The sequence below is a fragment of the Tateyamaria omphalii genome (assembly GCF_001969365.1).
GTDB lineage: Bacteria > Pseudomonadota > Alphaproteobacteria > Rhodobacterales > Rhodobacteraceae > Tateyamaria > Tateyamaria omphalii_A.
In genome coordinates this window covers 3,150,813-3,260,398 of the sequence record NZ_CP019312.1, presented here as the reverse complement: position 1 = coordinate 3,260,398, position 109,586 = coordinate 3,150,813, and the positions used below count along the sequence as shown (strand labels likewise).

119 protein-coding genes, 1 tRNA gene, 2 pseudogenes and 2 riboswitches (2 of these 124 cut by a window edge) are annotated in these 109,586 nt (G+C 61.9%); of the genes and pseudogenes, 55 read left to right on the top strand and 67 right to left on the bottom strand.

Features of this window, described 5'->3' with window-relative positions; translation table 11 throughout:
* The 6 genes from gyrB to rpsT all read right to left on the bottom strand — a co-directional run.
* Positions 1-1,801 carry the 5' portion of a DNA topoisomerase (ATP-hydrolyzing) subunit B gene (gene gyrB, locus BWR18_RS16365; RefSeq protein WP_076629511.1) on the bottom strand. It extends 617 nt beyond the left edge of the window, so 1,801 of the gene's 2,418 nt are visible here — the first part of the coding sequence; its start codon is at positions 1,799-1,801; the stop codon falls past the left edge of the window.
* Positions 1,802-1,881: 80 nt separating this feature from the next.
* The gene (locus tag BWR18_RS16360) at positions 1,882-2,502 is read right to left on the bottom strand and encodes a LysE family translocator (RefSeq protein ID WP_076629510.1); all 621 of its coding nucleotides are present in this window, start codon (positions 2,500-2,502) and stop codon (positions 1,882-1,884) included.
* On the bottom strand, positions 2,499-3,599 hold the full coding sequence (recF, locus tag BWR18_RS16355) for a DNA replication/repair protein RecF (protein WP_076629509.1): 1,101 nt from the start codon (positions 3,597-3,599) through the stop codon (positions 2,499-2,501). Before recF ends, BWR18_RS16360 begins: the two co-directional genes overlap by 4 nt.
* Before the next feature lie 53 nt (positions 3,600-3,652).
* Positions 3,653-4,771, bottom strand: a complete 1,119-nt coding sequence (gene dnaN, locus BWR18_RS16350) for a DNA polymerase III subunit beta (RefSeq protein WP_076629508.1) — start codon at positions 4,769-4,771, stop codon at positions 3,653-3,655.
* 169 nt (positions 4,772-4,940) lie between these two features.
* On the bottom strand, positions 4,941-6,305 hold the full coding sequence (gene dnaA / locus BWR18_RS16345) for a chromosomal replication initiator protein DnaA (RefSeq protein WP_076629507.1): 1,365 nt from the start codon (positions 6,303-6,305) through the stop codon (positions 4,941-4,943).
* Between the two features lie 492 nt (positions 6,306-6,797).
* Positions 6,798-7,061: a 30S ribosomal protein S20 gene (gene rpsT, locus BWR18_RS16340; RefSeq protein ID WP_076629506.1), complete on the bottom strand. Its 264-nt coding sequence runs from the start codon at positions 7,059-7,061 to the stop codon at positions 6,798-6,800.
* A gap of 150 nt (positions 7,062-7,211) precedes the next feature.
* Here rpsT and BWR18_RS16335 point away from each other — a divergent pair, with 150 nt between their 5' ends.
* Positions 7,212-7,397, top strand: coding sequence for a hypothetical protein (locus tag BWR18_RS16335; RefSeq protein ID WP_157598810.1), 186 nt, complete (start codon positions 7,212-7,214; stop codon positions 7,395-7,397).
* An 83-nt stretch (positions 7,398-7,480) separates the two neighbouring features.
* Positions 7,481-8,668 carry an adenylate/guanylate cyclase domain-containing protein gene (locus tag BWR18_RS16330; protein ID WP_172839398.1) on the top strand — a complete coding sequence of 396 codons (1,188 nt, stop codon included), beginning with the start codon at positions 7,481-7,483 and terminating at the stop codon, positions 8,666-8,668.
* On the opposite strand, the gene BWR18_RS16325 is transcribed toward BWR18_RS16330, so the two are convergent.
* Positions 8,665-9,441: an enoyl-CoA hydratase gene (locus BWR18_RS16325; RefSeq protein ID WP_076629503.1), complete on the bottom strand. Its 777-nt coding sequence runs from the start codon at positions 9,439-9,441 to the stop codon at positions 8,665-8,667. The two genes, BWR18_RS16330 and BWR18_RS16325, sit on opposite strands and share 4 nt — an antisense overlap.
* Before the next feature lie 64 nt (positions 9,442-9,505).
* Positions 9,506-10,357, bottom strand: coding sequence for a bifunctional DNA-formamidopyrimidine glycosylase/DNA-(apurinic or apyrimidinic site) lyase (mutM, locus tag BWR18_RS16320; protein WP_076629502.1), 852 nt, complete (start codon positions 10,355-10,357; stop codon positions 9,506-9,508).
* 93 nt (positions 10,358-10,450) lie between these two features.
* On the opposite strand from mutM, the gene ubiE reads away from it, so the two are divergent.
* Both ubiE and ubiB read left to right on the top strand, forming a co-directional pair.
* Positions 10,451-11,197, top strand: coding sequence for a bifunctional demethylmenaquinone methyltransferase/2-methoxy-6-polyprenyl-1,4-benzoquinol methylase UbiE (gene ubiE, locus BWR18_RS16315; protein WP_076629501.1), 747 nt, complete (start codon positions 10,451-10,453; stop codon positions 11,195-11,197).
* A 97-nt stretch (positions 11,198-11,294) separates the two neighbouring features.
* Positions 11,295-12,827 carry a 2-polyprenylphenol 6-hydroxylase gene (ubiB, locus tag BWR18_RS16310; RefSeq protein WP_076629500.1) on the top strand — a complete coding sequence of 511 codons (1,533 nt, stop codon included), beginning with the start codon at positions 11,295-11,297 and terminating at the stop codon, positions 12,825-12,827.
* 58 nt (positions 12,828-12,885) lie between these two features.
* On the opposite strand, the gene BWR18_RS16305 is transcribed toward ubiB, so the two are convergent.
* On the bottom strand, positions 12,886-14,067 hold the full coding sequence (locus BWR18_RS16305) for an acetyl-CoA C-acyltransferase family protein (RefSeq protein WP_076629499.1): 1,182 nt from the start codon (positions 14,065-14,067) through the stop codon (positions 12,886-12,888).
* 94 nt (positions 14,068-14,161) lie between these two features.
* Here BWR18_RS16305 and BWR18_RS16300 point away from each other — a divergent pair, with 94 nt between their 5' ends.
* The 3 genes from BWR18_RS16300 to tdh all read left to right on the top strand — a co-directional run bounded on the left by BWR18_RS16300 (position 14,162) and on the right by tdh (position 17,043).
* Positions 14,162-14,722, top strand: a complete 561-nt coding sequence (locus BWR18_RS16300; protein WP_076629498.1) for a helix-turn-helix domain-containing protein — start codon at positions 14,162-14,164, stop codon at positions 14,720-14,722.
* A gap of 99 nt (positions 14,723-14,821) precedes the next feature.
* Positions 14,822-16,006 (top strand): glycine C-acetyltransferase, encoded by a 1,185-nt coding sequence (locus BWR18_RS16295; protein WP_076629497.1) that lies wholly within the window; start codon positions 14,822-14,824, stop codon positions 16,004-16,006.
* A gap of 11 nt (positions 16,007-16,017) precedes the next feature.
* Entirely contained in the window at positions 16,018-17,043 is a 1,026-nt protein-coding gene (tdh, locus tag BWR18_RS16290) for an L-threonine 3-dehydrogenase (protein ID WP_216637330.1), read from the top strand.
* A 157-nt stretch (positions 17,044-17,200) separates the two neighbouring features.
* Here the strand turns inward: tdh and BWR18_RS16285 are convergent, their stop codons facing one another.
* The 5 genes from BWR18_RS16285 to BWR18_RS16265 all read right to left on the bottom strand — a co-directional run bounded on the left by BWR18_RS16285 (position 17,201) and on the right by BWR18_RS16265 (position 22,277).
* Positions 17,201-17,929, bottom strand: a complete 729-nt coding sequence (locus BWR18_RS16285) for a metallophosphoesterase family protein (RefSeq protein WP_076629495.1) — start codon at positions 17,927-17,929, stop codon at positions 17,201-17,203.
* 63 nt (positions 17,930-17,992) lie between these two features.
* Complete coding sequence (locus BWR18_RS16280; RefSeq protein WP_076629494.1) at positions 17,993-18,619, bottom strand: LysE family translocator; 627 nt, start codon at positions 18,617-18,619, stop codon at positions 17,993-17,995.
* 26 nt (positions 18,620-18,645) lie between these two features.
* Complete coding sequence (locus tag BWR18_RS16275; RefSeq protein WP_076629493.1) at positions 18,646-19,380, bottom strand: Stf0 family sulfotransferase; 735 nt, start codon at positions 19,378-19,380, stop codon at positions 18,646-18,648.
* Between the two features lie 83 nt (positions 19,381-19,463).
* Positions 19,464-21,056 carry a phosphoglycerate dehydrogenase gene (gene serA / locus BWR18_RS16270; RefSeq protein ID WP_076629492.1) on the bottom strand — a complete coding sequence of 531 codons (1,593 nt, stop codon included), beginning with the start codon at positions 21,054-21,056 and terminating at the stop codon, positions 19,464-19,466.
* 81 nt (positions 21,057-21,137) lie between these two features.
* Positions 21,138-22,277, bottom strand: a complete 1,140-nt coding sequence (locus BWR18_RS16265; RefSeq protein ID WP_076629491.1) for a phosphoserine transaminase — start codon at positions 22,275-22,277, stop codon at positions 21,138-21,140.
* Between the two features lie 160 nt (positions 22,278-22,437).
* Between BWR18_RS16265 and serB the strand changes: the two genes are divergently transcribed.
* The gene (gene serB / locus BWR18_RS16260; RefSeq protein WP_076629490.1) at positions 22,438-23,316 is read left to right on the top strand and encodes a phosphoserine phosphatase SerB; all 879 of its coding nucleotides are present in this window, start codon (positions 22,438-22,440) and stop codon (positions 23,314-23,316) included.
* A 75-nt stretch (positions 23,317-23,391) separates the two neighbouring features.
* On the opposite strand, the gene BWR18_RS16255 is transcribed toward serB, so the two are convergent.
* The gene (locus BWR18_RS16255; protein ID WP_076629489.1) at positions 23,392-24,384 is read right to left on the bottom strand and encodes an asparaginase; all 993 of its coding nucleotides are present in this window, start codon (positions 24,382-24,384) and stop codon (positions 23,392-23,394) included.
* 176 nt (positions 24,385-24,560) lie between these two features.
* On the opposite strand from BWR18_RS16255, the gene BWR18_RS16250 reads away from it, so the two are divergent.
* The 5 genes from BWR18_RS16250 to BWR18_RS16230 all read left to right on the top strand — a co-directional run bounded on the left by BWR18_RS16250 (position 24,561) and on the right by BWR18_RS16230 (position 27,866).
* Entirely contained in the window at positions 24,561-25,091 is a 531-nt protein-coding gene (locus BWR18_RS16250) for an invasion associated locus B family protein (protein ID WP_076629488.1), read from the top strand.
* 136 nt (positions 25,092-25,227) lie between these two features.
* Positions 25,228-25,797 carry a carboxymuconolactone decarboxylase family protein gene (locus tag BWR18_RS16245; RefSeq protein WP_076630372.1) on the top strand — a complete coding sequence of 190 codons (570 nt, stop codon included), beginning with the start codon at positions 25,228-25,230 and terminating at the stop codon, positions 25,795-25,797.
* Positions 25,798-25,956: 159 nt separating this feature from the next.
* Positions 25,957-27,132, top strand: coding sequence for a 23S rRNA (adenine(2503)-C(2))-methyltransferase RlmN (rlmN, locus tag BWR18_RS16240; protein WP_076630371.1), 1,176 nt, complete (start codon positions 25,957-25,959; stop codon positions 27,130-27,132).
* Positions 27,129-27,530: a GNAT family N-acetyltransferase gene (locus BWR18_RS16235; protein WP_076629487.1), complete on the top strand. Its 402-nt coding sequence runs from the start codon at positions 27,129-27,131 to the stop codon at positions 27,528-27,530. Before rlmN ends, BWR18_RS16235 begins: the two co-directional genes overlap by 4 nt.
* A 123-nt stretch (positions 27,531-27,653) precedes the next feature.
* Complete coding sequence (locus BWR18_RS16230; RefSeq protein ID WP_076630370.1) at positions 27,654-27,866, top strand: hypothetical protein; 213 nt, start codon at positions 27,654-27,656, stop codon at positions 27,864-27,866.
* A 7-nt stretch (positions 27,867-27,873) separates the two neighbouring features.
* Here the strand turns inward: BWR18_RS16230 and BWR18_RS16225 are convergent, their stop codons facing one another.
* The 3 genes from BWR18_RS16225 to BWR18_RS16215 all read right to left on the bottom strand — a co-directional run bounded on the left by BWR18_RS16225 (position 27,874) and on the right by BWR18_RS16215 (position 29,486).
* Positions 27,874-28,104 carry a hypothetical protein gene (locus BWR18_RS16225; protein ID WP_172839397.1) on the bottom strand — a complete coding sequence of 77 codons (231 nt, stop codon included), beginning with the start codon at positions 28,102-28,104 and terminating at the stop codon, positions 27,874-27,876.
* 122 nt (positions 28,105-28,226) lie between these two features.
* A complete protein-coding gene (locus BWR18_RS16220) occupies positions 28,227-28,580 on the bottom strand; it encodes a DUF883 family protein (RefSeq protein ID WP_076629485.1) in 354 nt (117 codons plus the stop codon).
* A gap of 63 nt (positions 28,581-28,643) precedes the next feature.
* Positions 28,644-29,486: a TIGR00730 family Rossman fold protein gene (locus BWR18_RS16215; RefSeq protein ID WP_076629484.1), complete on the bottom strand. Its 843-nt coding sequence runs from the start codon at positions 29,484-29,486 to the stop codon at positions 28,644-28,646.
* A gap of 118 nt (positions 29,487-29,604) precedes the next feature.
* Between BWR18_RS16215 and dapD the strand changes: the two genes are divergently transcribed.
* The 3 genes from dapD to BWR18_RS16200 all read left to right on the top strand — a co-directional run bounded on the left by dapD (position 29,605) and on the right by BWR18_RS16200 (position 31,158).
* A complete protein-coding gene (gene dapD / locus BWR18_RS16210; protein WP_076629483.1) occupies positions 29,605-30,432 on the top strand; it encodes a 2,3,4,5-tetrahydropyridine-2,6-dicarboxylate N-succinyltransferase in 828 nt (275 codons plus the stop codon).
* A gap of 60 nt (positions 30,433-30,492) precedes the next feature.
* Positions 30,493-30,744 (top strand): GlsB/YeaQ/YmgE family stress response membrane protein, encoded by a 252-nt coding sequence (locus BWR18_RS16205; RefSeq protein ID WP_076629482.1) that lies wholly within the window; start codon positions 30,493-30,495, stop codon positions 30,742-30,744.
* A gap of 63 nt (positions 30,745-30,807) precedes the next feature.
* The gene (locus tag BWR18_RS16200; RefSeq protein WP_076629481.1) at positions 30,808-31,158 is read left to right on the top strand and encodes a hypothetical protein; all 351 of its coding nucleotides are present in this window, start codon (positions 30,808-30,810) and stop codon (positions 31,156-31,158) included.
* A 7-nt stretch (positions 31,159-31,165) separates the two neighbouring features.
* Here the strand turns inward: BWR18_RS16200 and BWR18_RS16195 are convergent, their stop codons facing one another.
* Complete coding sequence (locus tag BWR18_RS16195; RefSeq protein WP_076629480.1) at positions 31,166-31,792, bottom strand: class I SAM-dependent DNA methyltransferase; 627 nt, start codon at positions 31,790-31,792, stop codon at positions 31,166-31,168.
* Between the two features lie 75 nt (positions 31,793-31,867).
* Between BWR18_RS16195 and BWR18_RS16190 the strand changes: the two genes are divergently transcribed.
* Together BWR18_RS16190 and BWR18_RS16185 are read left to right on the top strand one after the other, a co-directional pair.
* Positions 31,868-32,722, top strand: coding sequence for an SDR family oxidoreductase (locus BWR18_RS16190; RefSeq protein ID WP_076629479.1), 855 nt, complete (start codon positions 31,868-31,870; stop codon positions 32,720-32,722).
* A complete protein-coding gene (locus tag BWR18_RS16185; protein ID WP_076629478.1) occupies positions 32,719-33,312 on the top strand; it encodes an exopolysaccharide biosynthesis protein in 594 nt (197 codons plus the stop codon). Before BWR18_RS16190 ends, BWR18_RS16185 begins: the two co-directional genes overlap by 4 nt.
* Here BWR18_RS16185 and BWR18_RS16180 read toward each other — a convergent pair.
* From BWR18_RS16180 to BWR18_RS16150, 7 genes are all read right to left on the bottom strand, one after another.
* Positions 33,297-33,956, bottom strand: coding sequence for a hypothetical protein (locus tag BWR18_RS16180; RefSeq protein ID WP_076629476.1), 660 nt, complete (start codon positions 33,954-33,956; stop codon positions 33,297-33,299). The genes BWR18_RS16185 and BWR18_RS16180 overlap by 16 nt on opposite strands.
* Before the next feature lie 61 nt (positions 33,957-34,017).
* The gene (dxs, locus tag BWR18_RS16175; RefSeq protein ID WP_076629474.1) at positions 34,018-35,946 is read right to left on the bottom strand and encodes a 1-deoxy-D-xylulose-5-phosphate synthase; all 1,929 of its coding nucleotides are present in this window, start codon (positions 35,944-35,946) and stop codon (positions 34,018-34,020) included.
* 8 nt (positions 35,947-35,954) lie between these two features.
* On the bottom strand, positions 35,955-36,821 hold the full coding sequence (locus BWR18_RS16170) for a polyprenyl synthetase family protein (protein WP_076629472.1): 867 nt from the start codon (positions 36,819-36,821) through the stop codon (positions 35,955-35,957).
* A 5-nt stretch (positions 36,822-36,826) separates the two neighbouring features.
* On the bottom strand, positions 36,827-37,069 hold the full coding sequence (locus tag BWR18_RS16165) for an exodeoxyribonuclease VII small subunit (protein ID WP_039684979.1): 243 nt from the start codon (positions 37,067-37,069) through the stop codon (positions 36,827-36,829).
* A complete protein-coding gene (locus BWR18_RS16160) occupies positions 37,066-38,004 on the bottom strand; it encodes a histone deacetylase family protein (RefSeq protein ID WP_076629470.1) in 939 nt (312 codons plus the stop codon). The genes BWR18_RS16165 and BWR18_RS16160 overlap by 4 nt, the downstream gene beginning before the upstream one ends.
* 36 nt (positions 38,005-38,040) lie before the next feature.
* Complete coding sequence (locus BWR18_RS16155) at positions 38,041-38,742, bottom strand: response regulator (protein WP_076629469.1); 702 nt, start codon at positions 38,740-38,742, stop codon at positions 38,041-38,043.
* Entirely contained in the window at positions 38,739-39,251 is a 513-nt protein-coding gene (locus BWR18_RS16150) for a MarR family winged helix-turn-helix transcriptional regulator (RefSeq protein ID WP_076629468.1), read from the bottom strand. The genes BWR18_RS16155 and BWR18_RS16150 overlap by 4 nt, the downstream gene beginning before the upstream one ends.
* A 151-nt stretch (positions 39,252-39,402) precedes the next feature.
* Here BWR18_RS16150 and BWR18_RS16145 point away from each other — a divergent pair, with 151 nt between their 5' ends.
* Together BWR18_RS16145 and BWR18_RS16140 are read left to right on the top strand one after the other, a co-directional pair.
* Positions 39,403-40,269, top strand: coding sequence for a branched-chain amino acid aminotransferase (locus tag BWR18_RS16145; RefSeq protein ID WP_076629467.1), 867 nt, complete (start codon positions 39,403-39,405; stop codon positions 40,267-40,269).
* 1 nt (position 40,270) lies between these two features.
* A complete protein-coding gene (locus tag BWR18_RS16140; protein ID WP_076629466.1) occupies positions 40,271-40,612 on the top strand; it encodes a nuclear transport factor 2 family protein in 342 nt (113 codons plus the stop codon).
* Here the strand turns inward: BWR18_RS16140 and BWR18_RS16135 are convergent.
* On the bottom strand, positions 40,609-41,550 hold the full coding sequence (locus BWR18_RS16135) for a DMT family transporter (RefSeq protein WP_076629465.1): 942 nt from the start codon (positions 41,548-41,550) through the stop codon (positions 40,609-40,611). The genes BWR18_RS16140 and BWR18_RS16135 overlap by 4 nt on opposite strands.
* Positions 41,551-41,593: 43 nt before the next feature.
* Positions 41,594-41,998, bottom strand: coding sequence for a DM13 domain-containing protein (locus tag BWR18_RS16130; RefSeq protein ID WP_076629464.1), 405 nt, complete (start codon positions 41,996-41,998; stop codon positions 41,594-41,596).
* Between the two features lie 126 nt (positions 41,999-42,124).
* Between BWR18_RS16130 and BWR18_RS16125 the strand changes: the two genes are divergently transcribed.
* Positions 42,125-42,706, top strand: a complete 582-nt coding sequence (locus BWR18_RS16125; protein WP_076629463.1) for a TetR/AcrR family transcriptional regulator — start codon at positions 42,125-42,127, stop codon at positions 42,704-42,706.
* Here the strand turns inward: BWR18_RS16125 and aroC are convergent.
* Positions 42,703-43,803 carry a chorismate synthase gene (aroC, locus tag BWR18_RS16120; RefSeq protein WP_076629462.1) on the bottom strand — a complete coding sequence of 367 codons (1,101 nt, stop codon included), beginning with the start codon at positions 43,801-43,803 and terminating at the stop codon, positions 42,703-42,705. The genes BWR18_RS16125 and aroC overlap by 4 nt on opposite strands.
* A gap of 93 nt (positions 43,804-43,896) precedes the next feature.
* Positions 43,897-43,998: riboswitch (TPP riboswitch) on the top strand.
* A 38-nt stretch (positions 43,999-44,036) separates the two neighbouring features.
* Between aroC and BWR18_RS16115 the strand changes: the two genes are divergently transcribed.
* From BWR18_RS16115 to BWR18_RS16105, 3 genes are read left to right on the top strand one after another with little or no spacing between them, the layout of a single operon-like run.
* The gene (locus BWR18_RS16115; protein ID WP_076629461.1) at positions 44,037-45,017 is read left to right on the top strand and encodes a thiamine ABC transporter substrate-binding protein; all 981 of its coding nucleotides are present in this window, start codon (positions 44,037-44,039) and stop codon (positions 45,015-45,017) included.
* The gene (locus BWR18_RS16110) at positions 44,993-46,540 is read left to right on the top strand and encodes a thiamine/thiamine pyrophosphate ABC transporter permease ThiP (protein WP_076629460.1); all 1,548 of its coding nucleotides are present in this window, start codon (positions 44,993-44,995) and stop codon (positions 46,538-46,540) included. Before BWR18_RS16115 ends, BWR18_RS16110 begins: the two co-directional genes overlap by 25 nt.
* Positions 46,527-47,219, top strand: a complete 693-nt coding sequence (locus BWR18_RS16105; RefSeq protein WP_076630369.1) for a thiamine ABC transporter ATP-binding protein — start codon at positions 46,527-46,529, stop codon at positions 47,217-47,219. Before BWR18_RS16110 ends, BWR18_RS16105 begins: the two co-directional genes overlap by 14 nt.
* On the opposite strand, the gene BWR18_RS16100 is transcribed toward BWR18_RS16105, so the two are convergent.
* A complete protein-coding gene (locus BWR18_RS16100) occupies positions 47,208-47,648 on the bottom strand; it encodes a 6,7-dimethyl-8-ribityllumazine synthase (RefSeq protein ID WP_076629459.1) in 441 nt (146 codons plus the stop codon). The two genes, BWR18_RS16105 and BWR18_RS16100, sit on opposite strands and share 12 nt — an antisense overlap.
* Positions 47,649-47,731: 83 nt before the next feature.
* Positions 47,732-47,875, bottom strand: a riboswitch (FMN riboswitch).
* 61 nt (positions 47,876-47,936) lie between these two features.
* Between BWR18_RS16100 and BWR18_RS16095 the strand changes: the two genes are divergently transcribed.
* The 5 genes from BWR18_RS16095 to BWR18_RS16075 all read left to right on the top strand — a co-directional run bounded on the left by BWR18_RS16095 (position 47,937) and on the right by BWR18_RS16075 (position 52,238).
* On the top strand, positions 47,937-48,551 hold the full coding sequence (locus BWR18_RS16095; RefSeq protein ID WP_076629458.1) for an FMN-binding negative transcriptional regulator: 615 nt from the start codon (positions 47,937-47,939) through the stop codon (positions 48,549-48,551).
* A 29-nt stretch (positions 48,552-48,580) separates the two neighbouring features.
* A complete protein-coding gene (locus BWR18_RS16090) occupies positions 48,581-49,183 on the top strand; it encodes a glutathione S-transferase (RefSeq protein WP_076629457.1) in 603 nt (200 codons plus the stop codon).
* 330 nt (positions 49,184-49,513) lie between these two features.
* A complete protein-coding gene (gene petA, locus BWR18_RS16085; RefSeq protein WP_076629455.1) occupies positions 49,514-50,074 on the top strand; it encodes a ubiquinol-cytochrome c reductase iron-sulfur subunit in 561 nt (186 codons plus the stop codon).
* Positions 50,075-50,088: 14 nt separating this feature from the next.
* Positions 50,089-51,435: a cytochrome b gene (locus tag BWR18_RS16080; RefSeq protein WP_076629454.1), complete on the top strand. Its 1,347-nt coding sequence runs from the start codon at positions 50,089-50,091 to the stop codon at positions 51,433-51,435.
* 14 nt (positions 51,436-51,449) lie between these two features.
* Positions 51,450-52,238: a cytochrome c1 gene (locus BWR18_RS16075; RefSeq protein WP_076629452.1), complete on the top strand. Its 789-nt coding sequence runs from the start codon at positions 51,450-51,452 to the stop codon at positions 52,236-52,238.
* A gap of 166 nt (positions 52,239-52,404) precedes the next feature.
* On the opposite strand, the gene mtaB is transcribed toward BWR18_RS16075, so the two are convergent.
* Positions 52,405-53,661, bottom strand: a complete 1,257-nt coding sequence (mtaB, locus tag BWR18_RS16070; RefSeq protein ID WP_076629450.1) for a tRNA (N(6)-L-threonylcarbamoyladenosine(37)-C(2))-methylthiotransferase MtaB — start codon at positions 53,659-53,661, stop codon at positions 52,405-52,407.
* On the bottom strand, positions 53,658-54,497 hold the full coding sequence (gene dapF, locus BWR18_RS16065) for a diaminopimelate epimerase (protein ID WP_076630368.1): 840 nt from the start codon (positions 54,495-54,497) through the stop codon (positions 53,658-53,660). Before dapF ends, mtaB begins: the two co-directional genes overlap by 4 nt.
* Before the next feature lie 97 nt (positions 54,498-54,594).
* Between dapF and BWR18_RS16060 the strand changes: the two genes are divergently transcribed.
* Both BWR18_RS16060 and BWR18_RS16055 read left to right on the top strand, forming a co-directional pair.
* Positions 54,595-54,670 (top strand) — tRNA-Lys (locus BWR18_RS16060).
* 131 nt (positions 54,671-54,801) lie between these two features.
* A pseudogene (locus BWR18_RS16055) lies at positions 54,802-55,077 on the top strand (IS5/IS1182 family transposase); the annotation flags it as partial.
* A 79-nt stretch (positions 55,078-55,156) separates the two neighbouring features.
* On the opposite strand, the gene BWR18_RS16050 reads toward BWR18_RS16055, so the two are convergent.
* The 5 genes from BWR18_RS16050 to BWR18_RS16030 form a co-directional block, all read right to left on the bottom strand.
* Positions 55,157-56,833: an SDR family oxidoreductase gene (locus BWR18_RS16050; protein ID WP_083957738.1), complete on the bottom strand. Its 1,677-nt coding sequence runs from the start codon at positions 56,831-56,833 to the stop codon at positions 55,157-55,159.
* Complete coding sequence (locus BWR18_RS16045; RefSeq protein ID WP_076629449.1) at positions 56,830-57,231, bottom strand: thiol-disulfide oxidoreductase DCC family protein; 402 nt, start codon at positions 57,229-57,231, stop codon at positions 56,830-56,832. The genes BWR18_RS16050 and BWR18_RS16045 overlap by 4 nt, the downstream gene beginning before the upstream one ends.
* Before the next feature lie 5 nt (positions 57,232-57,236).
* Positions 57,237-57,803, bottom strand: a complete 567-nt coding sequence (locus BWR18_RS16040; protein WP_216637305.1) for a DUF4166 domain-containing protein — start codon at positions 57,801-57,803, stop codon at positions 57,237-57,239.
* A gap of 128 nt (positions 57,804-57,931) precedes the next feature.
* Entirely contained in the window at positions 57,932-58,492 is a 561-nt protein-coding gene (locus tag BWR18_RS16035; RefSeq protein ID WP_076629445.1) for a GbsR/MarR family transcriptional regulator, read from the bottom strand.
* 466 nt (positions 58,493-58,958) lie between these two features.
* Positions 58,959-59,849 carry a LysR family transcriptional regulator gene (locus BWR18_RS16030; RefSeq protein ID WP_076629443.1) on the bottom strand — a complete coding sequence of 297 codons (891 nt, stop codon included), beginning with the start codon at positions 59,847-59,849 and terminating at the stop codon, positions 58,959-58,961.
* 103 nt (positions 59,850-59,952) lie between these two features.
* Between BWR18_RS16030 and BWR18_RS16025 the strand changes: the two genes are divergently transcribed.
* Genes BWR18_RS16025 through BWR18_RS16010 form a run of 4 tightly spaced genes read left to right on the top strand, consistent with a single transcriptional unit; the run spans position 59,953 to position 64,576 of the window.
* Positions 59,953-61,533, top strand: a complete 1,581-nt coding sequence (locus BWR18_RS16025; protein ID WP_076629441.1) for a sulfatase — start codon at positions 59,953-59,955, stop codon at positions 61,531-61,533.
* Positions 61,534-61,561: 28 nt separating this feature from the next.
* A complete protein-coding gene (locus BWR18_RS16020; protein WP_076629439.1) occupies positions 61,562-62,554 on the top strand; it encodes a Bug family tripartite tricarboxylate transporter substrate binding protein in 993 nt (330 codons plus the stop codon).
* 9 nt (positions 62,555-62,563) lie between these two features.
* A complete protein-coding gene (locus BWR18_RS16015) occupies positions 62,564-63,049 on the top strand; it encodes a tripartite tricarboxylate transporter TctB family protein (protein ID WP_076629437.1) in 486 nt (161 codons plus the stop codon).
* Between the two features lie 6 nt (positions 63,050-63,055).
* Complete coding sequence (locus tag BWR18_RS16010) at positions 63,056-64,576, top strand: tripartite tricarboxylate transporter permease (protein WP_076629435.1); 1,521 nt, start codon at positions 63,056-63,058, stop codon at positions 64,574-64,576.
* A 271-nt stretch (positions 64,577-64,847) separates the two neighbouring features.
* Here BWR18_RS16010 and BWR18_RS16005 read toward each other — a convergent pair whose 3' ends face one another.
* Entirely contained in the window at positions 64,848-65,369 is a 522-nt protein-coding gene (locus BWR18_RS16005; RefSeq protein WP_076629433.1) for a hypothetical protein, read from the bottom strand.
* Between the two features lie 62 nt (positions 65,370-65,431).
* Between BWR18_RS16005 and BWR18_RS16000 the strand changes: the two genes are divergently transcribed.
* Positions 65,432-66,016, top strand: coding sequence for a Crp/Fnr family transcriptional regulator (locus BWR18_RS16000; protein WP_076630366.1), 585 nt, complete (start codon positions 65,432-65,434; stop codon positions 66,014-66,016).
* Between the two features lie 41 nt (positions 66,017-66,057).
* Here BWR18_RS16000 and BWR18_RS15995 read toward each other — a convergent pair whose 3' ends face one another.
* The 7 genes and pseudogenes from BWR18_RS15995 to paaI all read right to left on the bottom strand — a co-directional run bounded on the left by BWR18_RS15995 (position 66,058) and on the right by paaI (position 71,119).
* Positions 66,058-66,483 carry a c-type cytochrome gene (locus BWR18_RS15995; RefSeq protein WP_076629432.1) on the bottom strand — a complete coding sequence of 142 codons (426 nt, stop codon included), beginning with the start codon at positions 66,481-66,483 and terminating at the stop codon, positions 66,058-66,060.
* The gene (locus tag BWR18_RS15990) at positions 66,480-67,778 is read right to left on the bottom strand and encodes a multicopper oxidase family protein (protein ID WP_076629430.1); all 1,299 of its coding nucleotides are present in this window, start codon (positions 67,776-67,778) and stop codon (positions 66,480-66,482) included. Before BWR18_RS15990 ends, BWR18_RS15995 begins: the two co-directional genes overlap by 4 nt.
* An 8-nt stretch (positions 67,779-67,786) precedes the next feature.
* A complete protein-coding gene (locus BWR18_RS15985) occupies positions 67,787-68,572 on the bottom strand; it encodes a copper resistance D family protein (RefSeq protein ID WP_254684882.1) in 786 nt (261 codons plus the stop codon).
* A gap of 59 nt (positions 68,573-68,631) precedes the next feature.
* Positions 68,632-68,973 (bottom strand): copper resistance CopC family protein, encoded by a 342-nt coding sequence (locus tag BWR18_RS15980; RefSeq protein ID WP_157598808.1) that lies wholly within the window; start codon positions 68,971-68,973, stop codon positions 68,632-68,634.
* A gap of 85 nt (positions 68,974-69,058) precedes the next feature.
* Positions 69,059-69,223: pseudogene (locus tag BWR18_RS21760) on the bottom strand (IS5/IS1182 family transposase); the annotation flags it as partial.
* Positions 69,224-69,398: 175 nt separating this feature from the next.
* On the bottom strand, positions 69,399-70,688 hold the full coding sequence (paaK, locus tag BWR18_RS15975; protein ID WP_076629427.1) for a phenylacetate--CoA ligase PaaK: 1,290 nt from the start codon (positions 70,686-70,688) through the stop codon (positions 69,399-69,401).
* A complete protein-coding gene (gene paaI / locus BWR18_RS15970) occupies positions 70,685-71,119 on the bottom strand; it encodes a hydroxyphenylacetyl-CoA thioesterase PaaI (RefSeq protein ID WP_076629426.1) in 435 nt (144 codons plus the stop codon). The genes paaK and paaI overlap by 4 nt, the downstream gene beginning before the upstream one ends.
* 115 nt (positions 71,120-71,234) lie before the next feature.
* On the opposite strand from paaI, the gene BWR18_RS15965 reads away from it, so the two are divergent.
* A complete protein-coding gene (locus BWR18_RS15965; RefSeq protein ID WP_039685272.1) occupies positions 71,235-71,582 on the top strand; it encodes a DUF2794 domain-containing protein in 348 nt (115 codons plus the stop codon).
* Positions 71,583-71,679: 97 nt separating this feature from the next.
* Here BWR18_RS15965 and BWR18_RS15960 read toward each other — a convergent pair whose 3' ends face one another.
* The 3 genes from BWR18_RS15960 to BWR18_RS15950 form a co-directional block, all read right to left on the bottom strand.
* On the bottom strand, positions 71,680-72,450 hold the full coding sequence (locus BWR18_RS15960) for a C40 family peptidase (protein WP_076629425.1): 771 nt from the start codon (positions 72,448-72,450) through the stop codon (positions 71,680-71,682).
* Positions 72,447-73,817 carry a leucyl aminopeptidase family protein gene (locus BWR18_RS15955; protein WP_076629424.1) on the bottom strand — a complete coding sequence of 457 codons (1,371 nt, stop codon included), beginning with the start codon at positions 73,815-73,817 and terminating at the stop codon, positions 72,447-72,449. Before BWR18_RS15955 ends, BWR18_RS15960 begins: the two co-directional genes overlap by 4 nt.
* A 69-nt stretch (positions 73,818-73,886) precedes the next feature.
* Positions 73,887-74,231: a hypothetical protein gene (locus tag BWR18_RS15950; RefSeq protein WP_254684881.1), complete on the bottom strand. Its 345-nt coding sequence runs from the start codon at positions 74,229-74,231 to the stop codon at positions 73,887-73,889.
* A gap of 208 nt (positions 74,232-74,439) precedes the next feature.
* Here BWR18_RS15950 and BWR18_RS15945 point away from each other — a divergent pair, with 208 nt between their 5' ends.
* The 3 genes from BWR18_RS15945 to BWR18_RS15935 are packed head-to-tail and all read left to right on the top strand — an operon-like array spanning position 74,440 to position 76,408.
* Positions 74,440-75,090 carry a carbonic anhydrase gene (locus BWR18_RS15945; RefSeq protein WP_076629423.1) on the top strand — a complete coding sequence of 217 codons (651 nt, stop codon included), beginning with the start codon at positions 74,440-74,442 and terminating at the stop codon, positions 75,088-75,090.
* A gap of 24 nt (positions 75,091-75,114) precedes the next feature.
* Entirely contained in the window at positions 75,115-76,092 is a 978-nt protein-coding gene (locus tag BWR18_RS15940) for a sodium-dependent bicarbonate transport family permease (RefSeq protein WP_076629422.1), read from the top strand.
* 4 nt (positions 76,093-76,096) lie between these two features.
* Entirely contained in the window at positions 76,097-76,408 is a 312-nt protein-coding gene (locus BWR18_RS15935; RefSeq protein ID WP_076629421.1) for a P-II family nitrogen regulator, read from the top strand.
* Between the two features lie 504 nt (positions 76,409-76,912).
* Here BWR18_RS15935 and BWR18_RS15930 read toward each other — a convergent pair.
* From BWR18_RS15930 to BWR18_RS15920, 3 genes are all read right to left on the bottom strand, one after another.
* Complete coding sequence (locus BWR18_RS15930) at positions 76,913-78,526, bottom strand: DUF4139 domain-containing protein (RefSeq protein ID WP_076629420.1); 1,614 nt, start codon at positions 78,524-78,526, stop codon at positions 76,913-76,915.
* A gap of 97 nt (positions 78,527-78,623) precedes the next feature.
* On the bottom strand, positions 78,624-79,646 hold the full coding sequence (locus BWR18_RS15925) for an aspartate-semialdehyde dehydrogenase (protein WP_076629419.1): 1,023 nt from the start codon (positions 79,644-79,646) through the stop codon (positions 78,624-78,626).
* 63 nt (positions 79,647-79,709) lie between these two features.
* A complete protein-coding gene (locus BWR18_RS15920; protein ID WP_076629418.1) occupies positions 79,710-80,882 on the bottom strand; it encodes an MFS transporter in 1,173 nt (390 codons plus the stop codon).
* Between the two features lie 103 nt (positions 80,883-80,985).
* Here BWR18_RS15920 and BWR18_RS15915 point away from each other — a divergent pair, with 103 nt between their 5' ends.
* Positions 80,986-82,113, top strand: coding sequence for a DUF3095 domain-containing protein (locus tag BWR18_RS15915; protein WP_254684880.1), 1,128 nt, complete (start codon positions 80,986-80,988; stop codon positions 82,111-82,113).
* A 34-nt stretch (positions 82,114-82,147) separates the two neighbouring features.
* On the opposite strand, the gene BWR18_RS15910 is transcribed toward BWR18_RS15915, so the two are convergent.
* The 3 genes from BWR18_RS15910 to BWR18_RS15900 all read right to left on the bottom strand — a co-directional run bounded on the left by BWR18_RS15910 (position 82,148) and on the right by BWR18_RS15900 (position 84,044).
* Entirely contained in the window at positions 82,148-82,915 is a 768-nt protein-coding gene (locus BWR18_RS15910) for an HpcH/HpaI aldolase family protein (protein WP_076629416.1), read from the bottom strand.
* Between the two features lie 171 nt (positions 82,916-83,086).
* Positions 83,087-83,791 carry a winged helix-turn-helix domain-containing protein gene (locus BWR18_RS15905; protein ID WP_076629415.1) on the bottom strand — a complete coding sequence of 235 codons (705 nt, stop codon included), beginning with the start codon at positions 83,789-83,791 and terminating at the stop codon, positions 83,087-83,089.
* A complete protein-coding gene (locus tag BWR18_RS15900; RefSeq protein ID WP_076630364.1) occupies positions 83,763-84,044 on the bottom strand; it encodes a hypothetical protein in 282 nt (93 codons plus the stop codon). Before BWR18_RS15900 ends, BWR18_RS15905 begins: the two co-directional genes overlap by 29 nt.
* Positions 84,045-84,220: 176 nt before the next feature.
* Between BWR18_RS15900 and BWR18_RS15895 the strand changes: the two genes are divergently transcribed.
* The 4 genes from BWR18_RS15895 to BWR18_RS15880 all read left to right on the top strand — a co-directional run bounded on the left by BWR18_RS15895 (position 84,221) and on the right by BWR18_RS15880 (position 88,138).
* Positions 84,221-84,670: a hypothetical protein gene (locus BWR18_RS15895; RefSeq protein WP_076629414.1), complete on the top strand. Its 450-nt coding sequence runs from the start codon at positions 84,221-84,223 to the stop codon at positions 84,668-84,670.
* 174 nt (positions 84,671-84,844) lie between these two features.
* Positions 84,845-85,459, top strand: coding sequence for a ribonuclease HII (locus BWR18_RS15890; RefSeq protein WP_076629413.1), 615 nt, complete (start codon positions 84,845-84,847; stop codon positions 85,457-85,459).
* Positions 85,460-85,547: 88 nt separating this feature from the next.
* Entirely contained in the window at positions 85,548-86,648 is a 1,101-nt protein-coding gene (locus BWR18_RS15885; RefSeq protein ID WP_076630363.1) for a site-specific DNA-methyltransferase, read from the top strand.
* A 137-nt stretch (positions 86,649-86,785) separates the two neighbouring features.
* Positions 86,786-88,138 (top strand): adenylate/guanylate cyclase domain-containing protein, encoded by a 1,353-nt coding sequence (locus BWR18_RS15880; RefSeq protein ID WP_076629412.1) that lies wholly within the window; start codon positions 86,786-86,788, stop codon positions 88,136-88,138.
* Here BWR18_RS15880 and BWR18_RS15875 read toward each other — a convergent pair.
* Together BWR18_RS15875 and mutY are read right to left on the bottom strand one after the other, a co-directional pair.
* A complete protein-coding gene (locus tag BWR18_RS15875; protein WP_076629411.1) occupies positions 88,135-89,271 on the bottom strand; it encodes an alkane 1-monooxygenase in 1,137 nt (378 codons plus the stop codon). The two genes, BWR18_RS15880 and BWR18_RS15875, sit on opposite strands and share 4 nt — an antisense overlap.
* An 82-nt stretch (positions 89,272-89,353) precedes the next feature.
* Positions 89,354-90,397, bottom strand: a complete 1,044-nt coding sequence (gene mutY, locus BWR18_RS15870; protein WP_076629410.1) for an A/G-specific adenine glycosylase — start codon at positions 90,395-90,397, stop codon at positions 89,354-89,356.
* An 82-nt stretch (positions 90,398-90,479) separates the two neighbouring features.
* On the opposite strand from mutY, the gene BWR18_RS15865 reads away from it, so the two are divergent.
* The gene (locus BWR18_RS15865) at positions 90,480-91,001 is read left to right on the top strand and encodes a DUF721 domain-containing protein (protein ID WP_076629409.1); all 522 of its coding nucleotides are present in this window, start codon (positions 90,480-90,482) and stop codon (positions 90,999-91,001) included.
* Positions 90,998-91,696 carry a DsbA family protein gene (locus tag BWR18_RS15860; protein WP_076629408.1) on the top strand — a complete coding sequence of 233 codons (699 nt, stop codon included), beginning with the start codon at positions 90,998-91,000 and terminating at the stop codon, positions 91,694-91,696. The genes BWR18_RS15865 and BWR18_RS15860 overlap by 4 nt, the downstream gene beginning before the upstream one ends.
* A 51-nt stretch (positions 91,697-91,747) precedes the next feature.
* Here BWR18_RS15860 and lpxK read toward each other — a convergent pair whose 3' ends face one another.
* The 6 genes from lpxK to BWR18_RS15830 form a co-directional block, all read right to left on the bottom strand.
* On the bottom strand, positions 91,748-92,737 hold the full coding sequence (gene lpxK, locus BWR18_RS15855) for a tetraacyldisaccharide 4'-kinase (protein ID WP_076629407.1): 990 nt from the start codon (positions 92,735-92,737) through the stop codon (positions 91,748-91,750).
* Positions 92,737-93,957 (bottom strand): 3-deoxy-D-manno-octulosonic acid transferase, encoded by a 1,221-nt coding sequence (locus BWR18_RS15850; RefSeq protein WP_076629406.1) that lies wholly within the window; start codon positions 93,955-93,957, stop codon positions 92,737-92,739. The genes lpxK and BWR18_RS15850 overlap by 1 nt, the downstream gene beginning before the upstream one ends.
* Before the next feature lie 7 nt (positions 93,958-93,964).
* Positions 93,965-94,207 (bottom strand): DUF4170 domain-containing protein, encoded by a 243-nt coding sequence (locus BWR18_RS15845; RefSeq protein WP_076629405.1) that lies wholly within the window; start codon positions 94,205-94,207, stop codon positions 93,965-93,967.
* Positions 94,208-94,281: 74 nt separating this feature from the next.
* Positions 94,282-95,070, bottom strand: coding sequence for a 3'(2'),5'-bisphosphate nucleotidase CysQ (locus BWR18_RS15840; protein WP_076629404.1), 789 nt, complete (start codon positions 95,068-95,070; stop codon positions 94,282-94,284).
* Positions 95,057-96,406 (bottom strand): TldD/PmbA family protein, encoded by a 1,350-nt coding sequence (locus BWR18_RS15835; RefSeq protein WP_076629403.1) that lies wholly within the window; start codon positions 96,404-96,406, stop codon positions 95,057-95,059. Before BWR18_RS15835 ends, BWR18_RS15840 begins: the two co-directional genes overlap by 14 nt.
* Before the next feature lie 89 nt (positions 96,407-96,495).
* Positions 96,496-98,025 carry a DUF2125 domain-containing protein gene (locus tag BWR18_RS15830; protein ID WP_076629402.1) on the bottom strand — a complete coding sequence of 510 codons (1,530 nt, stop codon included), beginning with the start codon at positions 98,023-98,025 and terminating at the stop codon, positions 96,496-96,498.
* Positions 98,026-98,152: 127 nt separating this feature from the next.
* Between BWR18_RS15830 and BWR18_RS15825 the strand changes: the two genes are divergently transcribed.
* The 3 genes from BWR18_RS15825 to BWR18_RS21755 all read left to right on the top strand — a co-directional run bounded on the left by BWR18_RS15825 (position 98,153) and on the right by BWR18_RS21755 (position 99,750).
* On the top strand, positions 98,153-98,905 hold the full coding sequence (locus BWR18_RS15825; RefSeq protein ID WP_076630362.1) for an SDR family oxidoreductase: 753 nt from the start codon (positions 98,153-98,155) through the stop codon (positions 98,903-98,905).
* Positions 98,902-99,507: an enoyl-CoA hydratase/isomerase family protein gene (locus BWR18_RS15820; protein WP_076629401.1), complete on the top strand. Its 606-nt coding sequence runs from the start codon at positions 98,902-98,904 to the stop codon at positions 99,505-99,507. Before BWR18_RS15825 ends, BWR18_RS15820 begins: the two co-directional genes overlap by 4 nt.
* A 66-nt stretch (positions 99,508-99,573) precedes the next feature.
* A complete protein-coding gene (locus tag BWR18_RS21755; RefSeq protein ID WP_157598806.1) occupies positions 99,574-99,750 on the top strand; it encodes a hypothetical protein in 177 nt (58 codons plus the stop codon).
* On the opposite strand, the gene BWR18_RS15815 is transcribed toward BWR18_RS21755, so the two are convergent.
* Positions 99,747-100,046 carry an HNH endonuclease gene (locus BWR18_RS15815; protein ID WP_172839396.1) on the bottom strand — a complete coding sequence of 100 codons (300 nt, stop codon included), beginning with the start codon at positions 100,044-100,046 and terminating at the stop codon, positions 99,747-99,749. The two genes, BWR18_RS21755 and BWR18_RS15815, sit on opposite strands and share 4 nt — an antisense overlap.
* 69 nt (positions 100,047-100,115) lie before the next feature.
* On the opposite strand from BWR18_RS15815, the gene BWR18_RS15810 reads away from it, so the two are divergent.
* The 3 genes from BWR18_RS15810 to BWR18_RS15800 all read left to right on the top strand — a co-directional run bounded on the left by BWR18_RS15810 (position 100,116) and on the right by BWR18_RS15800 (position 103,205).
* Entirely contained in the window at positions 100,116-101,447 is a 1,332-nt protein-coding gene (locus tag BWR18_RS15810; protein WP_076629400.1) for a mechanosensitive ion channel family protein, read from the top strand.
* Entirely contained in the window at positions 101,444-102,616 is a 1,173-nt protein-coding gene (locus tag BWR18_RS15805) for a TIGR03862 family flavoprotein (RefSeq protein WP_076629399.1), read from the top strand. Before BWR18_RS15810 ends, BWR18_RS15805 begins: the two co-directional genes overlap by 4 nt.
* Positions 102,617-102,761: 145 nt before the next feature.
* Entirely contained in the window at positions 102,762-103,205 is a 444-nt protein-coding gene (locus tag BWR18_RS15800) for a GFA family protein (RefSeq protein ID WP_076629398.1), read from the top strand.
* A gap of 91 nt (positions 103,206-103,296) precedes the next feature.
* On the opposite strand, the gene holA is transcribed toward BWR18_RS15800, so the two are convergent.
* From holA to BWR18_RS15780, 4 genes are all read right to left on the bottom strand, one after another.
* Complete coding sequence (gene holA / locus BWR18_RS15795) at positions 103,297-104,298, bottom strand: DNA polymerase III subunit delta (RefSeq protein WP_076629397.1); 1,002 nt, start codon at positions 104,296-104,298, stop codon at positions 103,297-103,299.
* Complete coding sequence (gene lptE / locus BWR18_RS15790) at positions 104,295-104,762, bottom strand: LPS assembly lipoprotein LptE (protein WP_076629396.1); 468 nt, start codon at positions 104,760-104,762, stop codon at positions 104,295-104,297. Before lptE ends, holA begins: the two co-directional genes overlap by 4 nt.
* A 6-nt stretch (positions 104,763-104,768) precedes the next feature.
* Positions 104,769-107,321: a leucine--tRNA ligase gene (gene leuS / locus BWR18_RS15785; protein ID WP_076629395.1), complete on the bottom strand. Its 2,553-nt coding sequence runs from the start codon at positions 107,319-107,321 to the stop codon at positions 104,769-104,771.
* A gap of 79 nt (positions 107,322-107,400) precedes the next feature.
* Positions 107,401-107,895: a DUF3576 domain-containing protein gene (locus BWR18_RS15780; RefSeq protein WP_076629394.1), complete on the bottom strand. Its 495-nt coding sequence runs from the start codon at positions 107,893-107,895 to the stop codon at positions 107,401-107,403.
* Positions 107,896-108,160: 265 nt separating this feature from the next.
* Between BWR18_RS15780 and BWR18_RS15775 the strand changes: the two genes are divergently transcribed.
* Positions 108,161-109,147: a porin gene (locus BWR18_RS15775; RefSeq protein WP_076629393.1), complete on the top strand. Its 987-nt coding sequence runs from the start codon at positions 108,161-108,163 to the stop codon at positions 109,145-109,147.
* A 121-nt stretch (positions 109,148-109,268) separates the two neighbouring features.
* Positions 109,269-109,586 carry the 5' portion of a YggS family pyridoxal phosphate-dependent enzyme gene (locus BWR18_RS15770; protein WP_076629392.1) on the top strand. Its footprint extends 336 nt past the window's final position, so the window shows 318 of its 654 coding nt (coding positions 1-318); the start codon lies at positions 109,269-109,271; the stop codon falls past the right edge of the window.

Genomic DNA, 109,586 nt, shown 5'->3' with positions numbered 1-109,586 from the left:
GTACCCGCTTTAGCTGGCGCGCGTCATCGACGACGCGGACCAGATCCTGGCCCACGATTTCCTCGCCATTGCCCTGCCGCAGCATGGCCCCTTCGATGCCCTGCTGGATCAAGTAGTCCTGCATCTCGGCCTCGTCCTTGAGGTACACCTCGGATTTGCCGCGGGCGACTTTGTAAAGCGGTGGTTGCGCAATGTAGAGGTAACCGCCCTCGATCAGTTCGGGCATCTGGCGGTAGAAGAAGGTCAAAAGCAGCGTGCGGATGTGCGCGCCGTCCACGTCCGCGTCGGTCATGATGACGATCTTGTGGTAGCGCAGCTTGGAGATGTCGAACTCGTCCCGGCCAATGCCGGTGCCAAGCGCCATGACCATGTTGCCGATTTCCTGGCTGCTCAGCATCCGGTCAAAACGCGCGCGTTCGACGTTCAGGATCTTACCCTTGAGCGGCAGAATGGCCTGCGTTTTCCGGTCACGACCGGTCTGGGCAGAGCCCCCGGCGCTGTCACCCTCGACCAGGAAGATTTCGGTGTTGGCGGGGTTCTTGTCCGAACAATCCTTCAGCTTGGAGCTGAGGAAATTCATATCCATCGGGTTCTTGCGGCGGGTCAGTTCGCGGGCCTTGCGCGCCGCCTCACGGGCCAACGCGGCTTCGATGATCTTGCCGACGATGATCCGCGCCTCGTTCGGGTTTTCCTCGAACCATTCGGCCAGCTTTTCGTTCACCAGCCCTTCGACTGCCGGGCGCACTTCGGAGGATACCAGCTTGTCCTTGGTCTGGGAGCTGAACTTGGGGTCCGGCACCTTGACCGACAGCACACAGGTCAGCCCCTCGCGCGCATCGTCGCCGGTGAAGTTCACCTTTTCCTTCTTCGCGATGCCGCTGGTCTGGGCATAGTTGTTGATCGTGCGGGTCAGCGCGCCGCGAAAGCCCGCCATATGCGTGCCGCCGTCGCGTTGGGGGATGTTGTTGGTGAAGGGCAGGACGTTTTCATGGTAGCTGTCGTTCCACCACATCGCGACCTCGACCCCGATCTCGTCCCGTTCACCGGTGATAAAGATCGGCTCGGGCATGACAGAGGATTTGGACCGGTCGAGGTACTTCACGAACTCCCTGACGCCCCCCTCGTAGAACAGTTCGGACCGCAGGTGTTCGACAGGCCGTTCGTCCACCAGAATGATCCGCACACCCGAGTTCAGGAAGGCCAGCTCGCGCAGGCGCTTTTCCAGCGTGTCGAACGAGTATTCGAGGTTTGAAAACGTCTCGGTCGAGGCAAGGAAGCGCACCTCGGTTCCGGTGCGTCCATCCGCGTCGCCGACCACCTTCAGATGCTCAACCGTGTCACCATGGGCAAAGCGCGCGACGTGTTCCTTGCCATCGCGCCAGATGCGCAGGTCCAGCTCGACCGACAGGGCGTTCACCACCGACACACCCACGCCGTGCAGGCCGCCCGACACCTTGTAGGAGTTCGAGTCGAACTTCCCGCCCGCGTGTAGTTGGGTCATGATGACCTCGGCCGCTGACACGCCTTCTTCCTCGTGAATGCCCACCGGAATCCCGCGCCCGTTGTCGCTGACCGATACGCTGGAATCCGCGTGGATCGTGACGGTCACGGCGTCCGCATGACCGGCCAGCGCCTCATCAATTCCGTTGTCCACGACCTCGTACACCATGTGGTGCAGGCCGCTGCCATCGTCGGTGTCGCCGATATACATCCCCGGACGCTTGCGTACAGCTTCCAAGCCCTTGAGAACCTTGATGGAATCCGCGCCGTAATCTTCGGGGGTTTGCTCGTTATCTGCCATTTATGGGCCCCTTGAGTGGTTGCCCAAAATATACCGTTTCCCACAGGGTTTGTCACGCAACTGACACAAGATTTTGTGTGTCAGGTCAGGGGGATGATGAGGCCAACGCAGATCAGCAAACCGCCTGCAATCAGGTTCATCCGCCGCAAGCTGCGGGGCGAAGTCATGAGCCGCCGCGCCCGGTCGATAAACAGTGCCATGACCAGATTGCCAGCGAGCGGAACCACCATCGACAATCCCACAATCACCGCCACATCCCACGCTGTCAGCCGCGTCAGATCGAAAAAGCCGGGCAACATTCCCATGTAGAACAGGATCGCCTTGGGGTTGCCCAGGATCACGGCCAGGCCCGCCAGAAACCCCGCCCACATGCCCGGTCGGGTGAGGCGGTTGTCGGTGCCGATGCTCTTGTCCGCGCTGCGGATGACGAGGGCGCCCATCAGCAGGAAGATACCGGCAGCCACCCATTTCAGTGTCTCAAGAAACCCGCCATAGACCGACAGGATCCACGTGATCCCGAAGATGGCGAGCAGCGACCACAGCACATCGCCGACCACCACACCCAGCGCCAGCGGCCAGGCGGCATGAAACCCGCCCGACAGGCTGCGCGCGATCAGGCCCACCCATACCGGTCCCGGCGTCAGAAACAGCACCGCCAGCGCGCCTGCATAAAGCGCGATGTCCCAGGGGCTGAGCGTCACTGTTGAAGCACGTCGCTTGTGCCAGCGGTTTCGCGCACTTCGATGTATTGTGCCCGGTCGCCCAGGCTGTCAAACAGCGCCGTCTCCGTGCCGGTCATCCAGGCCTGCGCCCCCAGCGCGCAGATCTCGTCGTAAAGCGCTGCGCGCCGATCCGCATCCAGATGGGCGGCGACCTCGTCCAGCAACAACAGCGGCGGCGCCCCGAAATCCCGCGCAAGCGCCCGCGCATTGGCGAGGATCAAGGAGACGAGCAACGCCTTCTGCTCGCCCGTCGAACACTCCTTGGCGGGAACATCCTTTGTCGCATAGACACCGTATAAATCTGCCCGATGCGGCCCGATCAACGTCCGCCCCGCCGCCAGGTCGCGGCCGCGGCTATCCGCCAAGGCATCGCGCACATCCTCGACCGTCTCGGGCATTCCCAACTCACCGGGTTCCAACGTCAGATCGGCGGCAGGAAATGCGGTCTGCGCCCCGGCTTGCGCCTCTGCCAACTCTGTCAAAGCCCGCAATCGATTGGCATGTATAGCGGCACCGGTTTCGGCCATGCGCGTTTCAAGGGCGGCGTACCAATGGGCATCCCGCACCATGTCCTTCAAGAGCCGGTTCCGCTCGCGCATCGCCTTTTCATACTCCAGAGACACCTGCGCATGATCGGGGATAAAGCTCAGCGTCATGCGGTCCAGAAACCGCCGCCGCCCCTCGGCCCCTTCGATCCACAGCCGGTCCATGGACGGGACAAGCCACAACACCCGCGCAATGCGCCCCAGCGCGGTCTGTGCAGCGGCCTTACCGTCAATCTTCACCTGCCGGGCTGCGCCACTCTCGGACCAGGTTTCAACCTCATGCACCTGTTCCAGCGACCGCAAGACCCCAGACAGCTTCCAGCCCAGGGCCTCGGGCCGTCGCGTCATGTCCTCGGCTGACGACCGGCGCAGTCCACGCCCCGGCGAAAACAACGACACGGCCTCAAGGATGTTCGTCTTGCCCGCGCCATTGGGTCCAAAAATCGCAACCGGCCGAGCGTCCACCTCCAACCGGGCCACCTTGTGCGAGCGGAAATGAGACGCCGTCAAAGAAGAAAGGGACAGTGTCACCCCTGCCCCTCGTTTCTTCTGACCAAAAATACCACCGCCGGAGGCACGAAATCTCAGACGCGCATCGGCATGACGACATAGACCGCCGATTGGTCGGTGCCTTCCCGCATCAGCGTTGGATCGCCGGACGAATTGAACATAAAGACAGCGTTTTCGCGGTCCACCTGGCTTGCAATCTCAAGCAGATACTTGGCGTTGAACCCGATCTCCAGCCGCTCGTCGCCATAAGCGACGGCCAGCTCTTCTTCGGCCGCGCCGCTGTCGGGCGCATTCACGGAAAGGATCAACCGATCCTCGTCCAATTGCAGCTTTACCGCACGAGACCGTTCAGACGACACTGTGGCGACCCGGTCCACGGCCTTGGCAAAATCGCTGGCATCGACTTCCAGCTTGCGGGTGTTGCCGACGGGGATCACGCGCGTGTAGTCGGGGAACGTCCCGTCAATCACCTTCGATGTCAGCGTGATGTCCGGGGTCGCAAAGCGCACCTTGGTTTCGGACACGGACACGGCGATCTTCATGTCATCATCGTCCAGCAGCTTGCGCAGCTCGCCGACGGTCTTGCGCGGCACGATCACGCCGGGCATGTCGGCCGCCCCTTCGGGCAGATCACTGTCGATCCGGGCCAGCCGGTGGCCGTCGGTCGCCACACAGCGCAGCGCCTTGCCATCATCGCCATCGGCGATGTGCATGTAGACGCCGTTCAGATAATACCGTGTTTCTTCGGTTGAGATGGCAAATTTCGACTTGTCGAACAACCGCCGCAGCTTCGGTGCGTCGACCGAGAAGTTCGAGGCGTATTCCGACGACGCCATGACCGGAAAATCTTCCTTGGGCAGCGTCGCCAGTGAAAAGTTCGACCGGCCTGCATCCACCGTCAACCGCCCCGCGGCGGTGTCGGCGGTCAGCGTGACAAGCGCGCCATCGGGCAGCTTGCGCACAATCTCGTGCAGGGTGGTCGCGGCCACCGTGGTTGATCCCGCCCGCTCCACTTGCGCGGGCGCCTTGTCCACCACCTCGATGTCCAGGTCCGTGGCGCGGAAGGTCACGTCGGATCCTTCGGCTTCGATCAGCACATTCGCGAGGATCGGAATGGTGTTGCGACGCTCGACCACGGACTGGGCCTGGCTCACCGCTTTCAGCAGCACACCGCGTTCGACACTGATCTTCATGGTCCGTCTCCCCACCTTGGCACCGGGACGGGCAGCCTAGCCCAACCACAGCACTTCACAAGCATTTTATTGCTTGTCGGGCGGGCAGGCACCGACGTCAAGACAAGGGGGCGCCGAAAACGAAAAAGGGCGCCCAATGGACGCCCCCTGTGATTCAATTGCGGCAGGTTCAGGCCTCGAGCGACCGGCGCAGCAGCTCCAGATCCTCGGCAATCTGACCATCGGATTGCTTCAGCTCTTCGATCCGCTTCACCCCGTGCATGACAGTGGTGTGGTCGCGACCGCCAAAGCGGCGCCCGATCTCGGGCAGGCTGCGGGATGTCAGCTGTTTGGCCAGATACATCGCCACCTGACGGGGCCGGGCATAGGCGCGCAGACGCTTGGGGCCGATCATGTCGCTCAGGCGGATGTTGTAGTGCTCCGACACCTTGCGCTGGATTTCCTCGACCGTGATCTTGCGCTCGGACGCGCGCAGCACGTCGGCCAGACAATCCTGCGTCAGGTCCATGTCGATCTTGCGGCCCACGAGAGACGCAAAGGCGAAGAGACGGGTCAACGCCCCCTCAAGCACGCGCACATTGGTCGAGATGCGGTGGGCCAGAAACTCCAGCACGCCATCCTCGACGCGCAGGTCGGGATAGGTCTCCATCTGCTGCTCGACCTTGGACTGCAGAATGCCCAGGCGCAGTTCGTAGTCGGTCGGGTGCAGATCCACGACCAGCCCGCATTGCAGGCGGGACTTCACACGCTCTTCCAGGTCCTTGATCTCGCCCGGCGCACGATCGGCGCTGATGATGATCTGCTTGTTCTGGTCTACCAGCGCGTTGAAGGTGTGAAAGAATTCTTCCTGCGTGCTGTCCTTGCCCGCGATGAACTGCACATCATCGACCATCAGCACATCGACCGACCGGAACATCTCCTTGAAGTCCATCATCTTGCGGTCGCGCAACGCTTGGACAAAGCGGTACATGAACTGCTCGGCAGACAGGTACAGGACATTCAGGTCCGGGCGGCGGGTCTGCAACTCCCATGCAATGGCGTGCATGAGGTGCGTCTTGCCCAGACCTACGCCACCGTACAGAAACAGCGGGTTGAAGGTCACGGGACCACCCTCGGCCACGCGCTTGGCTGCGGCATGGGCCAGTTCGTTTGGCTTGCCGACCACGAAGCTGTCAAAGGTAAACCGCTTGTCCAGCGGGGCGGCGGTCAGTGCGGACTGCGCCGATTTTCCGGCTGCGGGCATGACGCGCTGGGCCGTGGGCGCATCCACGGCAGACGGTCGGGCACCTGAATTGGCAGCGACAGCAAAGCTGAGGCGGCGGATGCTGTCATCCTCGGCTTTCAGCTCGTGCAGGATCAGGTCCGAAAAATTCTGGCTGACATAGTTGCCCATGAAGTTCGTGGGCACATCAAAGGTGGCTATCCCGTCTTGCAGACCCCGAAACTGCAAGGGCTCGATCCATGTTGTATAGTTGTTCTGGCCTACTGTCTTGAGCAGCCGTTGTCTCAGCTGTCCCCATTTTTCTTGTGTCATGCGCGTCCAACCATCCCTTCTGCCATTTTTACCACCGGCGATTCACATTTCGCCAGCCCGTCTCAAATCTCAGGGCGACCAAAGCCATGCCACTGCCAACGGCGTGGTTTTGATCCGTTCGGATATCTACAGATGTGGCGCGCGCCGTGCCCGAAAGTATCGGGTTTTCCGCACGTGCCGTCCGCACACCAAATTATATGACAGGTCGGACAAGCGTCGAAACGCATGCTCCAAATCGGATCAGACTACGCAAGCCATCCCCTATCCAACCACCACGTGCATACAGTGCGAACGCTGTGCTTGGCCTGTCCCCCCAAGGCGATTCCAAATCGCAGAATAGGGGTAGCAAGTTCGTGAGCAGGCAGTCCAGACAAAGTAAAACTTGACTCAGGAATCCGCCGAAAAGAATCTGCGCATGCCTTGTTTTCATAGGGAAAACAAAAAAAGCGCCGCAAAATTGCGACGCTTTCGGTGTTGCACGGAGAGCGCGGTTTAACCCAGCGCTTTGACCCGCGCGGACAGGCGGGACATTTTCCGCGATGCCGTATTCTTGTGGTAGACACCCTTGGTCACACCGCGCATCAGCTCGGGCTGTGCGACTTTCAATGCGGCCGTTGCCGCGTCCTTGTCACCCGAGGCGATTGCCTCTTCGACCTTGCGCAGATGCGTCCGGATGCGCGAGCGACGCGCCTTGTTCACTTGGAAGCGTTTTTCGTTTTGACGGGCCCGCTTCTTGGCCTGAGGCGAATTTGCCATGTTATCTCGTCCCAATCTATTGGTGCGGTAGTTTCAGAAGCCGTGCACGTAGGCGGTTTGCGGATCAGAGTCAACGGCCCCGCAGCCAATCCTGCACACCTGCCCCGGATGTGCTATGATGCCCCCACTCAGCTGCCACCGGAGGACGACATGACCCAACCAATGGCCACTGTTCAGCACGCCCGTGCGCTCTACCGCGCGCATGGCGACAAGGCCGAAGCCCACGCCGCCCAGCACGCTCGCGCCGCCGCGCAAGCGGGCAATCAGACGGAAGCGGAAGACTGGCAACGGATACGCGCCACGATTCGCCAGCTCAGAGGCGCGAACCAGACCTAACTGTCCGCAACACACGCAGACCGAAATCCCTTGTGCCCTAAGCCACAATCGCAATGATCGTGGCATTGGTTAAGGGTTTTCGGATGCCGGACGTATTTGACAAGATTGCGAATTGGCTGACGGACCGCGCCCTCGAAGGGGCGGACCTTGAAGAGACGGTGGAACAGTTGATCGACCGGCTGATCAAACTGGGCATACCTCTGTCCCGCTTTGTCATTGGCCGCACCATTCTGCATCCGGTGATCGGCGCCTATGACCTTACCTGGACGGCGCGCAGCAACCGGATCACCGTGACAACCATCCCGCGCGACAGGATCGTTGAGATTTCCACCGGCGCACCAACCCCGTTTGCACGGCTGGCCCTGGGGCATGACAAACACATGCGCGCCGACCTGACCAACCCGAAACACGTCGAACGCTTTGCGGTCTTTGCCCGACTTGCTGCCGAAGGTGCCACGGACTATGCCGCCTGGGGCCACCTCGTCCGCGAGGCAGTTGATTACAGCGACAGCGAATATCCCGTCGGGGCGGCCTTGTCGATTTGCACCAACCGCGTCACCGGATTCTCGGCCACCGAAATCGCAAACATCGAGAAGCTGATCAAACCTCTTTTTATACATGTCCGTATGTCGACCGAGATGTATCTGGCGCAGGTTTTGCTGGAAACCTATCTGGGCCGCGGCGCGGGCAAGAAAGTGCTGGATGGCCAAAGCGCGCGGGGTATGGGCGAAACGATCAACTGCGTTCTATTTTTCAGCGACATGCGCGGCTCGACACGGCTGTCTCAAGAACTGGCGCAGGATGATTATCTCGCGGCAGTGAATCAGTATTTCGATTGCGTCGCGGGGGCGGTGCAGGATCACGGTGGTGAAGTTCTGAAATTCGTGGGCGACGGGGTGCTCGCCATCTTTCCCATCGACGCCGACCTGCGCCCGGTCGAGGCGATGTGCACTGCGGCGCTGTCGTCTGCCCGCGACGCCTATGCGCGCGCGGCCAAGTGCCAGAACGGCCCGTCATTCGGCGTGGCCCTGCATGTGGGTGAGGTGGTGTATGGCAATGTCGGCACATCAGACCGGCTCGACTACACCGCCACTGGCCTCGCTGTCGCGGTCGCCTGCCGATGCGAGGCGCTGACGCGTACGCTCGAAACACATATCATCGGCACATCGGATTTCACTAAATCCTGCACCCAACCGGCCACCCCGCTGGGCACGCACACATTGCGCGGTCTGGACGATACGGTCGATCTGTCCGGCTATGGGCTGACCTAACGATCCCGGAACTGCGCCTCGCGCTTTTCAAGGAAGGCGGCCATGCCTTCCTTCTGGTCCTCGGTCGCGAACAGCGAATGGAACACGCGGCGTTCGAACAACAGCCCCTCACGCAGCGGCATCTCGAAGGACCGGTTCACCGCTTCCTTCACCGCCATGACCGAAATCATCGACTTCTCGGCGATTTTTTCTGCCGCTCCCATCGCCTCATCCATCAGCTTTTTGGCGGGCACCACGCGGCTGACAAGGCCGGATCGCTCGGCCTCTTCGGCGTCCATGAAACGACCCGTCAGGTTCATGTCCATCGCCTTGGCCTTGCCCACGGCGCGGGTCAGACGCTGCGTGCCGCCAATGCCGGCCATCACGCCGAGGTTGATCTCGGGCTGACCGAACTTCGCGGTATCGGACGCAATGATGAAATCACACATCATCGCCAACTCGCACCCGCCGCCCAGCGCATAGCCGGACACGGCCGCGATGACAGGCTTGCGGACGCGCACAATGGCGTCGGTCTCTGGGCCAAACAGATCCTCGGTGAATACCTCGGTAAACGACTTGTCCTTCATCATCGCGATGTCGGCACCGGCGGCAAACGCCTTTTCCGACCCGATGATGACGATGCAGCGCACCTTGTCATTGGTCTGGCAGCCAGCCATGGCATCAGACAATTCGGACAGCAATTGATCGTTCAGTGCATTCAGCGCATCCGGCCGGTTCAGTGTAACCTTTGCAATATGGTCTTCCACGTCGACGATGATCGTCTCATAGGCCATGGGTTCGCTTTCATCAGTTGCGGTTCAAGGGGTCAGGGTTAACACGGGCACGCCGCGTTTCAAGTCAAGATTGGCACGACCTGCAGTAGAAAGACGACCGCCCCGACTGCACGATCCGCACCACGTCCCTGGAACATCCGGGCGTGCGACAAGGTTCCCCTTCGCGCCCATAAACATCGAACCGATGCTGGAAATATCCAAGCTCTCCATCGGCTTGCCGGAAATCGCGCAAGCTTGATCCGCCTGCCTCGATCGCCTCTGCCAGAACATCGCGGATGATCGGGACAAGGGCACCGACGCGCCGCGGCGCGATTCTGCCGGCCTTGCGGGTGGGCGAGATACCCGCCCGATAAAGCGCCTCGCAGACATAGATATTGCCCAATCCCGCGACGATTCTCTGATCCAGCAGCGCGGATTTGACCGGCGTGTTCTTGCCGTCAAAGGCGGCGATCAGGTGATCTTCGTTGAATGCATTGCCCAAGGGCTCCGGCCCCAGCACCGCCAACAGCTTGTGCTGGTCTGCCGTCGCCGTCTCCATCAAGTCCATCGCCCCAAAGCGCCGCGGATCATTGAAGGTGATGCGCGCCCCGTTGTCCATGTGCAGCACCACATGGTCATGTTTTTCGGGCATCGGATGCTCATGCACGAACTGCCCCAGTGGATCACCCGAGACAAGCATCCGCCCTGACATGCCCAGGTGGATCAACAACGTCTCGCCCGACGCCAGATCCGCCAAGATATATTTCGACCGCCGCCGCAGCCCCAGCACCTGCTGCCCGCTCAACCGCTCCGCCATACCAGCAGGAAACGGCCACCGCAGATCGGGCCGGTTCACATCCGCCTGGGCAATCACGGCGCCCTCCATCGTGGGGGCAAGGCCCCGACGGACGGTCTCAACTTCGGGCAGTTCGGGCATGGAAGGCAGACTCCTGCGACGAAAGGGTCACGTTGTGTATGCCCACCAGCGGCCTATAACAAGGCCTGAGAAAACAGAAAGACGCCCCCGCCCATGACCGACGACAAGACCACGCATTTCGGGTTTGAAACCGTCCCAGAGGACGAAAAGGCCGGGCGCGTGCGGGGTGTGTTCGGCTCGGTCGCCTCCAAATACGACATTATGAACGACGTGATGAGTGTCGGCATCCACCGCATCTGGAAAGAAGCGATGATGGATTGGCTGGCGCCCCGCGCAGGTCAACAGCTGCTCGATGTGGCGGGCGGCACCGGCGACATCTCGTTCAAGTTCCTCAAACGCGCGGGCCATGGCCACGCCACCGTGCTGGACCTGACCGAGCCGATGCTGGTCGAGGGGCGCAAACGGGCCGAGGCAGCGGCGATGCAGGACAGCCTCGACTGGGTGGTCGGCGACGCGATGGCCCTGCCCTTCGACGACAACACCTTTGATGTCTACACGATCAGCTTTGGCATCCGGAACGTGACCCGTCCGCAGGAGGCACTGAACGAGGCGTTCCGCGTGCTCAAGCCCGGTGGCCGCCTGATGGTGCTGGAATTCAGCCAGCTGCCGAATGACGGCATGCAAAAACTCTATGACCTTTACAGCTTCAACGTGATCCCGCGCATGGGCCAGATGATCGCCGGGGACCGCGACAGCTACCAGTACCTAGTCGAAAGCATCCGCAAATTCCCCGATCAGGACACGTTCCTGTCCATGGTCCGCGCCGCCGGGTTCGAGAATGCGAAGTACCGCAACCTGTCGATGGGCATCGCCTGCCTGCATTCCGGGTGGAAAATCTGATGATTTTTCAATATATTGTGGTTAAGAGTGCGTTAAGCGCAAGTGTCCCTGCGGGAACACTGCAGAATTGTCCGTTTGTCCCCGCGGGGACAACCCCATGAAGGGCCCCCACAACATCATCCGCCTGATCCGCACCGGCGCCACGCTGGAACGGGCCGGCGCGATGAACGTCGTCCTCGACGCGTTCGAGGCCCCGCCAGCGCTGCGCTTCGTCGCCAAGGCGCTCGCGAAACCCTTCCGCTGGCTGGGGTACAAGGGTGATCCCACCATGCCCCCTGCCATCCGCGCGATCACAGCGCTGGGCCCCGCCTACATCAAGTTCGGCCAGATCCTGTCGACCCGCCCCGATGTCGTCGGTGACGAACTCGCGGTGCAGCTGCGCGTGCTCCAAGACAAGCTGCCCCCGTTTTCCGTCGATCAGGCAAAGGCCGAGGTCGAGCGCGAATTGGGCATGCCCACGGACGCGCTGTTCTCTGAATTCAGCGAACCCGTCGCCGCTGCCTCCATCGCGCAGGTTCACAAGGCCAAGCTGGCCCAAGAGGACAAGTTCGTCGCCGTCAAGGTCCTGCGCCCCGGTGTCGAGAAGGCGTTCCAGAAGGACATCGACGCCTTCTATTTTGCCGCCTCGATTGTCGAGCTGTTCGCCCCCAGTGCGCGCCGGCTCAGACCCGTTGATGTCATCAAACACTTCGACGGCGTTGTGCAGGGTGAGCTGGACCTGCGCCTAGAATCCTCTGCCGCCGGTGAATTTGCCGCCAACACGGAAAAGGACGAGGGGTTCAAACTGCCCAAGATCAGGTGGGAATTCTCAGGCCGCCGCGTGATGACCCTCGAATGGGCCGACGGCGTGCCGATGGGCGACAACATTGCCATCGACACAGCGGGACACGATCGCGTCGACCTCAGCGAACGGGTACTCAGGCTGTTCCTGCTGCACGCTTTGCGCGACGGGTATTTCCACGCCGACATGCACCAGGGCAACCTCAAGGTGGCGGCCAATGGCGACATCATCGCCTACGATTTCGGGATCATGGGGCATATCGACGAATACACCCGCCGCGTCTATGCCGAGATCCTTTTCGGCTTCATCCGCAAGGATTTCAAGCGCGTGGCCGAGGTCCATTTCGAGGCAGGCTATGTGCCCGCCGACAAGGATGTCGATGAGTTTGCCCGCGCTCTGCGCGCCGTGGGCGAGCCGATCTTTGGCATGGACGCTTCCAAAATCTCGATGGCGCGGCTGCTGGCCTACCTCTTCGAAGTCACCGAACGGTTCGGTATGGAAACCCGGACCGAGCTGATCCTGCTGCAACGCACCATGGTCGTGGTCGAAGGGGTCGCGCGCTCGCTTAACCCCAACATCAACATCTGGCAGGTCGCGTCACCCGTCGTCACCGACTACATCCAGAAATCCATCGGCCCCCGCGCCGTGGTCAACGACCTTTACAAGACGGCGCGCGTTCTCACCCGCTTCGGTCCGCGCCTGCCCCGGCTCGTTGAGCAGGCCCTGATCGCGCAGTCCAACCCACAGCCGCCGAAACGCAACGGATTCTGGCGGTGGATCACACTGGCTGGCGTCATTGGGCTTCTGGCCGGGGGCGGCCTCACGCTCCTCATCGAAGTACTGGCTTAGTCTTCTTCTGACCGGAAATACCACGGGGTCTGGGGCAGAGCCCCAGTCAACGCCAGCCTCAAGCCATCCGTTCAATCGCCAACGCAATCCCCTGACCACCCCCGATGCACATGGTGATAAGCGCCTTTGACCCGCCGATGCGCTCCAGCTCGTACAAGGCCTTCACAGTGATGATGGCACCGGTCGCCCCAACCGGATGGCCAAGCGCAATGGCACCACCGTTGGGGTTTACGCGCGCCGGATCAAGGCCCAGGTCGTTGGAAACAGCGAGCGCTTGCGCGGCAAAGGCCTCGTTCGATTCGATCACGTCGAAATCGCTGGGCGACAAACCGGTGCGATCCAGCAGATTGCGCACCGCAGGGATCGGGCCGATGCCCATTACCTCTGGCCGGACGCCCGCGTGGGCGTAGCCAAGCACGCGCGCCTTCGGTTTTAGACCGGCCTTTTCGGCTGCATCTGCCGTGGCTAGAACAACAGCGGCTGCGCCGTCATTGATGCCCGAGGCGTTGCCTGCCGTGACCGATCCGTCCTTTTGGAACACAGGGCGCAGCCCACCAAGCGCGTCCATGTTGGTGGCCTTGGGGTGCTCATCCACCTCGAACGCGACGACGTCGCGCTTCACCTTTACCTCGACCGGCGTGATCTGGCTGGCGAAACGCCCGGCGGCGATGGCGGCGGCAGCACGCTCTTGGCTTTGCATTGCAAAGCGGTCCTGGTCCTCGCGTGTGATCTGGTGCTCGGCGGCGACATTCTCGGCCGTGATACCCATATGGCCGGTGCCGAAGGGGCAGTTCAACGCGCCCAGCATCATGTCGAGTGTCTTGACGTCGCCCATCTTTGCCCCCCAACGCTGCGAGGGGATGATGAAGGGCGAGCGCGACATGTTCTCCGCCCCGCCAGCCAGGCCAAACTCCGCATCGCCCAGCATTAGAGACTGAATCACGCTCACAATCGCCTGCACGCCAGAGCCGCACAAACGGTTCACGTTCATGGCCGGGGTCGTGTCGGGCACGCCTGCCTGCATCGCGGCGACGCGGGACAGATACATGTCGCGGGGTTCGGTATTGATCACATGGCCAAAGGCAACATGCCCGATCTGGCCGCCCTCGACCCCGGACCGTTCTAGCGCTGCCTTGGCGGCGGTGGTACCGAGGTCGATGGGTGTAGTCCCGGCCAGCGATCCGCCGAATGTGCCTATGGCGGTGCGGGCGCCGTCCAGAATGACGATGTCTTGGGTCATGGTGTCTCCTCCGTTTGGGACTGATATGACAACGGGTTGCGGTCATGTCACCCCGTGCTTGACTTCGACGTGACGGCATTGGCATCACTCCGGTATGACGGAGAATGATGACGCTATATTGTCGCTGCTGCCCACGCGCCTGAAAGAGGCGCGGCGGGCACAGGGCCTTTCGCTGGATGCAGTGGCGAAATTGTCCGGCGTGTCCCGGTCGATGGTCAGCCAGATCGAGCGGGGCGAATCCTCGCCCACCATCGCGACGCTGTGGAACCTGACGCGGGCGCTTCAGGTGGATTTTGCCGGCTTGCTGGACGACGGCGCCGCCGAACAGATTGAGGTGCTGCGCACCGCTGACGTGCCCAGCATCGAAAACCGCGGCGCGGGCTGTACCATTCGCATTCTCAGCCCGCCGGAAGAGGCGGGGCGGCACGAGGTGTACGAGTTGCGGTTCAACGAAGGCGGCGTGCTGGACAGCCAGCCACACGCCCGCGGCGCGCGCGAGCATCTGACCGTGATTGATGGCAAATTGAAGGTCACGAGCGGAGGTGCCACCGAGAAAGTGGGGCAGGGCGACACGGCCCGCTATGCTGCCGATGTCCCGCACCGGATCGAGGCGGACCGCCCTGCGCGTGCGTTCCTTGTGGTGCAGGACGCCTGAGCAAAAATCCGCTGTAACGGATTTTTGTCCGTAATTATGAAATCCACTCTACCGGAATACTGTCCGATATGTTAGATGCCTCTGCAAAGGAGCATCGACATGACCCACGCCTTTCTGACCCATGTGACCGACACGCTTGCCCAGATCGAGAGCGACGGGATGTTGAAACGCGAGCGCGAGATCACGTCGCCCCAAGCAGGTCAGATCGAGGTGGGCGGGCGCGCGGTTTTGAACCTGTGCGCGAACAACTACCTCGGCCTTGCTGACCATCCTGACCTGATTGAAGCGGCTAAAAATGCAATGGATACCAAGGGGTTCGGCATGGCGTCGGTCCGGTTCATCTGCGGCACGCAGGATCTGCATCGCGATTTAGAGCAACGTTTGGCGCGGTTCTTGGGCAAGGACGATGCCATTCTGTTTGCCGCCTGTTTCGATGCCAATGGTGGGCTGTTCGAGCCGCTTTTAGGGCCTGAGGATGCGATCATTTCGGACGCGCTGAACCACGCGTCGATCATTGACGGCATTCGGCTCTGCAAGGCCAAGCGCTATCGCTATGCCAACAACGATATGGACAGCCTGGAAAAGCAGTTGCGCGCGGCCAAGGCGGATGGCGCGCGGCATATCATGGTTGCGACCGACGGTGTGTTTTCCATGGATGGCTATTTGGCGAAGCTGCCCGACATCACTGATCTTGCACGGAATTTCGGTGCGCTTGTGATGGTGGATGATTGTCACGCCACGGGTTTCATGGGGCCGAAAGGGGCAGGAACGCCTGCGCATTTCGGTGTCGATGTGGATATCCTGACCGGCACCCTGGGCAAGGCGCTGGGCGGGTCCATCGGGGGGTACATTGCCGGGCCGCAGCCGGTGATTGATCTGCTGCGCCAGCGGGCGCGGCCCTACCTCTTTTCGAATTCGTTGCCGCCGTCGATTGTCGCGGCTGGGATCGAGGCGATCCGGCTGGTTGAGGAGGGTGACACGCTGCGGGCGCAGTTGTCGGGCAATGCGGATTACTGGCGTAAGGGACTGGAATCGCTTGGGTTTGAGCTGTTGCCTGGTGAGCATCCGATCATTCCCGTTATGCTGGGCGAGGCGCAGTTGGCGCAGGATATGGCGGCGCGGTTGTTTGACGAGGGCGTCTATGTTTCCGGCTTTTTCTTTCCTGTCGTGCCGCGCGGGCAGGCGCGGATCCGGACGCAGATGAATGCGGCGTTGACGCGTGATGATCTGGATCGCGGGCTTGCCGCGTTCGAGGTCGCGGGCAAGGTGGTGGGGGTGATCTGATGCGTAACACGATGATTGCGCTGGAGAAAACGCACGCGCGCGAGGGGCTGTGGCAGGTCGAGGCACCAGTGCCGGAGATTGGTCCCGATGATGTGCTGATCCGGGTGAAGAAGACCGGGATATGCGGAACGGATGTTCACATCTGGAATTGGGATGAATGGGCGGCAAACACCGTGCCGACGCCGCTGATTACCGGGCATGAGTTCGCCGGAGAGATTGTTGAATTGGGGCGTAACGTCAAGGACTTGGCACTTGGTCAGCGCTGCTCTGGAGAGGGGCATTTGATCGGCACAACCTCGCGTCAGAGCAGGGCGGGTAAGTTTCACCTGGACCCGGCGACGCGGGGGATCGGAGTGAATGAGCAGGGGGCGTTTGCCGAGTATGTGCGCCTGCCTGCGTTTAACGTGGTGCCGCTGCCGGATGAGATTTCGGATGATATCGGGGCGATTTTGGATCCGTTAGGGAATGCGGTTCACACCGCCTTGTCCTTTGATCTGATTGGGGAAGATGTGCTGGTCACAGGTGCTGGCCCGATCGGGATCATGGCGGCGGCTGTGGCCCGGCATGCGGGGGCGCGGCATGTGGTGATCACGGATGTGAATCCGGACCGTTTGGCCCTCGCCACTCGTGTGGCTGATGTGGTTCCTGTGAATGTGGCGGAGCGGGAGCTGTCTGAAATCATTGGACAACTTGGGATGCTTCAGGGATTTGACGTGGGGCTGGAGATGTCGGGAAATCAGGCTGCACTTGACCAGATGGTCGAGGCGATGACGATGGGTGGGCGCATTGCGATGCTTGGGATTCCGCCCGGTAAAAGCCCGGTGGATTGGAGCCGGATTGTGTTCAAGGCCATTACGATCAAGGGCGTTTACGGGCGCGAGATATTCGAGACCTGGTACAAGATGATTGCGATGTTGCAGAATGGGCTGGATGTGTCCGGGTTGATCACGCACCGGTTCCCGGCGGCGGAGTTCGAGGCCGGGTTTGCGGCGATGATGTCGGGGGCGTCAGGGAAGGTTGTGCTGGATTGGACCTGAGCGGCGTAGGCTGCGTTAACCGGGGGATTTGCGTGGGATCTGGGACCGTTATCTGGCGCGGTTTTGGGTGGAATTGCGCATTTTGGGGGGTAGCTGGCTGAAGCCCGCCCTACCGCGATGACAGAGCGCTTTGGGTTTGGTGGGGTGAAACCCCGCCTTACGGTTCGAGGGGGTGGCGGCCCTGGTTGGTGAGGGTCCAAGCCTTGCCCCCGTCGAACACCGCTGCCGTCAGCAGATGATCATAGCCTGCGGCGGTGTCGAGGTTGACGCGGTTGCCGTAATGCGTGGCGGCCCTGACGGGCGTGTGTCCATGCACGATCAGCTTGGGGTGCGGGCCGGTGTGGTCGTGGAACTCGTTCCGGATCCAGAGCAGGTCTTCTTCCCGCTGGTCCTTGATCGGGATGCCGGGGCGGATGCCTGCGTGGACGAACATCAGATCGCCTGTGACGTGCATCAGACGCAGGTCGCGCAGGAAGCGGAGGTGGGACGTGGGCACCGCCGCGCGGGCGTCGGCCTGCACGTCCTGTTCACGGCGCTGGCCGCTGGCATCGACGCCGTAGGACGCGAGCGTCGTGTTGCCACCGAGCCGCTCATGAAGCCAGTACAGTTCCACCATCATGTGCGGGTCGTGCCGGATCGGGTCGGCCATGAACCATTCGAACATGCGGTCGTGATTGCCCTTGAGGAATGTCCAGTTGCGGCCCGCGTCCCGCCCGTCGACCAGGGTGTCAAGCACGGCGCGGCTGTCGGGGCCCCGGTCGGTGTAGTCGCCCAGAAAGACGATATGCGTGTCGGGCCCACCGTCGGCTTCGATCAGGGACAGAGCGTGGTCAAGCCGGGCCTTTTGCCCGTGGATGTCGCCGATGGCGTAGATGGGATTTTGCATGGGGGCCTTCGGACAGGGCGGACGACACGTCCGCCTTACGATGATTTTGCCGTGCTGTGAACCTTAGCGGTCGAGGGCGACGGTCACGCCCAACCCGACGAGGATTGAGCCGCCCAGCGCTTTGGCGCGAGCCGTTACCTGACCCGTACGGGCCAGCAGGCGCGACATGCGGTGGGCGAGTGCCACGCACATGAAGTCGGCACTTGAAAACAGGATGTTGACCACCGTGCCGAGGATCAGGAGCTGCGCCCAGACGGGGAAGGCTGCGGTGGGATCCGAGAATTGCGGCAGGAAGGCCACGAAGAACAGCGCCGTTTTCGGATTCAGCACCTCGACCAGCATGCTTTGCCGAAAGGCGAGGACGGGGTCGCGGCTGCCTTGGGGTGTGGCGTTGATACGGGCGTTGCGGGTGCGGACCATCTGAATGCCCAGCCAGATCAGATAGGCGGCGCCGATCAGTTTGAGGGCCACGTAAAGCGGCGGGACCAGTTCGAACAGGAGCGCGAGGCCGAAGGCAGCGGCAAACACGTGGACATAGCCGCCGATATGCAGTCCAAGCGCTGCCATCAGCCCGCCGCGCACGCCCCGCGCCAGCGTTTGCGCGGTGGCATAGAACATGCCGGGGCCGGGGATATAGGCAAAGATCGCGGTGGCGATGATGAAGGCGAGAAGTGTGTCTAAACCGGGCATTTGCACACTTTAGACGCTGGGCGGCGTCATGCAAGCGTGTCGGCTTTGAACCGGGCGATCCATGTGGCGCTGATGTCGTCGGACAGTTTTGCCACAGCCGGGCGCGGTGGGGCGCCCGGTGGCAGGCCGAGATAGGACAGGGTTTGCGCCAATGTGCTGGACGGGTCCGCAGACAGGTTGTCGTAGTCGAGCCGCAGGGGCGTGAGGTTCTGGGACGTGAACCACGTTTCCCATTCGGCGTCGTAGATTTGGAGAGTTGCGACCTCTTGCGCGATGGCCACGGGGTCGTAGTGCGGGTCTTGCGCTGGGGCGGTGCGTTCCAGTTCGGATCCATCGGCGTTGCGGTGCCAGAGGCCAGATTGCCTGGCCCGAACGAGGGAAACGGCTTGGGCCACTTTGTCGGCGCGGTGCAAATAGATGTAGTGTGTGGGACCGAATTGGGCGGTGATTGCGTCGGCATCCGTGGCTGCATCGGGGTGCAAATCGCGCAATTGGCCGAAGAAGAACGGAGCGCTGTGGCGTTGCAGGCGCAAGCCGAAGATGTCTGTGCCGCCGCGTCCCTTGCGGGTGGCTTCGGTGAAGATGTCCGCGCGCGATGTGTCCGGGGCGAGGTCGAGACCCGCGCGCCAGTCGGCCAGTGACGGTTTGTGGAAATAGGATTTTGGATGCCCTGCCACGCCGCTGTCCCGCAGCATCGCGCACATGAGTGTGCTGCCGCTCCGCGGGCTGGTACATAGCATATAGGCTGTGGGAGGTGGCATGGGCGTTCCGTTATTGGTCGCCCATGCGTTTAGGTCAGTTCGGTGACAATCGTAAGGCGGAGGTGTCCTCCGCCCTCGTCCCTTTAGGCGACGTCGAATTCCAGCGGTTTGACCTGGGTGAACTGCCCGGTGCCTTCGAGCGTGTTCAGCACATCCGCCGGGATCGGGTCGTCCACATAGAGAAGCGCGATAGCTTCGCCGCCCACTTCGGCCCGGCCCAGCGTAAAGTTCGCGATGTTCACGCCGTTCTTGCCCATCGTGTTGCCCAACAGGCCGATGATGCCGGGCACATCCTCGTTCGTGGTGTAGAGCATGTTGGCCCCGATCTCGGCGTCGATGTTGATGCCCTTGATCTGGATGAAGCGCGGTTTGCCGTCGCTGAACACCGTGCCCGCGACGGAGCGTTCGCGTTTGTCGGTGACGACGGTGACTTTGATGTACCCTTCGAAAGCGCCGGACTGGTCCTGGTTCGTGGTCGAGATCTGGATGCCGCGTTCTTTCGCGATGACAGGGGCGGAAACCATGTTCACGTCCGGATTGGCGCGCTTCATGATGCCCGCGACCACGCCGCAGTTGAGCGCGTCGAGGTTCATGTCCGACACGACCCCGTCATAGAGGATGTTGATCGCCTTGATCGGCTCGTCCGTCATCTGGCCGATGAAGCTGCCCAGGTGACCGGCGAGTTTGACCCACGGGCCCATGACCTTCGCCTCCTCCGCCGTGACAGACGGCATGTTCAGTGCGTTTTCGACGGCCCCTGTGAGCAGGTAGTTGGCCATCTGCTCAGCCACTTGCAGGGCGACGTTTTCCTGCGCTTCGGTTGTGGCGGCACCGAGGTGGGGTGTGACGACGACGTTGGGCAGGTTGAAGAGCGCGTTTTCCTTGGCGGGTTCTTCGGCGAAGACATCGAAAGCTGCGCCTGCGACGTGGCCGGATTTGAGCGCTTCGGCCAACGCGTCTTCGTCCACGAGGCCGCCGCGGGCGCAGTTGATGATCCGCACGCCGGGTTTCATCATTGCGATGCGTTCGGCGGTGATCATGTTGGCCGTCTGCTCGGTCTTGGGCACGTGCAGGGTGATGAAGTCGGCGCGTTTGATCAGGTCGTCCAGTTCGACCTTTTCGACGCCCATCTTGTCGGCTTTTTCCTCGCCCAGGAAGGGATCGTAGGCGAGGACCTTCATTTTCAGGCCGCGGGCGCGGTCGCAGACAATGCCGCCGATGTTGCCTGCGCCGATGACGCCGAGCGTTTTGCCCGTCAGTTCCGTGCCCATGAACTTGGATTTTTCCCATTTGCCTGCGTGGGTGGAAGAACTGGCTTCGGGGATTTGGCGGGCGACGGCGAACATCATGGCGATGGCGTGTTCGGCGGTCGTGATCATGTTGCCGAAGGGCGTGTTCATGACGATCACGCCCTTTTTGCTGGCCGCGTCCTTGTCGATATTGTCGGTGCCGATGCCGGCGCGGCCGATGACCTTGAGATTGTCGGCGTGTTTCAGGATCGTCGGTGTCACCTTGGTCGCGGAGCGGATGGCGAGGCCGTCATATTGGCCGATGACTTCTGCCAGCTTGTCCTTGTCCTTGCCGAGGTCGGGCTCGAAGTCGACCTCGATCCCGCGGTCGCGGAAGATCTGAACGGCGGCGTCGGAGAGTTTGTCGGAGATGAGTACTTTGGGCATTCTTGGTGTCCTTGGGCGGGTGGTGCGCAGTGAATGCGCTCCCTACGGGTTGGGGTAGGGTGTGCCTTTACGGCGCACCGATCATGCGTTGATTGCGGTCTCGAACGCGTGGGCGAGCCAGGGCAGCATCGCTTGGATGTCTGCCGTTTCCACTGTCCCGCCGCACCAGATGCGCAGGCCCGGAGGGGCGTCGCGGTAGGCGCCGATGTCGAGGGCGACGTTTTCGTCCGCCAGCCGTTTGGCGATGGCCTTGGCAAAGGCGGCGCCGTCAGTGATGCGGTCGTCGGTGAACTTGAGGCAGACGGACGTCGTGGACCGTGTGGCCGGCTCAACGGCGAGGTTGTCGATCCAGTCGTGCTGGTCGCAGAAGTCGAACACCGCTTGGGCGTTGGCGTCGGCGCGGGCGATCAGCCCTTGCAGGCCGCCCACTTCGCGTGCCCATGCAAGCGAGAACAGGTAATCCTCGACCGCGAGCATGGAGGGCGTGTTGATGGTTGCCCCTTCGAAGATGCCGTCGATCAGCTTGCCGCCCTTGGTCAGGCGGAAGATTTTGGGGAGCGGCCATGGGGGCGTGTAGCTTTCCAGCCGTTCCACGGCGCGGGGGCTGAGGATCAGCATGCCGTGGGCTGCTTCGCCGCCCAGCACCTTTTGCCAGCTGAATGTCGTCACATCGAGCTTGTCCCAGGGCAGGTCCATGGCGAAGGCGGCGGAGGTGGCGTCGCAGAGTGTGAGGCCAGCGCGGTCCGCCGGGATCGCGTCGCCGTTCGGCATCCGCACGCCGGAGGTCGTGCCGTTCCAGGTGAAGCAGACGTCATGGTCGTAGTTCAGGGCAGACATGTCCACGATATGCCCGTAGTCGGCGGTGTGAACGGTGTGTTCGATTTTCAGCTGCTTGGCCACGTCGGTGACCCAGCCCGTGCCGAAGGATTCCCAAGCGACCATCTCGGCGTGGCGTTCGCCCAGCAGCGACCACATCGCCATCTCATAGGCGCCGGTGTCGGAGGCGGGGACGATGCCAATCTTGTAGTCCGCGGGGACGCCGAGGATTTGCCGCGTCTCTTCGATTGCTTGCTTGAGCTTGGCTTTGCCCTCGGCGGCGCGGTGCGAGCGGCCAAGGGGCGCGTCGGCGAGTGCGGTGAGTGCATGAGTGGGGGGTTTGGCGCAGGGGCCAGAGGAAAAACGCGGGTTTGCCGGCCGCGTGACCGGAGCAGTAGTAGCCATCTGATGTTATCCTTACAGATATGCGCCCTTCGTTGGGGAAGGGTGTCCCACCGCCGCGTTTATGGGGGTCTGCGGGGTGGTGCAACCGGGAATCCGGGGCTATAGCGCCGCTTGACCATTTATTTGCGACATCTGCGTCGCGTATCGGAAACGGATATCCATGTTTGTTTGTACCTTGTTAACTGACCCTGCCAATCCGTCGCTGGAACCTGCGCTGATCGACAATCTGCGCAATGCGTGGGGTGGCGGGGATGTGCAGTGGTTGGCCGTGGATGAAGCGGCGGCGTTTTCTTTGGAGACTGTGCCTGACAACCGTTGGGAAGTTTGGGCGGATGTGCAGAAGCTGGGTGTGGATCTGGTGATTCTGCCCATGGCGGGCCGTCGTAAGAAGATGCTTCTGGCCGACATGGACAGCACCATGATCCAGCAGGAGTGCATTGATGAGCTGGCTGATGTCGCGGGCGTCGGTGACCGGGTGAAGGACATTACCGCGCGGGCCATGAACGGCGAGCTGGATTTCGAGGCCGCCATTCGTGAGCGCGTTGGGCTTTTGAAGGATTTGCCAGAAAGTGTCATCGGCGATGTGCTGGCCACGCGGATCACCATGATGCCGGGCGGGTCCACCGTGCTCGCGACGATGAAGGCACATGGGGCCTATGCTGCGCTGGTGTCTGGTGGTTTCACCGCGTTTACGTCCGCTGTGGCCGCGCATCTGGGGTTCGATGAGAATCGGGCGAACACCCTGTTGGCTGAGGATGGGGTGCTGACAGGCGACGTGGGCGTGCCGATCCTGGGGCAGCAGGCCAAGGTGGATGCGCTTGAAGAAATTACCGCTCGGCTTGGAATTACCGAGGCCGACGTGCTGGCTGTGGGCGATGGGGCCAATGATCTGGGTATGTTGGACCGCGCCGGGATGGGCGTGGCCTTGCACGCCAAGCCTGCCGTTGCCGCGCAATGTGATGTGCGGGTGAATTTTGGGGATTTGACGGCGCTCTTGTATCTGCAGGGCTATGCGCGGTCTGAGTTTGTGAGCGCATAAGGGGGCTCTGCCCCCGGCGCTGTGCGCCTCCCCCGTGGTATTTTTGGTCAGAAGAAACGGGTTGCGCTTGCTCTGTTACAGCAGTGCGGGAGCAGCGCGCATGTGGCCCGTTTCGAGCCCGTCCCAGTTTTTGATCGGGCTTGCGGTGTAGGCCAGTGCTTCGGGGTGGTTGGGGTCGAGTGCGCCGAGCCGGACGAGGATTTGCGCGATGGCACATTCTGCCGCGCGGGTGGCGCCGTCGGTGATTTTGAGAGCCACGCCCATGCGCTGTTCGGGCAGGATGGCGATAAAGAACCCTTCGGCCCCTGTTTTCAGTGCGATCTTGCCGCCGCCGGCGCGCATGAGCCTTGTGCAGGCGCGCCCCTCGCCTGCGACGAGATCGGGGTGGGCGGCCATGGCGTGACGCAGGTGCCCTTCGGCGCTGTCGGCGTCTGCGCTTGCGAAATGGGCCATGGCGCGGGCCATGCCGTTTAGCGTGCAGGCGAAGTTCGGGGCCGAGCAGCCGTCGATGCCGAACCCGGGGGAGGTTTCATTCGTGGTCCGTTCAAATGCGTCAAGGCAGGCGCGTTGCACCGGGTGGTCGGGATCGACGTAGTCGGGCCCCGCGCCAAGGTGTTTGGCCAGTGTGAGGAAGCCTGTGTGTTTGCCGGAGCAGTTGTTGTGGATCCGGCAGGGTGTTTCGTTTGCGCGGATCATGGCATCGCGCAGGTCTGGGTCCCGCGATTCCTGAGGGCCGCATCTGAAGTCGTCATCGCCCTTGCCGATGGCATTGAGCCATGCGCCGACCTTGTCGATATGGATGGGCGCACCCTGGTGCGAGGCGCAGGCGAGGGCCAGATGTTCGGGTGTGAGGTTGTGCGCGTGGGCGGCGCCACTTTCGATCAAGGGGAGGGCCTGGATCATTTTTGAGGAGGAGCGGGGCAGGACCAGGGTGTCGGGCGTACCCCAGGCTTCGACGATCTGGCCTGTGTCGTCGCAGACCACTGCGTGACCCTGATGTGCGCTTTCAAGGAAGGGGCCGCGCCAGATTTCGGCCAGGGTTGCGGCGCCATGTGCCGGATGTGTCATCTTTTGCCTCACAACTTGGCGATTTCCTGCCAATTCATCTTTCCTGCGTCGCGCCTTTCGCGCTAATGTGCCACTTGTCGAGAAGAAAGACCGCTCTTGCAAGAGAATGCGCTGAAAATGGCGCACCCGGGGACGGTTCAGGTATTGAGGTTTCGAACAGCTTGGAGGCTGTGGCTATGGCATTTACGAAGACAATGATTGGGCTGGTCGGCGCACTTTCGCTTATGGCAGGGGTCGGCATTGCGCAGGAGCAAAGCACGAACCGAGTGGCGGCCAAGACGGACTGGAGCGTGTTTGTCGAGGATAATCCGACCGAGTGCTGGGGTGTTGCGACGCCCAAGGAAGTGGTCAACACCCGCGAGGGCCGCGTTGTGGCGGCGACCCGTGGCCAGATCTTGCTGATGGTGTTTTACCGCCCGAGTGCGGATGCCAAGGGGCAGGTGGCCTTTACTGGCGGCTATCCGTTCCGGTCGGGATCGACGGTCAACGTCAACATCGGCGGCAACGAGTTTGAGTTGTTCACCGAGGGCGAATGGGCCTGGCCAGCGACACCGGCGGATGACGCCAAGATCGTCACCGCCATGAAGCGTGGCGCCGACGCCGTTGTGACCGGCATTTCGAGCCGTGGGACGACGACGAAGGATACGTTCTCGCTACTTGGCTTTACGGCGGCGGTCGAGGATGCCGAGGCGCGCTGCGGCGGGTAACGCTGCCGTCAAGGCAAATCACGAGGGTGAGAGGGGCTGTGCAGCGGTGCACGGCCCTTTTGTGTATTCGGGCAGTTTGGAACTCTATGGTTCCTTATTAGGTGAAGTGGCGTCACACACCGAAAAGGAGATCATCATGGTCACCACGACAGTTCACACGCTCGACACCGCCCCTGACGCGTCAAAACCGCTTTTGGAAAACTCGATCAAGGCCTTTGGCCGGTTGCCCAGCCTGCATGGCGTGATGGCGGAGAGCCCCGGCCTGCTGGAAGGCTATCAACACCTGCACCGGCTTGCCATCAGCGGCACCGCCTTTACCCCCGAAGAGCGCACGGTGGTCTGGATGACCATCAACGTCGCCAACGCGTGCCACTACTGTGTCCCTGCCCACACGGGCATCGCGAAGATGGAGAAGATTGACGACGGTATCGTCAATGCGCTGCGGGATGAGACGCCCCTGCCTGCAAAGCTGGAGGCGCTTCGCACCTTCACCCTGGCCATGCGTGATACCCATGGGCGTCCAGGCGCCGACGCCATCGCCGCGTTTGAAGCGGCGGGATATGGCGAGCGTGCAATTTTGGATACTGTTTTGATTTATGCGCAGAAGGTGATGTCGAACTTTACCAATGCGCTGTTCGAAACGCCGACCGACGCGGCCTTTGCCCCGTTTGCATGGGAGCCGAAATCGGGCGTTGCTGCTGAGTGATGGGCTGGACTGGGGCGCTGCCCCAGACCCCGAAGTATTTTTAGCCAGAAGAAAGGGCAGTGGTATCATACCGCTGCCCTTTTTCTGTTCGGGCGAATCCTTTTGATTGCTGCAGCTTTTCCTATATAGGGGCGCATCACCCCATGGATGGATAGACCGATGGCTGATGCGCCGATCACGCAGGATGTTTTGACGATTACCCGAAAGCTGCCGGAGGGGCCCGTGAACCTTGTCGGGTTGACCCGTCCGCAATTGCGCGACGTGCTGATTGCCCATGGCACGCCGGAGAAGCAGGCCAAGATGCGCGTGGGGCAGATCTGGCAGTGGATTTACCAGTGGGGGGTGCGTGACTTTGAGGTCATGACGAACCTGTCGAAAGTCTATCGTGCCGAGCTGGCCGAGACGTTCGTGATCGAAATCCCGGAGGTCGTGTCGAAGCAGGTGAGTGTGGATGGCACCCGTAAGTGGCTGGTCCGCATCGCGGGCGGGCATGAGGTCGAGGTTGTCTACATCCCCGAAGAGGATCGGGGGACGCTGTGTGTCTCGAGCCAGGTAGGCTGCACGCTGACCTGTTCGTTTTGCCACACCGGCACCCAGAAGCTGGTGCGCAACCTGACGGCGGCGGAGATTGTCGGGCAGGTGATGATGGCCCGCGATGATCTGGAGGAGTGGCCGGTGCCCGGTGCGCCGAAGGATGAGACGCGGCTTTTGTCGAATATCGTGCTGATGGGGATGGGCGAGCCGCTTTATAATTTCGAGAACGTGCGCGATGCGATGAAGATCTGCATGGACGAGGAGGGCATTCAGCTCAGCCGTCGGCGGATCACCTTGAGCACCTCGGGCGTTGTGCCAGAGATTGAGCGGACAGCGAATGAGATTGGGTGTCAGTTGGCCGTGTCCTTCCATGCCACCACGGATGAGGTGCGCAATAAGCTGGTGCCTATCAACAAGCGGTGGAACATTGAAGCGCTTCTGGAGGCGTTGAAAGCCTATCCGCGGGGGCGGAATTCGGAGCGGATCACGTTTGAATACGTGATGCTGGACGGTGTAAACGATACCGATGCCGATGCGCATCGGTTGGTGGCGCTGCTGGAGGGCATTCCGGCCAAGGTGAACTTGATCCCCTTCAACGAATGGCCCGGTGCGCCCTACAAGCGGTCGTCGAACAATCGCATTCGCGCCTTTGCCAACATTATCTATCAGGCCGGTTATGCCAGCCCGATCCGCACGCCGCGGGGTGAGGACATTCTGGCCGCCTGTGGCCAGTTGAAGTCGGCGACCGAACGCGCGCGGAAGAGCCGCAAGGAGATTGCGGCGGAGGCGGGCCTGCAGTGACCTTTGAGGTCATGACGGACGTGCGGTGCTTTGACTTTGACCGGATCGTATCGGCCATTCAGGACAGCTATTGGGGGCAAGGGCGTAGCGATGCGGACATTCGCCTCGCATTTGCCGGCTCCGCCGTGGTCGGCGTGTTCGAGGACGGACAGCAGGTCGCAGTGGCGCGGGCGACCACCGATACGGTGTTTTACGCCTATATCTTTGATCTGATCGTTTTTGAGTCGCATCGCGGGCGTGGACTGGCGCGCGTGCTTATGGATGCTTTGTTTGCGCATCCGAAGCTGAAAGAGGTGTCTGGCTGGATGCTGTCGACCCGCGACGCGCATGGGTTGTACACCCAATACGGTTTTGCGCCCGTCGAGCCGGGTCGGACGATGTGGATGCGCCGCACTTAGGGTTCGTTCCCGCCCAGCGGGTATTGTTCGCGAAATCGTCACAATCTTTTCTCGTTTGCGCACCAATGGCGCCTTGGTGCGCGGGCATTACACGCTCAGGGAAAAGGAAATGGAGTGATGAATATGTCCGTGTTTTTTGGAAATGATCCATTTATCGAAGCACAGGTTTTGGATCTGGTGAACCGGGAACGCAGCCATGCGCTGTCGCGTCGCGAGTGGAAACATCGTTTGGCCGGTTATGGCTATTCGATCCGCGAAACGACACGGGGCGACGTTGTCGAGACGCTGCCGCACCGGGTGGCTGTATGCGTTCTGCCCGCCAAGCTATCGGCCTGAAGAGGCGCTATCTGCTGGGTTTGGTGGCCTGACGGGCGGCCATGCCTTGTTGGAGCCCATCGAGAAAGGCCAGCATTACGGGCGTCATGGCCGATGCAGGTGGGGCAGTTTGTGCAGTGTTTGTCGCCGCGACCGTATGGGATTTGCCCGGTCGTGACAGGCCCACAAAGACCAGACCAAGACCGGAAAAGCCGCCGCCAATGATAAGGCAGGCCGTGATCGGATCGGTTTGTGTCAAAAGATATAGAAACAGTGCCGCGGTCAGAAAGCCGACCCCGGCCAAAAAGCATACGCCGCTCAAACCCCCGAGCGCTGCGCGCTGGGCGGTCCGAGCAACGTTATGTTTGATCTGCGCCAGCATTACGCGCGGCGTGTGGCCAGCAGGCCAATCAGGAAGCCGACGCTTGCTGCGATCCCCACAGCCATGGCGGGTTGTTGGCGAATGGCCTCTTCGGTTTTGGCATATCCATCTTCGGCGGCAGTGCGCGCCGATGCGCCCATTTCCTGCGCGCGTAATTGGGCCAATGTGGCCTGATCTGCGGCGGTTTGTTTGACCTTGTCCGCCATCCCTGCGGCGTTCGCCTTGGCGCCTTCTGCCCTTTGCGAGGCCATATCACCCATCAGGGCGGTCAGCGCTGCGATGTCGGATTTGATGACTTCAATCTGTGCTGTCACGTCGGACGTGTCAGTCTTGCCGTTCTTGACCTGTGCCATGGCACCCTCCGTTTCGGTGCGTATTCAACTGGACAACGGGTGAGGCGCCTATGGGTTCCGAAATTATCTGCCCGGCACCTCGCCGCGTTTGCCCGTGGGGCCCCAGGTGTTGATCACCTCAATGGCTTCCTGCGCGCTGTCGACGAAGCGGAACAGGTCCAGATCGTCGGCCGAGATTGTGCCGGCGTCTGACAGCGCGTCCCAGTTGATGATCTTTTCCCAGAACGCCTTGCCGAACAGCAGGAAGGGTACGCGTTCCATCCGGCCCGTCTGGATCAGGGTCAGCGATTCGAACAGTTCGTCCAATGTGCCGAAGCCGCCAGGGAAAACGCAGATGGCCCGGGCGCGCATGAGGAAATGCATCTTGCGGATCGCAAAGTAGTGGAAGTTGAAGCACAGGTCGGGTGTGACATAGGCGTTGGGGGCCTGTTCGAACGGCAGCACGATGTTGAGCCCGATGGAGTGCCCCCCGGCATCGACGGCGCCGCGGTTGCCCGCCTCCATCACGCCGGGGCCGCCGCCGGTGACGATCACATTCTCGGTGCCGCCCGTTTCCATCGACCTGAGCGTCATGAGACGCGAGAACTCGCGCGCTTCGTCGTAGAAGGACGACAGGTCAGCCAGGGTTTGGGTGCGTGCCTCGCCCTTGTTTTCCGGGTCGGGGATGCGGGCGCCGCCGAAGAGGACAATCGTACTTTCGATGCCCTGTACATTCATCATCATCTCGGGCTTGAGCAATTCGAGCTGCAGACGCACGGGGCGCAGTTCTTCGCGGCACAGGAATTCGTCGTCTGCAAAGGCGAGACCGTAGGCCGGTGACCGCGTTTGCGGGGTGTCGGGCAGGCCCTCGGCCGCTTTGCGGTCGGTATAGGCATCGCGGAACGGGCTGCGGTGATCGTCTTTCATAACAAACTCTCCTGTCGGACCCTACAGGCCTAGCGCGCTGGGCGGGCATTGCCCAGATATGATTGCAAGGCCCCGCCGATTGTTGTCTAAGCGCCGCGATCAATGAGGGGAGAGACCGATGTCCAACGCACAGCTTGAAACTGCCATCGAAGCCGCGTGGGAGGCTCGGGACACCATCACCCCCGCGACCACGGGCGAGACGCGCGAGGCGATCGAAGACACGCTGAATGCCCTGGACAGCGGTAGCCTGCGCGTGGCCGAGCGGCAGGACAGCGGCGACTGGCATGTAAACCAGTGGGCAAAAAAGGCTGTGCTGCTGGGGTTCCGCATCAAGGACATGGAACAGCAGGATGGCGGCCCGCAGGGCGGCGGCTGGTGGGACAAGGTCGACAGCAAGTTCAAGGGCTGGGGCGACAATCAGTGGAAGACGGCGGGCTTTCGTGCCGTGCCGAACTGCGTCGTGCGTAAGTCGGCGTTCATCGCGCCGGGTGTTGTTCTGATGCCATCCTTTGTGAACCTCGGCGCCTACGTGGATGAGGGGACCATGGTCGATACATGGGCCACTGTTGGATCCTGTGCGCAGATCGGCAAGAACGTACACCTGTCGGGCGGTGTGGGCATCGGCGGTGTGCTGGAGCCGATGCAGGCCGGTCCGACCATTATCGAAGACAATTGCTTTATCGGCGCGCGGTCCGAGGTGGTCGAGGGCTGCATCGTGCGCGAAGGCTCGGTTCTCGGAATGGGCGTGTTCATCGGCCAGTCGACCAAGATTGTGGACCGCGAGACGGGTGAGATCATGTATGGCGAGGTGCCCAGCGGGTCCGTCGTTGTCGCCGGATCGATGCCGTCGAAGAACGGTGTGAACCTCTATTGCGCCGTCATCGTGAAGCGCGTGGACGAGCGCACCCGGTCCAAGACGTCGATCAACGAGCTGCTCCGCGACTGATTGGAACCAAGCGTTCAGGTCATATGTTGTCCCTGCATGTTGGCACATTGGAGATGAGCTATGACTGGACTGGGTTGGTTTGCGGCGATCATCGTTGGCGCTTTGGCCGGTTGGATTGCTGAAAAGATCATGAAGACGGATCATTCGCTGCTGTTGAATATCCTGTTGGGTATTCTGGGTGCGGTGGTGTTCAACGCGATTTTGACCTTTGTTTTCGGCGCGACACTCGGTGGATGGATTGGACAGTTGGTCGCTGGTATTGTCGGGGCCTGTATTCTGATCACGCTGGGCCGTGCCGTGCGCAGCGCCTGACGCTTTCGCCGCCAAGTCAATTGGGATAGGGCTGTTGCAATTCAACTGCGGCGGCCCTTTTTCATGTCTGACACCAAGAAGTCCAAATCGAAGCCCGCGTCGCGGCAACAGGTGTTTACCCTGATGGTCCAGATCGGGCGCAAGGCTGGCGATGGATTGCCAGATGGGGCGACGGGGGCTGCGTTGATGTGTTTTGCCAGCGGTGTGGACGAGGCCGAGGCGGTGCGCGAGACGGTGGCCCTGCTGAAACAAGCAGACACTGCGCCGCTGGACGTGACCGGCTATGGCACGCTGGATGAGCGGTTGGCCGAGGGGCACGAGATCGAAGGCGAGGAGCGCGCGTTGATGCAGCGTGCGCTGGACGAGAACGCGGTGATCGTGGCGCAGGTCACGCCGTTTTTCGACAAGGATTAGGGTCTGCTTACGCCTTGCGAAAGGCGATAAGCAGGGCGGTGTCCCGGGCATGATCGCCGGTCGCGGCGGGGCCATAGATTGCAACTTCGGTGGTTGTCAGATCGTCGATAGCAGTCTCTAACCGGGTCAATTCTGCATCAAATCCTGATGTGGCGTAGTGTTGGGCGTTCACCGAAATCACGATCCGACCGGCGGACCTGACCGCTGCCAAAAGGGGTGCGATCCCGTCCGGTCCCACATGTCCGTTTGTGAAAGTGCCCGAGCTGACCGCCCCTTGGTACGGGCCGTCGGGTGTGGCTAGGCCATTCAGGATGTTTTCAACGCGGGTGGCGCGGTAGATGCCCTTGGCGCGTGCCACTTCAAGCATGTCGGCGGAGATGTCGGTGCCGTCGATATTCTCGATCCCGCGGGCTTGGAGTGCAGCGCCGCAAAGGCCGGTGCCAGCGCCCACATCGAGCACCGGGCCGAACCCGCCGATGTTCACGAAATGCCGGGCCACCTGTTCGGGCAGGATATAGTCACTGTTGCGGGCGAAATCGCTGTCATAGGTGCCCGCCCATGCCGCGTAGAGCCGTTTGGAATCGTCCGGCGTTTCGAGGGCGTAGGCGGCGTCGAGGGAGGGATCCTTGGTCATGCGGGGATTAGGCGATGACGCCCCGCGCTTGGCAAGGGGCTTGTACGTTTACGCCCGGCGCGCCACCTATGGGCCATGACCAAAACACTTCTTTCATTTGGCCACGGCTATTCGGCCAAGGCGTTGTCGGCGCTGCTGATTCCGCAAGGCTGGCGTGTGATCGGCACGACGCGCAGCGCCGACAAGGCCGAGGCTTTGCGGGCCACGGGTGTGGAGCCGCTGATCTTTCCCGGCGATGACGTAGATGCCGCGATGGACGCGGCGACGCATGTGCTGATTTCGGCCGGACCCGATGCCGATGGCGATCCTGTTCTGCGCGCGGTTGGTGACCAGATCCGGGCGCGTGCCGGGCGGTTTGACTGGGTCGGCTATTTGTCGACCACCGGCGTTTATGGCGATCATGGGGGCGGTTGGGTGGACGAGGAAACACCCCTTGTTCCATCGACCAGGCGCGGACAGTGGCGCAGGGACGCCGAGGCCGCTTGGGCCGCGATCCCAGACCTGCCGCTGCATATCTTTCGGTTGGCGGGGATTTATGGGCCGGGACGCGGCCCTTTTGCCAAGGTGCGTGCCGGCACGGCGCGGCGCATCATCAAGCCGAACCAGGTGTTTTCGCGTATCCATGTTGAGGATATTGCGCAGGTGTTGGCGGCCTCCATCGCGCGGCCTGCGCCCGGCACGGCCTATAACGTCTGTGACAATGACCCGGCCCCGCCGGAAGACGTGATCGAGCACGCGGCGCATTTGCTGGGCCTGCCGATCCCGCCCGCCGAAGATTTCGAGACGGCGGAGATGACGCCGATGGCGCGCAGTTTCTATGCCGAAAGCAAGCGGGTGCGGAATAATCGGATCAAGGACGCGTTGGGGGTGGAGTTGATCTATCCCAGCTACAAGGAAGGGCTTGCGGCGTTGCTGCGGCACCCGGAATGACCCTTGATGATGAGCGCACGCTCAATAACCTGCTGGATGCGCTGAACGAGGCGGGCGAGGGTGACGACGTATCCGTTCAGGATATCTTGGACGAGATTGGCGAGCGGTCGATCATGCCGGTGGTCCTGGCTGTGTCGATCCTGCTGGTGTCACCCTTGTCCGGTATTCCGGGGATGCCGACCTTGTCCGCGATCATTTTGCTGCTGCTGGTGGGGCAGGCGCTGGTCGGGCGCAAGCATTTGTGGCTGCCTGGGGTGTTGAGCAGGCGGCGATTGGCCCGGTCGAAATTACACAGGGCGACGTCTTGGCTGCGCCGCCCGGCCACGTGGTTTGACCGGCATTCCCATCCGAGGCTGCGGTTTCTGGCCTTGAATCCGTTGCGGCAGGTCACGCTGCTCATGTGCATGGCGATTCCCCTGACGTGGCCGTTTCTCGAGCTTTTGCCCTTCGTGACGTCCTTTGGTGCGGGGGCTGTCGCGCTTCTGTCCTTTGGCTTGCTGACGCGGGACGGGTATTTTTTGATCGCGGGGTATGTCGTGACCTTTGGCATTGCGGGCGTGGTTCTGACGGTGGTTCAGGCGGCGACCTGACGGGGCCAGAGCCGGTTGAGCAGCGCGCCGGTGATCCCGAACACCACCAGCAGCCCGAGCGCCGTTGCGACGTTGATGCCGTAGAACGTCGCCCGCTCCGCCCATTCCATGGAGTTGAGGAAGGGGTAGGGCAGGCCGCTTGTGACATCCCCCACCGGCTTGCTGTTGAACCGCTGCACAAAGAGTTCGGCCCAGGCGATGTACGCCCCGATAATGGCCAGCAAAGGCAGCGCGGCCCGCCAGACCCGGCGGAAGACGGCCCCGATAAACAGCGCGTCAATGATTTGCAGTGCGGGGCCAAGCGCGTGCAGGTAGTATTCCAGCCACCAGACGATCGGATTGCCCCCGTTCACCAGCGACGGGTCCGTGAGGTAAAGCCGCCAGTACAGGAACACGACCATCACGTTCAGGACAGCGGCGCACATGGCCGTAACCTCGTGCCTGCGCGTGATCCGATGTTCGCTGAGCGCGAGCATCCGGCTGGCAGCGTAGAAGGACAGGAACAGCGCCCAAATCGTCAGGTAGCGGAAAGGCCCGCCCGGCCCGGTCCATAGGCCGCCGATCATCTGGTAAAGGCAATAACCCGCTGCCAGAAGGAACACGAACCAGCGGTAGGTCAGGACGGGGCGGCTGTGGATGTCCATGGTTTTGGCCTTTGGATATGTGACCCTAACATTGGCCGAAACGGCCTGCGCCGCGCAAGGTTTACGCGCGCGCCTCACCGATTGACGTGACGCCAAGGACGTTCAGCACCTTGGCCTCGATCTGTTCGGCGTTCATGCCTGCGACCGCGTACATATCGGCTGGGCTTGCCTGGTCGATGAAGATGTCGGGCAGGACCATGGAGCGGTACTTGAGCCCGGTGTCGAACACGCCCTCTTCGGCCAGAAGCTGGGCCACATGGCTGCCGAAACCGCCGACGGCACCTTCTTCGATGGTGATCAGCGCTTCGTGATCCGCCGCCAGTTGCAGGATCAACTCGCGGTCGAGCGGTTTGGCAAAGCGGGCGTCTGCAATGGTGGGGACGATCCCCTTGGCGGCTAGGTTTTCGGCAGCCTTCTGCACCTCTTGCAGGCGGGTGCCGAAAGACAAGAGGGCGACGCCCTTGCCCTCTTGGATCATCCGGCCCTTGCCGATCTCGAGCGGCGTGCCGCGTTCGGGCATGTCGACGCCTGTACCCTCGCCTCGCGGGAAGCGGAAGGCAATGGGGCCGTCGTTGTGGGCGGCTGCCGTCGCGACCATATGGGCCAGTTCCGCCTCGTCCGCGGCAGCCATCACGGTGAAACCGGGCAGGTTCGACAGGTAAGCCACGTCGAACGCGCCCGCGTGGGTCGCGCCGTCGGCGCCAACAAGCCCCGCGCGGTCGATGGCGAAGCGGACGGGCAGGCGCTGAATTGCCACGTCGTGCACGACCTGGTCATAACCGCGCTGCAAGAAGGTCGAGTAGATCGCGCAGAACGGCTTCATCCCCCCAGCCGCCAGCGCGGCGGAGAAGGTGACGCCGTGTTGTTCTGCAATGCCCACGTCAAAGCAGCGACTGGGGTAGCGTTCGGCAAAGAGATTGAGGCCAGTACCGTCTGGCATGGCGGCGGTAACAGCGCAGACTTTATCGTCCGCCTCGGCCTGTTTGATCAGGTGCTGGGCAAAGACGGATGTGTAGCTGGGCGCGTTGGAGGGCGACTTTTTCTGCTTGCCAGTGACCACGTCGAACTTGGCTGTGGCGTGGCCCTTGTCGCGGGCGGTTTCGGCAGGGGCGTATCCCTTGCCCTTTTTTGTGAGCACGTGGATCAGGATGGGCCCAGTGGCGCGCGCCTTTACGGTGCGTAGTACGGGCAGCAACTGGTCCATGTCGTGGCCGTCGATGGGGCCGAGATAGCTGAACCCGAGTTCCTCGAACAACGTGCCGCCCACAGCCATGCCCTTGAGCATGTCCTTGGCCCGTTTCGCCCCTTCGCGGAAGGGTTCGGGCAGCAGGCTGACGGCGCCCTTGGCCGCCGCCTTGAGGTCTTGGAACGGGTTTTGGGCATAGAGCCGCGACAGGTACGACGACATGGCGCCGACGGGCGGGGCGATGGACATTTCGTTGTCGTTCAGGATGACGAACAGCCGTTTGCCCAGGTGGCCCGCGTTGTTCATCGCCTCATAGGCCATGCCGGCGCTCATAGATCCGTCGCCAATAACGGCAATGGCGTCGCCGGACCCTTCTGGCGGTTGGCCGCCCAGATCACGCGCCACGGCGAACCCGAGCGCGGCGCTGATCGACGTAGAGGAGTGGGCGGCGCCGAACGGGTCATAGGGTGATTCAGAGCGTTTGGTGAAGCCGCTCAGCCCGCCCTTCATCCGCAAGGTGCGAATGCGTTCGCGGCGTTCGGTGAGGATCTTGTGCGGGTAGCATTGGTGCCCCACGTCCCACACCAGCTTGTCGCGGGGCGTGTCAAACACAGCGTGCAGCGCGACGGTCAACTCCACAACGCCAAGCCCCGCTCCCAAGTGGCCGCCCGTGACTGATACGGCGGAAACGGTTTCAGCTCGCAACTCGTCCGCCACCTGTCGCAGCTGTGCGTCCGAGAACCGTTTGAGGTCGGCAGGCCGTTTAACGGTGTTCAGAAGCGGTGTGTTTGGCTGGTTTGACATGTGCGTCTCTAGCTGTTGCGGGTCACGACGAAGCGGGCGGCGTCCCGCAACGTGTCGGCGTCCGCTCGGTATACATGTAAGGCGTCGCACGCCTCGGTCACCAGTTCATCCGCGCGGCGTTTCGCCTCGTTCAGCCCCAAGAGGGACACAAAAGTCGCTTTGCCCGCGTCTGCGTCCTTGCCCGTGGCCTTGCCCATGGAGGCGGCATCACTGGTGACATCCAAGACGTCGTCGGCGATCTGGAAGGCAAGACCAAGGGCGCGGGCGTAGGTTTGCAGGGGGCCGATGTCGCCCCGCGCCATGCGCGCGCCGGCAGTGGCGGACCATTCTATCAAAGCACCCGTTTTGCCCCTTTGCAGAGCCGTAATTTCGTCGAGGCTTAGGGGCGCGTCTGCGGTTTCCGCGGCAATGTCGAGCGCCTGGCCCAGCACCATGCCTTGCGCACCCGAAGCCTTGGCCAGCGATTGCGCGAGGTCGGCGCGCGCGTTGCCGTCGCCCGTATCGGGATGGGTGCACAGCTCAAAGGCCAGAGTTTGCAGTGCGTCACCGGCCAGCACCGCTGTTGCCTCATCCCATTTGACATGCACCGTGGGTTCGCCGCGCCGAAGATCGTCGTCATCCATGCAAGGCAGATCATCGTGGATGAGGGAGTATGCGTGCAGCGCCTCGATTCCGGTTGCGGGCCAAATCGCCTGATTAGGGTCTATGTCGTGCAGCCGCGCGCTTTCCAGCACCAGAAACCCGCGCAACCGTTTACCGCCGTTGGTCGCGTGAATCATGGCTTGCACCACGGGCACGTCATCCAGCGCACCTAGCACGGCGTCGAACCGCGCCTGGATGGCGGTGGCCGCGTCACTCAGCCTTTGGCGGAACATATTTCTTATAGGCCTTCGACCGGTTTCAGCCCGGTGGGATTGCCGTCGGCGTCGGTGGTGATGGCGGCGACCTTCTCCTCGGCCTCGCGCAGCTTGGTCTCGCACCGCTTCTTGAGCAGCGCGCCGCGTTCATAGAGCTTGATGGAATCGTCCAGCGCCACGTCGCCCCGTTCCAACTGGCCCAGCACCTGTTCCAGTTCGGCCATCGCTTCTTCGAAGCTCATTTCGTCTACGGGGCGGTCGGTCATTGGGTGGCCTTCATCAGCGATTGGACGTGGGCGCGGGCGCATGCGGCCAGCGCGTCCAGATCATAGCCCCCTTCCAGCACCGACACCACCCGGCCTTTGCACACGTCTTGAGCAGTTTGCGTCAGCATGTCGGTGAGGGTCGTGTAGGTGTCTGCCGTCCAGTTGAGTTGCGCCAGCGGGTCATCCTGATGCGCGTCGAACCCGGCAGAGATCAGGATAAGCTCGGGCTGGTGTTTGATCAGGGCCGGAATCACTTGCCGTTCGTATTCCGCGATGGCATGGGTGCTATCCGTATGCGGGGCAAGCGGGATGTTCAGCACGGTGCCGTGCGGGCCGCGGTCGGATGCCTGACCGGTGCCCGGCCAGAGTGGTATTTGCTGCGATGTGACCACCAAGGCACGGGGGTCATCTTGCAGCAGCGCTTGGGTGCCGTTGCCGTGATGGACGTCGAAATCGACCACGGCGACACGCTCCAACCCATGCACTTCGAGAGCATGTTTCGCAGCGATGGCCACATTGCCAAAGATGCAAAATCCCATTGGTAGAGACTGTTCCGCATGATGTCCGGGCGGGCGCATGGCGACGAAAGCGTTCTGCACTTCGTCGTCCAGAACCATGTCGACCGCCTTGACCGCGCCACCTGCGGCGCGCCACACGGCGTTGTAGGATGTGGGCGACAGGAAGGTCTCGGCGTCGGTTTCGCGGTCGAGACCGGCGAACCCATCGGTGGGTACCTTGGACCGGACGAAGTCGATGTAGTCCTGCGGATGGCACAGCGCGATGGAGGCGTCATCGGCAATCGGTGGATCAACACGGATCAGGTCAAGGTCGGCCAAAGCGCGCTGGATGTAGTCGAGCCGCGCCTCCTGTTCGGGCATGCCCGGGGGTGTGACATGCAAAAGGCCGTCGCGATGGGTCAGCAGTGCTGTGCTCATGGCTTCATTGTTCCAAAAATATGCAAACCCGACGGATCAATCCGGCGCCAGCATGTAGCCTGCGCCGCGCACGGTCTGCAGGTAGCGGGGTTGCTTGGGGTTGCTTTCGATCTTGCGCCGCAGCCGCGTGATCTGCACGTCCACCGCCCGTTCCTGGGCTTGGCCCCGGTCGCGGCCCAGATCCTCGACCAGCTTGGCGCGGCTTATGGCTTCGCCGGGTTTGGCGGAAAACAGCTTCATCAACTGCATCTCGGTGGCGGTCAGCCGGACGAGGTCCTCGCCCTGCCACATCTCGCCCCGTTCCATATCGTAGCGAATGGGGCCGAGGGTGAGGATTTTGGGCGCGGCCTCTTCCGGGGCCACGTCGGGCACACGGCGCAGGATGGCGTTGATGCGCAGCAGAAGTTCCTTGGGCTCGAACGGTTTGGGCAGGTAGTCGTCGGCGCCGGCCTCCAGCCCTTCGATCCGCGCGTCGGTTTCGCCCCGGGCGGTCAGCAGCAGGATCGGCGTGGCGTGGGTTTCGCGCAAGGACCGGCACAGGCTCAGCCCGTCTTCGCCCGGCATCATCACGTCCAGCACCATCAGGTCAAAGTCGAGGCCTGCGAGAACCCGCCGCGCATGGGCGGCGTCGCGGGCGGCGGTCACAAGAAACCCGCTCCGCATCAGGAATTTCTGCAACAGGCTCCGGATCCGTTCGTCGTCATCGACGATCAGCAAATGGGCGTCAAAGTCACTCATGCACCGCTCTCCTTAAGTCTTTGATAGGTGCGATGCATTTCCGTGTCCATCATCGCCTCGAGCACGGTGCGAAAGCCCGCCACCGCCTCCGGCCCTGCGTCGCGGAACGCCGTGCGCATCCGTGCGCGTTGTGCGTCGGACAACCGCCCTTCGAGCGTACGGCCGTCTTCGGTCAGAAACAGGTGACGTTCCCGTTTGTCGGATTTGCCGACCCGGCTTTCGACCAGCCCGTCCTCGATCAAGGTACGCAGGACGCGGTTCAGGGATTGCTTGGTGACGCCGAGGATGTTGAGCAGGTTGTTCACCGTGGTGCCTGGCGCGCGGTTGATGAAGTGGATCGCCCGGTGATGCGCCCGGCCATAGGCCATGTCCGACAGGATGCGGTCCGGATCGGCGGTAAAGCCGCGATAGGCAAAGAACATCGCCTCAATCCCTTGCCGCAATTGTTCGTCGGTCAGGAAAAGAAGGTTTTCTCCACCTCTGGTCGTGGTTGCCCGTCCGTCTTCCATAACCGCCCCCGCTCAAGCGTCGTCTTTTGTAGCAGTTTAAGTCAGCCTTGTTGACATTCCAAGGGCGAAGCGATATCGAATCGCAGGTTTTACGCAACTTTATGACCGCATCGGTCTTATCTGCGCAATAAATGCAAATCGGGAGGGCGCCATGGCTGGCTACGATGATCGCGACGGACAAATCTGGATGGACGGCCAAATGGTCGATTGGCGTCAGGCGAATGTCCATATTCTGAGCCACGCCATGCACTATGCGTCGTCGGTGTTCGAAGGCGAGCGGGCCTATAACGGCAAGATTTTCCTGAGCCGCCAGCATTCCGAGCGCCTGCATTTTTCAGCGGGTGAGCTGGATTTCCAGATCCCCTACACCGTGGACGAGATCGAAGCCGCCAAGCAGCAAGTCCTGACCGCCAATGGCCTGACCGACGCCTATGTGCGTGCGGTGGCATGGCGTGGCGCGGGCGAGGACATGGGTGTCTCATCCGCCCGCAACCCGGTGCATCTGGCCATCGCCGCTTGGGAGTGGGGCAGCTATTATGGCGACGCCAAGTTCAAGGGCGCCAAGATCGACATTTCCAAGTGGAAGCGCCCGAGCCCCGAGACGATTCCGGTCCACGCCAAGGCGGCGGGTCTGTACATGATCTGCACCACGTCCAAACACGCGGCAGAGGCCAAGGGCTGTTCGGACGCGCTGTTCATGGATTACCGCGGCTATGTGGCGGAGTGCACGGGCGCCAACATCTTTTTCGTCAAGGATGGTGAGGTGCACACACCCAAGGCGGACGTGTTCCTGAACGGCCTGACCCGGCAGACGGTGATCGGCCGGTTGCAGGACAAGCAGATCAAGGTGCACGAGCGGGTGATCATGCCCGAAGAGCTGGAAGGCTTTGAGCAGTGCTGGGTGACCGGTACCGCAGCCGAGGTGACGCCGGTCGGCCAGATCGGGGACTATAACTTCGAGGTTGGCGCAATGTGTCGCGATGTGGCCGAAGATTACGAAAAGCTGGTGCGCAGCTGATATGGACTACGACGCCTTCGCCATCGCGTGGGAGGCGGCGTGGAATTCGCACGATCTGGACCGCATCCTCGGGCACTATGCCGAGGACGTCGTCTTTCGCTCGCAAAAGGCGATGCGGCTGGTCGGTCATGGTGAGTTGCATGGCAAGGCCGCGCTTTGCGCGTACTGGTCCCGCGCGTTAGAGGCCCAGCCAGATCTGTCGTTCATCGTGGTCGATGTGCTGCATGGGCACGGTATGATGGTGATCACGTATCGCAACCAGCGCGATGTTCTCGCTGCAGAAACACTACGCTTCGGGGCCGACGGGCTGGTGGTAGAGGCGTCGGCTTGTCACAAGCCTTAACCCTTCGGATCCGTCACCGCCCGTGCCCTGCTGCGTCCGCCGCCCAATTGGCGTTCGCGCCAGATGATAATCACACCGCCCAGTATGACGAGCGTTGCGCCGATCACTGTTTCGGTTGTCGGCAACTCGGCAAAGATTAGGTAGCCGATAAGGGCGGCGAAGATAAGCGATGTGTAATCGAACGGCGCCAGCATGGAGGCGGCGCCGAAGCGGTAACTGGCCGTCACCAGGATCTGAGCAATCCCGCCGATCAGGCCCGCGCTCACCAGTAGGATGATGTCCGTGGTCGTTGGAACGATCCAGCCGAAGGGCAGGCTGAAGAGGCTCAACACAGTGGCCGTCACCGAGAAGTAGAAGACGATGGCGGCGGTGTGCTCGGTCTTGACCAGCGTGCGGATGTGAATTTGCACGACGGCGCGCAGGATCGACGCCCCCAGCACCATCAGTGCGCCGATTGTGCCTGCGGTGCCAACCGTTGCAACATCCACCGACAGGCGTGGCCACATCACGATCATCACCCCCACAAGTCCCAGCGCAACCGCGCTGATCCGGAACAGGCGCACCTTTTCGCCCAGCATGATTGCGGCCAGGATGACCGTGAACATCGGCGTGGCGTAGCCGATCGCCGTCACCTCGGGCAGGGGCAACAATGCAAGGCCCGCGAATGTCAGTGCCATGGCCGAGGTCCCGAACAGACCGCGCCAGATGTGACCGGTCAGGTTGTTGGGTGTCAGCGCTTCGCGCATCTCACCGGCCCGCCAGATCCAGGCCATGATGATCGGCAGGGCAAAGAATGAGCGGAAGAACACGGCCTGGCCCGAGGGGACGTTTTGCGTCGCGGCCTTGATCATCGCGGCCATGACCATGAACAGGAACACCGCCACGAGCTTGAGGCCGATGGCGGTGCCGGGCTTGTTCTGGGTTGTGGGGGCTTTCATTTCCCCCAATCCTTGTCGGGTTGGGGCAGGATTGGCAAGCCGATCAGTTCAGTTTGGCAACGCCGAGCGGAACGCTGAACTTTTCGCACCAGATATAGACTTCGTTGAAGTCCGAGACGTCTACGCCTGCCGGAATGACAAAGGATTGCGCGCCGGTCAGATTGCCCAGCACGCCCGCATCGGTACGGCCGTCATATTTGCCGTCCTTGCCCAAGCCCACGCGCGGGTCGGGCGCACCATCGAGGCTGAAGTCTTCGCCCAGCACGATGGTATGGCTGCCGTCGGCATTCTTGATCACGTCAACTTCGCCGGTGGTGATGTGGTCCGACGCGCCGGTGAACGTGCCGCTTGCGATGGTGTCGGCGGAGGCTGGGCCGGTGGCAAAGCCAATGACAATGGCGAGGGTCAGGGCGATGGATTTCATGAGGGTGAGCATTGCTGTCTCCATTGTGGACTGTATGGTTCCTAATATGTGGATAGCAAAAGGAACCGAATGGTACAAAACACAAACTTGTGAGTTCTGGACTATATGGTTCCAAACACTATATTGAAGGTCAGACATCGGAGACAGCACATGGCCAGACCACGATCATTCGACATTGACGACGCGCTGGAAAAGGCGATGCACGTCTTTTGGGAACACGGGTACGAGGGGGCGTCGCTGCCTGACCTGCTGGATGGCATGGGGTTGACGCGGGGCAGTCTCTACAAGGCGTTCACCGATAAAAAGACGCTCTTTCTGCAGGTCTTGCAGCGCTATGAGCGACAGGCGGTTCAGGCGGGTGTTGCGATGCTTGCCGATCCGTCCATTCCAAATGGGGCGGAGCGTATCATGGCGATGTTCCAGGGCTCCTATCAGAACGTCGTCAATGGCGATGCGCGCGGGTGCTTGCTGTGTACCGCTGCGGCGGGGCCAAGCAGTTACGACGATGATGTTGCCAAGGCCGTGTCCGAAGGATTGGGTGCCTTGCGCGATGGGATTTATACGGCGTTGGGCGCGTCACCGAAGCATGCCGTCTTGAACCCAGCGGAGCGTGGTGCCCTCGCCGATATGATCATCGCGCAGTATGTTGGTCTGCGCACCATGGCGCGGGCGCGCATTGATCACGACACACTGCACAACATCGTCCGCTCTGTTGGCGTGATGCTGGCCTAGCCGATCTTACCGCGCTCGCCGCCAGTCTGACCGCGGTCGAGCAGCAGGTGGTCCAGGATGACGCAGGCCATCATCGCCTCGCCCACCGGTACTGCGCGGATACCGACGCAGGGGTCATGGCGGCCCTTTGTGATGATTTCGGCCTCTTCGCCGGATTTGGTGATCGTCTTGCGGGTTTGCAGGATCGACGACGTCGGCTTGACCGCAAAGCGCGCAACGATGTCCTGCCCGGTCGAGATACCGCCGAGGATACCGCCCGCGTGGTTGGAGGAATATTCGGGCCCGTTTCGTCCCATTGTGATCTCATCCGCGTTCAACTCGCCAGTGAGCATGGCGGCAGACATGCCTTCGCCAATCTCGACCCCTTTGACCGCGTTGATCGACATCATTCCCGCCGCAAGATCAGTGTCTAACTTGCCGTAAACCGGGGCGCCGAGACCTGCGGGCACGCCGCGCGCGACCACTTCAATCACGGCGCCGACCGACGAGCCGGATTTGCGCAGACCATCGAGGTAATCGGCCCATGTCGTGGCTGCTTTGGCGTCGGGCACCCAGAACGGGTTCTGGTCGATCTGGTCCCAGTCGAACTTGTCCCGGTCAATCTCGTGCGCACCCATGCGGGTCATGTAGCCCTTGATCTCGATCCCCGGCACCAGCTTGTCCAGTGCCGCGCGTGCCAGACCGCCTGCGGCCACCCTCGCTGCCGTTTCGCGGGCAGAGGACCGGCCCCCGCCGCGGTAGTCGCGGATGCCGTATTTCTGCCAATAGGTGATATCGGCATGACCGGGGCGAAACTTTTCGGCGATATCGCCATAGTCCTTCGACCGCTGGTCGGTGTTTTCGATCATCAGCTGGACGGGGGTGCCTGTGGTCTGCCCTTCGAACACGCCCGACAGGATTTTAACCGCGTCGGGTTCACGCCGCTGCGTCGTGTATTTGTTCTGACCGGGTTTGCGCTTGTCCAGCCAGTGCTGGATCATCGCCTCATCAACCTCGACCCCCGGCGGGCACCCGTCGACCGTGGCCCCAAGCGCAGGTCCATGGCTTTCGCCCCATGTGGTCACGCGGAAAAGATGGCCAAAACTGTTGATCGACATGGGGTTGCTCCTTTGCCGGACCCGTCTAGCGATGCGATGCGGCACGCTCAAGGCGTTTTCCGCTTGCAGGGGCGGGGCGCGGGCCCTAGCTTCCGCCCTACCTCGGGGTGCCTGGAAACAGGCTGAGATGCGCACAGCGAACCCGTTGAACCTGAACCGGTTAACACCGGCGGAGGGAAGGTTTGGCTCATCCCAAGATCCTTATCCCGCCGCCTCTCTGATTGGAGGATGCGATGAAATACGCTTTGACTTTGGCTGCCACGCTTGGCGCCACGACGGCATTGGCCGACACGCCCGTTCTGACTGTTTATGCGGGAGACTATTTTACGTCTGAATGGGGTCCGGGACCCATCATCGAGACGGAGTTTGAAAAGATCTGTGCCTGCGATCTGGAATGGTCCACCGGCGATCTGGTGCCGCGCCTGTTGCTGGAAGGGAAGCGGACCAAAGCCGACGTGGTCATTGGCCTGACTTCCGACGTGACGGCCAAGGCGCGCGCGACAGATCTGTTTGCCCCGCACGGTCAGGACAACAGCGCACTGACGCTGCCGATTGAGTGGACAGATGACACGTTCCTGCCGTTCAACTACGGGCACACGGCGTTCATTTACAATGAGAATACGATGGACGCGCCGCCCGCGAGTTTTGAGGATTTGCTGGCGCTGCCCGACGACGTGAAGATCGTCATTCAGGACCCGCGCACGTCGATTTCCGGTCTGGCTTTGGTGCTTTGGGTGCAGGCGGTTTATGGCGACCGGTCGGCAGAGGTGTGGGAGGCGCTGTCGGACAACATCCTGACCGTGACCAAGGATTGGTCGGCGTCCTACGGCCTTTTCACTGACGGTGAGGCCGACATGGTGCTCAGCTACACGACCTCGCCCGCGTATCACATGTTTGCCGAAGAGGACTTCACCAAGAAGGCGGCGATCTTCCCCGAAGGCCACTATTTCATGGTTGAAACGGTGGGCAAGATTGCGGGCACGGACCAGCCTGCGCTGGCGGATCAGTTCCTGGCCTATGTGATGTCGCGCGACTTCCAGACCATTATTCCCACCGCCAACTGGTCGCTGCCTTCGGCCTTGCCGCAGGCCGATTGGCCCGAGGGGTGGTCGGAATTGCCGCTGCCTGAAAAGGTGCTGTTCTACTCGGAAACCGAGGCGGCAGAGCTGCAAGCGGACGCGGTCGAGACATGGCGCGCCGCGCTCAGCCAGTAAGCCAAAGGGCTGGCATCATCGCGGCGGCGTTCGTCGTCGCGGTGGTGATTGCAGCCTTTGTCGGCATCAGTCAGAGGATTGAAACCACCACTGGCTTGCGCGCTGCCGAATGGCAGGCGGTGCGCTTTACCGTGTGGCAGGCGTTTCTGTCTGCGCTGATTTCCGTGGTGTTGGCGGTACCCGTGGCCCGCGCCTTGGCCCGGCGGCGGTTGCCGGGGCACACGCTGTTGGTGACGCTGTTGGGCGCGCCGTTCATCCTGCCGGTGATCGTGGCTGTTCTGGGGTTGCTCGCGATCTTTGGGCGGAACGGGTGGCTGAACACAGCGCTGGGCGTGGTCGGATTGCCGGAGGTGTCCATCTATGGCGCGCATGGCGTTGTTTTGGCGCATGTTTTCTTCAACATGCCTTTGGCCACACGGTTGATCCTGCAAGGTTGGCAGTCCGTCCCGGCAGAGCAGTTTCGCATTGTGGGTCAGTTGGGACTGCCCCCGCGCATGGTGTTTCGCGTCATTGAATGGCCCATTCTGTGGCAGGTGGTGCCGGGGGCGTTTGCGCTGATCTTTGTCATTTGCCTGACGAGTTTTGCAGTGGCGCTGACTCTGGGTGGCGGTCCACGCGCGACGACGATTGAGTTGGCTATTTACCAAGCGTTTCGGTTCGACTTCGACCTCGGGCGGGCTGCTGTCCTGAGCCTGTTGCAGCTTGCCGTGGCGGGGGCTGCGGCGGTGCTGGCCCTTTGGATTCTGCCGCCCATCGCGTTGCAAACCGGGCGCGACAGGGCGGTGCGCCGGTGGGATGCACCTGCGCCATGGGGGGATGCTTTTTGGATCGTGCTTGCTGCCGGGTTCCTGTTGTTGCCGATGCTGTCCATTGCGCTGTCGGGCGTTGTGGGCCTGTTTTATATGCCTGTTTCGGTGTTGAGTGCGACCTGGACGACCGTCTGGGTTGCTTGCGTGAGCACCGTCGTTTTGCTGGTTCTTGCCCTGCCGATGGCGGCGTGGTTGGCGCAAGCGCAGTGGGGCGGGGCCGAGGCATTGACCCTTTTGGGCCTGGTCGCATCGCCCCTGATGATCGGGACGGGGTGGTTCATTCTGATCTTTCCATATGTCTCGCCCACAGCCTTTGCGTTGCCTGTGACCGCGCTGATCAACGCGATGATGGCGCTGCCATTTGCGGTGCGCATCCTGCTGCCTGCGATGCGGCAAGTGTTCAGTGATTACGGGCGTTTAAGTGTGGGCTTGGGACTGCGTGGGGTGTCGCTGTGGCGCATTGTCATCATCCCGCGCCTGCGTCCGCAGATCGGGTTTGCGGCGGGCTTGACGGCGGCGCTGAGTGTCGGGGACTTAGGCGTTGTGGCGCTGTTCGCGGACCCGGATGTGGCGACGCTTCCGTTGCAGATGTACCGGCTGATGGGCGCGTATCGGACCGAAGCGGCGGCGGGGGCGGCGTTGGTGCTGGTGGCGCTGGCCTTTGGGATGTTCTGGGTCTGCGATGCGTGGGGGCGGCGACATGCTGCGGGTTGAGGGGTTGCGGATCGCTCAAGGAGATTTTGCCCTGAGTGCGGATTTTGAGGTCGCGCAAGGCCGCCGGGTGGCGGTGATCGGGCCGTCTGGCGCGGGAAAGTCTACGCTTCTCAATGCGTTGGGTGGGTATGTCGACATTGCAGGTGGCAGCGTCGAGGTGGATGGCCGGGACGTGACCGATGCGGCGCCGGACAAGCGTGGGATCGCGATGCTGTTTCAGGACGGGAACCTGTTTCCGCATCTGACGCTGGCGCAGAATGTGGGCTTGGGGATACGGCCTGCGCTGCGGTTGAGTGAAGCCGAGACGGCGCAGGTGCATGACGCGCTGGGCCGTGTTGGGTTGGAAGATTTTGCGGATCGTAAGCCCGGTGATGTGTCGGGAGGGCAGCAAAGCCGGGCGGCTTTGGCGCGGGTGTTGGTGCAGGCCAAGCCGTTGCTTTTGCTGGATGAACCCTTTGCGGCGTTGGGGCCTGCGTTGCGGGTTGAGATGCTGGATTTGACGTCGCAGGTGGCGCGGGACGCGGGGGCCACGGTGTTGATGATCACCCACGCGCCAGAGGATGCGGAGCGCGCGGATGATCTGATATTTGTCGACGCGGGCCGCGTGGACCCGCCTCAGCCGGTGGCAAAAACCATGGTTGATCCGCCGCCGGCCTTGCGGGCCTATCTAGGCCGCTGAGCGCAGGTCTGCGCGTGTTGCGGTGATGCCCAGCGCGGCTTGGGCCGCTTCGCGCCCTTTGAGAACGAAGTGGTCGGCGTAGATGCCGAGGTGGTGCTCGGTTTCCTGGAAGTGGTGCGGGGTGAGTGAGACGGACAGGATCGGTATTCCGGTTTTCAGGCCCACTTGCATCAGGCCATCGACCACCGCTGAGGCGACGAAGTCGTGGCGGTAGATGCCGCCGTCGACCACGAGGGCGGCGCAGGCGATTGCGTGGTACTGACCGGTTTCGGCGAGGGTCTGGGCCATCAGCGGCATCTCGAACGCGCCGGGCACGTCGAAGACATCCACTTGATTTGACGCGATTATTTCGGTGAATCCCTGCAAAGCCTGATCGACGATGGCGGCGTGCCACTGGGCTTTGACAAAGGCGAAGCGGGTGTGTGTCACGGGTTTTCTCCTTTAGGTTCAGACACTTAAACACCCAAGGCGATTGCGCATGCGACAAGACGCACCCGTATGGATGCTGTCGCCTGCGTTCTCTTTCATCCGGACTGTGACCGTCGGCTCAGGCGTCTCACCTGATCTGCTGGACCCCCGGCTTGCCGGGGCGCTCGTGGGCTCTTGCTGACGCAAATACCACCGGTGGGGAATTTCACCCCGCCCTGAGAACAGCGTCAGGTTGCCAAGCCGCAGCGGCAGAGGCAAGAGGGACGCGACGTATCATGGAGCAGACACGTGCACCCGAACCCGATCTTTCACACCGAGACCGCCGACCGGAACATTGCGTTTGCGCGCGAGCGTGCGTTTGGCGTGCTGGCCGTGAATAGCGAAGACGGGCCGATGATGGCGCATATCCCCTTTCTGATTGATGAAGAGGGCGCGCAGCTGGACCTGCATCTGGTCCGGTCGAACCCGATTGCGCGGGCTTTGAAGGTGCCGATGAAGGCGAAGATCGCGGTGAGCGGGGCGGATGGGTATATCTCGCCCGACTGGTACGAGGTGCCGGATCAGGTGCCGACGTGGAACTACGTCGCCGTCCATATCACCGGCACGTTGGAGATGCTGCCGCACGAGATGATGCGCGACATGCTGGACCGGCAATCCAAGCATTTCGAGGATCAGTTGTTGCCCAAGACCCCGTGGACAACGGGCAAGATGACGCCCGAGGTGCTGGAGAAGATGATGCGCCAGATCGTGCCCTGTCGCATGGTGATCGAGGCGGTGGACGGCACCTGGAAGCTGAACCAGAACAAGCCGGACGAGGTGCGGTTGCGGGCGTCGGATTATGTGGATGCCTATGGGATGGGGCAGGAGACGCGCATCCTTGCTGCGCTGATGCGCGGGGCCTAGGCTGCGCGCGAATTCACGGGAGAATCGCGATGAAGCTGTTGATGGCGGGGCCCAGCCCCTTTGTGCGTAAAGTGCTGGTTTTGCTGCATGAAACGGAGCAGGCGGATGATGTCGAGACGGTGACGGTGACCGCAGCGCCCGGTGGCACGGATGCCACGCTGAAGGCGGCGAACCCGGTCGGCAAGATCCCGGCGCTGGTGCGCGACGAGGGGCCGACCCTGTATGACAGCAGGGTCATTTGCCGCTACCTTGATGCGCGGGCCGGGGCGGGTCTGTACCCCGACAAGGGGTGGGAGACATTGGTGCTGGAGGCCACGGCGGATGCGCTGATGGAGGCTGCCGTGCTGATGGTTTACGAAAAGCGGTTCCGGGAGGAGGCCATTCAGTCGGCGGACTGGATCGAGGCGCAGTGGGGCAAGGTCGAGGGGGCGCTTGACGCGCTCAATGCCCGCTGGATGGGGCAATTGGCCGGGAAGATGGACATCGGCCATATCGGTGTGGGCTGTGGTCTGGGCTATCTGGATTTCCGGCATGGGGAGAGGGACTGGCGCAAGGGGCGTGATGCGCTGGCCGCCTGGTACGAGGTGTTTGCGGCCCGTCCGTCGATGCGGGCGACGGCACCGGAAGGGTAATATTGCGCAACGTTCGGTGGGTGTTTCGTGCCGAACGGGCGCGAATCGGGGTTAACGCCAGCAAAACAGGGCGAATGAGCCATGCACCGGACGTACACATCCTGTGCACAGATCGTACACCGGAGATGCACCGCCCGGCCGGTTAACGGACCGCACGGTCGCGAGTCTTATCAACGGGTTAATCAAGCACCCTGCGACCACGTGTGTCAGTTTGCGTGCTGGACGTGAGCGGGTGACCCGGCTAGATAGCCCGATGAACAGGCCGCGTGTTTGCGTGGCTTGCGTTGTTATTTGACCCCTCGGGGTCGCTGGAAACTGGAGAAGTCCCCCGTGTCCCACGTTGAAGAAGACCACGAAGGCTCCCGGCGCGATTTTCTGTACTACGCCACGGCTGGCGCAGGTGCGGTGACGGCGGGTGCAGCGATCTGGCCGCTGGTGAACCAGATGAACCCATCGGCCGATGTTGTCGCGGCGAGCACGATGCGCGTCGATGTTTCGAGCGTTGGTCCTGGCACCCAGCTGACTGTGCTGTTCCTGGGCAAGCCGGTGTTCATTCGCCGCCGGACCGAGGAAGAGATCACGGCGGCCCGCGAGGTGTCGCTTGACGAGTTGCCCGATGATATCGCGCGCAACGAAAACCTGGGCGATGTGCCCGCAGATGACGCCAACCGCACGCTGGACGAAGCGGGCGAGTGGCTGGTGATGCAAGGCGTGTGTACGCACCTGGGCTGTGTGCCCTTGGGCGACGCAGGGGACTTTGGCGGCTGGTTCTGCCCCTGTCACGGCTCGCACTATGATACTTCGGGCCGGATCCGTCGTGGACCTGCACCGGAAAACCTGCCGGTTCCTGTTGCTGAATTCGTGGACGAGACCACGATTTTGTTGGGTTAAGGGAGAGATAGACCATGGCTGGAATTCCTCACGACCATTATGAACCGAAGGCTGCCTGGGAAAAGGGCCTGGCCAAGCGGTTGCCGATCGTTGGCCTGATGTACGACACGCTGATGATCCCGACGCCGAAGAACCTGAACTGGATGTGGATCTGGGGCATTGTCCTGACCTTCTGTCTGGCGCTTCAGATCATCACCGGTATCGTTCTGGCGATGCATTATACACCGCACGTGAACGAGGCGTTCGCCTCGATCGAGCACATCATGCGCAACGTGAACGGTGGCGCGATGCTGCGGTATCTGCACATGAACGGCGCATCGCTGTTCTTTGTCGCAGTCTATGCCCACATCTTCCGCGGCCTGTACTACGGATCGTACAAAGCGCCGCGCGAGGTGACGTGGATCATTGGTATGCTGATCTATCTGTTGATGATGGGTACGGCATTCATGGGCTACGTTCTGCCCTGGGGTCAGATGTCCTTCTGGGGTGCGACCGTGATCACCGGCCTGTTTGGTGCGATCCCGTTCATCGGTGAGGCGCTGCAAAGCTGGCTTTTGGGCGGGCCTGCCGTGGACAATTCCACGCTGAACCGCTTTTTCAGCCTGCACTACCTGCTGCCCTTCGTGATCGCCGGTCTGGTCATCGTGCATATCTGGGCCTTCCACACCACGGGCAACAACAACCCGACCGGTGTTGAAGTGCGCCGCACGTCGAAGGAAGAGGCCGAGAAAGACACGTTGCCCTTCTGGCCCTACTTCGTGATCAAGGACCTGTTCGCGCTGGGGATCATCCTGGTGGTGTTCTTTGCCATCGTGGGCTTCATGCCGAACTATTTGGGCCACCCCGACAACTATATCGAGGCGAACCCGCTTGCGACGCCCGCACATATCGTGCCGGAATGGTACTTCCTGCCGTTCTACGCGATCCTGCGTGCCTTTACCCCTGATGTGTGGCTCGTGCAGTTCACGACCTTCATCAGCGGTGGCATCATCCAGGCCGATTTCTTCGGTGTGCTTGCGATGTTTGGTGCGATTGCCGTGATGGCGCTGGCGCCTTGGCTGGATACGTCGTCCGTGCGTTCGGGTCGCTATCGCCCGATGTTCCGGTGGTGGTTTGCCCTGCTGGTTGTCGACTTTTTCGTGCTGATGTGGGTGGGTGCCCGCCCGGCGGAAGAGCCGTACAACACGATTGCGCTGATCGCGTCGACCTACTGGTTCGTGTACTTCCTGGTCATCCTGCCCCTGCTGGGCGTGATCGAGAAGCCAAATGCGCAACCGGCGACCATTGAAGAAGACTTTGCCGCGTCGATGAGCAAGGGGGACAGCGGGTCTGCTGCGCCTTCGGCTCAGCCTGCGGAATAAGGAGAGAACTGCAGATGTTTAAGAAACTTGCAGTGAGCATGGTGGCGGCGTTCGCGCTGGCCACCGCTGCCTTCGCCGCTGGCGAGGCCAAGAATGTGCCCAATGTGGACTTCAGTTTTGACGGTCCGTTCGGGTCATTCGACCAGAACCAGCTGCAGCGCGGCTTGCAGATCTATACCGAGATTTGCGCGGCCTGCCACGGTCTGCAATATGTGCCGATCCGGACATTGGGGGATGAAAGCGGTCCCGGTCTGCCCAGCGATCAGGTGCGCGCCTATGCCGAGTTCTACGAAGTGTTCGATCCGGCCATTGACGATTTTCGTCCGGCGATCCCGAACGACCACTTTCCTGGCTCGAACCTGGAAAACGCGCCTGACCTGAGCCTGATGGCCAAGGCCCGCGCGGGGTTCCACGGCCCCTATGGTCTGGGCATCAACCAGCTGTTCAACGGTATGGGGGGCGCGGAATACATCACTGCGCTGCTGAATGGTTATACCGGTGAGGAGAAGGAAGAGGCCGGTGCGGTGCTGTACGAGAACACGTATTTCCCTGGCGGCTGGATCGCCATGGCGCCGCCGCTTTACGGTGACGACACGGAGTTTGCCGATGGTGCGGCCACCGATCTGCAGAGCCTGTCGGAGGATGTGTCCGCCTTCCTGATGTGGACGGCTGAGCCAAAACTCATGGCCCGCAAGCAGGCCGGGTTTGTTGGCGTAATCTTCCTCACGATCCTGTCGGTGCTGCTGTACCTGACCAACAAGCGTCTGTGGGCGCCGGTCAAGGCGCGCTACAAGAAGAAATGATCGCTCAGCATTGAGTGATGAAAAGCCCCGCCTTTTGGTGGGGCTTTTTCTTTGGCGCAGGACACCTGCGCCTTACAGGCTGGTGCGTTGAATACATACTGTCGCGGGATGGGTTTCGTGGAAGGGGGCTCTGCCCCCGCGGCTGGCGCCGTCCCCCGCAGTATTTTTAGCCAGAAGAAGCTGTGAGCGTGGTCGCTGAGTGGCCGGTGATCTGCGCCGTGACGATCCGGCCCTCGGGCTGGGCTGTGTCGAATGTGACTTCGGTGAACTGTTCGGTGCGGCCCATATGCGGGTTTTCCATCAGGATGTGATGGGTTTTGCCTTGTTGCGCGGTGAGGTGTTTCGCCACTTGGACCTGACCTGCGGTCCGAAGGCGGGCGGCGCGGTCCTTGATCGCTTTGCCGTTCACTTGCGGCATCCGCGCGGCGGGCGTGCCGGGGCGCGGGGAGTAGGGGAAGACGTGCAGCCAGGTCAGGTCGCACTCTGCGACCAGACGCATGGAGTTTTCAAACATCGCCTCCGTCTCGGTCGGGAAGCCGGCGATGATGTCGGCGCCGAAGGTCATGTCGGGGCGGAGCGCGCGGGCTTGTTGCGCGAATTGGATGGCATCATCGCGCAGGTGGCGGCGTTTCATCCGTTTCAGGATCAGGTCGTCGCCATGTTGCAGCGACAGGTGCAGGTGGGGCATCAGCCGTGGTTCGGTGGCGATGGCTTGCATCAGCGCCTCGTCCACCTCGATTGAATCGATGGAGCTGATGCGGAGGCGGGGCAGGTCGGGCACCAGCTTGAGGATGCGCATGACCAGATCGCCAAGCTGCGGTGCGCCCGGCAGGTCGGCGCCCCATGACGTGAGATCGACGCCTGTCAGCACAACCTCGTTAAAGCCTCGGTCCACCAGCCGCTTGATCTGGTCCACCACGACGCCTGCGGGGACCGAGCGGGAATTGCCGCGGCCGTAGGGGATGATGCAGAAGGTGCAGCGGTGGTCGCAGCCGTTCTGGACCTGCACATAAGCGCGGCTGCGGGTGCCGAAGCCGTCAATGAGGTGGCCCGCCGTTTCGGTGACCGACATGATGTCGTCGACCTGCACCGGTTCGGTGCCGAAGCTCCCGGCGAGCCCGGACCATGTGTCGGCCTGCATCTTTTCGGTGTTGCCGATGACGGCGTCGACCTCGTCCATGGCTGCAAACGTGTCGGGTTCGGTCTGGGCCGCGCAGCCTGTCACGATCAACTTGGCGTCGGGGTGCGTGCGGCGGAGCTTGCGGATGTCCTGGCGGGCCTTGCGCACCGCCTCGGCTGTGACGGCGCACGTGTTCACGACCACGGCATTGGTCATACCGGCCTGCGCCGCCAGCTCTTCCATCGCCTTGGTCTCATAGGCGTTGAGGCGGCAACCGTGGTTGGAGAAGACAGGCGCGGTCATAGGCTGTTCAGGAATTCGGGTGTGAGTGTGCCGTCGAACACATGGGCCGTTGGGCCGGACATCCAGACGCCATCGTCGCGCCAGTCGATATGCAGCGTGCCGCCGTCGAGGTCGATCTGTACCGTGCGCCCTGTCAGGCCGCGCCGGGCAGCGGCGACAGCCGTGGCGCAGGACGACGAGCCGGAGGCGAGGGTGATGCCTGTTCCCCGTTCCCAGACGCGCATACGAATGTGGTCGGGGCCGATCACTTGGGCGAACTGCACGTTGGTCCGCTCCGGGAAAAGCGGGTGGTGTTCGATCTGCGGGCCGATGGTGGCGAGGTCCACATCCATCACATCGTCGACGAAGAAGGTGCAGTGCGGGTTGCCCATGCCGGTGGCCACCGGGCTTCCGTCAATGGGCAGCGCGAGCGTATCCGTGTCTTGCGCCAGCGGGATGTCCTGCCAGTCAAGCTGTGGGTGCCCCATGTTGACGGCTGTGGTGCCGTTGGCGGTTTGCATCGCTTCCAGCGTGCCACGCCCGATGATGTCGATTCGAATGCGATCCTTGCCGCTGTGCGCCAGCTCACGGGCCGCGATGCAGCGGGTGGCGTTGCCGCAGGCGGCGGAGCGTGAGCCGTCGGCGTTGTAAAACGTGATGGTCAGGTCCGACCCTTCGGTGATGAGGGCCAATTGATCGAACCCGACGCCGCGGTGCCGATCTGCCAGCGCACGCACCAAGGGTTCCGTCAGCGTCACAGGCGCCTCACGCCCGTCGATCACGACAAAGTCGTTGCCTGCCCCGTGCATCTTCATGAAGGGCCAATGAGAGGTCGCCGTATCCGCCATGGCGGGCATATAACCCCAGGTTTTTTGGGAATCCAGTATGTCGCAGGAAAACATGCCAGAATCGGCTTGACCCTTTGGCTGACCCTTTCTAGATAGGCCGCCTAGTGGGCCGTTAGCTCAGTTGGTAGAGCAACTGACTTTTAATCAGTGGGTCGCAGGTTCGAACCCTGCACGGCTCACCACTGCACAATATGTGATAAAAATCACCGCGCCGGCGCTTGAGGTTCTTGCGGTCCCCACGCTGCCGCTCAACACTTAAAACCAACCGGAAGATTCTGGATCAACCGGGCTCTCATCGCGGGGGAAGGTCACAAACGCTGATGCCCGCAAGATCAGTCGCGAAGAAACTGAAAATGCCCGCCAGGTTGAACGCGAGATCGCCAAGACCCGCCAATACGACATCGCAATGAAGCTGCGGAAGAAGGTCGAGATGCCGCGTACGCATCCGAAACGCATCCTCGGCTTGGGACGGTTGCGACTAGGCGGCCGATGCGGCGCAAATGATGAATTCCTCCTCGCCGCAACGGCTCAAAACCTCCGCAAACCAGCCAAGATTTTCCCAGCACCGCAGCAAACGCGCACAGCCTGACCAGAAAGGCACGCGAGCGCAGTTCAGCGCATCACGTTCTGCGCTTGCAAAATGTTGTTTTTCCACAGGATCGGCGTGGTTAGCCTTCATGTGTCGGTTCCAGCCATCCGCGATAATGGACCAGCGATCCGATGAATGGAGCACGAAGCCTGACATCGAACCGAAAGCGCCCATCGCCATCAATATGTTCGGTCGTCTCGGAACGAGGGGCAAGAAACCCGGGCAATGGAAGCTTTCCGATGCACCAATGCCTCAATGGCATTTGGATACCCTTTGCGTTCTGTTCAAGCTTCAGCCCGAAGGTGAATGGTGCGAACCGTTCCAACATCAGCCCACCACCTTGACCGCTTAGAACGGAGGTCATGGATTTACCTGCAAACCTGCGCGTCCAAACTTCGATTGGTCCCTCTTGCGGCGTTCGCGTCCGGTCTATGCTGACGGTCACGGGCACGGACTGCCCTGATTGGGGAAATCTGAAAATCCACCCGACCAACCGGGACAAAGCGCCTGCGCCGCGCGTGACATCTGCCTGACCTGACCAAAGAACCGGCCCGGATGCCCCATGAAACTGCCGCAGTTTTTGGGGCAGAGCGTTCATCCCCTGCGGGCCAAGGGCGGTTTCAAATATGCTTTTGTGTGTTTTAACCAACGACGTTGCAGTCTTGATGTCATAGGCATGCATTTCGCTTTGGATATCTGCCAGCGATAATGCAGCGTGCGCGAAATCAGCACCTTGTTTTGCAGACCCTGACAGGAGTTTGCGGATGGCTGCTGCTGCCGGGAGGATCGGAATGTTCGGCCCATGATCTTGGTGAGCGACAAGTGACCATTTCGCCTCTGTCGTAATCCCGTCAGCATCAAGACCACATATTTTAACCAACATCCCACCCGATGTTGACGTCGGGATACGGGTGATTTGGCGCGCTTTCAAAAGCAACGGGATCAATGCGTTGACCGAGCCAATGATCCTGCGTTTGCGTAGCGCAGCGATGGCTTCGATCCCGAGTTGCTCAACCCGGGATTCCAGACCGGCCGAGAAAGACACTCGAGACTGTACATCCAGAAGCGGGCCAAGGTATTCCGCATCATATGTTTCGACCGCAGCCACACGTCTGTGACCAAGGCCGGGTATGTGGATCCTTCTTGCGCTTTGCCATCCGATTGTTTTGGACAGCCTACCAGTAACCCACGACGGCACGTCTTTGCCTGCATAGCTAAAAATGGCCTTTATGACCGACTGGCCGACTTCGCTTTTGCCGCCAGGCGTGATAGCGATATCGACCGTATCGACCCGCTGCCATCCTTTGGTGAGATGCCGCGCCACACATGTCGACACTGTCGGAGTTGAGCTGGCGCCCGTTAATGCGCTGACACTGTTTTGCCGTGCGGTGACATCCAGTGCATCCGCAAACCCGGCAAGATAGTCGCGCGCATCGGCAAGATCAATGAAGTGCGCGCCAGCGGACACTGCTGCCTGCGCGGTTTCGTAGCCCGCGCCTTGAAACGGGCCGGAGCAATCCACAACGATGCGAGGTCTGATGTTATCAAGCTGCTCGTGCAAGTTTACCGACGTGTCCAGCGTCACGGGACGCAATTCGGCTTGCGGACGTTTCAGCGTCTTGATGAATGTCTCAGCTTTTGCTGCACTTCGGGATGACACATAAAGGGCAAGACCGGGCTGTCCGGACAGGTGGCGCACCAGCCGTTTTCCGAATACGCCGGTGCCGCCAATGATCAGGATGCCATGTGCCGTCACAGCACAAACCTATGGCGCTGTTCGGCGGTTGGTATGATGCACTGATCGACCCTGCCAAACAGATTATAGCGATTGCGTGCAATCAGCTGATACGCCGCATCGCGAAAGCGTCTTGGGACAATCCGGCATTGCCTTGCGATCCACCCCAAACCCTTCAAATGCTGTGCCAACGCGATCACGGCGTCCGAAGCGTCCAATGCAACCCCATCTTCGATGAACAGGAAGGTGGATGGATCGTCTGGGTCGATGTCGTGATCCTGGGCCAGCGCACGGCCTTCGCCTGATTGTATCGCCACAAATCGAATGGTTGCCGCTTTTTCGTGACGCAGCGTGTATTGCACACCGCGGCTGCACAGCACGCAGTGGCTGTCAAAAAGCCAGATCGCAGCGCGTTGCATGGGCGTTATTCCTTTGCATCCTGGAATTCAGCATCTTGGCTGAGGACGTTGCCAAACACGACATGCCGCAGCTGCATCGAGAACCGAAACCGACCGGCGCCCAGGTCATGATGGCCAATGGTAAGTTGACCGGGTGCGATGAGCTTTGGCATCTTGATGCGCTTGCCAAGGACGGAAAGGAAATAGTGATCGCTCTTGAACAAGAGGGCCCCGTTTTCCTCGACAACACGCAGGGCCATACCGATCCCGTACCCGATGTATTCCTCGATCCCAGTGACACCGGCAAACCGTTTAGAGCTGTGGATCATCTGCGGAAACCCCGAGGCACGCCCATATTGGCGGATCCAGAATTGGCCGTTGCCCGCGATGTCTTCGGTGACAATCACGACGGCAGGTTTCCCGACACAGCTGCGGTCATAAGGCAGTGGAGCGCCAATCAATCGGGTCACCTGCGTCAAAGCCCAACCGGACCAGTTCATGTGCATGTGGGTCACGACACCTTGATAGGCGACGCTGGCACCTCCGCGCACGCGCTTGCCAAAGCGGCGCCGGACAGCTGCGGGGAGTTTCATCCAGCTTTCTTGCCCCAGCAGATCACTGAAACGGTGATCCGCCAGGGGCAGATCGGGGTGAGGAACAGGGCGGGCTTGCATAATCGTAACTTTCGAGAAGAGTGAACGCGACAGGTGATGTGCGCCTGCTACTCAGACTTTTTCCCGGTGATGGAGAGGAGGGAAATCACTTTGTTGCCCATCTTCATCAGTGTCTTCAGCTTGGACTTCGGCACAGCCAGCATCTGATCATACCAGGTGTCCACAACATTGAGAAATTCCTGCATTTCCTTCATGCGCGCGAGGGCGATGGGGTCCGGGTCTGCTTCTAATTCAGCAGCGGCAACGCAGTCGGACAACACCCGCATCGCGGGATCAATCTCACGCTCTTTGCGCCCTTGCGCAACGCGGGTCGCAATTTCCCAGACATCGCATTCAGCCTCGAAATGTTCACGCCGATCGCCGGGAATTGGAACACGACGGATCAGTTTCCAACCGACCAGTTCTTTGAGCGAGTTGGACACGTTTGAACGCGCAATTCCGAGCCGTTCGGAGATCTGCTCGGCATTCAGAGGCGCCGCACTCAGGTACAACAGCGCCTGGATCTGCGCCACGGATCGGTTCACTCCCCACTGGCTGCCCATGTCACCCCAGTACAGGATGAACTGAGACTGAGCCGGAGAGTCGTTTATGTCTCTTATTTCTGTCATGACAGAAATGTCGGATAGAACAGTCAGGAAGTCAATAGATGTCGGCCCAAACTGTGCATCCGCGCGACGCAGTTTTTGCCGCGTTATCGGCTAACACATTGCGAAACCGAAGGTATTTGCTTCTGTCTGTTCGGGTATTTTCCCTGGCACGACCGCAAAAGCCATGGGTTGCCAACCGTGGACAGTGGTTGATGTGGCAGGTGCAGCGAATGCCCGCAGCATCCAAGCTTCTCGGCCGACGGCGGCTCAGGGCCGCCCGCCGAGACGGCCCTGGGCTCTCAGATTCCAATGGCTTCAGCAGTGGCCAAGGCATCCTCAAGTTCAATACCAAGATACCTGACCGTGCCGTCCATTTTGCGTGTCCTCACCCGACGTTGACCACGACGACATATCACAGGATGCTGCATTACCACCGAAGGCAGTAGTAAGAAAAATCTACAGATGGTGCAGTTGTAACCAGTGTCTGCTAGAGAAACTCAAACCGCGCGAAAAACTCCAGACAGGCCTTCATCACACCGTAGTCCAGCGCGCTTTGACGCAAATGGACGCCTGCCTCTCGCCGTGGCAAGCCCTGTTGGGTGCGGCGCATAACCAGTCCCTCGACAGACACACGCGAGGCCAGTTGCAGAGGGGCCGACATGATGAACGGTCCTTCTCGGACCAACTGCAAGCCCGTTGTGAACGACGTTGTGCGAACGTCAATGACATCTTCGGTGGCGGCACCCGGTTTGAGAAGTTGGCGAAGCGTGTCCTCGGTTTCGGGATCGCTGCCGAAGATGACCCATTGCTGTCCAGCAAGAGCGCAGACGTCGATCGCAGCGTGCCCCGTCGCCGCGTGATCCGGTCGCATGACGACACCATGCTCCACTTCGGTCACTGTGGTGGACGAGATTTCTGCCTCGACGCCCGCGCCATCCAGCACACCGAGGTAAAGATCGATCTCGCCGGTCAACAAGGCGTCGCGCGCCAGCTGGGTCATGTCGGTTTTCAGATCGAGCCGAAGGTCGGGAAAGCGGGACTTGAGTTCGATGAACAGGCTGGCGACGCAACTGAGGTGAAAAAGTGGACCCGCACCGACACGCAGGACGGACAGGCCGGGCGACGCGATAGCTCCAATCTTCTCGCGCGACAGCCGATACTCCAGTGCGATCCGTTCTGCGTTCTCCAAGAGCATCTTGCCAGCTTCGGTCAGGCGCATACCGCGCCGGTCCCGCTCAAACAACAGCGTGCCGTAGCTCGCTTCGAGATTGGCGATCCGTTTGGTAACGGATGGCTGCGTCACGCCAAGCGCATCAGACGCATCCGTGAGCGAGCCGTGCTGCGCGACGGCGAGAAAAGCGGCCAGATTTCGTTCCATGGTATTCGTTTTTCGAATGCATTCAGTCGATAGTTCGATTTTACAGAATTTCTAAGATCGCGCAATCTAACCCTCACCGACAGACAGTGCTTTGGGAGGGGCAATGCGCACGGTTTTTGTCCTGTTTGACTCGCTCAACCGTCTCGCGCTTGGCGCCTATGGCGGCACGGCCATCGCGACGCCGAATTTCGACCGTTTTGCCAAACGATCCGTGACCTTTGACACGCATTACGTCGGCAGCCTGCCCTGTATGCCTGCACGTCGGGACATGCACACGGGCCGGCTGAACTTCATGCATCGGCATTGGGGCCCGCTGGAGCCGTTCGATGACTCCTATGCCCGCATCCTCAGCCAAAACGGCACGTACACGCACCTGATCTCGGATCACCTTCATTACTTTGAGGATGGCGGCGCGGGATACGCCAACGCATTTGACAGTTGGGATTACATTCGCGGTCAGGAGTATGATCCCCTGAAGGTTCTCGTGTCACCGCCTGTCGAGCGGCTGCGAGAGACTTATGATGAACGGCATTACCCGCTCGACGGCCTACCAGACGGGACGGCAACACGCGGCAATACATCGAAAGTTGCGTGGAAAAAATCCCGGGCGGCGATCAACGCCCGGTTCCTGGAGACCGAAGCGGATTTTCCGACGGCGAAGTGTTTCTCCGCCGCCTTCGAGTTTCTCGACCTGAACCGCGACGCCGACGATTGGTTTTTGCAGCTCGAATGCTTTGACCCGCATGAGCCATTCGTGGCGCCCGAGCGCTTCAAGGACGCATACCGGAGCGGATATGACGGCAAGATCCTTGACTGGCCGATCTATGAGAAGGCGACAAATTCCGCCGAAGAGATTGCCGAGATTCGCGGAAACTACGCGGCACTCGTCGCTATGTGCGATGAGTATTTCGGCAAGCTGCTCGATTACTTTGACGCACATGGCTTGTGGGACGACACCTGCCTGATCCTGACCACCGACCACGGCTTCCTGCTGTCCGAGCATGACTGGTGGGGCAAGAACCGGATGCCCTACTACGAAGAGATCGCGCATATCCCGCTGATGATCGCGCATCCGGACGGCGACCGGGATACGCGCCGTGCGGCACTGACCCAAACGCCCGATCTGATGCCGACGATGCTTGATTTACATAGCTGCCCGGTTCCGCCCGGTGTCACCGGAACGTCACTTGTCCACTCCCTGACAGGTGACGTTCCGGGACACACATCCATTGCGCTGGGTATGTTCGGCGGTCCGGTCTGCGTGACCGATGGGCGCTACAGCTATTTTCGCTATCCCGACGATCAGACCGGTACGGACCTCAGCATCTACACGCTGATGCCCAGCCACATGACCGGCCCATTCGATATCGGCGAGTTACAGTCTGCGGAACTGGTCGAACCGTTTGATTTCACCAAGGGCGTTCCGCTGCTGAAGCTTCAGCTTGCGTCGAAAAACAGTCAGGTCGGACAGGACGGCCAAACGCTCGAAGACTGCGAAACTGCGCTTTATGACCTGCAAAACGACCCGGGCCAGACCTGTCCGATCGACGACCCGGCCTTGATGGCGCGCCTCACGGCGCTGATCGCCGCGCACTTCCGCGAACACGACGCACCGCCAGAGATTTACGACCGGTTTGGGCTGGCGACATCCGAACTGCACGAAACGATCCATCAAGGACGTTGAACTATACCGACAGGAGGAGACCTGAGATATGAAACCGACACTGAAGATGCTGACATCCGCAGTCTTTGCAGGGTTCACCGCAACCGCTGCCATGGCAGAATTCCCGGACCGCACGATAGAACTCATCCATCCGTGGGGACCAGGCAATGCGATGGCCGTCAGCCAGATCATCGCCAAGGCGATGGGAGAAGAGCTTGGCGTCGACATGCCGGTTCTGTCCGTACCGGGTGCCGCAGGTACGAAGGCGCAAACCACGGCTATGGGCAAACCGGCCGATGGCTACACTGTCTTTGACGGCTACGTCGCACCATTGGTCTTGCAGCCGATCCTGGGGAATGCGGATTGGGATTTCTCGGAGTTCGCACCGCTGCACTCCGCCGTATCCAACGCCTTTGCCATCGGTGGACGCACAGACGAAACCCGTTGGTCGACATTTGAAGAGATGATGGCCTACTGCCAGGAGAACCGCGGCGCGCTGCGCTATTCCTCGGGCTCGCGCAACAATCTGCCGCACATGGTCATCGCGAAGGCGTTGCAATCCTACGATTGCGTTGCCCAGAATGTGCCGTACACGCAGGATGGGAATGCTGTGAAGGACCTGAAATCCGGCGTGCTCGACTTTTCGTTCATCAACGTGGGGAACTACAAGTCCGACCCGTCTGCCTTCAATATCATGCTGGTCCTGTCCGAATTGCCCGGATCGAAGGCGTCCTTTGACGGCGCACCGACGATTGCCGATCTTCAGGTCGATGTCGGTTTGTCCAAACTTGGCCCGATGGGTTGGACCTGGTGGATTGTCAATCCGGACACGCCGGATGACGTGACCGATGCGCTGCGCACGGCCATGGGGGCTGCGATGGCGCGCGAAGACGTCAAGGATGCCATTGCCAAGATCGGTTTCGTGCCTCTGGAGTGGGATCACACTCAATACGAAGAAGTCGTCGGGTCGGTTCAGGATCAGCTTTCCGCCATGGGCAATGCGCTCACTTGGGAAGAAGACGAGTTGAAAAAGCTTCAGTAGGATCGGGAGATGTCGTCCAAGGGTGCAGAATGGGCGGCACTTGCGTTCTTCGGAGCACTTGTCGCCCTCGTCTTCCAGCAGATCGCAACGTCGATGTCGGAACAAGGGATCGCCTCCGGCGGTCCCTATGACAATGCGGCCAGCTATCCCCGCAGTGTTGCCGTTTTCATGATGGGCCTGCTGGCTGTGCAACTGGTCCGTGCGTCTTTCCTGGACACCGAGCCGCAAAGTGAACTGCGAACCGTGGCAGGATTTCGGCGCAGTGTGGGTTTGCTGGCGGTGTTCGCACTCTATCTCGCCTGCCTGAACTGGCTGGGCTACCACCTCTCGACGACACCAATGGCCGCGGCCGTCATGTGGCTTTGCGGATTGCGCAACGTCGTGAAAGCCGTTGGCGTCGCTTTTATCTTGGCATTTTCGCTGGCATTCGCCTTCGAAAAAATTCTGAACGTTGTGTTGCCGAGCGGGGTCTTTTCTCTGAATATCCCATGGTAGGCGTGCATGTTTGAAACCATCATCGGCGGCTTTGACCTTTTCTTTTCGCCTCTCGCCATAGCGCTCACATTCGCCGGTATCCTGATCGGCCTTCTTGTCGGCGCACTTCCCGGTCTCGGCCCGCTTATGGGCATCATCCTGCTGCTGCCCGTGGCCATCAGCCTGCCGCCGCTCGCTGGTATGGGGTTTCTCATATCCATCTTCGTTGGCGGGTCCTGCGGCGGTGCGATCTCGGCCATCCTGTTGCGTATACCTGGCACGCCCATTGCGGCGGCGACACTTTTGGACGGTTATCCGATGGCCCAGAAGGGCGAGGCCTCCAAAGCCATTGGTATCGCGCTTGCGGCCTCTTCGCTCGGGGGCCTGGTCGGAGGCGTCGTTCTGATCGTTGCCGCCCCTGTCCTTGCCGGGTTTGCCAGCCGATTTGCCCCACCGGAATACACGATGCTCGCCATCACCGGGCTGCTCACCATCTCGCTGATCTCAGAGGGTACATTTGTCAAAGGGCTGCTGGCCTGCTGTTTCGGCCTCCTCTTGTCGACGATCGGCACGGATGAATTTTCGACAGGGTACCGTTTCACATTTGGATCGCACCACATGCTGAACGGGTTTCACATCGTGGCCGTGGTTGTCGGGCTCTTTGCTATTTCCGAGATGACGTTTCAGATGGCACGTGACGATCTGATGGACAAACCGAAGCTGGAGATCGCCAGGCCAAGCCTCAAGGCGGTGGTTCAGACGTTACGACATTGGAAAAATCTGCTGCGCTCGTCTGCGGTCGGCGTGTTTTTTGGCTCCCTTCCCGGTGCGGGTGGCGACATCAGTTCCTTCAGCTCTTATGCGGTCGCCAAATCCTTTGCCAAACCGGAAGAGAAGTACGGCGAGGGCGCCGAAGGCGGCGTCGTTGCCACGGAGGCCGCGAACAACGCGACGGTTGGCGGCACGTTGGTCCCGACGCTGGCGCTCGGTATTCCTGGCGACGCGTCATCTGCCATGCTTCTTGGCGCATTGTTGATCCTCGGGTTCATACCGGGACCCGAGATGTTCCTGATGCAGCCCGATTTCGTTGGCGGCCTGTTTCTGGTCTATATGGCGTCCAACGTGATGCTGTTTTTCGCAGGTATTCTTGCGGCTCCTTTTTTCATCAGGGTTTTGCTGATCCCGAAAGCGTACCTGATTCCGACAATCCTGATTCTGTGCTGCATCGGAACGTTCGCCCTGCAGGGATCAGTCTTCGACTTGATGGTCATGTTGGGCTTTGGGCTGATCGGCATCCTGTTTCGCTTGGCGAAGTACCCGCTTGCACCAATCGTATTGGGTTTGATCTTGGGGCCAATCCTGGAGGCCAACCTACGCCGGTCCCTGTTGATCTCCCGAGATGGCTATTGGATCTTCGTCGACCGTCCGGTCGCCGCCGCGCTCATTGTGATTGACGTTGTGATCCTTGTCGGGTTCGCCGTGGTCTCCGTTCGGCGCTGGCGCGCGGCGAAACAGTCGTGCGGGTTGGATCCACACATGCGGGACTAAGTTGCAGTGATTTCGGCGACCTCGAATGCAGATGTCGATTTTAGCGGGGACCGTCGATTAAAAGCGTCCCTTTCTGCAAACCGAATGACGTGACACTTAATCCCCGACACACTCATTCATCACCTTCCAGATTTTGCGCGTGCGGCGAATGGCAAGAATGCCAGCTATCCAGTCGTTCGCCGCATTTGCGAGATGGACCGGGCTGCTAGGGTGCAAGTCGCGGGACAGGGTGTTGTTGCGCTGCGGCTGCGCCAATGTCGGCGTCCAACATTCAGTGCGGATCATGACCCAGTGCGATCATCGTGTGGTGTTGTTGGTGGTGCGCACCAATGGTCATCAATCCGTGAAAGCCAAGCCCTGTGATCTGCGATACGGCGTCCTTGTCTGATGACGTGACCGACATCTGAACGCCATCAGCAATCTGCTGGATATCAACCTGCCATCCGGTTTCAGTCTCAAGCATCGGCGCATGGGCCGTCGCCATTCGCTGGGCCGACAGGACCGTTTCCCCATCACCAGTGACAATGAATGAGACGGTCTCACCCGCGATCATTGTTTTAACCGAAGTACGCGTCGTCACGTTGTCCATGTCGATCAGATGCTCACGCAGTGTGTCGATCTTGACCCGGGACCAATCCGTCAAAGGGTCTTCCCGCAGCAGTGCAACGATCTCGGCGATGGCGGCGAATTGCGACTGGCCTGTTTCCAATGCTCCGCCGCCTTCGTGCATGTGCTGTGCGGCTGCCGTTGAAGTGGCTATGATACAGGCGGCGGTTATCAGATATGACTTCATGAAGAACTCCGGTTTTGTACAGGCTATGCAAGGACGCGCAGACCAAATATGATTTCGATCATATGTTGGATGAAATACTGACGGCGTTGCCCAAGAGTGCACTCAAGACCATCACGGCCAAGCGTGGTGATACCCTGTTTCGGCAGGGTCAACGGACACACGGTTTCTTTCGGGTCAAAAGCGGCGGCGTAACGCTTCAAAGAATGACGGAAACAGGCGACGTATTGGTCATTCATCGAGCGACTGAAGGTGATTGCTTCGCCGAAGCATCAATCTTCTCAGATGCGTATCATTGCGAAGCGGTGTGTGTGAGCGACAGCGAAGTCACTTGCTACGACCGAGGCACAGTCCTTGATTTGATGCGCGCTGGATCGGATTTTTCCATCCGGTTTTCACAGCATCTGGCAACCCAGGTTCAGCGGTATCGGGCGCACTCAGAAATTCTTGCCATTCGATCTGCAAAACACCGCGTTCTCGCTGCGGTGCAGGCTGGCTACAATCAAGGTGCGGTGACCGAACTTGCTGGCCGTATCAATCTGACCCGCGAAGCGTGTTACCGCACACTCACAGACCTCTGCACGGAAGGAAAGTTGCAGCGGGTTGGTCGTGGCAAGTACGTCGTATCGGAGCGCACAGATGGCTCCTAAGATGCCGAGCAGATACATGTTGGTGATCCACCGCCATCGCTTCAGTGCGGCGGGTTGCGGCCGGCTTGCAGTTGTTGCACCCGCTCAGGCCAAGTCGATCTGATATAGGCAAGAATATCCCAAATCTCGTCGTCCGTGGTCACGCCCTCAAAGGCAGGCATGCCGCTGTTGAAATCATCCACACCACGGGCGGCCAATGCACCTCTTCCTCCAAGTTTCGTGTATTCAAACAACAACTGGTTGTCGTGATGCCATGTATGCCCTGTGTCGTCGTGAGGTGGGGCGGGCAGTGTTCCATCTTCGTTGGGAGACCGCCAGTTTGGTTGCCCCTCAAGACTGGCTCCGTGACAGGCTGCGCATTGCTGTTGGTAGAGCGTTTGGCCTGCGTCGATGTCGCGGTCCAGGAGTTCATGGTCTGCCAAGGCTGGCGCCGCCAGAAGCATCATTGCCAGCAATGGTTTTCTCATGTGACCTCAACCCATGTGCGCATTCCGCCAAACGCATGGCTGAGCATGTGACAGTGCAGCATCCATTTTCCGGGGTTATCGAAGGTGCAAAGAATGTCGCGGTTCTCCCGTGCATTGACGAGCGTCGTATCGCGCAGATCGCCGATGCTGCCATCGGCCCCGACTTCGTAGAAATGATGGCCGTGCAGGTGGATGCCATGTGGGAATGAGGTGTCATTCACCAGTGTGATCCGTGCGGTTTCGCCTTTCCGGAAATACGCAAATGGGTCGGACTGCAGGTCGGAAATGTCGTTGAAAGCCCAGATGTTGGCTCCACCATGGCGCCCTCCCATGGCTCCACCCATCATGTGAAGGGTCAGGTGCCGGTCGGGATTTGATGGAACGGGAATGGCGTGGGCGGGCAAGGCAGCGATCGGTGTCGCCTTGCGGAGCCCGTTCTTTCCGGATGCCGCAATCGTCCCAAGTTCATAGGGGCCCTGGCGGCTCATCATGTCCAGTTTCACGTCTGCCGCCACGTCCAGGATCAGATCAACCCGCTGTGCGGGCGCCATCATGATCTGCTCAAAATCACGTGGCTCTGATAGTGAGATGCCATCCAACGCAACGATCCTGCCAGAGGCCCCGCTGACAACGACCGGGAAAATCCTGTTCGTCGCCGCATTGATGAGCCGCAACCTGATTCTATCTCCGGCTTTCACCTCACCGCGCGAAAAGAAGGCGCGCGCAAATGTGCCAAGAAGCCCCGCATGGGCGACGCTATGGCGATCTGTGTATTCTTCGATCAACGTCCCGTCCCGCTCCATCCGCCAATCGGACAGGATTGCCGTTATGTCGTGATCTACGTCGATAGGTTCATCGTCTTCGATGATCAGCGGCCCCATCAGGCCCCGCGCGACTTGTTCGTGAGAAATGTAATGCGAGTGGTACCAGAACGTCCCGGCATCAGGGGGCACGAAGCTGTAGGTCTTCGTGTCACCCGGTTCGATGATGGTCTGGGTCAAGGCAGGCACCCCGTCCATGCTGTTCTCAAGCCGTATGCCATGCCAGTGAACGGCGGTGCCTTCGTCAAGGCCGTTCTCAACATCGACGCGCACCCGTTCGCCCTGCCGCACCCGAAGCTCTGGGCCAGGCATGGAGCCGTTAAAGCCCAGCATCCGCGTGGCCCCGTCCCCCAAAGGCAGGATTTGTCCTGTGACGTCTTCAGCCCTGAGGCGATAGGTGGGCGATGCAGACGCCGCAGAACGGGGCAGCAGACCCATCGCGGCAGAACTGGCAAGGAATTGGCGTCGGTTCATGGAAAGCCTCATGATGGTAACGTCAGAGCGGATGTGAGGACGGCTGTGGTGAGTAAAATTATTATCACAGCGACCCATTCAAACGAAATCGACCGTGACAAGTGTTGCGCTGCATGGGCGTCCCCGTTCATCAGCTTAGGGACAAAACGCAACTTGTTCAAAGCGGCGAGCCCAAGCAGGACAACGACAACTGCGACTTTTACAATCAGGGCTTGGCCATAACCTGTGCCGACCAGTGAGGCGATTGATCCAACCAACACATAGCTCATCACCAGACCCGCCAGAATGAGCAAAGGAACAAAGACCACAGCCATGCGGCCAAAGCGGTGTCCGAGGTCGGCGGCCGCTTTCGCAGTGGATATATTGGCCAGCCGCTTCAAAGGGGTCAGGATGCCAATCCACACTGCAATGGCAGCAAGATGGATCAGCAAGAGCCCATCCAGCCAGAATATGTCGCGGTCCGGGATATGTCCGACACTGGCGAAAGACCAAAGGGCAAGACCTCCGCCTATCGCAGAGACCCACAGGCCAGAACGACCGAGCATCAGTCCCAAGATCAACAGGGCCAGGCCAACCAGACGATAAGCCAATGCGGTTCCGACAGGCGTGCTCCAAAGCAGCCCCAGCATCTCGGGGTCTGTCATGCCGCCCATATCACCCGTTAACGCAGCCCCACCCAGAGAAAAACCAATGATGGTGGCAATGAGAGCAAGCATGGCGAAGACGACCGTTAAGCGCCGGATGTTCTCCACCTGGAACAACAGCGCCACAAATACTGTTCCCGTGGATGTCATCACCCCAAGGTATAGGGCAAACTTGGTGGCAATCGCACCCAGTCCCCAGATGTCTGGCACTATTCCTGAACCGTGAAGCTGAACGTGCCGCTCATCGGATGACCGTCGTCGCCAAGGCCGCGCCATTCGATCTGATAGGTTCCTGCACCCATAGATTGCATCGGGATTGTGTATTCAGAGATAAACCCGCTGAACCCATCCAGATCGAGATCAGCTTCATGCACCGCGTGGGTCATTGCCACACGTGTGAGGCGAATGTTGCCCTTGAAACCCAACACGATCTCACTTGGCACCTCAGCAACGATCGCTTCGTTGGCTGGAACCGTGGCGTTCAGCGGCGAATGCGCAAACGCCGATGTGGCCCAAAGCACCATCAGACTGGTTAAGATTGGTCTTGTCACTGGTGGTCCTTTCAATGCCATCTGGTGACCACGTCGGCCGCTTCTGAACGCGAACGGAAGTGGACTGCCTTGATAGGCTCCAGAGTTATAGCCGGTAAATGACGGGTGCGGCCAGTGCGATTGCCGACAGGAAGGCCTTTGGGCCTCTGTTGTAGCGGGTTGCAACATGCCGCCGATCCGTCCGCCTGCCGAATGTGATCTAGATGGGGTTTCGGCGCTTGTAGCGATGCCTATCGTATTTCACTGGCTGTCGCAGATCACGTGCAGCTTGGCCCCTCTGGGCCATTTTGCAAATCCCCTGCCGGGCAATGGATCAGATGCCTGGACTCTCTCTTGTGTGGACCATACCCACCGGGCGCGTCCGGCCAGTGTAAGCCATTGCGAGTGATGAAAATAACACCGCTCGGCACCCGTTGACGCTGTCTTTATCGTTTGTCCACAATCCGCACCGCCTTGCCTTGGGATCGCGCAACGCTGCCGGGGACGGCCACATCGACGGCGACGCTGATCCCGATGCTTTGCTTGATCCGGTGGGCAAGCGCGCGTGCGGCGTCCGTATGGTCGCCGCCAGTCGTCGCCTCACACAGGACGCGCATTTCGTCCATACGATTTGGTTTGGTCAGCTCGATCTGGAAGTGGGGCGCGAGGCCGGGGGTGGCCATCAGGCATTCCTCGATCTGGGTCGGGAAGACGTTGACGCCGCGCAGGATGATCATGTCATCGCTGCGCCCTGTCACTTTTTCCATGCGTCGCATGGACCGCGCCGTACCCGGCAGCAACCGGGTGAGGTCGCGGGTGCGGTAGCGGATGATCGGGAACGCCTCTTTCGTCAGTGAGGTGAAGACCAGTTCGCCCATGTCGCCGTCGGCCATTGGTTCGCCTGTATTAGGGTCGATGATTTCGGGGAAAAAGTGGTCTTCCCAGATGTGCAGGCCGTCTTTGGTTTCCACACATTCCATGGAGACGCCGGGGCCGATGACTTCGGAGAGGCCATAGATGTCGACGGCGTGCATGTCGAAGGCCTGTTCGATTTCGGTCCGCATGGCGTTGGTCCAGGGTTCTGCGCCAAAGATGCCAACGTCCAGGCTGGAGGCGCGGGGGTCGAGGCCCTGAGTGTTGAATTCGTCGAGGATCGACAGGGCGTAGGACGGGGTGACCGTGATCCCCTTGGGTTTGAAGTCGTCGATCAGGCGGACCTGGCGGGGGGTCATGCCGCCAGAGATGGGGATGGTGGTCAGCCCCAGCGCGTCGGCGCCCAGGTGGATGCCGAGCCCGCCGGTGAAGAGACCGTAGCCATAGGCGTTGTGCAAAAGGTCGCCGGGTTGAAGCCCTGCGGCGCGTAGCGATCGTGCGACCACGTTGCCCCAGTGTTTCAGGTCGTTTTCGGTGTAGCCCACCACGGTCGGTTGCCCGGTGGTGCCGGATGACGCGTGGATGCGTTTCACGTCCGTGCGCGGGACGGCGAACATGCCGAACGGGTAGTTTTCGCGGAGGTCCTGTTTGGTGGTGAACGGGAATTTCGCAAGATCGCTGAGCGACTTGAGGTCACCGGGGCGGAGACCTGCGCCGTCGAAGGCGGCTTTGTAGTGGGGGACGTTTTCGTAGGCGTGGGTGAGCGACCATTTGAGCCGGTCGAGCTGCAGCGCCTCAATCTCGTCCCGGCTGGCGATCTCGATGGGGTCGAGGGTGTGCTTGGCGGGCGTGAGGTCTTTCATTCCGTGTCCTCTTCGAAATGGGTGCCTGCGATTTCGCGGGAGAGGCCGCGGAAGAGGGCAATCTGGCGGCCGTCCTGGCCGATGACCGTCACGTCGTAGGTGCCGGAGCGGCCTTGCCGCGCAACCTCTGTCGCGGTCGCGGTCAGGACCTCGTCCGGTTTGCCGGGGGCGAGGTAGGTGATCTGGTTCGATTGGGCGACGGTGAGCCGGTTGTAGCTGTTGCAGGCGAAGGCGAACGCGCTGTCGGCCAGCGTAAAGATCATGCCACCGTGACACATGCCGTGCCCATTGAGCATGTGTTTGCGCACCTGCATGGTAAGCGTGGCCGCCCCCGGCGCGACCTGCGCGATGCGCATACCGAGCGCCTGGCTGGCCTGATCGGTGGCCCACATGGTGTCGGCGCAGCGCTGGGCGCGCTGTTGTGGTGTCATCCGGCATCCTCCCCTATGCGTTTCAGACTGTTGGAACCTTGCCGGTATTCTGTAACGCTTTCAAGCGTGTTGGTTGCACTCTTGAAATTGTGCGCCCGCCGGGCAAGTGTGGGCTATGACGCTTCAGACGCCACCCCCGTCCAATCTTCGCGAAATGCCGAGCCCGCAGGTGGCTTTCCACCGGACCGAGCTGTCGGTGATCCTGTCACTTTATGGGCGCATGGTGGCTGCGGGGGAGTGGCGCGATTACGGCATTTCCTGCCTGCGCGACGTCGCCGTGTTTTCAGTGTTCCGTCGGACGGCGGAGAACCCGATGTACCGGATAGAGAAGCGTCCCAAGCTGCGGGGCAAGCAGGGGATGTATGCGGTTATCGGTATGGATGGGCAGGTGCTGCGCCGGGGGCAGGATCTGAAGACCGTATTGCGCGTGCTGGAGCGGAAGCTGATCCGGGCCGTTGACTGAATTGTCCGCTTGCGCGGATGCTGTTCAGTCTTGCTGACGAGGGGGCTGTCTGCCCCCTCGAGCTCCCCCGAAAGTATTTTGAGCCAGAAGAAGGGGCTTAGGGGCGTTTGTGGCTGGTGATGTCACCGTCGCCGTTGGCTTTGATCCGTTTTGTGGCCGATGCGATCGGCTCTTCGACCACTGACATGTGGGTGGCGTTGGCGTGGATCATGTGGGTGGCGCTGGTGACGAGGGCCACGTGCCCTTTCCAGAACAGGAGGTCGCCGGGGTGGTGCGGGCCGGTGGCGGTCTTGAACGCCGCTTCCTGTTGATCGCTGTCGCCGGGGCAGGGGAGTCCGGCGGTTGTCAGCGCGATTTGGATCAGGCCCGAGCAGTCGATGCCTGTCCGTGTGTTGCCGCCCCAGAGATACGGCGTGCCGAGGAAGAGCCGCGCCGTGTCGATGGGGTTGGCGCTGTAGGGGAGCGGGGACAGGTTTGCCTTGGGCACGTGGCCAAAGCTGGTTTCGATGAAGTCGGGGGTTTCGGACAGAGCGGTCAGTTTGGTGCCGAAGGTGAGGCTGGCCGTGTCGGGTGATTTGAACGTTGCCCGTTCGTAGCTGTGTGCGGCGGGTGTCGTGATCATGTGCGTGGGCTCCGCGACCGGCCCGATGGCGTTGGCCGGGACGAAGCCGATATAGCCGTCGAGATCGGCCCGGACATAGGCGTGCCCGTCCGTTTGACCCAGCACCGTGACCCTTGCACCGGCGATCAGTTGCCGGTCGCGCGGGCCGCTTGGGGCCCGGAGCAGGTCGACATGGGGTGCTGCGATTTGCCCCGATGCTGTGCCGTCCACCAGATGCGGGTCCGGGGTGGTGCGGCGGTCGGTCATAGCTTGAGCATCTTTGGCAGGGCGTCGAGCAGGGCGCGGGTGCCCTGGCCCACGCCGCCCTTCGGCCGCGCCGGGGCGCTGGAGGGTTGCCAGCCGTAGATGTCGAAATGGATGTAGGGCGCGCTGTCCACGAAGCGGCGGAGGAACAGGGCCGCCGTGATGGAGCCCGCGAACCCGCCCTTGGGCGCGTTGTCGAGGTCTGCGATGCCAGGTTCGATCAACGCCTCGTACGGGGTGTGGAAGGGCATGCGCCAGACCGGGTCGGCGGTTGTGGCGGCTGCGTTTTCCAGTGCGGCGGACAGAGGCGCTTCGTCTGTGTAATAGGGTGCCAGGTCGGGGCCGACGGCGACGCGGGCGGCGCCCGTGAGGGTCGCCATGGAGATGATGAGGTCGGGCGTGTCCTCGTCCGCGAAGGCCAGCGTGTCGGCCAGCACAAGCCGCCCTTCGGCGTCGGTGTTGTTGACCTCGACCGTGAGGCCCTTGCGGCTGGTCAGGATGTCCTGCGGGCGGAAGGCGTTGCCCGAGACGCTGTTTTCAACTGCCGGGATCAGGACGCGCAGTTGGATGGGCAGGTCCGTCGCCATGATCATGTGGGCAAGGCCCAGGACGGACGCAGATCCGCCCATGTCCTTTTTCATCAGGCCCATGGACGCGCCGGGTTTCAGGTTGAGCCCGCCGGTGTCAAAGCAGACCCCCTTGCCCACGAGCGTGAGTTTCGGGCCGGTGTCGCCCCAGGTCAGGTCGATCAGCCGCGGTGCGCGGTCGGCGGCGCGGCCCACGGCGTGGATCATCGGCAAGTTCTGCGTCAGCAGGTCGTCGCCGGTTGTGACGGTGATCGTGGCCCTGTGCTGTGTCGCAAGATCGCGCGCGGCCTGTTCGAGGTCGGGTGGCCCCATATCGGCGGCGGGCGTGTTGATGAGGGTGCGCGTGAGCGCCTCGCCCTGCGCAATCGCTTCGGTCCGCGCGGCGTCGATGCCATCCGGTGCGACCAGCAGCGCGACCATCGGGGATTGATCCTTGTACCGGTCAAAGCGGTAGGTGGCGAGCAGCCAACCGAGCGCTTCGATCTGAAGCTGATCGGCTGGCAGGTCAGTGACAAGCCGGTATGTCCCTTTGGGCAGCTTGGCCGCCGCTGCCGCAACGTGGAAACGGCCACGCGCACGGCTGCTTTCGCTGCCGTAACCGATCACCGCATCGCGGCCACCGGGCAGTAAAAGCGCCTGACCAATAGCACCGGTAAAGCCGTGCGCGTCGATCCAGGCCTGTACATCTTGCGCTTGTCTGGATCGCCAGTCCGGCGTGGCGCTTTCTGCCAAAAGGTGGACGGACCGGGTGGCATCATCCGGTGTGGCAAAGCTGAGCGTCATGGTGGTGCGGGTCCTGCAAGTTCACGTATGGCAAACCCTAGCCTGTTTGGCCTGTGCCGCAAGAGTGCCCTAGATCTGAATGTCTTGCAGGTCCCAGATCGCCGTGAGCGACCCTTCGCCCGTGCGCAACAGTCGTCCGAGCGTGGCCGCAAGCGCAACCTGGTCACGCACCTCGGTACAGGTCACCACATCCTTGGCCACGCTGGCGAGCACATCCATGCCGATCTGGTCGGCGATGGCGATCAACGATTTGGCCGAGCGCCGCAACTCTTCCAGTTCCCCCTTGCGGTAGAGCCGGTCGCAATGGGCCATGCGCAGGGCCAACTCTTCCATCGCGCGGCAGACGACATCCTCGGCATTGGCCGGGTCCATCTCACCATAAAGCGCATGCAGGCGGTCATGATTGACCTGCACGGATTCGTGCAGTTGAATTTGTGTTACTGTTGACAAAACGTCACCTCTTCTCACCCAAAAGTCGTCCGCCCCCACGGCTGGCTTCAGCTATAGGTCACAGACCCTTCCCAAATCGTTATGCGCGGGCTGTCTTTTCGCTCGAATTTGCTGCGAAATCGGGATAACCACCGCCGTTAACAGACGTGGGACAGACGCACCGGGGACGCACATGCACAGGATGAAGCCGCTTCCGAGCTTTCTTTTGCAACGCTATCAAGGGTGGAAGGCAACGACCTATGCCGAGAACGGCGCGTGGTACAAACGCCTGGCGACCGAGGGACAGCGACCGCGTGCCATGGTCATTTCCTGCTGTGACAGCCGTGTGAACGTCACATCGATCTTTGGCGCCGATCAGGGCGAGTTTTTCATTCACCGCAACATCGCCAACCTTGTGCCCCCTTTTGAGCCGGACGGAGAGCATCACGGCACCTCTGCTGCAGTCGAATATGCCGTCAACGTGCTGCAGGTCGCCCATCTGGTTGTGCTGGGCCATTCCCGGTGCGGCGGTGTGCAAGGGTGCCTGGATATGTGTGAAGGTCGGGCACCGGAACTGGAAGAAAAGGGCAGTTTCGTGGGTCGGTGGATGGATATTTTGCGCCCCAAATTTCCCGAAGTGGCCGATCTGGCCACGCCCGAAGACAAGGCCGAGCGGCTGGAGCAGCTCGCTGTCATCACGTCGATGGAGAACCTGATGACTTTCCCCTTTGTCGAGGCGCGGGTGAACGATGGATCGCTGAGTATTCATGGCCTGTGGACCGACATTGCCGAGGGCGGTTTGAAGCAGTTCATGGGCAAGACGCTTGATTTTCAGCCGGTGTAGACCGGGCGACCTAAGGGGACAGAGTTGGATCAGATCCTGAGCCTTGCGGCGACAAACCTGCTGTCGCCCATCATCCTGAGTTTTGCCCTGGGCGTGGCCGCGTCGCTGGCGCGGTCTGACCTGAACATTCCCGAGGCGGTGGCCAAGGGGATGTCGATTTACCTGCTGTTTGCCATTGGCTTCAAGGGCGGGGTCAGCGTGGCCGATCATGGTATCGATGGGACGCTGGCGGCGTCGCTTTTGGCCGGAATCGTGTTGTCCGCCGCCTTGCCGATCGTGGCTTTTGGCTTGTTGCAGGTGATGGGGAACCTGAGCCGGTTGGATGCGGCGGCTGTCGCGGCGCATTACGGCTCGATCTCTATCGTGACCTTTGTGGCGGCGACATCCGTTCTGAACAGCAGTGGCATCGCGTCCGAAGGGTACATGGTGGCCGTCGCGGCGGCCATGGAGGCGCCCGCGATCCTGTCGGCGCTTTGGCTGATCTCGCGGGGTGGGGACAGTCGGCGGATGGATCCCGAATTGCTGCGGGAGATCATGCTGAACGGGTCCATCGTGCTGCTGGTGGGCAGCTTTTTCATTGGCTGGATTACCGGGACCGAGGGGCTGGCCAAGATCGAGGCCTTTATCGTGTCGCCGTTCCAGGGGGTTTTGTGCCTGTTCTTGCTGGACATGGGGCTGGTGGCGGGCCGGGGCTTGCGCGGCGGGTCCGGGGTGTTGAAGCCTGGTGTGCTGACCTTTGGCGTGGTGATGCCGCTGGTGGGGGCCACGTTTGGCTGTATCGCGGGGCTGCTCTTGGGTGTCAGCACGGGTGGCGTGGCGCTGTTCATGGTGCTGTCGGCGTCGGCCAGCTATATTGCGGTGCCCGCGGCCATGCGCGTGGCCTTGCCCGAGGCGAACCCGTCGATCTATCTGACCCTGTCGCTCGGGGTTACCTTTCCATTCAATCTGACGCTGGGGATTCCGATCTATATCGCCGTCGCCAGCGCGCTGACCGGGGGATAAGCGGATGCAAACGCACAAGGCAAAACGTGTCGCCATCATCATCGAACAGGTGATGCAGAGCCGGCTGACCGACGCGATGGAAAGGGCCGGTGTGACCGGTTGGACCGTGCTGCCCGTGCTGGGCGGATCCGGGGATTCCGGGACCTGGAGCCGGGAGGGGCAGGTGAGCCGCGGCACGGGCATGGTGCAGGTGCTGTGCGTAATCAAGCCCGAGCGATTGGACGGATTGCTGGATGCTGCCTTTGCCGTGGTGGAGCGGCATATCGGGATTGTCACCGTGAGCGATTGCGAAGTGCTGCGCGCCGAACGGTTCTGAGCGGGAAAACGGGCGACGCCTCCCACCGGATGCGCCGCCCTGACCACTCGTTACCCCACTGATCCGCGCGCCACTCACCCCATTCACTGGTTCCTTCTTCGCGCGAATATGACTGGCTTATGCCGGTTTTCCATGTGCGTGTGTGTTGCGGGCGCACCTTGTCGAACCACCCCAGGGTCGGGGCGCGCTGCGTTGCTGCATGGAAGTTGGCATTCTGCCGTATGTCGGACGCTTGCACCTGTGATTGCGTCCTGCTCGGTGGATCAGCGTGTGTGCTGCGGTCCGTCCGATGGCTTAGGTATGACAGGCTGAAATTACTAATTTCTTGCGCTGAAAGACCCAGATTTAACGAAGTGATGAATCGATATGTTTATCTTTTCAAATCAGTATATTATGGATTGCGGGCAGTTAGATAAACTTCGATTTATCGGCACGGAAGACGTGGTATCGGTGTTCTGCGCGTCGTCATGGAAAGACGGTGGCAACCATGTTCGACGGAATCGGCTATCGAAGGACCTTGCCTTCGGGCCAGGTCATCTGGGTTTCAACGCTTATGATCTGCGTGTCGCCTGCCTCCAGCGATATCAGCCATTCGAGGATGCCACGCTGATCCTCCACGGCTTGTACATCCGGGCGGGGTGTCGCGGACCACTCGATGACGAGGTCCTCTTGCTCGGAAAACGGCACAGCATCGTGCACGGACACGTCCCAAGTTCGGTCCGTCAGGTTGTCCACCTCGATCCGCACGTTTGTCGTTTCTTCATTCGAGCGGTTGATGATCCCGCGATCACCCTCGTTGCGGTCCAGCACAGTGCGGTTCAGGCGCAGCCCGTCGATACGACCAAAGAACATCTCGGCCTCGGCGTTTGGCGGCAGGGCTTCGACGGCGGTTTGTCCGACAAGCTGACCATCGACAAAGAGTGTCGCTCGTCCCGGGAGCAGGATTTCGGGCGTTGTGTTTGTGACATGCGCCAACCGGAACGCGGTGTCGTCAAAGCGGGGTACTGCGCGTGCGCTAAGCTTGGCAGTCATCTTAAGTGTATCCAGTGCAATCTCAAGCTCTTGGCTTTGTGCGCGGATCGTGACGGGCTTGGGCAAGGTGTAGGAGACGCCGATTCCGTCGAAGTCGGCGGTAGCGACCTCTTCCAAGATCACGGGCGCTTCGATGATCGGTTCTGCCATGCCAATGGCGCTGTCGGCTTGAAGCCGCGACAGGTCGCGTTTCTGGGCCGCTGGATCTTCGATCCGGCGCAGTTGCGGCCACAGGCGGCTGGGTTCCGATTGGGCCAAGGGTTGGAGGGTGGACAGGGTCAGCTGGATATCCGTCCAGTCCTCCGACGTATATTGCGAGACAAGGGCGCTACGCGCGATGGACAGCGATGCGTCGTTCAACAGGTCAAAGGCATAGGACGGCGCCCACGTGACACGATCTATAAGGTAAGACAAATCGAGCGCAGCCTCGACCGCTTCCGGGACGGTAATGTTCAGCGCAAGCGTGGCGGGCGCGGTATTGCGGGGTGTCACCGCGTCAAGCGCAGCCTGTGCCTGAGCAACGTCAAATTCCAGATCGGGTCGCTGGCGGCGCAGGCGTCGCGCCGTCGCCTCCGCCTCGCGCATGGTTGCGCGCGCCGCGGTTCCATCACTGGCGATAAGCTGGCTGATGGCGCGCAATGTTGCCACGTCAATCGTTCCGCCATCGGGTATGGTCAAAGCATTCAGAAAGCTGAGCTGGTCTTGCGCCGCTTGAGCAGCGGCCAGAGTGCGCGCGATGTCGTCGTCAAGTGCAGCCAAGGTTTCGCTGGCTGCGTCTAACGCTGCCTTGGCCATCATCCAGTCCGGGGTACGCGGCGCGCGGTAGGGCGTGTCTGGCCTTGGGATCCAGCTGCGCGCGATGATCGTCGCGCCCTCGAGCCTGATGTCCATTGCTTCAAGCGCCAAGGACGGGTCCATGTCGCGAAGCTCCAGCCGGTGCTCGCCCGCGGGGAGTTCCAGGCTGGTGGTGCGCGACACCAACGCGCCTTGAGCATAAATCGTTGCGGCCACTGGCGGGGCCTGCACCACGATGATGTCAGCGATGGCAGGCAGCGGCAGCAGGGCAAGTATCAGCGCAAAACGCATGGGGGCACCTTTTGTTGGGTGCGTTCACTCTGCACCGTAGCCAACAAAAGAAAAGGGGCCGATTGGCCCCTTGTTCCCCTCAAAACATGTTTTGGCTTCAGCCCTTTTTCAGCACGCGCGTGCCCAGCACTTCGGCGATCTGCACGGCGTTGAGCGCTGCGCCCTTGCGCAGGTTGTCCGACACGCACCAGAAGTTCAGGCCGTTGTCGATTGTGCTGTCCTGCCGGATGCGGCTGATGAAGGTGGCAAAGTCGCCCACGCATTCGATCGGCGTGACGTAGCCGCCGTCTTCGCGCTTGTCGATCACCATGACGCCTGGTGCTTCGCGCAGGATGTCGCGGGCTTCATCTTCGTCCAGGAAGTCTTCCGTCTCGATATTGATCGCTTCGGAGTGGCCCACGAAGACTGGCACGCGCACGCAGGTTGCCGTGACCTTGATCTTTGGATCGACGATTTTCTTCGTCTCGGCGACCATCTTCCACTCTTCCTTGGTCGAGCCGTCGTCCATGAAGCTGTCGATATGCGGGATCACGTTGAAGGCGATCTGCTTTTGGAACTTCTTGACCTGGATGTCGGATGTCGGATTGTAGACTGCTTTGGTCTGGTCCCACAGTTCGTCCATCCCTTCCTTGCCCGCGCCGGACACGGATTGGTAGGTGCTGACCACGACGCGCTTGATCCGGGCACGGTCGTGCAGCGGCTTGAGCGCCACGACCATTTGTGCGGTCGAGCAGTTGGGATTGGCGATGATGTTTTTCTTGGCATACCCCTCGATCGCGTCGGCGTTCACTTCCGGCACGATCAGCGGCACGTCGGGGTCGTAGCGGTAGAGCGACGAGTTGTCGATCACCACGCAGCCCGCCTTGGCGGCTTTGGGCGCGTATGTCTTGGTCGCGTCCGATCCAATGGCGAACAGGGCGATATCCCAACCCGTGAAGTCGAATGTGTCCAGGTCCTTCGTCTTCAGCGTCTCATCCCCAAAGGACACTTCCGTGCCCAGCGAACGGCGGCTTGCCAGAACGGCCAGCTCGTCCACGGGAAACTGGCGCTCGGCCAGGATGTTCAGCATTTCGCGGCCCACGTTACCGGTGGCGCCCGCGACGACGACACGATACCCCATTTGAAACTCCTTTTCGGGTAGGTGCGTGGCCCTTACACCCAATGCCCCGTGGGGGAAAGGGCGTCAGTCCGTGGAGTCGCGGCTGAGTGCGTAGATCGCCACACCCATTGTGAGGGCCACGGCGAAAAAGCCGAAGATCGCGATGTAGGGCGCGGTTGGATCGCTGCCTGCGGTTGCGGTGTGGATGCGGCCAGATATGGTCTGCATGACCCCCACGCCGCCGATGCCGAAAAGGTTCATCAGCGTAACGCCCCGCCCCGTCAGATGCGGAGGGAAGAAGCTGCGCGCGTGTGCGATGATGACGGGGAACGATGCACCCAGGGCGCCGATGGCAGCAAAGAGGGCGATGGCCGTCCAAGGGCCTGCGTCGATCCAGAAGATAACGAAGGCCAGCATCGCGATGGTGAGCACGTTGCCGGTGAACACCACCCATTTGCGCGTGCCAAAGATGCGGTCGAGCGGGCCATAGGCGATGGTGCCGACGATCATGGCGAGGCTCATCACCAGTGTCGCAATCCCGATCTGGGCGGTGGTCTGGTCGAACACGTCGCGCAGATATGGCCCGATCCAGAGGCCCCGGACGGCCGCGACGGGCGCGTAGTTCACGAACATGATGGGAAAGATGACCCACAGGACCGGCATGCGCATCAGATCCAGCAGGGATCCGGTGCCTGCGTCGTGTGCTTTCGCCGGGTCGCGCACGCTAAACAGGACGCCCAGAGCAACGATGGCGGACACGGCGGCGAGGGCCCACATGGCGTTGCGCCAGCCCATCGCCTCGACCGCGAAGGCCAGAGGCGCGCTTGAGATCAGGTTGCCGATGGTGCCGATCCCGATCATCAGCGCGGCGAGGGTGGCAAAGCGGGCCGGGTCAAACTCGCGGGCGAAGATGTAGAAGCTGGCCATCAGAACAGGTGAGCAACCGATGCCGATCAGTGCCATGGCCGCGTGGATGTAGAACGGGCCCTGGGCCACGGCGAAGAGCGCGGCGCCCCCGGCGCCGCCGATCAGGAATAGCCAGCCGCCCGTGCGGCGGGGGCCAAGCGTGTCGAGCGCCTTTCCTACTGGCAGTTGCATGAGGGCGAAGGCGAGGAACCAGTAGCCCGACGCTGTCGCCAGCACATCGGGCGTTACGCCGAGTTCCGCCTCAAGCGGGCCGGTCAGAACGGCCAGGAAAGCGCGAAAGAACTGGCTGAGCACATAGGCCAGCGCCAGCAGGATCAATCCGGTTTGCATGGGGTCCTCACTCCTGCCGCTTGCGTGGCACGGGGTGCGGGCAGGTGCAAGGCGCATTGTGATGGGGCGGCCCCGTGTTAGGGTTGCGATGAAGGGGTGTGAGATGTTTTACGATGATCTGCCGCGGTTGACGGTTTTCGGGGATGTGGCGGATCTGGGCCACTACACGCCCTTGCCGGAGGATTGGGTCGTGGGTGTGTCCGACATCGTGGGGTCCACTGACGCGGTGGCGGCGGGCAAGTACAAGACGGTGAACATGATCGGGGCGGCTGTGATTTCGGCCCAGATCAATACCGCTGGGGGTCGGGCTTTTCCTTATGTGTTCGGCGGCGATGGCGCGGCCTTTGCCCATCCGCCGGAGTTTGCCGCAGAGGCGGCGCAGGCGCTGGGGGCGGTGCAGGCCTGGGCGCAGGCGGAGTTTGGCATGGGCCTGCGCGTGGGGCTTTATTCCGTCGCCGACATTCGCGCGGCGGGGCTGGATGTGGCCGTGGCGCGCTATGCGGTGTCGGAGGGCGTGGATTATGCCATGTTCGCCGGGGGCGGTGTCAGTTGGGCCGAGGCGCAGATGAAGGCGGGGGCCGAAACGGTGCCCCCTGTCCCCGCGGGGACGCAGCCGGACCTGACCGGCCTGAGTTGCCGGTGGAGCCACATGAAGGCGCGCAACGGGACCATTCTATCGCTGCTTTTGTCGCCAGAGGACGGTGTGGAGCCGGACCGGTTTGGAACGGTGGTCGAGGCGGTGCTGGCCGAGGTGGCGCATCTGGAGCGCGGCGGGCACCCGGCGCCGCCCGAGGGGCCGGGCACCGGATGGCCGCCTGCCGGGGCGACGCTCGAGGCCCATGCGAGCCATGGCGGCAGGGGTGTAGCGGCCCGCAAACGGCAGGTGCTGTTCGAGACGCTGATTGCCTGGATATTGATCAAGACAGGGATCAAGCTGGGTGGGTTTGATCCGACGCATTACCGGCGGACCGTCGGTGGCAATGCGGATTTCCGGAAGTTCGATGACGGGTTGAAAATGACCATTGATTGCGACGCGGGCACGGTGTCGCGCCTGCGCTCTGTTTTGGAGGACGCACGGGCGGATGGCATCGCGCGCTACGGCATCCACACTCAGGACGAAGCGATGATGACGTGCATCGTGCCGTCCATCATGGACGACACCCATGTGCATTTCATCGACGGCGCAGCGGGTGGCTATACGCAGGCGTCTGTCGAGTTGAAGTCGGGGTAAGCAGGGCCACCCTTAAGGCATAGGTGTCCGCCGCCTATTTCACCCAGCGCTGGGCGAGGTCACGCAGGCTTTTGGCAAGGATCAGAAGGTCGAGCCCCGTGGCGACGAAGCGCGCGCCCCAGTCGAGCGCGTCCTGGGTAAAGTCCGGTGTTGTCGTCAGGATGCCCGGGGCTTTACCTGCCGCTTCGATCCGGGCGATGGCGCCTTTGATTGTCGCCTGCACCTCGGGGTGCGTCAGTTGCCCCATGTACCCCATATCCGCGGACAGGTCCGCGGGACCGATGAACACACCGTCGATCCCGTCCACGGCGAGGATGTCGTCGAGATTGGCGATGCCTGCGCGGTTTTCGACCTGGATCAGCAGGCAGATCTGGTCGTCCGCCGTCGGGCCGTAGTCAGTTATGGCGCCGAACCGGCTGCACCGTGCGCCGGAATAGCCCACGCCGCGCCCGCCCGTGGGCGGGTAGCGGACGTCGTGGACCAGTTGTTGGGCCTGTTCTGCTGTTTCGACCATCGGCACCAGCACCGTTTGGGCGCCCGCATCGAGGACCTGCTTGATGATCCATGTTTCGCCCACCGGCACGCGGACGGCGGCGTGGCTATCAGACGCTTCGAGTGCCATGAGCTGCATCCGCATGCGGGAGATGTCGTAGGGTGTATGTTCACCGTCGATCAGCAGCCAGTCAAAGCCCGCCGTGCCCGCGATTTCAGTGGCCAGCGGATCGCCCAGGCTGAGCCAGCAACCGATGACGGTTTCGCCGTTATTGATCGCGGCCTTGAACGGGTTGGTAGGGGCGGGCATTTGCGGTCTCCTTCGTCTTTGGCTGCACCCTAGACCTGCGGTCGCGCCCGTGGCTACTGGTGAAATGAGGCGCATGCGCGCCACGTGATTTTATCCATCTGCTTCCAGCAGATGATGTCTTGGGGCGCTGCCCCAAACCCTGAAGTATTTTCAGCCAGAAGAAGGGGAGAGTCAGAGCACCTTGATCACGTCCTTTTCCACGGCCAGCATGTAGCCGCGGCGGGCGATGTTCTTGACCAGAAGTTCGCTGACGATCTGGTTGCCGAGGGTGTCGCGCAGGCGCTTGATGCGGGTGGCGCCCGCGGCCTCTTCGCAATCGGCGGCGCTGCGGCCTGAGATGACACCTTCGATTTCCGAGCCGGATAGGACGTCGTCGTCCATGCGGGCTTCGGCCAGGACCGACATGGTTTCCATCGCCGCATCCGTCAGCTTGAAGCCGAGGTTGTTGAGGTAGACCGTGTTTTCCTCGCGGCTGATCAGGAGGGAGTTGACCTGGATCCCCGCGCGTTCAATCTGCGCCATGCGGCGGTTGAAGCCGACCAGCAGGATCACGAAGACGAGGGCGGCGATCATCATGGCTGTGGCAAAGACCAAGAGCACGAAGATGACGAGCCGGTAACTGGCGAGGGTGTCCGCGAAAGCGGTGCCGGATTGGGCGAGGATTTCCAGCAGTTTGATTTCGGCCTGGCTGGTGAGGTCGGCATTTTCGATAAACATACGCTCGACCCGCGCGTCGAAGGCGCCCGCATCGGGCAGGGTGAAGAACAGCAGGGCGGCGGCCAGGATCAGCAAGAGGACGATGCCCGCGATCCCGAAGGTCACGAGCCGCCCGCCCGTGCGCCGCATGTCAGAAGCGGAGGTAGTATTGTCCTGCACTGGCTTTCCTTTGATCGAGACCTTCGGGACCAAACACGGACTGAACCTGGAGCAATGTCCAGCCCTGCGCCGCGAGGCGTGATCGGAGTTGTCCTGTGGCGTTGCCCGGCGCGCAGGCGCCCGAGATTTGCGCAACACCGTAGTGCAAGCGCAGCGGATTGTCCTGTTTGGCCTTGTAATCCGCATAGCACTGGGCGTGCGCGGCGCTCGCGAGGGCCAGTGTCAGGGCGAGGGAGATGGCGAGGTGTTTCATGGCCCCAACCTGCGCCGTGCGTGCGGGATATTCAATAACCACAAGGGTCTGCGGGCCGGGTTATTCAATAACAGGGGGGCGTTATTGCGTGTCTTTCGGGGTGCGGCCCAGGTTGGGGACAGCACCGGCACAAGTCTGGTCTGCCTCGTATTTGTTTTCTTTGGAAAGGACGCCCCATGACCCTTCGTATTCACCGCCAGTTCATAGGCCTTGTTGCCGCCGCTGCCATTGCCATCACCGGTTTTTCTGCGGCACCGGCCCGTGCAGGGGACGATGAAGTGGGTGCGGCCCTCGCCGCCCTTTTGGGCTTGGCCATTGTGGGGGCCGTTATCCACGACAGGAACAAGGACCGGAAAAAGCGCCATACGGTGCACACGCCTGTGCACCCCAAGCCCGTGCCCAAGCGCGTGAACCGCAAGCTGCTGCCGCAGCAGTGCCTGCGCAGTTTTCACACCAACCAGGGGCAACGTCGCGTCTTTGGCCAGCGCTGCCTGCACAACCATTACCAATTCGCGCACAGCCTGCCCCAGACCTGCCGTCGTGAGTTTTACACCGACCGCGGCTGGCGCCGGGGGTATGGCGCGCGCTGTATGAGCCGTCATGGATTTCAGTTGGCCCGTCGCTAAGAACGGGCGGTCGGGCCATGCCCCCATGGCCCACCTGTGCAGGGGCGGTGTTCGGGCACCGTCCCTTTTTCAATGCGTCGCCCTTCGGGCGACACGTGATGTTTGCACTTTCCGCTGGAAAGTGCGTTTTTGCCTCCGGCGGTGGTATTTTGGGTCAGAAGAAGCGGATGGGCAGTGCCAGATTTTGAATTGGAAGTTCGAATTGGCGGGCGTGTGGCCGGAGTTGACGAAGTAGGTCGCGGACCGCTTGCCGGGCCTGTCACGGCGGCGGCTGTCGTTCTGGACCCGGCGTGCATTCCTGACGGCCTGGACGATTCGAAGAAGCTGACCGCGCGCAAGCGCGAGGCGGTGTGGGATGCGATCCTGGACAGCGCGGACGTGTCGGTGGCCCATGCTTCGGTGCGCGAGATTGAGGAGATGAACATCCTGCAGGCGTCGCATCTGGCGATGGTGCGCGCGGTGGCCGGGCTGCGCACCCGGCCCGATCATCTGCTGATTGACGGGACCATGCTGCCCCGCGGCCTGGCCGTTCAGGCGACGCCCGTTGTGCGCGGCGATGCCCGGTCGCTGAGCATTGCGGCGGCCTCAATTGTGGCCAAAATATGTCGCGATCGGATCATGGTGGATTTGGCGCAACAGCATCCCGGCTACGGCTGGGAGACGAACATGGGATACCCGTCAAAAAGCCACAGATTGGCGTTGGAAAATCTCGGTCCGACCCCACACCATAGACGTACTTTCAAACCTGTCCACAATATGTTGTATCAAGAAAAAATCGTAAGTAGCTGATTCAAAATATAAATTGACCGCGAATCGGCGACGTTCCACATTGGCTGCAACCAACGAGCGCACAAAGCGCCGGGGACAGAGGCAGACAATGACGAAACACGTAAAGGGCGCCGAGGCGCTTCCCTTGAACCAAATCCTTGAGGGTGACTGCATTGATGTCATGAACAGCCTGCCTGCGGGCAGCGTTGATCTGATCTTTGCCGATCCGCCCTATAACCTGCAGTTGAAGGGTGAGCTGCACCGCCCTGACAATTCTAAGGTTGATGCGGTGGATGATCACTGGGATCAGTTCAATTCCTTCCGAGCCTATGATGAATTCACGACGGCGTGGTTGAAAGCGGCCCGGCGGCTGCTGAAGCCCAATGGCGCGATCTGGGTCATTGGCAGCTATCACAATATTTTCCGTGTTGGCGCGTCCTTGCAGAACGAAGGGTTCTGGATTCTGAACGACGTGGTGTGGCGCAAGTCGAACCCGATGCCGAATTTCCGCGGCAAGCGTTTCACGAATGCCCATGAGACGATGATCTGGGCGGGCAAGGATGAGGCCAGCAAATACACCTTCAACTACGAGGCGCTGAAGGCGCTGAATGAAGGCATTCAGATGCGGTCCGACTGGGTGCTGCCGATCTGCACTGGCCACGAGCGCCTGAAGGATGAACAGGGCGACAAGGCGCATCCGACGCAAAAGCCCGAGAGCCTGCTGCATCGTGTGCTGGTTGGCTCGACCAACCCTGGTGACGTGGTGCTGGACCCGTTCTTTGGCACCGGAACCACCGGCGCGGTGGCCAAGATGCTGGGCCGCGAGTTTATCGGGATCGAGCGCGAAGCGGCCTATCGCAAGGTGGCCGAGAAACGCATCGCCAATGTGCGCAAGTTCGACAAGGAGGCGTTGACCGTTTCGGCGTCCAAGCGCGCGCAACCGCGGGTGCCGTTTGGCCAGCTTGTTGAACGCGGCATGCTGCGTCCGGGCGAAGAGTTGTATTCCATGAATAAGCGCCACAAGGCCAAGGTACGCGCCGATGGCACGTTGATTGGCGACGATATCAAGGGGTCCATTCACCAGGTCGGCGCCCATCTGGAAGGCGCGCCCAGCTGCAATGGCTGGACCTACTGGTGCTACCGGACCGAGGGCAAAATGGTGCCCATCGACGTTCTGCGCCAGCAGATACGGTCGGAAATGCACGACTGATTCACGAGACACCGCCAGGTGCCTGCGGCCTTACCCAAGGCCCAAAAAGGGCACTTCACCTATGCCCCGCCTTTTTGGCGGGGCTTTTTTGTTAAGAGTGTTTACATTGGGAGGAAGAAGCCAAAAGGGCAGAGAGCATGGTGGATGCAAGCAGCGCGTTGCCGGTGTCGCGACGCAGTGATCGCGAAGACGAAGTTCCCGCGCATCGGCACGCGCAAGAAGCGCTGGCCCGCAACAAGCGCGAGGGCATGGATCTTGCGGTGAAAGCACGTATCGGGGCCCTGTCGGTCACGGCGGTCATGCTGGTGTTTTTGAACCCGTACTGGGACGTGCTCTGGTATCTGTTCCTGCTGTTCTGCCTGGTTCTTGTGGGTTTGGCGCAGCGGCGTGTGGGCCGCGTGGGGCAGTCGCGTGCCGAACTGGCACTGCTGTTTGCCGATTTGCTGTTGATGACCTTGGCCTTGCTGGTGCCCAACCCGTTGCAAAGCGCACCGATGCCAACCGCACTCATCTACAATTTCGAGGTGTTTCAGTATTTCTTTATCATTCTGGCTGCAGGCGTGCTGACCTATTCTTGGCGGACCATCATTGCCATTGGCAACTGGACCATGGCGTTGTGGCTGACCGGCACGTTATGTGTTTGGTGGTTTGGGCGCACCTTTCCCGAGCTGACGGAGGCCGCAAATGCGATGTTTCCCGACTATCCCGATCTGGCCCGGCAATTCGACCCGAACAATGTGAATTGGGATCTGCGCTTTCAACAGGTCGTCGTGTTTCTGGTCGTCGCCCTGATCCTGGCTGTGGCCGTGCGTCGGTATCAATTGCTGGTCCTCGACAGTGCCGAGATGGCCCGCGAGCGGACGAACCTTGCACGCTACTTTTCCCCCTCGATGGTCGAGGAGTTGTCGACCAAGGACGAGCCATTGGGCCAGATCCGCAGCCATGATGCTGCGGTGCTGTTTGTCGATATCGTTGGGTTCACCGCTTATGCGGATGGGCGTCCTCCGCAAGAGGTGATCGAGACCTTGCGCGCCTTTCACGCCCGGATGGAAAGCGAAGTGTTCGCCCATGGCGGAACCCTCGACAAATATCTGGGCGACGGGCTGATGGCGACCTTTGGCACGCCCTTGCCGCTTGCGGATGACGCGGCCCGTGCTGTTGCCTGCGTGCGCTCTATGGCGGACCGCATGGATGCGTTGAATGCCGACCGGCGTGCCGATGGGCTGCCCGAGATCGACGCCCGCTTTGGCCTGCATTTCGGCCCTGTTGTTCTGGGTGACATCGGTGCAAACCGCTTGGAATTCGCGGTTCTGGGCGACACCGTGAACGTCGCAAGCCGGCTAGAGGCAATGACCCGCGCCGTGGGTGTTCGTGCGATCGTCAGTGACGCCACAATGGAGGCCGCAGGCGGATCCGACGGGTTCCGCCGCGCGCCGGATCAGACGGTGCGCGGCGTGGCCGACCCGTTGGCTGTCTGGGTGCTTGATTAGCGCGGCAGCGGGTTTGCCGCCTTGTTATAGGCCGTCCAGTCGGTGATTTCGGGATAATACATGTCCCGCCACTTGCTCACTCGCGGGTTCATCACGCGCTTCCACACCCGTGGCATCATCGCGGCGATGGTCATCACCGGGTAGCCATAGGGCAGTTGGGGCGCGTCCGCTTCGGTGTAGGTCTGCAGGACGGGGAAGCGGCGGTCGGGTTTGTAATGGTGGTCCGAATGGCGTTGCAGGTTGATCAGCAGCCAGTTCGACGCCTTGTGCGCTGCGTTCCAGGAATGGCGCGGCTGGACGTGTTCGTATTTGCCTTCGCCCAGATGTTTCCGGGTCAGCCCGTAATGTTCGATGTAGTTGACCAATTCCAGCTGCCAGATGGCCACGCCCGCTTGCAGGAGGAACAGGCCAACACCGGCCCAGCCGCCAAGGGCAAAGGCCAGAAGGAAACAAACCAGTTGCAGATAGGCGTATTTCCAGAACGGGTTTGAGCTGTCGGTCGCGGGCAGGTCCTTGCGCGCGAGCATCGCCTTTTCCGCATTCCAGGCGGATAGGAAGCATTGTTTCAGCACCCGCGGATAGAAGCGATAAAAACTCTCTCCCATCCGCGCCGTGACCGGATCGCGGGGGGTGGCGACGTAGCGGTGGTGCACCAGCAGGTGTTCGGACCGGAAGTGGGAATAAAGAACCATGGCCAGCAAAGCGTCTGCCAGCCAGCGTTCCAGTTTGTTCTTCTGGTGCATCAACTCGTGGCTGTAGTTGATGCCGACCGTGCCGGTAATGACGCCGACGCCAAAGAAAATCGCCAGCTTTTCCAGCGTATTCAGATGATCGGCCGGCGCCACATAGGCAATCAGGCCAAACAGCATCAGGAACTGCGCAGGCACCCAGGCAATGGTGATGGCCCGATACCAGAAAAGATCATCATCCGTCGCCTCAAGGTCGGCGTTGTCCGTGTTCAGCCCCACCGCCAGATCAAGGATCGAGAACATGTACCACGTCACCACCGGCAGCAGGACTACGGTCCAGCCGCCATAGATGGCCGTCACGATGGCCAGCGGGATCAGCAGGAAAGACATGGCGAAGGGCAGGGCGTTCTGCACCTTGGCGACAGTTTCCGGGGGCAATGTCATGCGTTTTCGGTCCTTTGATTGCGCGCCAAAGTCTAGGCGCAGTGCCGTACACCTGCCAAGCGTGACGCTACGCCGCGTTCTTTCAACTCTGCGCCAGATCAAACGCCTTGCGCATCACGGTGGGCAGGTCCGAAGGACGGAATTGGTCCCGTGGCAGGAAAAAGCCCCTGTCCGCCTGCGTATCGGCAACCTGCGCAACCATAACGTCCAGAATAAGGTGAAAATGCGTAAACGTGTGCCGTACTTCTCCGTTCAATTTGATCCAATCGGCCCGCATCGGAGAGCCAGTGGGCCGCGGGTCCGCCACGTCCACCCAATCGCTGCCGGGCCAGCCCATCATACCACCCAGCAACCCCTTGTCGGGCCGCGTCTCAACCAGCCATGCGCCATCGTCGCGCTGGGCCAGATACACGGTGCCGTGGCGGATCGGTTTGGCTTTCTTGGGTGTCTTCTTGGGCAACTCCGGTGCCGTGCCCGCAGCGCGTGCCCGACACGGATCGCGCCAGGGGCAGATGCCGCAGGCAGGGGATTTCGGCGTGCAGATGGTGGCACCCAGATCCATCACAGCTTGGGCATGATCGCCGGGCCGTTCGTTCGGCGTCAGCCGATCCGCGTGTTCGGTCAAAACAGGCTTTGCTGCAGGCAAGGGCGTGTGTTCGTCGAACATGCGCGCCATCACGCGTTCGACGTTGCCGTCTACCACGACATGCCGCAGGTCAAAGGCAATCGACGCGATGGCAGCTGCCGTATAAGGCCCGATGCCCGGTAGTTTCAAAAGTGCTGCGTGATCTGCGGGGAACTGCCCCCCATGATCGGCCACCACCGCACGCGCACATTTCAACAGGTTGCGGGCGCGGGCGTAATACCCAAGGCCCGCCCATTCGCCCATCACCTCGGCATCCTCTGCCGCGGCCAGATCAGCGACAGTTGGCCAACGCGCGATGAACCGTTTGAAATACTCCGTAACCGCCGCCACGGTCGTCTGCTGCAACATGATCTCGGACATCCAGACCGCATATGGGTCGGGCCGCACGCCCGCCAGCTTGTCCCGTGGCCCAACGCGCCACGGCATCGCGCGCGCATGTATGTCGTACCAATCCAAAAGCTCACGGCTGAGGTCACGCAAGAGTTATGCTTTCCCACTTGAGATGTCTGGTGATCACGCCTTGATCCGCTATGATCACGCTCGAGTGAGAGGGAACATAGCCATGGTTGCGCGCCGTGCCACAACAAAAGGGTTCAAGCGGACGGCATCGTTGCTGACCGGGCGGATCCGGCAGGCCAGCGAAAGCCGTGGCTTTGCCCAAAGCCGCCTGCTGACGGACTGGGCCGAAGTGGCGGGGGCCGATGTGGCTGCCATAGCCCGCCCTGTCGAGGTGAGCTATGGCCGCGGCGGGATGGGGGCTACGCTGACCCTGCTGACCACCGGTGCGCAGGCGCCCATGCTCGAGATGCAAAAGGACCAGCTGCGCCAGCGGGTCAACGCCGTCTACGGCTACAACGCCATCGCGCGCATCCGGATCACCCAGACGGCGGCAACGGGGTTCGCGGACGGGCAGGTCGCGTTCGAACATCGCCGCAAGGCCGAAGGCCCCAAAGCCCCCGCACCCGAGATGACCGCCGCCGCCAGCCAGGTGGTCGCCCCGGTCCAAGACGACACATTGCGCGACGCCCTCGAAAAACTGGGCGCGCATATCCTGACAAAACAAAAACAAGGAACACGCTCATGAACCGTATCGTTGCCCTTATCGCCGTCATCGTCGGTGTTGGCGGGTACTTTCTGTATAGTTCGATGCAGTCGAGCGGGCCGTCCGCGCAGGAACAGGCACAGGCCGAGCGTTTGCTGGGTGCTGCCAACGCGCAGGAAGCCTCTGCCGATATCGACACATCTTCAGTCGTCGAGATGCAGTTGGGCAACCCGGACGCGCCTGTGACGGTTATCGAATATGCCAGCTACACCTGCCCGCATTGCGCGACGTTCCATGCCGGGGCCTACAAGCAGCTCAAGGCCGACTATATCGACACGGGCAAGATCAACTTCATCTACCGCGAGGTCTATTTTGACCGGTTCGGCCTCTGGGCCTCGGCCATCGCGCGCTGCGCGGGCACGCCCGAGACGTTCTTTGGCATCACGGAAATGCTCTATGCCGGGCAGTCCGAATGGGCGCGCGCGGGCGGAGGTGATCCGGCCCAGATCGCCGAAGAGCTGCGCAAGATCGGTCGCCTGGCCGGTCTGGACGGCGACACGCTCGAAGGATGCCTGACCGACGCCGACAACCTGCGCACGCTGGTCGCCTGGTATCAGGGCAACGCGGCAGAGGACGGGATCAACTCCACCCCCAGCTTTGTCATCAACGGGACGACATACAACAACATGGCCTATTCCGAGATGGCGGGCCTGATCGACGAGGCGGCTGGCAGCTAAGCCACGTCCGACACAGCATGCAACGCCCGGCCATTGGTCGGGCGTTTTCGTTTAGGGGTTGGCGGGAAATGCCGCTAGCGCCGCGTCCAGTACCACCGGGTCGTCAAACCGCAGCCGGACCGGTAAGGTGATCACTTTCGGGCGAAAGGCCGCGGGCAGCCGGGCGGCGTCCTTTTCGGTCGTCACCAGTTGCGCACCTGCCGCGCGCGCATCCCGTTCGAGCCGGGACAGAAACGCGGTGCTCAGCTTTTCATGGTCCCCCAACGCTTCGGTCCGCAAAAGGGTCACGCCAAGCCCCCGCAACGTGTCAAAGAACTTCTCCGGTCGCCCGATCCCGGCGAATGCGACCACGGGCATATCTGCCCAGGGCATCCCGGTCTGCAGCGGTTCAAGCCGCGCCCGCAAATGGGGCAATCCGTCTGGCAGGGGCGTGCTCGCAAAGCGGGCGTGCGCCGCGTCATCACCAATGCTCAGCAGCAGATCGGCACGGGCAAGGCCGACGGCAGCCGGTTCGCGCAGCGGGCCGGCGGGCAGGCACAAGCCGTTGCCAAACCCGGTCTCGGCATCGACCACGACGATGGACAGGTCATAGGCCAGCGCCGGGTTCTGGAACCCGTCATCCAGGATGATGGCCGTAGCCCCGGCAGCAATGGCCGCCCGCGCGCCCGCGGCCCTGTCGCGCGCGACCCACGTCCGGGCAAAGGCGCTCAGCAGCAGGGGTTCGTCGCCGACGCGGCTGGCGCTGTGGGTGGTCGGGTTGACCTCGACCGGCCCCGCCTCGGTCCCACCATAGCCGCGGCTGACGATGTGCGGCGCGTGAAAGGCATCGCGCAACCGCTCGGCCACGGCGATGACGGTCGGGGTCTTGCCCGTGCCGCCCGCGTTTATGTTGCCGACGCAAATGACGGGCACCGGCATCTTTTCAGGCATACCTTGGGCCAGCCGCCGCGCGGTGCCAGACGCGTAGAGCGCGCCCAGCGGGGACAGCAGCCGCGCGCGCCAATCAGGCACAGGATACGACCAGAACCCGGGCGCCCGCATCACCGGTTCTCCGATCTGCGGGAATCGAGCCGGGTCTGGGTCAGCGATATGATCCGGTCGAGGCTGTCGGCCCCGCGCGTGACCACATCCCAACCGGCCGTGGCCATGTGGGCCGCATGGTCGGGCGCGATCATCTGGCTGATGGCACGGCCCAGCGACGGGGTGTCGTTCACGATCCGGGCCGCACCCGCGTTCATCAACCGGGTAAAGGCGTCGACATGCTCGCCCACGTTCGGGCCATACACGATGGCCGATCCGTGGGCGGCCACCGAATAGGGATCGCAGATCTCCACCCCCGCCTGCATCGACCCACCCAGGAAAGTGACAGTGGCCACGCGCAGCCAAAGGCCCAACTCGGCATCGTCGTCGGCGATCAGCACCTGGGTATTGTCATCTGGAAAGGTGCCATCGCTCCAGTTGGCGACCAGCAGGGACTGCGCCCGCGCCGCCTGTTCTGCCTTCAGCGCCTCCGCCCCATCGGAGAAGTGCAGGATCAGCAGCAGCCGGTGCGAGAATTTCAGCGCCAGCTTGTGCGCCGCCAGGATCGTCGCGCATTCCTGCGGTGACGTGCGCGCCGACAACCAGATTGGCCGCCCGGCCAGCGCAGCGGTCAGATCCGCCAGATCACTGTCGATGACGGGCAGCATCTTGCCGAAGGGGTGCAGCGGGTCGGCCAATTCCATCGCGCCTACGGGGCGACCCATCTGGGCCAGCCGCAGATGGGCGCTCCGGTCCCGGGCGGTGACGTGGTTGAATTGGGCCAACAGGGCGCGGGGCACTTCGGGCAGCCAGCGGTCGCGGCGCCCGTCGAACCCATCGACATCCGCATCCACCAGCATCATATGCGCGCCACTTTCGGCGGTGGACAGGATCAGGTTGGGCAGCAGATCGCCCCAGGCCCAGATCAACATGTCCGGCGCCCAATGCGCGACAAAGGCGTCGGTGACATCGGGGTGATCGGGCGGCATCCGGTCCTGCCAGATCTCATCGACGCCCCGGTCGCCGAAATCGTCATGGGCTGCCGTCAGCAGCACGTGGCAGCCGGGGCGCATGTACACCAGCCGGTGGGCGAGATCATTGAGCGCACGGTTGTTGCCCGGCTCGGCGGCGTGGATCCACACCAGCTCGCCCTCCGGTCGGTCCCTTACCGGCGCAAAGTCGGGCGGTTTGCGCCGCCCCGACAATGTGCGATAGGCCGTAAGCCCCAGCGATCCGCGCACGTGGGCGTCAGCCCAGCTCTTCGGTCGTGGCGGCGGCGTTTTCCTCGTCCCGCAGGCGGTGCAGATGCGCGATGTAGTAACGCATGTGGGCGTTGTCGACAGTGCGCTGCGCTTCAGATTTCCAGGCGTCATATGCGGCCTGATAGTTGGGAAAGATCCCCACGATATGCAGGTCGTCCACATCCTTGAACACATTCTTCGACGGGTCGACCAGTTCGCCTCCAAAGACGAGGTGCAGGCGCTGTGTCATCGCATTTTCCTTTGATACTTGGCTCGGGCATGCCTGGGGGCAGTTTGCGCATATGGCCCCAGGGGTCAAGGCGATCAGGCGGCGTGATCCGGGCCCAATTCCCCCACCAGCGCACGGTGCAGACCGGGGCCACCCGCCACCACACCGTTCAAAGCCGGATGCGCATTGTTGAACCGCAGGGGCGCGCCCGTGCGGTCGGTAATGGTGCCGCCCGCCTCCGAAACGATCAGGGATCCGGCGGCGATGTCCCATTCCCAGGTGGGGCGCAGGGTCAGCATCCCGTCGAACTTCCCCTCCCCCACCAGCGACAACCGATAGGCCAGCGACGGGCGATAGTGTCGCTCGACCGCCGGGGCGTCGCCGCGCCAGTGCTTGGCGTCAAAGGTGGGGCGTGCGGCCAGCACTTTGCTGTCTGATGTCATGCCGCCCTGGGTCGCAACCAGCGGTGCGCCGTTCAGGGTCGCGCCCAGCCCCGCGCCTGCGGCATAAAGCTTGTCGCGCAAGGGCAGGTAGATGGCCGCCGCGGTCACCACGCCCCGATGCGCCACACCGATGGAAATGGCCCAGGTCCGCCCGCCTTCGACAAAGCTGCGCGTGCCGTCGATGGGGTCGATGATGAAGACGGTGTCCGCACTCAGCCGCGCGGCGCTGTCCTCCGTCTCTTCCGACAGCCAGCCATAGTTGGGGCGCGCCAGCTGCAAGGTGCGCGACAGCACCTCGTTCACGGCCAGATCCGCCTCCGTCACCGGGCCCGCATCCCCCGGCTTGTCCCAGCGCGCGGCCGTGGGACCGGCAAAGCTGGTCGCCACACGGCCTGCGATGCGCGCCGCGTCGATCAGCAAAGGCAGGTCAGTTGCCGGCAAGGGTCATTCCCGGCACCAGCAGCGACGGCACCACGCGGCTCAGATGCGCGCGGGCGTCATTGGCGGGCACGATGGCGCGCAGCATATCGGCCAGATTGCCCGCGATGGTGCATTCGTTGACGGGATAGGCGATCTCGCCATTCTCGACCCACATGCCTGCGGCCCCGCGTGAATAGTCGCCGGTATTGGGGTTGATGGTCGATCCGATCATCGAGGTCACCAAAAGGCCGGTGCCCATGTCGCGGATCAGGTCATCGCGTGTGGCGGTGCCTGCATCCAGTGTCACGTTCCAGTTCGACGGGCTGGGCGGGGCGGATGTGCCGCGCGCCGCGTTGCCGGTCGATGCCATGCCCAGCTTGCGGCCCGTGGCCAGATCAAGCGTCCAGCCGGTCAGCACGCCATCCTCGACAATCACGCGGCGCTGCGTGGCGAGCCCCTCGGCATCAAAGGGACGCGTGCCCGAGGTGCGGGGCCGGTGCGGATCTTCGACCAGGTTCAGGCCATCGGGCAGAACCTGTTGCCCCAGCTTCTCGCGCAGCCATGACGACCCACGCGCCACGCTCGACCCATTGGCCGCAACAAGCAGGTGCCCGATCAGGGTCGACGAGATACGCTCGTCAAACAGTACGGGATACGTCCCGGTCGGCGGTTTGCGCGCGCCCATGCGTTCAACCGTGCGGTTGCCTGCCTCTGTCCCGATCTCTTCGGCGCTGCGCAGGTCGGACTGAAAGATGCGGCTGTCCCCGCTGTAATCCCGCTCCATATCCGTGCCGGTGCCCGCAATCGCCACGCAGCTTAGCCCGCGGTCGGTGCGGCGATAGCCACCGGAAAAACCGTTGCTCGCTGCCAGCCAGACGTCGCGCGCCCCATATCCGGCCGATGCTTGCTGGACCTGGCTCACGCCCTTGACCGCCATCCCGGCGGCTTCGGCGGCCAGCGCATCGTCTTGCAGTGCTTCGGCGGCAGGCTCCGGGCTTGGGTCGCTGAGTTCCAGTGCCTCAATGTCCCAGCCGTTGGTCAGCTGATCCGGATCGGCAAGGCCCGCATTGGGGTCGTCTGGCGCTTCGCCCGCCATTGCGACGGCGCGCATCGCCATCTCTTCAATCGTGCGGTCGCTGATGTCCGACGCCGAGACGTTGGCCTGCTTCCGGCCCACGAACACGCGCAGGCCGATGTCGATGGATTCGGACCGTTCCGCCTGTTCCAGCGCGCCCGCGCGGACATCGACCGACACCGATGTGCCCTGTACCGCAATGGTGTCGGCGGCGTCGGCGCCTGCGGATTTTGCAGCGGCCAGCAGCCGTTCGGTCAGGGTCGACAGGTCGGAAGGGGTCATTCATCTGCTCCGCTTGGTTGCGCCATCAGGTAGCGGGGCAGGGGGTGCTGTGCAAGGGCGACGACCTGCGCCGCCCCGCAGTGACAGGATCAGCGGATGCGCTGACCGTTGGCCAGCACGTGGCCTTCGGGGTTCACTTCGATCTTGGAATTCAGGGTGTCCTCACCCTCGCCCGGCACGGCAAACAGGCCCATCATCATGCGTGCGCCCATCGCCTGGTCCTCGGGCAGAAGGCCCATGCCCACCAGCTTGTCCAGCAGCCCGTTGCCGCCCACCAGGGTCAGGTCCACCGCGCCCTCGGGCCGGGGCATTCCGTCGAATGTCTGCAGGTCGCTGTTGTCAAAGACAAAGTCGCCCGCCCCGGTCAGCTTTGCGCCCACGGCGTCCAGCTCGATCTTGTTGATGGTCAACGCGTTCAACTCACCGGGCACGGTGTCCGCCTCTTCCAGCACGGCCGCTTGCGCCGGGTCAAGGAAGTCGAACAGCACCTTGGCTTTCCCGCTCAGATCAACCAGCAGGGTCGCCGGATCGCGCGGCAATTGCGAGGTCGGGTCAAACAGGCTCCAGAGCATGTCCGACATCACGAATTCGCTGAGCGTGACGGCCAGACCAAAGTCCTGTTCTTCATTCGACTTCTGCAACGGCATCAGGAACCGCGTCCCGATCTCAGCCGCGGAAAAGGACAGCGGCAGGGGCAGTTCGGTCATCAGCATGTTCATGTCCACGCCGGTCTGCGAGACGTCGTAAAGCAGCCCCTCGGGCCCGAAGGACACGTCAAAGGCTGAGCCGGTCGATGTGGCATTGGCCGTCCCGCTGCCATCCGTCTCGCTGCTGAAGGACAGGTCGTAATTGCCGCCCTCGGTGGTAAAGGCCGCGACCGCCTTGAACCCGTCATTCAGCATCGCGTTCATGTCCTGCACGTCCGTGTCCAGCGGCAGATCACCGGTCCCGTTCAGCGTCAGACCGTTCATCGCGCCGCGCAGCGTAAAGCTGTCGTCGCTCTCGGGATCGTTGAACGCCATGTCGTAATCGACCTTGGCCACCGTCATGTCCTGCGTCATTTGACGCAATGTGGCGACAGAGGTTTGCACCGTCTGAGCCAGGTCCGTCATGCGGATGTCGATCTTGGCAATCTCGGGGCCGACCGACACGCCGTCGATGGTCACGCTTTGAAGCGCCATAGCCGCCGCCGGTGCCGCATAGGTATAGGTCAGATCGCCGGGATCACCCGCCGCCACCATGTTTGGGTCGGTCTGGGTAAAGTCGATGACAACCGTCACATCCTCGCCCGTCTCGGGCTGGAAAGTCATGTTCATCTCGGTACTGGCGGGCAGTTCGATGGCAACCGTGCCGTCGCCCTGTTCAACAAAGCTGATCGACGGGAGCACAACTTTGAACGCCGTCTCCTCTTCCTCCAGGTCGATGCTCAGCGTCATATCCGACACTTCCACCGACCCGTCGCCTGCGGCCTCGGACGCGGTGACTGTATAGCCCGTGCTTTCCATATAAGACTGCCAGTCGGACCAGACCTGGTCCGCCGTCAGGTCGGCCAGAGCCGCCGACGCAGGCAGGCACAACGCCACTGCGGTGCCGGAAATGAGATGTGAAAAACGAGACATGTCAGAATCCTTAAATCAGCTGTTGGCCATATCGTCCGGGACGGCGCGTAATGCGTCAAGGCCACAGGGTGGACCTATGCGGCGCATCGCCGTACCACAAGACCAACACGTCATTGCGGAGGGTACAATGCACGACATGAGCGAAAAAACTGTGCTGATCACCGGGGCCAGCCGGGGCATCGGGGCCGACACGGCGCGCGCCTTTGCCGGGGCCGGGGCCAATGTGGCGCTTGTGGCGCGCGGGGCCGATGCCATAGGCGCGCTCGCGGACGACATCGGGCCGCAGGCCATCGCGCTGCCCTGCGATGTCAGCGACTTCGCGGCCGTAAACGATGCGGTCACGCAAACGGTTGCCAAGTTTGGCAGCCTCGATGTGCTGATCGGCAACGCGGGCGTGATCGAACCCATCTCGCATCTGGCCACGGCGGACCCGGGCGACTGGGGCCACGTCATCGACATCAACCTCAAGGGTGTCTTCTACGGCATGCGCGCGGCCCTGCCCGTGATGCTGCAAGCGGGGGCAGGCACGATCCTGACCATCAGTTCGGGTGCGGCCCACGGCCCGGTTGAGGCATGGTCGCATTACTGCGCCTCCAAGGCGGGGGCCGCCATGCTGACCCGCTGTGTCGACAAGGAAAACGGCCCGGCAGGCATCCGCGCCATGGGCCTGTCGCCCGGCACCGTCGCCACCCAGATGCAGCGCGAGATCAAGGCAAGCGGCATCAACCCGGTCAGCCAGCTTGACTGGTCCGACCACATTCCGGCGGACTGGCCCGCACGGGCACTCCTCTGGATGTGCTCTCCAGACGCTGACGCATGGCTTGGACAGGAAATCTCTCTGCGCGATCCTGACATCCGCACACGGGTGGGCCTCACATGATCACGATCGACCGGACGGACCCAATCTGGACCATCACGATCAACCGCCCCGACAAGGCGGGCGCGCTGACCGAACAGATGCTCATCGACCTGCGCGACGCCGCCCGCGATGCCAAAGATGCGGCCGCCGTGATCCTGACGGGCACGGGCAAAGTGTTCAGCGCCGGGGCCGACCTCGACGCCGCGCGCGCGGGCCTCGCCACCTCCCCCTTGTGGGAGGAGCTGTCGGGCGCGCTCGCAGCACTGCCCGGCCTGACGATTGCCGCGCTCAACGGCACGGTCGCGGGCGGGGCGACGGGCATGGCTCTGGCCTGCGACATGCGGATCGCCGTGCCTTCGGCCAAGTTCTTCTACCCGGTGATGAAGCTGGGCTATCTGCCGCAACCCAGCGACCCGCCACGCATGGCGGCCCTGATCGGCCCTGCGCGGACCAAGATGATCTTCCTCGCCGGGCAAAAGATCACGGCGGCTCAGGCGCTCGGGTTCGGACTGGTCGACGATATCGTCGAAGACGGCGATGTGATGGCGCGGGCCCGCGACCTCTGTGCCGACATATCGGCGGCCACTCCGGACACGGCACGCAAGATCAAGGCGATGTGCTGAGGGGCGGGTCCTCCATTCCAACAGGATCGTTGTCAACGGAGTGTTACACGATGTAAGGTTGCACCGATGGCCCGTGACAACCGCATAGTGCGTGTTAAACGCGACCCCCGCCCCGCTCCCAAGACTGAGCGGGACCTGACGACGTCCGAACGGGTGCGTTTGCTCGTCTCGGATGTGCTGATCCAGGTCAGCGCCCAGATTGATGAAAAGCACGCTCAGGATCGCACACCGCGCAAGCGCTAGCGTTTGCGGCGCGCCCCAGGCACCTTTGATGCAAAGCCGGGCGGGCGCTTGGCCACCCAGGCATAGAACTTGGCAAGCCGCGGATGGCTGCGCAGCGCCTCTGGCGTGTTGTAGTCGCGGGCCAGTTCGGCCTCTGTCAGTGTCGCATGAATTTCCCGGTGGCAGATGTGGTGCAACAACACCACCGGCCCGCCCTTGCCCCCTTTCAGTTTCGGGATCAGGTGATGCAGGCTTTGCGGCGCATCGGGTGGGATGGGACGGCCACATAAGGGACAGATCGGATCGGACAGGGCCATGTTTCCTTGCGCAAGCGGGGGCGTCCGTGACAATTGGCGCGGTGTAAGGACGAGGCAAGAGGTGCACCCGTGGAGTTTGATCTCGAAAGCCAGCCCGAGATTGTGCAGACCATCGCAGGCTATGCGCTGCAAGGGTGGGAACTGGCGCTGACGTGGCTGCTCAGCCCGGCGGCATGGTCGCAATTCGCGTTGCTGATCGTCGCCTATCTGGCCGCCGTGGTGATCACCCGGCGCCTACGCCCGGCACTGGCCCGCCTGCTCGATCCCGGTGACAGCGACACGGTTCTGGCCAAGGCGCGGCGCTTCGTGGCGCAATTCCTGCCGCTGGTGTTGCCGCTGATGGCCTATGTCCTGACCGGCATCGGCGAAAGCGTCGTCCGCTCGATCTTTGACAGCGGCGCGGTCATCGCCTTTGGCAAGCGGGTGTTCCTGTTCCTCGCCGTGCGGGCAATGGTGCGGGATATCATCTCCGACCCGTTCCTGAAGCTGCTGGGGCGTTACATCCTGATCCCCATCGCGGCGCTCTATGCGCTCGCGCTGCTCGGACCGGTCGCAACCCGGCTCGAAGCAACCGTGGTGCCGCTGGGCAACCTGTCCTTCAACCTGCTGTGGCTTCTGCAATTCCTGGCCGTGGGCGGCGTGATCTTCTGGCTGGGCCAATGGTCCAACAGCCAGTCCAGCACCTTTATCCAACGGCAGGAGGAAATGCGGCCCTCCCTGCGTCAGCTCGTGGCAAAATCAGTTGAGTTCCTGATCTTCGGCGTCGCCTTCCTGGTGCTGATGAACATCATGGGCATCAACCTGTCCGCCCTTGCCGTGCTGGGCGGGGCCATCGGCGTGGGCTTGGGCTTTGGCCTGCAAAAGATCGCGTCGAATTTCATCTCCGGCGTGATCCTTCTGGTCGAGGGGCAGGCCACCGTCGGCGACTATGTCGAACTCGACGGCGGAGAGGCAGGCACAATCGTAAAAATGACGGCCCGCGCCGCTATCCTCGAGACCTATGACGGCCGCTGGATCGTCGTCCCGAACGAGGATTTCATCACCACCCGCGTCGTCAACTACTCCGACAGCGGCTCCGCCAACCGGTACGAGGCGCCCTTTTCCGTCAGCTACAACACCGACATCAACGCCGTGCCCGACATCATCAACACCGCCGTGTCCAAGCTGGACTTTGTTCTGGACACGCCCGAGGGCCCGGATTGCGAATTGGTCGGCTTTGGCGACAGCGGCATCGACTTCGCCGTCGAATACTGGGTCAACGGCATCGACGACGGCAAGAACAAGTACAAAAGCCACGTGCTCTTCGCGATCTGGAACGCGCTGAAAGAACACGACATTGAAATCCCCTATCCGCACCGCGTGGTCGAGATGAAGGGCGAGTTGCGGACCACGCCTCTGTGACCCACGTGGCCGTCATCGGCGGCGGACCCGCGGGCCTTGCCGCAGCCGAGGTGATGGCAGAAGCCGGACTGAGCGTCACGGTGTTCGAGGCCAAGCCAACGGTCGCACGCAAGTTCCTGATGGCGGGCAAGTCGGGCCTGAACCTGACCAAGGCCGAAGACGTGGCGGCGATGCTCCCCCACTACACCGAAGCGGCCCCCTGGCTCACCCCCGCCCTGCGCGCATGGGATGCCGACGCGATCACCGCCTGGGGCGAGGGGCTGGGGCAAGAGATGTTCGCGGGCTCCACCGGCCGCGTCTTCCCCACGGCCATGAAAGCCTCCCCCCTGCTGCGCGCGTGGTTGCAGCGGTTGGAGGGTCTGGGCGTCACGATCCGCCCCCGCCACCGCTGGACCGGCTGGGACGGATCATCACCGCGCATCACCGGCCCCGATGGCGAAACCCTCACAATCGAAACAGACGCAACGATCCTGGCCTGCGGCGGCGCAAGCTGGGCGCGGCTCGGCTCGGACGGCGCCTGGGCTGACTGGATCGGCATCAATACGGCGCCGTTCGCCGCCTCAAACGCGGCCCTCTCGGTCCACTGGTCACCGCATATGCACAAGCACATGGGCCAGCCGATCAAGGGGGTCGGCTGGCGCGCTGGCCCCTACCGGTCCCGCGGCGAAGCCATCGCCTCGTGGCGCGGGCTTGAGGGCGGTGGCATCTACTCTGTCTCGCGCGGTGTGCGCGAGGGGGCGGAGTTGTTCCTCGACCTGTTGCCTGACCTCAGCGTCGACGACGCGGCACGGCGTCTGGCCCGCCCGCGCGGCAAGGCGAGCTTTTCCAACCACCTGCGCAAGGTGCTCAAACTCTCCCCGCTCAAGATCGCGCTGGCGCAGGAATGGGGGCGGCCCTGGCCCGACGACACGCTGCGCACCGCCCGGCGGCTGAAGAAACTGCGCGTGGCACATACCGGCCTGCGCCCGATGGACGAGGCGATCTCGACGGCGGGCGGCGTGCCAGGGGCGGCACTGGATGACACACTCATGCTGCGGTCAACACCGGGCGTGTTTTGCGCGGGCGAGATGCTGGATTGGGAAGCGCCCACAGGCGGCTACCTGCTCACCGCCTGCCTCGCCACCGGACGATGGGCCGGGCAGGGCGCCGTGCGCTATCTGACACCCTAAGACGGCCGATGCGGCGCGACAGGTGCCACTTTTGACAGCCGGGATGCCGCGCTGCAGGACGCGGCCCAAACCAGAACGCTGCTGTCAGAAATTGTCACGCCGCGCTGCTAGGCTGCTGTGAAAGGGCATATAACAGGAGGTTTCAATGTCACAAACAGGGTCCTGCGTCTGCGGCGCGGTCAGGTTCACCGTCACCAAACCTGTCACTGAAACGGGGGCCTGCCATTGCAGCATGTGCCGCAAATGGTCGGGCGGCGTCTATCTGGGCATTCAGGTTCCGAAGGGCGCGATGGAGATCGAGGGCGCGGACAACCTGTCGGTCTATACCTCCTCGCCCTGGGCGGAACGGGTGTTTTGCAAGACCTGCGGATCGTCCCTGTTCTACCGCGTCACCGCCCCCGGACCGATGAACGGGGAAATGCATGTGGGCATGGGCAGTTTCGACGACCCGTCCGGCATCGCGCTGACGGGCGAGATCTTTATCGACCGCAAGCCCGATGGCTATGCCTTTGCGGGCGACGGGCGGCATGTGATGACCGAAGCCGAGGTGCTGGAGATGTTCGCCGCGCCGCCCCCGGAACAAGCGTGATCCAAAGGCCGCTGCGCGACGCGATTTGTTTCTGTGAATGAGGGGCTCTGCCCCTCAAACTCCCCGAAGTATTTTCAGCCAGAAGAAGGGGTTATCTGCGCGCGAGCATGGCCAGGCGGATGAAGCAGCGTTCGACCAAGGCGAGCGCCGGGGCATTTTGACCGGCTGAGCGGAGTTTCAGGTCGGTGTCGGTCAATTCGGTGAGTGCCAGTTCCAGCTTGGGGGCGCCCCAGTTGCGCGCTTGCGCCAGCATCTTGTCGCGGTTGGGGCCCCAGATCTGCGGGCGGCCGGACGTGTCGCTTGCGGCGCGGTGCAGGGATCGAAAGTGGCGCATGGCGCCGATGCACAGGGCCACGGCGTTCACCCCTTGGGCCTGCAGGCGCTGCATCACGGGGCCGATGGCCGCGGCATTGCCATCGCCCACGACCAGCAGCACATCGTCCACATCCGCTTCGATCGAGGCGGGCGCGCAGGCGGTGATGTCCGCGGCGCTGAGCGGGGCGGGATCGTTCAGTTTATAAAGCCCCACCTTTTCCAAGGTCTGGCGAAAGTCCCCCGGCTCCAGTTGCCGGGCCAGATCCATCAACAGGTGCATCGCCTCTTGCGGCGGGTACGTGATGCCTGCCGCCGTCAGGTCGCGTTCAATTTCGTCCCGCGTGGGCGGGGTGTCGTAGATGCCAGCGGCATAGGCTTTGGCGTGTGCCTCGAACGCCTTGCGCAGTTTCGACGTCGGTTTCAGCGTGCCCGCCGTGACCACGATCTGCGCGTCGCCCGGCGCCCAGTCCGACAGCGCGTCGGTGATGATCGGCCCGGTGTTTTCGTTGGCATCCTCGACCAGTGCCACACGCGGGCCAGGGAAAAATCCCATGGCCTTGACCGCATCCAGCAGCAGCGCCGGTTCCTTGCGCAAATCGCCCGCGGCGATGCGTGTCAGGCGCATTTCCTCTTCGCCCTGCGGACCGATCAGCGCCGCCACGACCTGTTGCCGTTTCAGGGCAATCCGCATCCCGTCGGCACCGTATATCAACAGCCCCGCCGCGTCCGGGTCCGGTTTTGCAAAATACGCCGTCGCCTGGCCGGTGTTCAGTTTCACAGGTCGGAGACTTGTAATTGCAGCACAATTTCGTCTGCGAGGATCGTCATCAGCCGTTCTGTCGCATCGCGTTGTGCCGACAGGGTCGCCACGGTGGTGCCGGTGGCGGAATAACCCACGAAGTTATCCACAAGGTCCGACATGACAACGGCACCCGTGTCGGCATCCGACAGCGTGAAGGCGGCCGACCCGATCATGTGATAGCGGCGGATGTCGCCATCGGGGTCGATGGCCCGCGCCTCTTCCGCAACCGACAGGTCGATGGCCAGCTTGTAGGTTGGATCGCCGGCGCGCCCCAGACGTTCTTCAAGCTGCCGCACCAGTAGGAACCCTTCGCGGTCGCGTGGCGGGTCGACCAGCACCCGGTTCTGCAGCTTCGTGCCTGTGCCGCCCGGCCCATAGACCGGTTCGAACCCGCAGGCAGCGACGGTCAGGGCAAGGGTGAGGGCAGCAAGCAGGCGCATGTCGGATCAGACCACCACGTTGACGATACGGCCCGGCACGACGATCACTTTCTTCGGTGATCCGCCATCCAGGGCCTTTTGCACAGCTTCGGTTGCCAGGCTGAGTTTTTCAACCTCGGCCTTGTCCAGATCGGCGGCGACGGTGATTTCGCCGCGCCGTTTGCCGTTGATCTGGATCGGCAGGGTGACCGTGTCGGACACCAGCATCGCTTCGTCTGCTGTGGGCCATGGGGCGTGGATGATCAGCCCCTCGCCGCCCTGATGCGCCCAGATGTCTTCGGCCAGGTGCGGCGTCATCGGCGCCATGAGTTGGGCAAGCGTCATGATGGCCTGCCGTTGGGCGGCGTGGCTTGCCTTCGATTTTTGCAGCGTGGCGGTGAAGCCATAGAGCTTGGCAATCGCGGCGTTGAAACCAAAGGATTCGACGCCCATCGTCACGTCATGGATGGTCTTGTGCATGGCGCGCAGCAAATCATCGTCGCCCGTGCCCGGCGCGTCCTTGTCCATTGCTCCGATCCGGTCACACAGGGTCCAGACGCGGCTCAGGTGCTTGTAGGCCGCCTCGGCGCCCGAGGCGGTCCATTCCACGTCCCGTTCGGGCGGCGAGTCGCTCAGCACGAACCAGCGTGCCGTGTCGGCCCCGTAGCTTGCGATGATGCTGGCCGGGTCGACCACGTTCTTTTTCGACTTCGACATCTTGGCCGAGGGGATGATGTCGACCGGGGCACCAGAAGCGCCAAGGCGCGCACCGGATTCGGTCCATTCGATATCCTCGGGCAGGTGATAGACAGGCCGGTCATTTTCGTCGCGCGTCACATAGATCTCGTGCGTGACCATCCCTTGGGTGAACAGCGCATCGAACGGCTCCTCGCACCCTTGCGGCAGGTGCCCGGTGATCCGCATCGCGCGCGAGAAGAAGCGGGAGTAGAGCAGGTGCAGGATCGCGTGTTCGATCCCGCCGATATACTGGTCCACATTCATCCAGTAGGCCGCGTCGTCCAGATCAGTGGGCTTGTCCGCCCGGGGCGCGGTGAAGCGGGCAAAGTACCAGGACGAATCGACAAAGGTGTCCATCGTGTCCGTCTCGCGCCGGGCGGGTTTGCCGCAGGCCGGGCAGGGCACGTCGCGCCAGGTCGGGTGGCGGTCCAGCGGGTTGCCGGGGATGTCGAAAGTCACGTCATCGGGCAGTTCGACCGGCAGGTTTTCGGTCTTCTCGGGCACCACGCCGCAATCGTCGCAATGCACGACGGGAATGGGACACCCCCAATAACGCTGGCGGCTCAGGCCCCAGTCACGCAACCGGTACTGCACCTGGCCCTGACCCAGACCATGCGCCTCGAAATAGTCGATGGTGGCGTCGATGCCCTGCTGGCTCGTCGCCTCGGCAATGCCCGCGAAGTGGTCGATATAGACAACCGGCTCCGTCTTGGCTGGCACCAGGGCCTCATCCCCCACCTCAACCTCGGCGCCCGGCATGTAAAACGCATTCTGCACCGGCAACCCGTACTTGCGGGCAAAGTCCAGATCACGCTGGTCATGGGCCGGACAGCCAAAAACGGCGCCGGTGCCATAATCCATCAGCACGAAATTCCCGATCCACACGGGCAGCTCGACATCGGCATAGACGGGGTGCTTGACGCGCAGACCGGTATCGACACCCTTCTTCTCGGCCTTTTCCATGGCCGCCTCGGTCGTGTCCATCTTCCGGCACGCGTCGACAAAGGCCGCGAGGTCGGGGTTGTCCGCCTCAAGCGCCTTCGCCACCGGATGGTCCGGGGCCACGGCAATAAACGACGCACCGCGCATGGTATCAGGGCGGGTCGAATAGCACTGGATGGTGCCATTCCCATCCGTACGGTCAAAGGTGATCTCGATGCCGCGGCTCTCGCCGATCCAGTTCTCCTGCATCAGACGCACCTTGGCGGGCCAGTTCTCAAGCCCGCTCAACGCGTCCTTCAACTCCCCGGCCATATCGGAAATCTTGAAAAACCACTGCGTCAACGCGCGGCGCTCGACCTCGGCGCCCGACCGCCACCCCTTGCCATCAATGACCTGCTCGTTGGCCAGCACGGTCATGTCGACCGGGTCCCAGTTCACCTGCGCGTTCTTGCGGTAGACCAGTCCGGCCTCAAGCATGTCCAGAAACAGCGCCTGCTGCTGGCCGTAATACTCCGGGTCACAGGTGGCGAACTCGCGGCTCCAGTCGATGGACAGGCCCAACGGCTTCATCTGGCCACGCATGTCGGCGATGTTGTCATAGGTCCACGTCTTCGGATGACCGCCAATGGCCATGGCGGCATTCTCGGCGGGCATCCCGAACGCATCCCAACCCATCGGATGCAGCACGTTGTGGCCCGTCGACATCTTGTAGCGGGCGATCACATCGCCCATCGTATAGTTGCGCACGTGACCCATATGGATGCGCCCCGACGGATACGGGAACATCTCAAGCACGTAATACTTGGGCTTGTCAGCACTGCGCGTGGCCTGGAACACGCCGGCCTCGTCCCAGGCGGCCTGCCAGCGGGCTTCGATCTCGGATGGGGTATAGGGTGCCATGGTCTGGTCCTGAATGTGCAAACGCCGGGCGTGGGGCCCGGCGCGTGTGATAAAGCGGAAAGTGATGCGCGGAAAGGGCCTATAGCCGGTTGTCGGCCACACGTAGCTGACGGGCGCGGGTCAGGATCGCATCCTCGATCGCGCGCACGGTCGCGGCACTGGCTGGACCGCTGCGGGTCTGCAAGGCGACGTTCAGCGACCGGGCGTCCAAGGCAGGATCACCGATCAACACCGTCGCACGGTAGGCACGGCCGCCGCCGGGCGGGGTGCCAAAGCCGGTGACAATGACGCCGGTAAACGGGTCAACAGATTGAACAGGCAGGAAATCCAGAACCTGCAGCGATGCAGACCAGATATACTTGTTCACGCGTACGATAGATTCCTGGTTGCGCCGCGCCCGCAGGGCCTCGCCCAGGGTCGTGCCGGTGCGAATATCGCGTTCGCGCGCACTGTCGCCATCGCCCACAATGCGCTCTGAATCCGGATCGGTCACACCGATCCTGCCACCGCAGGCAGCCAGAAACACCGCCAAAGACAGGGCCGCCACCCGGCCTACTACTCGCGTTTTGCGCATTGGACGTCCCAATCCCAGTTCTTTGCGCACCGTGATAGACAAGTTGCCAAGGGCTCGCAAGACAGGCCCGCGCGGCGGGTGGCTGGATGCAAAGCGCCCACGTGGCCATGCGGCAGCACTGTGGCAAAGCTGCACCAACCATGCCGTAATTGGACCGGCGGTGTCATGCGTCGCTTGAGATGGCCCGGCAAATGGTTGAGACAGCATCCATCCCCTCGCCGGATTCCCCGGTTAGGGCGTGTGACTGAAAACCGAGGGAAAACTCATGAAAAAAGTTCTCTTCGCTACAACCGCGCTCATTGCCACAACCGGCATGGCAGCAGCGGAAGTGACGTTTGGCGGCTTTGGCCGTTTTGGCCTCTTCTATGATGAAGGCAACGACGCCGTTGGCAACGACGAACTGCGCATTGAACAGCGCTTCCGTCTGACCGCGACCGGCACCGCAACATCCGACAACGGCCTGGAATTCGAAGGCCGTATCCGCTTCCAAACAGACGACCAGTCCAATGGTGCATCGAACGTTGCACGTCGTTCGGCTGCTGGCTTTGCCGTTTCGACCGGTGGCTTCCGTCTGGACGTGGGTAGCGTTTCCGACGTCATCGACTCCGGCGACGTTGTTGACTACTACGGCTACGGCGTCGGCCTGACTTCGTTCGCCGAACAGTCGTCGGCGTTCAACAATGTTCCAGCATCCGGCTTTGGCGTCGAAGACGATGATTCCGAAATCGCGCCGACCGTGAAACTGCGGTACACGGCTGGCGATTTCACTGTTGCAGCGTCGATCACCGATGATTCGGCTGCAACCGACACAGCTGCCAATACCGTCACGAAGCGTGAAGAGTATCAGCTCGGCTTCGGCTACAACTTCGGCAACTACTCCGCCGGTGTTGCATTCGGTAACGAAGACACCGAAGTCCTCGACGGAACCACCGGTGCTGTGAACAGCAGCGTCGACAATGACTTCTGGGTCATCTCGTTTGGTGGTGAGATCGGCGCGTTTGCCTTCTCGATCCTGGTTGGTGATTCCGACATCAACGACGAAACGATGTACGGTCTGTCCGCCAAGTACGACATTGGCGCCGCGACTGAAATTCGCTTCGCATTCTCCGACTCCGGTCTGGACAACGAAGACGAAGTCGTCGCAATCGGCTTCCGTCACTCGCTGGGCGGCGGTGTATCGCTGCGCGGTGGTGTTGGCCAAAACACCAGCGGCGACACAGTTGCCGATCTGGGTGTGATCTTCAACTTCTGATAGTTGATCACAGTCCAAAGATTTGGGGCGGGCCTGTGGCCTGCCCCTTTTCTTTTCCGACCTTTGCATTTCGGCCAAAGCCGTGCTTTCTGCGCATCAAGCCCGCTGCAATAGGTGCGATATGTCCCTGTCCGAAATCTCCGCCAAGATCGAAGCCGCCTGCGCCAAAGCGGGGCGCGACCCGGACAGTGTCAAGCTGATCGCGGTCAGCAAGGTGCAACCACTGGACCGTGTCACCGCCGTTCTGGACGCGGGGCACCGCCTCTTTGGTGAAAACCGCGTGCAGGAGGCCGATGGCAAGTGGCCCGACCTGCGGGATCAATACGGCGCCGTAGACGTGCACCTGATCGGGCCTTTGCAAAGCAACAAGGCGCGGCAGGCGATGCAGCTGTTTCAGGCGATCCATTCCGTGGACCGGCCCAAACTGGCGAATTCCATC

Bases quoted from the DNA above. Each gene is read 5' to 3' on its own strand.
- BWR18_RS16250 (WP_076629488.1), top strand. From the start codon at position 24,561: ATGGCATTTACGAAGACAATGATTGGGCTGGTCGGCGCACTTTCGCTT.
- BWR18_RS16195 (WP_076629480.1), bottom strand. From the start codon at position 31,792: ATGACCAAGGATCCCTCCCTCGACGCCGCCTACGCCCTCGAAACGCCG.
- BWR18_RS15900 (WP_076630364.1), bottom strand. From the start codon at position 84,044: ATGAAACACCTCGCCATCTCCCTCGCCCTGACACTGGCCCTCGCGAGC.
- BWR18_RS16300 (WP_076629498.1), top strand. From the start codon at position 14,162: ATGACGGAGAATGATGACGCTATATTGTCGCTGCTGCCCACGCGCCTG.
- serA (WP_076629492.1), bottom strand. From the start codon at position 21,056: ATGCCCAAAGTACTCATCTCCGACAAACTCTCCGACGCCGCCGTTCAG.
- BWR18_RS15945 (WP_076629423.1), top strand. From the start codon at position 74,440: ATGCACAGGATGAAGCCGCTTCCGAGCTTTCTTTTGCAACGCTATCAA.
- BWR18_RS16005 (WP_076629433.1), bottom strand. From the start codon at position 65,369: ATGAAGTCATATCTGATAACCGCCGCCTGTATCATAGCCACTTCAACG.
- BWR18_RS16200 (WP_076629481.1), top strand. From the start codon at position 30,808: ATGTCTGACACCAAGAAGTCCAAATCGAAGCCCGCGTCGCGGCAACAG.
- BWR18_RS15990 (WP_076629430.1), bottom strand. From the start codon at position 67,778: ATGAACCGACGCCAATTCCTTGCCAGTTCTGCCGCGATGGGTCTGCTG.
- BWR18_RS16335 (WP_157598810.1), top strand. From the start codon at position 7,212: ATGACCCAACCAATGGCCACTGTTCAGCACGCCCGTGCGCTCTACCGC.
- BWR18_RS16255 (WP_076629489.1), bottom strand. From the start codon at position 24,384: ATGACACATCCGGCACATGGCGCCGCAACCCTGGCCGAAATCTGGCGC.
- BWR18_RS21755 (WP_157598806.1), top strand. From the start codon at position 99,574: ATGGCCCGTGACAACCGCATAGTGCGTGTTAAACGCGACCCCCGCCCC.
- BWR18_RS16245 (WP_076630372.1), top strand. From the start codon at position 25,228: ATGGTCACCACGACAGTTCACACGCTCGACACCGCCCCTGACGCGTCA.
- BWR18_RS16135 (WP_076629465.1), bottom strand. From the start codon at position 41,550: ATGAAAGCCCCCACAACCCAGAACAAGCCCGGCACCGCCATCGGCCTC.
- BWR18_RS16010 (WP_076629435.1), top strand. From the start codon at position 63,056: ATGTTTGAAACCATCATCGGCGGCTTTGACCTTTTCTTTTCGCCTCTC.
- BWR18_RS16045 (WP_076629449.1), bottom strand. From the start codon at position 57,231: ATGCAACGCGCTGCGATCTGGCTTTTTGACAGCCACTGCGTGCTGTGC.
- BWR18_RS15800 (WP_076629398.1), top strand. From the start codon at position 102,762: ATGTCACAAACAGGGTCCTGCGTCTGCGGCGCGGTCAGGTTCACCGTC.
- mutM (WP_076629502.1), bottom strand. From the start codon at position 10,357: ATGCCCGAACTGCCCGAAGTTGAGACCGTCCGTCGGGGCCTTGCCCCC.
- BWR18_RS16020 (WP_076629439.1), top strand. From the start codon at position 61,562: ATGAAACCGACACTGAAGATGCTGACATCCGCAGTCTTTGCAGGGTTC.
- BWR18_RS16075 (WP_076629452.1), top strand. From the start codon at position 51,450: ATGTTTAAGAAACTTGCAGTGAGCATGGTGGCGGCGTTCGCGCTGGCC.
- BWR18_RS16000 (WP_076630366.1), top strand. From the start codon at position 65,432: ATGTTGGATGAAATACTGACGGCGTTGCCCAAGAGTGCACTCAAGACC.
- BWR18_RS15885 (WP_076630363.1), top strand. From the start codon at position 85,548: ATGACGAAACACGTAAAGGGCGCCGAGGCGCTTCCCTTGAACCAAATC.
- BWR18_RS16080 (WP_076629454.1), top strand. From the start codon at position 50,089: ATGGCTGGAATTCCTCACGACCATTATGAACCGAAGGCTGCCTGGGAA.
- BWR18_RS16140 (WP_076629466.1), top strand. From the start codon at position 40,271: ATGGACTACGACGCCTTCGCCATCGCGTGGGAGGCGGCGTGGAATTCG.
- BWR18_RS15865 (WP_076629409.1), top strand. From the start codon at position 90,480: ATGGTTGCGCGCCGTGCCACAACAAAAGGGTTCAAGCGGACGGCATCG.
- BWR18_RS15875 (WP_076629411.1), bottom strand. From the start codon at position 89,271: ATGACATTGCCCCCGGAAACTGTCGCCAAGGTGCAGAACGCCCTGCCC.
- BWR18_RS15845 (WP_076629405.1), bottom strand. From the start codon at position 94,207: ATGACACAGCGCCTGCACCTCGTCTTTGGAGGCGAACTGGTCGACCCG.
- paaI (WP_076629426.1), bottom strand. From the start codon at position 71,119: ATGACACCACAACAGCGCGCCCAGCGCTGCGCCGACACCATGTGGGCC.
- BWR18_RS16155 (WP_076629469.1), bottom strand. From the start codon at position 38,742: ATGAGTGACTTTGACGCCCATTTGCTGATCGTCGATGACGACGAACGG.
- BWR18_RS16035 (WP_076629445.1), bottom strand. From the start codon at position 58,492: ATGACAGAAATAAGAGACATAAACGACTCTCCGGCTCAGTCTCAGTTC.
- tdh (WP_216637330.1), top strand. From the start codon at position 16,018: ATGATTGCGCTGGAGAAAACGCACGCGCGCGAGGGGCTGTGGCAGGTC.
- BWR18_RS16115 (WP_076629461.1), top strand. From the start codon at position 44,037: ATGAAATACGCTTTGACTTTGGCTGCCACGCTTGGCGCCACGACGGCA.
- BWR18_RS16150 (WP_076629468.1), bottom strand. From the start codon at position 39,251: ATGGAAGACGGACGGGCAACCACGACCAGAGGTGGAGAAAACCTTCTT.
- BWR18_RS16105 (WP_076630369.1), top strand. From the start codon at position 46,527: ATGCTGCGGGTTGAGGGGTTGCGGATCGCTCAAGGAGATTTTGCCCTG.
- BWR18_RS15920 (WP_076629418.1), bottom strand. From the start codon at position 80,882: ATGCAAACCGGATTGATCCTGCTGGCGCTGGCCTATGTGCTCAGCCAG.
- rlmN (WP_076630371.1), top strand. From the start codon at position 25,957: ATGGCTGATGCGCCGATCACGCAGGATGTTTTGACGATTACCCGAAAG.
- BWR18_RS16025 (WP_076629441.1), top strand. From the start codon at position 59,953: ATGCGCACGGTTTTTGTCCTGTTTGACTCGCTCAACCGTCTCGCGCTT.
- paaK (WP_076629427.1), bottom strand. From the start codon at position 70,688: ATGAAAGACCTCACGCCCGCCAAGCACACCCTCGACCCCATCGAGATC.
- BWR18_RS16030 (WP_076629443.1), bottom strand. From the start codon at position 59,849: ATGGAACGAAATCTGGCCGCTTTTCTCGCCGTCGCGCAGCACGGCTCG.
- BWR18_RS15930 (WP_076629420.1), bottom strand. From the start codon at position 78,526: ATGCGTTTTGCGCTGATACTTGCCCTGCTGCCGCTGCCTGCCATCGCT.
- BWR18_RS15825 (WP_076630362.1), top strand. From the start codon at position 98,153: ATGCACGACATGAGCGAAAAAACTGTGCTGATCACCGGGGCCAGCCGG.
- mtaB (WP_076629450.1), bottom strand. From the start codon at position 53,661: ATGACCGCGCCTGTCTTCTCCAACCACGGTTGCCGCCTCAACGCCTAT.
- BWR18_RS16145 (WP_076629467.1), top strand. From the start codon at position 39,403: ATGGCTGGCTACGATGATCGCGACGGACAAATCTGGATGGACGGCCAA.
- BWR18_RS15880 (WP_076629412.1), top strand. From the start codon at position 86,786: ATGGTGGATGCAAGCAGCGCGTTGCCGGTGTCGCGACGCAGTGATCGC.
- BWR18_RS15830 (WP_076629402.1), bottom strand. From the start codon at position 98,025: ATGTCTCGTTTTTCACATCTCATTTCCGGCACCGCAGTGGCGTTGTGC.
- BWR18_RS15775 (WP_076629393.1), top strand. From the start codon at position 108,161: ATGAAAAAAGTTCTCTTCGCTACAACCGCGCTCATTGCCACAACCGGC.
- BWR18_RS16125 (WP_076629463.1), top strand. From the start codon at position 42,125: ATGGCCAGACCACGATCATTCGACATTGACGACGCGCTGGAAAAGGCG.
- BWR18_RS16330 (WP_172839398.1), top strand. From the start codon at position 7,481: ATGCCGGACGTATTTGACAAGATTGCGAATTGGCTGACGGACCGCGCC.
- BWR18_RS15965 (WP_039685272.1), top strand. From the start codon at position 71,235: ATGACGCTTCAGACGCCACCCCCGTCCAATCTTCGCGAAATGCCGAGC.
- BWR18_RS16275 (WP_076629493.1), bottom strand. From the start codon at position 19,380: ATGCCACCTCCCACAGCCTATATGCTATGTACCAGCCCGCGGAGCGGC.
- BWR18_RS15820 (WP_076629401.1), top strand. From the start codon at position 98,902: ATGATCACGATCGACCGGACGGACCCAATCTGGACCATCACGATCAAC.
- rpsT (WP_076629506.1), bottom strand. From the start codon at position 7,061: ATGGCAAATTCGCCTCAGGCCAAGAAGCGGGCCCGTCAAAACGAAAAA.
- BWR18_RS16110 (WP_076629460.1), top strand. From the start codon at position 44,993: ATGGCGCGCCGCGCTCAGCCAGTAAGCCAAAGGGCTGGCATCATCGCG.
- BWR18_RS16170 (WP_076629472.1), bottom strand. From the start codon at position 36,821: ATGTTCCGCCAAAGGCTGAGTGACGCGGCCACCGCCATCCAGGCGCGG.
- BWR18_RS16015 (WP_076629437.1), top strand. From the start codon at position 62,564: ATGTCGTCCAAGGGTGCAGAATGGGCGGCACTTGCGTTCTTCGGAGCA.
- BWR18_RS15915 (WP_254684880.1), top strand. From the start codon at position 80,986: ATGTTTTACGATGATCTGCCGCGGTTGACGGTTTTCGGGGATGTGGCG.
- BWR18_RS16180 (WP_076629476.1), bottom strand. From the start codon at position 33,956: ATGGACATCCACAGCCGCCCCGTCCTGACCTACCGCTGGTTCGTGTTC.
- BWR18_RS15895 (WP_076629414.1), top strand. From the start codon at position 84,221: ATGACCCTTCGTATTCACCGCCAGTTCATAGGCCTTGTTGCCGCCGCT.
- serB (WP_076629490.1), top strand. From the start codon at position 22,438: ATGTTTGTTTGTACCTTGTTAACTGACCCTGCCAATCCGTCGCTGGAA.
- BWR18_RS16205 (WP_076629482.1), top strand. From the start codon at position 30,493: ATGACTGGACTGGGTTGGTTTGCGGCGATCATCGTTGGCGCTTTGGCC.
- aroC (WP_076629462.1), bottom strand. From the start codon at position 43,803: ATGTCGATCAACAGTTTTGGCCATCTTTTCCGCGTGACCACATGGGGC.
- BWR18_RS16295 (WP_076629497.1), top strand. From the start codon at position 14,822: ATGACCCACGCCTTTCTGACCCATGTGACCGACACGCTTGCCCAGATC.
- BWR18_RS16130 (WP_076629464.1), bottom strand. From the start codon at position 41,998: ATGGAGACAGCAATGCTCACCCTCATGAAATCCATCGCCCTGACCCTC.
- lptE (WP_076629396.1), bottom strand. From the start codon at position 104,762: ATGCGCCTGCTTGCTGCCCTCACCCTTGCCCTGACCGTCGCTGCCTGC.
- BWR18_RS15910 (WP_076629416.1), bottom strand. From the start codon at position 82,915: ATGCCCGCCCCTACCAACCCGTTCAAGGCCGCGATCAATAACGGCGAA.
- BWR18_RS16280 (WP_076629494.1), bottom strand. From the start codon at position 18,619: ATGCCCGGTTTAGACACACTTCTCGCCTTCATCATCGCCACCGCGATC.
- BWR18_RS15780 (WP_076629394.1), bottom strand. From the start codon at position 107,895: ATGCGCAAAACGCGAGTAGTAGGCCGGGTGGCGGCCCTGTCTTTGGCG.
- BWR18_RS16285 (WP_076629495.1), bottom strand. From the start codon at position 17,929: ATGCAAAATCCCATCTACGCCATCGGCGACATCCACGGGCAAAAGGCC.
- dapD (WP_076629483.1), top strand. From the start codon at position 29,605: ATGTCCAACGCACAGCTTGAAACTGCCATCGAAGCCGCGTGGGAGGCT.
- BWR18_RS16040 (WP_216637305.1), bottom strand. From the start codon at position 57,803: ATGAAACTCCCCGCAGCTGTCCGGCGCCGCTTTGGCAAGCGCGTGCGC.
- lpxK (WP_076629407.1), bottom strand. From the start codon at position 92,737: ATGCGGGCGCCCGGGTTCTGGTCGTATCCTGTGCCTGATTGGCGCGCG.
- BWR18_RS15815 (WP_172839396.1), bottom strand. From the start codon at position 100,046: ATGGCCCTGTCCGATCCGATCTGTCCCTTATGTGGCCGTCCCATCCCA.
- ubiB (WP_076629500.1), top strand. From the start codon at position 11,295: ATGAAGGGCCCCCACAACATCATCCGCCTGATCCGCACCGGCGCCACG.
- BWR18_RS16090 (WP_076629457.1), top strand. From the start codon at position 48,581: ATGAAGCTGTTGATGGCGGGGCCCAGCCCCTTTGTGCGTAAAGTGCTG.
- BWR18_RS15960 (WP_076629425.1), bottom strand. From the start codon at position 72,450: ATGACCGACCGCCGCACCACCCCGGACCCGCATCTGGTGGACGGCACA.
- BWR18_RS15985 (WP_254684882.1), bottom strand. From the start codon at position 68,572: ATGACATCCACGGGAACAGTATTTGTGGCGCTGTTGTTCCAGGTGGAG.
- BWR18_RS16230 (WP_076630370.1), top strand. From the start codon at position 27,654: ATGTCCGTGTTTTTTGGAAATGATCCATTTATCGAAGCACAGGTTTTG.
- BWR18_RS15995 (WP_076629432.1), bottom strand. From the start codon at position 66,483: ATGAGAAAACCATTGCTGGCAATGATGCTTCTGGCGGCGCCAGCCTTG.
- BWR18_RS15835 (WP_076629403.1), bottom strand. From the start codon at position 96,406: ATGACCCCTTCCGACCTGTCGACCCTGACCGAACGGCTGCTGGCCGCT.
- BWR18_RS16165 (WP_039684979.1), bottom strand. From the start codon at position 37,069: ATGACCGACCGCCCCGTAGACGAAATGAGCTTCGAAGAAGCGATGGCC.
- BWR18_RS16305 (WP_076629499.1), bottom strand. From the start codon at position 14,067: ATGACCCAAGACATCGTCATTCTGGACGGCGCCCGCACCGCCATAGGC.
- BWR18_RS16185 (WP_076629478.1), top strand. From the start codon at position 32,719: ATGACCCTTGATGATGAGCGCACGCTCAATAACCTGCTGGATGCGCTG.
- BWR18_RS15860 (WP_076629408.1), top strand. From the start codon at position 90,998: ATGAACCGTATCGTTGCCCTTATCGCCGTCATCGTCGGTGTTGGCGGG.
- BWR18_RS16190 (WP_076629479.1), top strand. From the start codon at position 31,868: ATGACCAAAACACTTCTTTCATTTGGCCACGGCTATTCGGCCAAGGCG.
- BWR18_RS15935 (WP_076629421.1), top strand. From the start codon at position 76,097: ATGCAAACGCACAAGGCAAAACGTGTCGCCATCATCATCGAACAGGTG.
- BWR18_RS16220 (WP_076629485.1), bottom strand. From the start codon at position 28,580: ATGGCACAGGTCAAGAACGGCAAGACTGACACGTCCGACGTGACAGCA.
- dxs (WP_076629474.1), bottom strand. From the start codon at position 35,946: ATGTCAAACCAGCCAAACACACCGCTTCTGAACACCGTTAAACGGCCT.
- ubiE (WP_076629501.1), top strand. From the start codon at position 10,451: ATGACCGACGACAAGACCACGCATTTCGGGTTTGAAACCGTCCCAGAG.
- dapF (WP_076630368.1), bottom strand. From the start codon at position 54,497: ATGCCCGCCATGGCGGATACGGCGACCTCTCATTGGCCCTTCATGAAG.
- BWR18_RS16215 (WP_076629484.1), bottom strand. From the start codon at position 29,486: ATGAAAGACGATCACCGCAGCCCGTTCCGCGATGCCTATACCGACCGC.
- BWR18_RS15925 (WP_076629419.1), bottom strand. From the start codon at position 79,646: ATGGGGTATCGTGTCGTCGTCGCGGGCGCCACCGGTAACGTGGGCCGC.
- BWR18_RS15955 (WP_076629424.1), bottom strand. From the start codon at position 73,817: ATGACGCTCAGCTTTGCCACACCGGATGATGCCACCCGGTCCGTCCAC.
- dnaN (WP_076629508.1), bottom strand. From the start codon at position 4,771: ATGAAGATCAGTGTCGAACGCGGTGTGCTGCTGAAAGCGGTGAGCCAG.
- BWR18_RS16325 (WP_076629503.1), bottom strand. From the start codon at position 9,441: ATGGCCTATGAGACGATCATCGTCGACGTGGAAGACCATATTGCAAAG.
- BWR18_RS16265 (WP_076629491.1), bottom strand. From the start codon at position 22,277: ATGGCTACTACTGCTCCGGTCACGCGGCCGGCAAACCCGCGTTTTTCC.
- leuS (WP_076629395.1), bottom strand. From the start codon at position 107,321: ATGGCACCCTATACCCCATCCGAGATCGAAGCCCGCTGGCAGGCCGCC.
- dnaA (WP_076629507.1), bottom strand. From the start codon at position 6,305: ATGACACAAGAAAAATGGGGACAGCTGAGACAACGGCTGCTCAAGACA.
- BWR18_RS16160 (WP_076629470.1), bottom strand. From the start codon at position 38,004: ATGAGCACAGCACTGCTGACCCATCGCGACGGCCTTTTGCATGTCACA.